The organism is Demequina sediminicola, from assembly GCF_000975055.1.
GTDB classification, from domain to species: Bacteria; Actinomycetota; Actinomycetes; order Actinomycetales; family Demequinaceae; genus Demequina; species Demequina sediminicola.
In genome coordinates this window covers 1-115,343 of record NZ_BBRB01000004.1, presented here as the reverse complement: position 1 = coordinate 115,343, position 115,343 = coordinate 1, and the positions used below count along the sequence as shown (strand labels likewise).

The window sequence follows — 115,343 nt, the reverse complement described above, 5'->3', positions numbered from 1 at the left end:
GCCCGTGAGGTCGGTAAGGATCCTCAGGGAATCTTCGTCTTCACCACGGAGCTTGCGGAAGGTGGGGTCGACGCCGGCATTCTCGACGATTCGGTCCATGGTGCGGCGTTGGTGGGGAAGTACCAGGGTGACAACGAGCCCGCTACTGCCGGCACGTGCGGTCCGGCCGGCGCGGTGGGTGTAGTCCTTGAAGTCGTGTGGTGGATCTAGTTGCAGGACGAGGTCCACGTGGTCGACGTGAATTCCTCGCGCTGCAACGTCAGTGGCCACGAGTACCGGAATTGTCCCTGCCCGGAATCCAGTGATGGCATGATTGCGCTCGTTTTGGGACTTGTCGCCGTGGAGAGCGACAGCGAGGACGCCTTGGCTTCGCATGTCGGCAGCGATGCGGTCGCAGGCGAGTTTTGTCCGTACAAACACGATGGTGCGACCGTCGCGTGCCGCAATGCGGGTGGCCGTCTGGTACTTGATGTGCGGAGGCACGTTGAGGACCACGTGGCTCATCGTGGAGGGACCGTCGTCGCCGCCGGTGACGTCGTGCAGCGCCGGGTCGGTCATGTGCGCTGACACCAGCTTGTCGACGTCCCCGTCGAGGGTGGCGGAGAACAATAGTGTTTGCGCATCGGAGGGAACGGAGACGAGGATCTCGTTGATCTCGTCCATGAAGCCCATCTCCGCCATGTGGTCTGCTTCGTCGAGAACGACTAGGGACACTGCCGACATGTCGGCATCCCCGCGTCGTACTAGGTCCGCAAGGCGTCCTGGGGTAGCAACAACGAGGTGCACTCCACGGTCAAGTGCCTGGATCTGCTTGGACATCGACAGTCCGCCGGCGATGAGCTTGAGCGACACCTGCATAGCGTGTGCGAAGGGCTCAAGCGCGTCATTGACCTGCATGGCAAGTTCACGAGTAGGCACGAGCACGATGGCGCGGGGCTGGTTCGGTGTGGCTTGCCCGCTCTCGGCGAGACGAGAGATCGCTGGCAACCCGAACCCGAGTGTCTTACCGGAACCGGTGCGGGCTTTGCCGAGTACGTCGCGACCCGCGAGTGCATCGGCGATGGTCGCCGACTGAATGGGAAACGCCGTCTCCATTCCCGCCCGGGAGAGCGCACTGACAAGCGCGTCGGGAAGGCCGAGCTCAGAGAAGGAGACGGCGTCGTTGACGTCCTGGCCGGTTATGAGAGCACCTGCAGACGCACCGTCTCGGGCATTGCGCCCAGCGCTGCTACTGCTTCATCAGTAAGACCGGCGGCGATGTCAGTCACCACGTAGCCCTGCTCGCCGCGGGTCGCGAGCATTTGTCCGTCGATGTTGACCTCGTGCTCTGCGAATACACGGTTGACCGCTGCGAGTACACCGGGCACGTTCTTGTGGAGGTGGGCGATGCGGTGGGCTCCGGTGGGCTGGTCGACCTGAAGGTTCGGCAGGTTGACGCTCAGGGACGTCGAGCCCTTCTTCACGTAGTCGCAGAGACGCGTGGACACGAAGATGCCAATGTCGCGCTGGGCTTCTTCAGTCGAACCGCCGATGTGTGGGGTCAAGATGACGTTCGGGATGTTCTGCAGGGGAGTGAGGAAGGGGTCACCCTTCTTCTTGGGCTCCTCTGGGAACACGTCGATGGCTGCGCCACCAATCGCGCCAGACTCGAGTCCCTCGCGAAGCGCGTCGACATCAACGATGAATCCGCGGGAAAGGTTGAGGAAGTGGGCGCCGTGCTTCATCGACTCGAACTGCTCACGTCCAAAGAAGCCCTGGTTACCACTGCGTCCATCAACGTGGAGGGTAACGATGTCCGCTTCGGCAAGCAGTGCTTCGAGCGACGGCATGCGGGTGGCATTGCCCAATGCGAGCTTTTCGGCGCTGTCGAAGAAGATGACGTTCATGCCCAAGGCTTCGGCCACCACGGAAAGTTGCGATCCGATGTTGCCGTATCCAACGATTCCAAGCGTGCGCCCGCGAATCTCGTGAGCACCGTCGGCGCTCTTGTTCCACAGCCCTTCGTGCATGAGCTTCTGATGCACGGGGAGACGGCGGGTCAGCGAGATCATCTCCGAGACAGCCATTTCCACCACTGAGCGGGTGTTCGAGTAGGGCGCGTTGAACGCTGCAATGCCGCGCTCGGCAGCCGCCTCGAGGTCAATCTGGTTGGTGCCGATAGAGAACGCTCCCACGGCCACGAGTGAAGGCGATGCCTCGATGACTCGTTTGGTGAGCTGGGTCTTGGAGCGAAGGCCGAGGATCTCGACGCCATCAAGGGCTTCGATCAGTTCGTCTTCGTCCATTGCGCCAGCGTGGTTCTCAACGGAGATTCCAGCCGCAGTGAAGTTGTCGGTGGCTTTGGGATGAAGGTTTTCAAGTAGGAGTGCACGCACGGGCCCATCATTCCGTACTTGGGGCCTTCCCACCAACTCCTGCTCTCGGAGGAAAATGCCGGTGGAGACTCGGGGCTCGCGGTGCGTCGTGTCAGTGGTCGATCATGGCACCCTTATGTCATGCGCACACCAGGTCGAATCGCCGTGATTGTCGGAATTGGCGCTGCCGCTGGGGCATTGGGAATGTGGGCCGCCGGTGGCACCTGGCAGGACATCCAACACCTGGGGCAGCCGCGCAACGTGATGATCGTTGACGGTGAGAGTGTTCGTGTGCCGGTGACGGTCAGCGACGGTGAGCGACTTGCCCCCGAGGTGGCAGTTTCGACTTCGGGCGCGCATACGTTCCTTTTCGAGGAGAACGGCGAGCCCACCCGCTACGACCCGTGTGTGGCACACGCCTGGGTGTACAACCCCGAGGGCATGCCAGAAGGCGCTGACGGTCTCGTAGCCGAGGCGTTCGACAACATCGCCCAATACACAGGCCTTGTCTTCTCGCATGAGGGCAATGTTGACGAACCTGCAGATTTTGATCGGCCGTTGATTCAAGAGGAGTACGGGGACCGTTTCGCTCCTATTTTGGTGGGATGGTCAGATGAGGCAACAACCCCTGGTTTGGAAGGAACGACGGCGGGGTTGGGTGGATCGTCATCGGTGACTGGGGCGTTCGGGCAAGAACGATTCCTTGCTGCGGGGGTGGTCATCTTGGATTCCGAAGACTTCACCAATGTGCTCGCCACCGATGGCGGGCGTGACCGGGCGGCGTCGATCATTCGGCATGAAATCGCACACGTCGTCGGGCTCGGACACGTCGAGGACGAGTCTGAGGTCATGCACACCCAGAACCTCGCAGCTGTGACGTGGGGCCCAGGCGACCGCCAAGGTCTGGCAATCGCCGGGGCGGGCCCCTGTCAATAGCGCCGATGCTGGATCGGCCTGACGTCCGTCGCGGCTAGCGTTGTGCTCCGCTACCGATTCCTGGGGGTAGGTCACCCGAGTACACGATCTCGAGACGTTGCGTTGGGCGCGTCAACGCCACATAGAGGTCGCCAGGCTTGGCCGCCATCAGCGCTGGCTCGACCACGATCGCGACATCAAACTCGAGTCCTTTGGACTCCACAGGAGTGCACAACGTGATGTCTTCAGAGATCCCCGAATCGCGAATCTGTGCGAGGTGCTCACGTGGCGCGATGATAGCGACCAGGCCGCCATTGTCGTCGGACATGCGCTCCAGATGGGCGCTCGCTGATGCCACAGCCGTACTCACGGTCTGACCCTGCTCGGTGCGGATCATCGACACAGCATCGTCGACATCGCGTGCGGCGCTCAATTCGCTCGCGGGAAGATTCACTGCTTTCGCGAAGCTCTGTGCCACGCGGGCAACCTCGGACGGTATTCGGTACGAGACAGTCAATTCGCGCAACTGCCATGAAGCCCCAAACACAGGGTCCATGGTTTCCGGCCACCATTGCGTACCTGCGGCGGCCGAGACCTGCGCCACATCGCCCACGATGGTGAACGAGCGAGTCGGACAGCGACGCAAAAGCATGCGCCAGGCCATCGGCGACAACTCTTGCGCCTCATCTACTACGACATGCCCGTAAGTCCATGTGCGATCACTCGACGCACGCTCGGCCAGGCTTCGCGATCCACTTCCGCCACGCATACGGTCCGCGAGATCCTCTGCCGACACCATGCCGTCAGTGTCGAAAGTTGAGAGGACTTCCTTGGCGTAAGCGATGTCCTCTTCACTGGCGCCCTGGGCAGCGCGGGGGGCATCGGACGGCATATCGCCCAAGAGTTCTGCCGCCTCGTCAAGAAGAGGAATGTCCGCGTCCGTCAGTGGTGCAGACGCGGGGCGCATCAGTAGCGTGCGCTCGTGTGCCTTGAGCCGCGGTGCAGCGTGCTCCAGCAGGTGCGGCTTCGCCCACAAGTCACGCAAGAACTGCGATGGTGTGATGGGCAGCCAGCAAAGGTTCAACGCGATGCGGATGGTCTTCGAATCGCGGACATCGCGTTCTAGATCCCAGCGGTCCTCTGCATCGAGTTGCGTCTCGAGTTGCTCCATCAACTGCGTCGTCAGGCGGCCGATCATGTCCTTGGCGAAAGTCGCGCGCGCCTCATTATGTGGCTTGCCATCGCGTCGGGCCTTTGCCTGTGCGTCCCTGATGTCTGCCCGACGAATCACGACGGTCCGACCATCGATCGAGACCTCCTGATCGCGACGAGGTGCGCGCTGGCGCTCGCGGACAGCGTTCTTGATCACGCGAGCCATGCTGGATCTGCCTTTGATGGCTGCCACGGCGGGTTCCTCGAGCGCGCTGGCACGGACTCCAGGAACAAGTCCTCCGAGCGTGGTCGAGACGGCACCCGTCTCACCCAACGATGGCAAGACGTGGTCGATGTACCGCAAGAACTGGGCCGACGGGCCGATGAGGAGGACACCACGCCGTTCGAGTTGCTCGCGGTGGTGATAGAGCAGGTAGGCGGCGCGGTGCAGGGCCACGGCGGTCTTGCCTGTGCCTGGACCGCCTTGAACCACCAGGGCGCCATCCATCGGAGCGCGGATAACCGCGTCCTGCTCTGCCTGGATAGTGGCGACGATGTCACCCATGCGGCCGGTACGCCGCGCGCTCAGGGCAGCCATCAGTGCGCCCTCTCCCGCGAGCGTGTCTTCGAGCCCCGATTCTTTGAGGGCCTCGACGTCCAAGACGTCATCCTCGACGGCCGTCACCTTGCGCATCCGGGTGCTGAGGTGGCGACGGTTCACCACGCCGCCTGGATTGGCGGCGGTAGCCGAGTAAAAGGCGCGGGCGGCTGGTGCACGCCAGTCAGTGAGTAGGGGAGCGTGATCTTCGTCTGACAGTCCGATGCGCCCCACGTACAGGCGTTCGGCGTTCGCCAGGTCCAGGCGGCCAAAGCACAAGCGGTCCTCGACAGCGTCGAGTTGCATGATGCGGTCTTCGTACAGAGTCGCGAAGGCGTCGCGTTCGGACCGGTTCTGCGGAGAACCCGATGGCCCCGCGCGCCTGATCTCCGTCAGACGCCGATCTGTTTCATCCCGAAGTTCGTCGAGCCGGCTGTACAACCCATCAACGATGCGTTGCTCTGCATCCAGGCCGTGCGCGGTCTGGGTGCTGTCGTCTTGCATACGTGTCGCCCTTCATCTTCCGCCCGGGTGCGCCAAGGCAGTCATCCATTATCCCGGTCGTTGGACCATGGCGCTACCCACCCCGGTAGGGAATGTCTGACTCCGGTTCGGTGTTCTCGCGCAGAGCATGGAACGGCAGGTATGAGCCTCGTGCGTGAAACAATGGAGGCATTATGTGTGCTGCACTCGTGAACTGGGATTCTGATGGCGTCGCTCAGTGGAAGCGTCTCGCTCCACAGACCGATGCTGTCCTGATGCATTCGTTGAGGGGATTTATTGACGCTGGCAAGACGGGATCGCTGGTAGCAAACCAGATCCTCGACTCGTCGGAGTCAGTGACCGTCGCGCGTTTCGACATTGATCAATTGATTGATTACAGGTCGCGGCGCCCAGAGATGACGTTCTCGGTCAACGAGTTCACGGACTACGACGAGCCCTATCTCCAGGTCGATCTGGTCCGCGACGTCGAGGACACCCCGTTCCTTTTCCTCCACGGCTTCGAGCCAGACATCCGGTGGGAGGCCTACATCCAAGCCGTCCGCGAGATCGTTGCGGAGACAGGTGTGGGTCTGACGCTCGGAACCCATGGCATCCCGATGGCCGCGCCGCACACGCGGCCCCTCGGGGTGACTGTGCATGGCACCCCGCAGGACCTATTGCCCGATGCTGCATCGTATTTCGGTACGGCAGCGGTTCCTGCGAGCGCTCAAAATCTTATGGAATATCGCTTCGGTCAGTGGGGCTTGGCGGCAATCAATGTTGCCGTTCACGTGCCGCATTACCTCGCGCAATCGTCCTATCCGCAAGCTGCGAAGCGCGCGATCACCGCGATTGAGGATATTTCTGGTCTGCTTTTGGACACTTCGGGGTTGGCGGACGATGCGCTTGTCGCCGAGGAGGAAATCGCTCGGCAGAGCGGTGAGTCAGACGAGGTACAAGCCCTGGTATCGGCCTTGGAAGAGCAGTACGACGCCTTTATGGACCAGCGTGAAGATGGCATTGAAGCGGCTGGACCGTTGCCTTCGGCAGACGAGTTGGGCGATGAATTTGAGAAATTTCTCCAACAGCATCGAGGAGACACTCCCCCTGGGACGTAATCCGTGGCATGATTGACGTGGTTGCAAGAAACGTAGTGTGAAAGAACCGGTCTTACTGGGCTCGGAACGAATGCATTGCGGCGACAGCGCCGGGCAGAGTGTCTGGCGCTCCCGTCTCCGGGCAAGTTAGACAAAGGAAATACGCATGGCACAGGGTTCTGTGAAGTGGTTCAACGCCGAAAAGGGCTTCGGCTTTATTGCTCAGGACGGCGGTACTGACGACGTCTTCGTGCACTACTCGGCTATCCAGTCCGACGGTTACAAGAGCCTCGAAGAAGCGCAGCGCGTGGAGTTCGAGGTCACGGACGGCCCCAAGGGCCCCCAGGCGGCAGACGTTCGCCCCCTCTGAGTTTTCTCAGTAGTAACGACGAAAGCCGTCGCTGGTTCGCCAGCGGCGGCTTTCGCCATTTCCGGACGGAGTACGCACGCGCGGGCTGATCCGGCTATCCCTGCCAGTCCATAGTGACGCTGGTGGGGAGTGGGGCGGAGGCCGCGTAGCGCCGTAGTGTGTCGACGTCTACCCCCACGCCTGTCACCAGAATCACGTTGCCGTGCCGTCGCCCTTTCAGGACAGCCGGCTCGCCAATCGCGATGGCATCCCCAAAGGCCGCGCGTGCTGCCGCGAGATCACTCCGGTGTGAGTCATCTCGGGGGTGAGTGCCAATGTTGGCCACCACTACGCCATGTGACCGTGTCACGCGGCGAGCTTCACTCCACCAGTGATCATTCGAAAGTGCGGGCGGCGTGGTGCTGCCAGCGAAAGCGTCACGAACGATCACATCAAGGCTCGCATCGTGCCTCGATGCGACCGCCTCAGCGCCATCTTGCTGCCGAACCCTGAGACGAGGAGAGCGGGGGAGGTCCCACCACTCGCGTGCGAACTGAGGGAGGTCGGCGTCGACATCGACCGCAATGTGGCGGGAGTCGGGATAGCGATGGGCGAGGTATCGCGCCAACGTGCATGTTCCAGCCCCCACATGCAGGACCAGCATCTTTTCCGGTACTTGCCACGCATCGATCGCCGCCGCCTCGTGGCGCATGTACTCGAAATCGAGGACATCGTTTTCTGCCCTCATTGAAGAACTTGGAACTCCATTGACCCACACAGTCGTTGACCCATCAGGTTCGTCGGTCAGACGCACGACTCCGCTGGAGGTGGGGATGTCGACTCCGCGTTCCACTCCCGCGGCAATGTCGTGATTGGACGTGGAACGGCGAGGCATCGTGACTGCTTTCAGGTCTGGACTAGTGTGTGGGTGCGTCGCGAACTAGACTAGGGGCTACGCCTTAACCGTGAAGTAGGAGGACACCATGCCGCTGTCAGAGCACGAGCAGCGTGTGCTCGATGAACTCGAGCAGGATCTGGGACAGGATCCTTCATTGCATCGTGCGATGAACAAGACCACAAAGACACCAAAGCGCCTGATCATCGGCATTGTGGGTGTGGTCGTCGGACTCTGTGTCGTTGTCGCCGGTGTCGCTACGCAGATGCCAATTCTCGGGATCCTGGGCTTTGTTCTCATGGCTGGAGCCGCGCTGTGGACGCTTCTTGGTTCCTCACCTAGTGTCCCCAATACGGTCCCGGGATCTCCGCGTAACACCGCTCCTCGGAGTTCAGGGGGTGCTGCACAACCCAAGAACTCTGGCGAGCACAAGGACTTCATGAAGCGCTTTGAAGACCGTTTTGATCGTCGTCGCGAGAACGGCGACTTCTAGCGAGATTTCCTCGCCGTAGCGCGTGCCCCCTTGTTGATTGCGCGCGCCTCCTGCACCACTACTGCACTCCACTCCCTCATGACAGTCTGGCTAGGAGTGCCTTCCACTTCCGAAGGAACTGCTGCGTAGCGGAAATCTTCCACACACTGCATCAGTGATGTCAACGATCCGCGGGCTTGGGGTGACATCGGCGTCTCCCTTGCCGCCACCGCGACTACATGGCCGGCTGCTTCCCGCGGTGTCATGGCATCGGCCCATCTGAACGGTTCTGGAAGCGCCTGGTGAAGTTCTGTCCAAATCACATCCGGGGTGATCTCCTCGAGACCTGTCCGTGAGCGCTGACGTCGCACCGCGAGCCACCACACCGTCATGAGCACAGCGACGGAGCCTGCCGCGACCACAGCCCACTGCTCCCAGCGGCCAGACTTTGTCGTGTCACCATCCTGCGCTACCGGTGCGGCAGTCTCGGAGGTTTCCTGAGGGGACGGGTTGGCGTCGGCAGTGGGGAAGACCTCCTCGTCTAACTGCTGGAATGCCTCTGCTCGCGCCGCTTCATCGACCGAGTCCACGGTTGAGTATCGGGGTGCTGTTCCAGATTGGACTGCGGGTGTGGGTTCGAACCGTACCCAGCCCGCCTGAGGGAACCAGAGTTCGGGCCAGGCGTGGGCATCCGTGGCTTCGACCACATATGTGCCGTCGTCCTGAAGCGTGCCGGGGAGGTACCCGACTGCCAGCCGCGCTGGGATGTCTAGCGTTCGCGACATCATGATCATCGTGGTGGCGAACTGGACGCAGTAGCCGGTGCGGGATTCGAGGAAGTCTCCGACGGCATCGTCGCTTTGAACGGACACGTCTGGGGAATAGGTGAACTCCATCGTGTCGCGGAGGTGATCCTGGATCGCGACCGCCTGGGCCAAACGTGTCTCTGCTCCTGCCGTCACGTCCTGGGTGTACTGGGTGAGCAACGCAGCATCCATGGCGTCCGGGAGTGCAAGGAAACTCTCATCTACGACGGTAGAACTGCCATTGCCATCGACCAGCAGTGCAGGCTCCACCATCGACGGGTACATCTCGAACGAGTACTCAAGGCCTACGGACTCTTGACCTTGGAGCTGAACCTCGTCGAGATCCCTGACGTAATTGACCATCGCAGGGATGTCGACCGCGCGTGGCGTGGTGGGTAGCGGAATGTTGTCTTCCGAGAGCCCCACTAAGGACACATCAACCCTGACGCTTGACGCCTCTTCCGGCGCCGGTAGCTCGAGCGGCCAGAGAATGTCGGTGGTGCTCACTGTCGACTGCTCGGTGCCCGGGGTGCGTTGCCATGCGGCTCCATCAAAACTCGACAGCGAGTGGAGTTTGAAGGCATCGGGACGAGCACCAGATGTGTCGTACTCCATGACCGGCAGGCTTGAACGTTCGCCGAGTGAGGTGCGGAGATCAAGGTCCAGGCTCAATCGTGTCACCGTCGTAGTGGAACTGCCCACGGGTCCATCGAGTGTCGGTAGCCCGCCCCACGCTGGGCTGACCAATGCCAGCGGCATGATGAGGATCGCCGCCAACGCGGCACCCACGGATGCTGTCATGACCGGTGCGACCCCCACCGGCGGAGTGCTCATCGTTGTGCGGTGCGCCAGTCCCAGAACTGCGAGCCAACACGCGAGAGCGCCGAGCAATGCGAGGAACGGGACGTCATGGCTCAAAATGATGGGCGCGAGCCACGGCGCAAAAATGACGAAACCCGCAGTTCCGGCAAGGCCCCACGACACAGTGAGGTTCTCTGCCACAAGGAACACCATCACAAAGCCGATGGCGAGTATCGCTGCTAACTCGGGGGTGACGGGAGCCGGCGCCACAGTCGAGGCGCTGTAGTTCACGCCAGCGGCCACGGTGTCGCCGAGCGCTGCGAGCGCATCCGGCGTGGGGAGCCATGCGCGAGCACCGGAGTCATCGCGGACGAAGGTGGGCAGCATGACGGCAATTGCCGTGAGGACTCCGATCATCGTGGGGAGTGCCCGGGACGTCACCCACGTTCGCGCCGTCGCGACAGCAACGGCAGTGATCCCCACGACGCCCACAATGGGGGTCATCCAACCCCGCTCTTCGAGAAACGCGCTGAGGCCCAGGGCGCCCAGGCACACTGCTGTGGCGAGGAGTGCGGTCATGAGCCAGCGCGGTGCGGTCCTTGAAGCGGAGTTCATGCTGCGGACCGCTCGCTCATCAGGTCGCTCCATGCCTCGCCAAGTGTTTCGTCGAGCGTGGTCGTGCGGATAGTTGCGCCACTCTTTTCGAGGATTCGCAATGCGTCACGCGACGCGGAAGCGTGCGGCGCAGTGAACGCCACCAGCGCCCACACGTGACCGCGTTCAGTGAGTCCGGCACAGGTTCGCGCGACATCGGCTGAAGGGTCACAGAGCACTAGCACCGTCGGAACCACCGAGTCACCGGTGCTGTTCGCCGAATCGACGCAGCGCTGCAAAGTGGGGAGCACATCTGTGCTCGACGGGGCCAAGGTGACAGTGGCGTCAAGGAGGGCGAGGACATCGTCTCGCCGCGGTTGAAATGCTGGCCGGTGAGGGTCCCACGGTCCACCCATGACGCGGGCGGAGTGCCCGCTGTTGAGAAGTGCGCACACCACGGACGCAAACGCGCTGATGGTCCACTCGATGCCCGCCTGCTGGTGGGGAAGGTGGAATATCACGGTCGCAGGAGTGGGCTCGCCGGTCTCGTCGGTCCTGACGAGCACTGCTCCCCGCCTCGCACTCGAACTCCAATGCACCCGGCGCAGGTCATCACCCACTCGGTACTCGCGTAGTGCAGCGTCATCACTGCCCTGGGTGTGTGCGCCGCGCGAGCGGTGGCTCAGCGATCCCTCCAGGGGGGCGATGGTCGCGGACAGATCCTCGGTGTGAGGATGGACGATCACAGTGTTGGTGCCGGCAAGCGGGGCATCAGCCGTGATGAGGCCCCACGGGTCCGTGGAGTGGGACACCGTGGGTCCGAGTTGCCACTGCCCGCGCGTCGTGGGCGTGACGGCATAGGTGAGGGTGGTGGCGTGATCGGTGCGTTCAACCACGGCGCGATGATTGCCGTGACCCGTGACTTCGGGTGTCGCTTGTTCCGTCACGTTGATGATGCGGATGGCCATACGTGCTGCGATGGTGCGTCCACGAGGCGTGATGGCGACGCTCACGGTGCCCGGCTTGCCTGCGGTAAACGTGGTGGGCTCGGTGCTGCGCTCTACCTGTGTGCGGCGCTGCGGAGTGATGACGCCGACGAGGATGACCCACACTGTCGCTGCGACGAACACCGTGGTCACTGTGATGCCGGCGTACGTCAGCAGGCGAGATGCGAACCCGATGCCAGTGACGAGCATGGTGAGGCCTGCGATGAGAATCCCGAAGCCGCGCCACGTGGGTTGGATTCGCCAGCGGGGGATCGTCTGGCGTGTCACGCGGAAGCCCGACTACCTGCCACGTTCCGCGCTCCGGGTGCAGTGGCACGGGGGACAGGCACATTTGCGACGAGATCGCCGACGATCTCAGCTTGCGTCACGGTGCCGTGACGGGCATCCCGGGTCAGGACGACGCGATGGCTCAGGACTGCCGGGGCCAAGTACTTGATGTCGTCAGGGATGATGTGGTTGCGCCCCTCGAAAGCTGCCGCTGCTCGGGCCGCCGCGATGAGTTGCAGTGTGGCGCGTGGGGAAGCGCCTAGCTTGATTCGTGAGTGTTGGCGTGTGGCGGCGACGATGTCGACGGCGTAGCGCTTCGCTGCGGGCGCCGCGTACACGCGGGAGGCGATGGCGCTCGCGTGCTCGAGGTCACTCAGCGAGGCAACCGGTGTCAGCCGAGCGAGGGGATCGCCTCCGTCCCGGCCGTCAATCATCGCGACCTCATCGTCGGCGCTGGGGTAGCCAATCGAGAGGTGCGTCATGAACCTGTCGCGCTGCGCTTCTGGAAGTGGGTACGTGCCTTCCATTTCGATGGGGTTCTGCGTGGCGACGACGAGGAATGGCGACGGTAACGCGTGTGTGGTGCCGTCCACCGTGACGGAGCCTTCCTGCATGGCCTCGAGAAGTGCCGATTGCGTTTTTGGGGAGGCGCGGTTGATCTCATCCGCGATGACCACATTGGCAAACACCGGTCCTGGGCGGAACTCAAAGTGATGGGTGTTGGCCTGATAGATCGATACCCCGGTGACGTCTGCGGGTAGGAGGTCAGGGGTGAATTGAATCCGGCCAACTTGAGCGTCGATGCTGCGAGCGAGTGCGCGTGCCAGTGTCGTCTTGCCGACGCCTGGAACGTCTTCCATGAGGATGTGCCCGCCTGCGAGCACGGTCGTCAGCGTTGTCGTGATGACCGAATCAAGTCCGGACAGCACTGACGACATGGAGGTGTGAATGCGCTCCATTGTGGTGGTCACATGGGCGAGCTCGGTGCTCGTGGGGACAGCGTCGGTCATCGACACTCCTTTGAATCGGTCCCTCTGAGCCTAGGCGCATCTGGGGTGATCAACAAGATGGCGTACCGCCCCTAGTGTGTGATCAACAAATTTCCCTCCACCCGGTAATTGTCCTTTTTACCAGGTATTTCCCTAAGTTATCTGAGAGATTCTGCTCAAATGCCATGCTTTGTGGGGAGAAGTGGAGTAAAGTGGGGGCATCGGGCGAGGAGTGACGCTGGGGAGGTGATCTCGTGTCTGATGCTGTGGCACATGGCCTCGGCCCCACAGGGGTCTTTCTCGGCACGTTCACTCCGCGTCTCGATGACAAGGGTCGACTGATCCTTCCGGCGAAGTTTCGTGGGCGGTTGGCCTCTGGGTTGGTCGCGACTCGTGGTCTTGACCGGTGCGTGTTTCTCTTCCCGCTGGACGAGTTTGCCGAGGTCCACGATCGACTTCGCAAAGCTCCCCTCGAGAACAAAAGCGCCCGCGACTACCTGCGCAACTTCCTTGGGCATGCTTCGGACGACATTCCTGACAAGCAGGGCCGCATCTTGCTGAGCGCACCGCTACGCAAGTACGCGGGGCTCGACCGGGATGTTGCCGTGGTGGGTATGGGATCTCGCGTTGAGATCTGGGACGCCCAGGCCTGGGAGGAATACCTCGAACGAGGAGAAGACGAGTACGCCGCCACGGCGGCAGAAGTATTTGACGCGATGTAACAACCCGTGTCTCGCGGCCTCCACCCGCGCGGCTCTGGCGGACTTCCCCCCGTCAGAGAGCCGGAGGGAGACCGGGGGACACGGGCGATGCAGGAGGGAGTGAGGATGACGGACGCAGCTTCTCGGCACCAGCCAGTGCTGCTCGACGAGTGCGTTGATTTGCTTGCGCCCGCATTGACTCACGACGGTGCTGTCGTCATCGACGGAACTCTTGGGATGGGCGGTCACACCGAAGCAATCCTCGAGCGGTGTCCTACATCGCGTGTGGTGGGAATCGACCGCGACCCTCAAGCGATCGCACTTGCTAGTGAACGGTTGCAGCGGTTTGGTAGCCGCTTCATCGCCCATCACGCCGAATATGACGACATGCGCGGTGCACTGGCAGCAGCCGGCGCCTCGCACGCCGACGGGGTATTGCTCGACCTCGGAGTGTCTTCGCTCCAAATCGACGAGGCGGACCGCGGATTCTCCTACGCCCAGGACGCACCGCTCGATATGCGGATGAACCGGAACGACCCCGTCACGGCAGCGCACCTCCTTCGTGACGCCGACGTGCCAGAGCTCACACGTATCCTCCACGTTTACGGCGAGGAGCGCTATGCGCGTCGAATCGCAGAATCCATTGTGGCGCGCCGGGACTCCGAGCCCATCGTGACGAGTGCACAACTCGTTGACCTCGTGCGCGCCTGCATCCCCGCGGCAACTCGCACTGCAGGCGGGAACCCTGCCAAGCGCACCTTCCAGGCACTACGCATCGCGGTCAATCGCGAACTCGACATCCTTGAGGCGGCAATTCCCGCAGCAATCGAGGCCACCGCGGTCGGTGGACGAGTGGTCGTCATGAGCTACCACTCGCTTGAAGACCGCATCGTGAAAACTGACTTCGCTGCGGGAGTCACCTCGTCGGCGCCACCTGGACTTCCGATCATTCCGGAAGAGGACCAGCCGTATCTCAAGCTCCTCACGCGAGGTGCCCACAAGGCATCGGCTGAGGAAGCGGAAAGCAACCCGCGCTCCAAGCCCGTGAGGCTACGAGCCGTCGAACGTACCCGTCCCACCCCACCATCGAAGCGTCGGAGGCAGTCATGAGTGCAGTACCCGCTCGCCAGGTGCGGACCGATGCTGCTGCCCGTCCTGGGCGGACGACTGAGGCCGCAGGTACCCGCCGACATTTGCATGCAGTGGCGACGCCACAGCCAGCGCGGTCCCTGGGCCCCTTTGTTGCGACGTGTGTGCTGATTGCGCTCGCGGCTATCGCCAGTGTCCTGGTGGTCAACACACAGATGACTCAAGGAGCATTTGAGAGGCGCGACCTCAAGATTGAAATTGCGAACTTGCACCAAGAACGCGCTTCATTGGTGGGGCAACTCGAGTCGCTCTCCGCGCCTGCTGCACTGGCGGCTCAGGCTGAAGGCATGGGAATGGTTCCAGCGTCCTCTCTCGGCTTCGTCTCTATTGAAGATTCGGCCGTCCTCCATCAGGGGCAGGGATGAGCGACCGCAAGCCTGGGGGGCAGGGGAGCGACCCGCGCAAGCGCACTACGCCACGGAATTCTGCCAGCAGGGCAACGCCTCGTCAGTCACAGCGGCAATCGACGTCGCGCCCGAAAGCGCAGCCGCAAAGTCGCACGCAGTCGCGTAAGCCGGTGTCTGGTCGTCCCGCGCGGCCGCGACCCCAGGCCGGAGTTGCTGGCCTGAGCGTGGGCAATCCGCTGAACCGTCAGCGCGTCATCACCCTTGCCATCATTGGCATGCTCGTGGTGTTTGCTGGGCGCCTGGTGATGATCCAGGGGTTCAATGCAGAGGAATTGTCCACAAAGGCGCTGGAGAACCGGCTCGCAACGGCCACGATCTCTACTGAACGTGCCGACATTGTCGACCGCAACGGCGTGGTGCTCGCGACATCTGCCGAACGGTTCCACGTGTTCGTCAACCAAAACGACCTCAAGAAATGGCAGCGCACAGAAAATCAGCAGGTCGTCGCAGAAGGCCCACTTGATGCAGCCAAAATCTTGGCTCCTATCCTGGACACGACAGAATCCGAGCTCGCGGGGCTCCTTGTCGGCGATGCCGACTTCGCGTATGTGGCGAAGTATGTGACCCCCGAGACATGGGACTTAATTGATGCCGAGGAGATCTCGGGCATTGACTACGAACCGGTGACTGAACGCGAGTACCCCAACGGAGCCTTGGCCGGTAACGTCGTCGGCTTCGTGGGCGGTAAGGAAGACGCACAAGGCGTGAACTGGGGGCTCGCCGGCGTTGAGAACTCCTACGAATCGGTGCTCCTTGGTGAGGCGGGATCGTTCACGTACGAGCGGGGTGGTCAGGGCACGGCGATCCCCACCGGTGTGCTTGACGAGGACCCCGCTAGCCCGGGCTCTGACGTCATGCTGACGCTCGATCGCGACATCCAGTATTACGCGCAGGAACGGCTTCAGCAGGCGCTCGATACGACCGGAGGCCGCCAGGGCATCGTGGTGGTGCAAGCGGTCAAGGGCGGCGAGATCCTCGCCCTCGCTGACTCCGGCTCAGTCGACCCCAACGATCCGGGAGCGACCGACGCAAGCCTGCGCGGTGCAGCGTCAGTAGAAGATGTCTTCGAGCCTGGCTCGACGGGAAAGGCCATTACTGTGGCTGCGGCTCTCGAAGAAGGCGTCGTGACGCCCACCTCGCGATTCAACGTTCCCTACGAATACACGACGTCAAACGGCCAGACGTTCAAGGACTCTCACGAGCACGAGACCCAACAGCTCACGACCTCGGGGATTCTCGTGACTTCATCGAACACCGGCACGGTGATGATTGGTGAGCAGCTGTCTGAAGCCAAGCGTTATGAGTACCTGAGTGCATTCGGGTTCGGAGAACGCACCGGTGTAGGCATGCCCACCGAGTCTCCGGGCATCTTGAGGAACTGGGAGGACTGGGACGGTCGCACCGAGTACGCCGTGCTCTACGGTCAGGGTGTCGCGGTGACAGCTCTGCAGACGAGCCAGGTCTATCAGACGCTTGCCAATGGCGGCGTTCGCGAGCAACCGTCTCTTGTCAAGGGCTTCGTTGACGCGGACGGCAACTTTACCGAGGCAGAAACCTCCGAGCCCGTGCGGGTCGTGTCCGAGGAGACCGCTGACGAAGTCATGCTGATGCTTGAAGACGTGACGGAATCGGGCACCGGTGGCCTCGCAAAGATCGACGGCTACCGCGTTGCGGGCAAAACTGGAACGGCGCAAGCGGTGGGACCATCAGGGGACCTCGATTCGATCGTGGCATCCTTTGTAGGAGTCGCTCCCGCGGATGATCCCGAGATTGTGGTGTCGGTCATTGTGTTCGACCCCTCGTCTTCAATTTGGGGCGGCGAGGTAGCCGCACCGGTGTTCTCGGACGTGGCAACCTTTGCACTACAAGCGCTCCGTGTTCCTCCTTCGGGGCCTTCAGATGAGATGTACCCAACGACCTGGGAGTAGATGTGGCAGACATGGTGCTACGACCTTCGCGAGTAGCGCCCTGCACGCTCGCTCAGGTTGCACAACGGATGGGCAGCGACGTTTCGGCGGTTGACGGATCTGTCACGTTGACAGGCGCAACGATCGATTCGCGTGACGTGCAGCCGGGTGATCTCTTTGGAGCTTTTGCGGGATTCAAGGTTCATGGAGCCCGCTTTGCACCCGATGCCTTCGCTGCTGGTGCTGTCGCTTTCGTGACGGACGCTGAAGGCCAGCAGGCGATGATCGAGCAAGGCATCGATGCGCCGATCATCGTGGTCGAAGACCCGCGCCAGGCTATGGGTGAGGCTGCCGCAGAGATCTATGGTGACCCGAGTCATGACCTCACTTTTGTGGGAGTGACGGGCACCAATGGCAAGACCACCACTGCATACCTCATCGAGCACGCGCTGCGCCGTGTGCATGAGCACACAGGAATCATGGGCACGGTGGAGTTGCGGCTCGGTTCGGAGACTATCGAGTCGCCGCGCACAACCGTGGAATCGCCCGTGCTGCATGGATTGCTTGCACGCATGCGCGAGGAGAACGTGACGGCGGCGGTCACTGAAGTGAGTTCACACGCTGCCTCCCTCGAACGGATTTCGGGTGTGGAGTTCGCGGTCGCAGTGTTTACTAACCTGCAGTGGGATCACCTGGACTTTCACGGCACCATGGAGAACTATCTCGACGCCAAGGCCAAACTGTTCGCCCCTGGGCGAGCGCGGCGCGGCGTGATCAACGTCGACGATCAGTGGGGACGCACCCTGGCCGCGCGCGTGGAGATCCCCGTCGAAACAGTCTCGACTCATGCCGCAGACCCGCACCCCGCGGACTGGACGGTTGTCACTGCAGACGTGGGCCTTGATGGCGTGGGATCAACGTTTACGTTCACGGACCCTGCTGGGGTTGAGCATCGTGCGTTCTCTCCGTTGCCGGGCCTTGTGAATGTCTCTAACTCCATGGTGGCGATTGTTGCCGCGCATGCTGCTGGCGTTGAACTGGACGAGGCCATTGAGGGCGTCGCAACGGCCCACGGTGTTCCGGGGCGTATGGAGAGGGTCATCGAACGTTCGGCCGATACGCCGCTGGCCATCGTCGACTATGCCCACACTCCCGATGCTTTGACACTCGCACTCGAAGGGGTCCGTCCCATTACCCCTGGGCGACTCATCTTGATCTTTGGCTCAGATGGCGACCGCGATCAGGGCAAGCGTCCCGTCATGGGGGAGATCGCGGCAAACCTTGCGGACGTGATCGTGTTGACGGACGAGAACCCGCGGTCGGAAGAGCCTTCTGCCGTGCGTGCCGCTATCCGCGAGGGCATTGCGCGGGTTCGGCCCGATCTTGTCGACGTGCACGAAGTTTCGCCGCGGCTGGAAGCTGTTGAAGTCGGTCTGCGCCTGGCCGGTCCAGCCGACACTGTGATGGTGACGGGCAAGGGCCACGAGCCCACTCAAGAGATCGCTGGAGTGTTCTACCGCTACAACGATAAAGACGCCTTTGAGCGAGCCCATGGGAAGATCGTCGCCGAACGAAAGGGACATGCATGAGGGCATTGACGGCGCAATGGGTCGCCAACGCGGTAGGTGGAGAGCTGGCTGCAGATGTTGACACCCGGGTGACGGGCGTGGACAAGGACTCGCGGCTCATCACGCCGGGCGCGCTGTATGTGGCGATCGTTGGTGAACGCGTGGATGGTCACGATTATGCGCCGCACGCCTTTGAAGCAGGCGCAACACTGGCCTTAGTGTCCCAACCCGTGGCAGGGCCTCACGTGCTTGTCGACGATGTCGTCGTGGCGTTGGGCTCCCTGGCGCGAGCCTATCTGGCGTTGTTGCGCACAGAAGGGGATATCCGTGTGGTCGGCATCACGGGTTCCAACGGAAAGACCACCACCAAGGATTTGGTGGCACAGGTGCTCCCCGACGCCATTGCGCCGCAAGGTAGCTTCAACAACGAGATCGGCTTGCCTCTCACGGTATTGCGAGCAGAATCATCGACTCAGTTCTTGATCTTGGAGATGGGGGCATCAGCGCCCGGGGATTTGGCGTACCTCACCGCGATCGCACCGCTAGACATCGCTGTCGTGCTGACGGTCGGGACCGCACACCTGGGCGGCTACGGGTCGCCAGAGGCTTTGGCAGAAGAGAAGGCCACGTTGCTCGACGGTTTGGTTCCGGGTGGTGTGGCGATACTCAATGGGGACGATGCTCGTGTGGCCGCCATGGCAAGCCGTCCATGCCTGTCCCAGGAGGGTCGTCGGGTAGTTGAGTTTGGGGTTGGAGGCGAGGGCCGTACGGTGCGTGCGTCACGGGTCGAGATCGATGCAGGTCGTCCTCGCTTCGCCGTCGAGACTGCCACCGAAACTGTGCCGGCTAGCACCATGTCTTTGGTGGGCGAGCACCATGCGACGAACGTACTTGCGGCGATCACCGTTGCGCTCGAGTGCGGCAGTACTCCGGCCGACGCGGTCGAGGCCGTCGCAGCGGCAATGCCTTTGAGTCCTCATCGCATGGCTCTGTTTGAGCGCGTGGATGGTGTCCGCATCCTTGACGACAGCTACAACGCATCTCCTGAGTCGATGCGTGCAGCTTTGCGTGCGCTCAAGGATGTGGCTCAGGGCGGCCGATCGTTTGCTGTCGTGGGGGAGATGTTGGAAATGGGCGATGCCTCATTGCCTGCGCACGACGAGGTCGGGTTGGACGCAGTGCGGCTTCGTATCGACCACCTTGTGGTGGTCGGCACGGGTGCGCGTGCGGCCTATGTCTCGGCAGTGAGAGAGGGTTCATGGGGCGATGAGGCTGCATTCGTCGCTACCATTGACGAGGCCAGCCAGTTCCTGAAGGAGCGCCTGAGCCCTGGCGACACTGTCCTGGTGAAGGCTTCACATGGGACTGGCCTATGGAAGCTTGCTGACGAACTGGTGGGAGAGACTGCATGAGAGCGGTGATTTTCTCGGGCGGGATCTCATTGATCATCGCCCTCCTGGGAACACCGATGTTCATCAGGTATCTGACTCGACACCATTACGGGCAGTTCATTCGACATGATGGGCCCGCTTCCCACATGGTCAAGCGCGGCACACCCACCATGGGTGGAGTCGTCATCATCTTGGCTCTGGTGATCGGATGGCTCGGCGGAAACCTGCTCACCGGCCGTACGCCCTACGCATCGTCGATGCTTGTGGTGTTGCTGATCGTGGGCCTCGGCTTCGTGGGTTTTCTCGATGACTTCTTGAAGATTCGCAAGGAGCGTTCGCTCGGTTTGCGCGCTAGGTACAAGATTCTTGGCCAAGCCGTTGTGGGTATTGCTTTTGGTGTGTTGGCGCTGCAGTTTGCAAATGAGCGTGGTGACACGCCCGCATCCACATCGATCTCCTTCCTGCGCGACACGGCTTTGGACCTTGCGTACTGGGGTCCGGCCATCGGCCTGATTCTGTTCATTCTGTGGTCGAACTTCTTGATTACAGCGTGGTCAAATGCCGTGAACTTGACGGACGGGCTTGACGGCCTCGCGACCGGAGCGGCACTGATTTTCTTTGGTGCCTACACACTCATTACGATCTGGCAGTACAACCAGTGGTGTGGGTTCACGAGCGTGACATCCCAGTGTTACGAGGTTCGAGACCCGCGTGACTTGGCCATCCTCGCCGCGGCAATCGCGGGCGCGTGCTTTGGCTTCCTATGGTGGAACGCCAGCCCGGCCAAGATCTTCATGGGCGACACGGGGTCGCTCGCCCTAGGTGGAGCGATCGCGGGAATCACCATCATGTCTCGCACTGAACTCTTGGGAGTCATCATTGGCGGCCTCTTTGTCATTGTCGTCGCCTCCTCGGTGATTCAGATCGGATGGTTCAAGATCTCGGGTGGTAAACGCGTGTTCAAAATGGCGCCGCTTCATCATCACTTTGAGCTGATGGGTTGGGGAGAAGTGACAATCGTGATTCGCTTCTGGATCATCGCGGCTCTCTGTGCCGCCATCGGTGGGTCGATCTTCTATGCAGAGTGGGTCACCACTTTGCCTTCCGGACAGTAGTGCCACTGCAGTGGGTAGCGATCGCGTGACGCAGTGGCACGACACACGGGTTCTGATTCTGGGCTTGGGGGTCGCGGGCCGTTCTGCGCTGGAAGCGTGCCACGACCTAGGGGCGACGGCCGTCACTGTTGATCCCCACGCAATCGCCGATCACGCTTCACTCGATGCGCTGGCGGTCGAGGATTTCGATTTGTGCATGTCGTCGCCGGGATTCGCGCCCCATCACCCGTGGGTGACAACTGTGCTGGATGCAGGTGTCGAGGTTGTCTCGGAGATGGAGTTCGCCTGGCGGGTGCGGAGTTCGGACGCTGCCTGGCTCCTCATCACGGGTACCAACGGCAAGACGACGACGACGCAGATGACGGGTGCCATCCTGGAAGCCGCAGGACTTGATGTCTCGGTCTGCGGCAATATGGGCATCCCGGTCATCACGGCGGCCCGGCAAAACCATGCGGTGCTGGCTGTGGAGATCGCGAGTCTGCAACTGCACTTCACCAGCACTTTGTCGCCGCACGCTGCGGTGTGTCTCAACGTTGATGAGGATCACCTCGACTGGCACGGCTCTCTTGACGGCTACCGCGCGGATAAGGGCAAGGTTTACGACCGGGTCCAGCATGCGTGCGTCTACGGCGCGCAGGACCGCCTCGTCGAGTCGTTAGTGGAGGAAGCCGATGTCGTTGAAGGGTGTCGCGCCATAGGTGTGACCACGGGGCCACCTGCGGTATCGCAGCTTGGTGTGGTCGAAGGGGTCCTCGTGGACCGCGCCTTCCACGAAGCACGTCGGACCGAGGCCGTTGAGCTGGGACACCTTGATGATGTCGCACACCTTGTGGCGGGATCCGTTCCTCCCTACCTGGCGTTTAATGCGTTGTGTGCCGCGGCACTGGCACGCTCGGTGGGCGTACCTCCTGAAGCAGTCCGAGATGGTCTTCAAGGGTTCTCTTTGGACGCGCACAGGACGGCTGTGGTGGGGGCGTTCGATGGCGTCTCGTGGGTCGATGACTCCAAGGCCACTAACGCACACGCGGCGATTGCGGCGTTCGGGGCGTATGGCCCGGACTCAGTGGTGTGGATCGCAGGGGGGCAGGCCAAGGGGCAGGAGTTCGACGCTCTTGTCGAGAGCGTACGGAGCCGAGTTCGAGCAGTGATCTTGATCGGCGAGGACCCTGAGCCTTTGGCGAGTGCACTCGCGGGACACGCGCCGGATATCCCCGTGACCCGTATAGAGCCGGGAGACACTGTGATGCAGAGGGCCGTTGCGGCGGCCCGAGCGGTCGCGCGTGCCGGCGACACTGTGTTGTTGTCACCTGCATGCGCATCGTTTGATCAGTTCCGTAGTTATGCGGACCGAGGAGAGGCCTTCGCGAGAGCCGTGGGGGACGGAGCCCAATAGGAGGGGTGATGACTGCAACTGCCTCACGGCGTTCCTCATCAGATACGACCCCTCCCGGATCTCCGGTGGTGACCTACTACCTCTTGGTGGTCTCCACCGCGATCCTGGTGCTGATTGGTTTGGCGGTGGTCCTGTCGAGCACGTCAGTAGCCGCGCTTCGCTCCGATGTTTCGGGGTCGCCCTACCGGCTCTTCATCGTTCAGTTGATCGCGCTGGGACTAGGCCTGACGGCGTTGGCGATTGGCTCGCGCATGTCTGTCGGATTCTGGAAACGTGCCGCACCGTGGGTGCTTTATGGGTCCATGATCCTGTTGGTCGTGGTGGCCACCAGCGGATACGCCGTCGGTGGAAACCGTAACTGGATTCGCATCGGCCCCATGAGTTTCCAGCCGTCAGAGGTTGCCAAACTGGGTCTGGCGCTCTACCTCGGTGTCGTGCTGGCGAAGTTCCGGCGAGAACTCACGACCCTCAGGGGCATCATGCTTCCCGGTGGACTGATGGCTGGTGCTGTCATCTTCTTGGTCATGCTGGGTCAGGACCTTGGAACTACCATCGTGCTCGCCATGATGGTGGCAGCTGCTTTTTGGGTTGCGGGCGTCCCTAAGCGGTACTTCGGCTTCGGGGCGGTCGTCGGCGTCTTGCTGGTGTTGTCTGCGTTGACCGTGGGTGAAACACGGTCCGGGCGCATTGACGCATGGCTCAACCCAGAGACGGCAGACCCCTCCGGAGTGGGGATGCAGTCGTTGCATGGATTGTGGGCTCTGGCTTCCGGAGGACTGTGGGGGCTTGGCCCTGGCATGAGCCGGGAGAAGTGGGGTTATCTTCCAGTCGCGGACTCGGACTTTGCGTTTGCCATCATCGGGGAGGAGTTTGGGCTCGTCGGAACGCTGATGGTGTTAGTGGCCTTCGGGATGATGGCCGTCGCCGTGAACCGACTGGTGCAGCGCCACAATGATCGCTTTGTACAAATTTCTTCGGCAGCGATTGGCGCATGGTTGGTGGGCCAGGCCTGCATGAACATCGCTGTGGTGATCGGACTACTACCTGTGACAGGTGTGCCGCTACCGTTCATCTCGTCCGGCGGTTCTTCGCTGATCATGTCGCTCGCAGGCGTGGGTGTCTTGATGGCATTCGCGCGCCATGAGCCTGGGGCAGAGGCCGCTTTTGCGGCCCGGCCGAGTGTGTTGCGCCGCTCAATTGCTGTGGTGTCGAAAGGTCGTGGTCGTGAGTAGTGTCCTGCTTGCCGGTGGTGGATCCGCTGGCCATGTGAATCCGATGCTTGCTACGGCGCATGAGTTACGGCGTAGGGGCCACGACGTCGCTGCGCTGGGAACCACGGAGGGTCTTGAGGCTGACCTCGTGCCCCGCGCTGGAATCGAGATGCATGTCGTGCCACGCGTACCGATGCCACGCCGACCGTCGGGTGACTTGCTGCGCCTGCCCAAGAACTTGAAGTCCGCTGTCGCTGCGGCGCGCATAGCGATCGATGACACGGGTGCACAGGCGGTTGTCGGGTTTGGTGGTTTTGTGTCGACACCGGCGTATCTCGCCGCTCGCAAAGCGGGTATCCCGATCGTCATTCACGAGGCGAACGCCCGCCCAGGGTTGGCGAACAAGCTTGGCGTGCGCTGGGCCGCGCGCGTGGGCGCCACTCTTCCGGGGACCCCACTGAAGGGTGCTGTGGTGACGGGTATGCCGCTCATGCCACCTGTGCAAGCGTTGGCAGAGCAACTCGCTGCCGTGAATCAGGCACCCACGGTGCGTGCCCAAGCGCGCGACGCTCTTGGCTGGCCGGCGGATGCGCCCGTTCTCGTTGTCACCGGCGGTTCCCAGGGAGCCGCGAGCCTCAATGCAGCGACGGTGGGAGCGGTTGACGACCTCACGGCTGCTGGGGTTTATGTGTGGCACATCACCGGCAAGGGCAAGTCCGAAGTGCCCGAGGCCGCGAAGGCTACGTTGCCACCTGAGCGCGCTGCCATGTACCGAGTCGATGAGTACTGTCACGACATGGCTGAGGTGTATTCGGCGGCTACTGCCATTGTGTGCCGTTCCGGAGCGGGAACAGTTGCGGAAGTGACAGCAATGCAGCTGCCCGCAGTGTTTGTTCCCTTTCCCCATGGCAATGGGGAGCAGGCGCTCAACGCCGTGCCAGCTGTGGACGCGGGTGCTGGCGAAATCGTGACGGATGCGGACCTCACGCCCGCCGTATTGGTGGCACGTGCACAGGCGCTCGTACTGGGCACTGATGCTGAAAGCGAAGGTGCGCGGATGCGTCGAGCCGCCGCTGAGTTTGCCACGGTTGACGGAGCGGCGCGCGTCGCGGATTTGGTGGAGGAAGTTCTGTGAGCAAGGTTCATTTCATTGGCGTTGGTGGGTCAGGCATGTCTGCGGTGGCAAAGCTCACTGCTGCGGCCGGGCACCAGGTGACCGGAAGTGACCAGCGCGTCAGCCACTACTTCGAGGCCCTTGAGGATGCGGGGATGTCCGTGGTGATTGGCCACGATGCTGCGCTGGTGGACGGCGTTGACCAGGTGGTGATTTCCACGGCAGTCCGCGATACCAACCCAGAGCTGGTCCGGGCCCGCGAACTGGGCGTGGAGATTGTGCATCGTTCTGAGGCGCTTGCACGGGCACTGGATGATCAGCGCCTTCTTGCGGTCGCGGGCTCGCATGGCAAGACCACCACGTCGGCCATGGCTGCTCACGCCTGTCACGCTGCAGGTGTGGATGCGTCCTTCGCCGTGGGTGCACGGGTTCTCGGTGTTGAGGGTGCAGTCGCTGGCGGGTATGCCGGTAGTGCGGGGATCGCGGTGGTGGAGGCAGATGAGTCGGACGGCTCATTCCTTCGCTATCACCCCGAGGTTGCGATCCTGCTGAACATTGAGCCGGACCACCTGGACTATTACGGCACGGTCGAGCGCCTGCACGACGCTTTCGAGGAGTTTGCGAAGGACTGCCGGGTTTTGGTCGCATGTGTCGAGGACCCCGTCGTCATGGATATCGTGGCGCGCGTCCAGGCTGCAGGCGTGCAGGTCATCACGTATGGACGTGACAACGCCGATGTCGTGGTCACCTCGGACACTGTGGTGAGGGACGGACACGAGTATCCCTTTGAGGTCCCCGTTCCGGGCGTGCACATGCGATTGAACGCAGCCGCAGCGTGGGCTGCCGCTACCTCGATGGGTGCCGATCCGGCGCTTGCCGCGGCAGGTATGGCGACTTTTCGTGGGACCGGACGTCGGTTTCAGGCTCGTGGTGAGGCGGACGGTGTCCGTGTGATTGACGACTACGCACATCACCCGACCGAGGTGGCGGCATTGTTGGCAGCTGCCCGCACGGCACCCGTGGCGACGACTGCTCCCGCTGCAGGGGCGGTGGCGAGTCAAGGTGCCCGGCTCGTGGTGTTGTTCCAGCCAGCGCTTTTCACTCGCACTCAGCTGCACGCGGCAAACTTCGCTCGAGCGCTCAGTGTCGAGAATGCGGACATCATCGTGGCGGGGGTCCATGGGGATCGCGAGGATCCGATTGATGGAGTGAACTCCGATCTGATCGTGGACCAGATGGACGTGCCTACTGGTTCAACTGCGGTGGTGATTGAGGACTTGGACGCGGCGGCCCTGCACGCGGCAACTGTCGCTCGTCCAGGAGACATCATTCTGACTGTCGGGTCCGGCCCCGTGACGGATACAGGGGATGCCATACTCGATGCCTTGCGTGAGCGCGAGTTGTCCCGTGAGTGACGCGCGTCGGCCGTCCGTACCCGTACGACCCAAGAAGCCGGCACCCGCGGCTAAGCCTCATCACGGTACGAGCACAGGCGCGAGTGCAGCCGCGAGTCAACGCCCGCGGACAGTGACATCTCCACGTTCGGCGTCTGCCTCATCGCCGTCGACAGCATCCCCGCGTACCGCCTCCACTAAGTCATCAAAGTCGTCGACTGCGGGACCGCGGACCCCTTCGCCACGCAAGAAGGCACCAACACGCTCAAATGCACCCGCGCGCTCAAAGGCGCCCACCGCTTCCACAACGCAAGGTGCCTCACCCCGGACCTCAGGGGACACCGCGCCGCAGATTGCTGCGCCTCCCCGTGGTTCCGTGCCCCCGCGTGCGGGACGCTTGCGGTTGTGGAATCGTCGCAAGGCTCAGGACTCAGGCGTCGACGCACGCCGGACTCGCTCGGCTTCACCTGCGACATCCCCCAACCCAACCCTTCCCCCCACGGCGTGGGCGCGTGTCAGTACTCGTCTGAGTTCCGCAGTGGTGACGACTCGGATGGAGGAACGGCTCCGGGAGAAGCGTTCAGTTGAGCGCCGCGCCGCAGGGCTCAAATGGGGTAAGCGGGGGGCTATCGCGGGTGTCGGGCTGGCAGGCGCCGGCATGGTGTTGATGTCGCCGCTGCTGGAGTTTGACGCCGCAGACGTGGAGGCCTCGGGCTTTGGCACGGTGGTCGATCAGGCAGACGTGACTCACATCCTTGAAGGGTACGACGGTACGGCGTTGGCGACGCTCAACACCGGACGCGTGGAGGCTCAACTCGGAGAGCTCGTCGGCGTCAGCGACGCACAAGTGGTGCGAGTATGGCCGTCGGGTTTGCGTGTGACGTTGACACCGTCGGAGCCGGTCGCGGCGATTCCTCTCGAAGAGGGCTTCGCACTGCTCACCGATACGGGGGAGCAGGTCAGCGAGAGCGCCGAGGCACCCGCGAACCTTCCAGTCGTGTCTGTTCCAGTGGGGGAAGAGAATGAGCGGGTCCTGTCCGGAGTCCTGGGAGTCCTTGAACAGGTCTCGCCTGACCTTCGCAGTCGCATCCAGAATGTCGAGGCTTCCACGCAGGACGATATCCACTTTGTGTTGCGAGATGGTCCGCGAGTCGAGTGGGGCAACGTCTCGGACTCTGCGTTGAAGGCTGAAGTGCTCGCCGCCATGTTGAAAGGGGCCAACGGCGAGGGTGTGACAGTGATTGATGTCTCCGCGCCCACGCTTCCGACGGTCGTTTCCGACTGAAGTATTCCGCTGCGTCGCCTCATCCGCTGCGGCTCCTAGTCCGCCGTGTCGGCGCGCATCATTCGGGCAACTCCGATGATGAGCGTGACAAAGGTGGCGGCAAGAGCGAAACCGGTGATCGTGCTGAGCGCAAACCCGTATGACTGCGCTACCAGTGACGCAAACAGGATCGCAAGTTCAAGGTTGAGCCACACGAGCATGTCCACGGCTGCGCGGTAGAGGCCAGGGGCGTTTGCGTCGGTCACGTCCATTGGATAGTTGAGAATGTGTGGCTTGCGGGAGAGGACTTCGATCCCTGCGACTATGGCGAGCCACAGCGCAATGATCACAAGGAGTGACACGGGCGAACCCCAGCCATCCTCGACGCCGCGAGCATTCCAGTGGATGGGGATGGTTTCTGACAACGTGGGGTAGGCAATCAGTCCAGCCGCGCAGCCTGCAGCCGTGATGACGTAGGTGAGTGCTCGGGCTACACGGGTAGCAGGGGAAACCTTGACGCGAAGGCGTGGGCGAGACGGCGCAATCATGGTGAGCCATCGTTGTGGAATTCGAAAGAGTCCGCAAGTCCTGTATCGGATGGTGCGACACGCGCGCGCCGGTGACGTGACTTTCGGCATAAGGACCGTACCGTCATGCGTAGAACAAGTTGACATAACTATAACCTTCAAGTAGAAGGTTAAGGTTGGGAGAGGGCTCATGGCCGCACCGCAGAATTACATCACCGCCATCAAGGTCGTCGGCGTGGGCGGCGGTGGCGTCAATGCCGTCAACCGCATGATCGACGTAGGACTCAAGGGCGCAGAGTTCATCGCCATCAACACCGACGCGCAGGCATTGTTGATGTCTGACGCCGACGTCAAGCTCGACATTGGTCGCGAACTGACTCGCGGCTTGGGTGCCGGTGCCGACCCCGATGTGGGCAAGCAGGCCGCAGAGGATCACGAGGATGAGATCGCTGAGGCCCTCAAGGGCTCTGACATGGTCTTCGTGACCGCAGGTGAGGGTGGCGGCACTGGAACCGGCGGTGCCCCCGTTGTCGCCAAGATCGCACGTTCACTTGGCGCCCTGACGGTGGGTGTAGTGACGCGGCCATTCGGCTTCGAGGGACGCCGCCGCGCCGACCAGGCCGATGCTGGAATCCAGCGGTTGCGCGACGAGGTCGACACGCTGATCGTCATTCCTAATGACCGTCTTCTCGACATCTCTGATGCCGAACTGAGCATCCTCGGTGCCTTTGCCGCTGCCGACCAAGTGCTCCAGGGTGGTGTGCAGGGTATTACTGACCTGATCACGACTCCAGGCCTCATCAACGTGGACTTCAACGACGTCAAGTCGGTGATGAAGGATGCCGGCACCGCGCTGATGGGCGTGTCGTCGTCGCGTGGCGAGGGCCGTGCGCTTGCTGCCGCTGAAGGGGCTATCGCATCGCCGCTACTCGAGGCATCCATCGAGGGCGCGCATGGCGTGTTGTTGTCCATCGCAGGTGGAACCAACCTCGGGATCAAGGAAGTCGAGACCGCCGCCCGCCTGGTGCGTGAAGCCGCGCACCCTGAGGCGAACATTATCTTCGGAACCGTCATCGACGATTCCCTGGGCGACGAACTGCGCATCACCGTGATCGCTGCAGGGTTCGACGGGGGAGCGCCACCGGTGCGCAAGCACGCTGGTGCACTGGGTGGCATTGAAGGTGCCCCTGCAGCGCCGGCCGCTGTTGAGACGGCGCCTGTCGATGCCCCTGTGGAACAGTCGACCATTCCCGAGGCAATCGACGCCGAGGTGGAAGAGACTGCACCGGTGACGGACGCCATCGATATCTCAGCCGCACGTCAGCCCCAGAATGACACCCTCGACGTGCCTGACTTCCTTCGGTAACGATCATGATTGATGCGGGCCTCATGGTCCGCGCCTTCTTCACGACGAGGGAAGGCGGCGTCTCCGAGTCCCCTTACGACTCCCTGAACGTCGCCTCCCACGTCGGGGATCTCCCGAGTCTGGTTCACGTCAACCGAGATCGGGTCGCGGACATGGCCGGAGCTCCTGTCTCGTTCATGACGGCATATCATGGCACGGAGGTCATCTGGGTGTCGGATCCCGGAGACACTCCTGCCGAGGGCGACATCCTCATCACCGCGACACCGGGCGTCGCGCTGGGTGCGCTCGCTGCGGACTGCGTTCCCGTCCTCTTTCACGACACGGTTTCCGGAACAGTCGCCGCTGTCCATGCGGGCCGTCGAGGAATGGCCACTGGAGCCATTGAGGCCGCTGTAGACGCGCTCCTGCGTGCAGGCGGTGAAGGTACCTCTCCAGAGTCTCTCCACGCGAGCATCGGCCCTGCAGTGTGCGGCCGCTGTTACGAAGTCCCTGAGGAGCTGCGCTCCGAAGTCAGCCGCCAGTACCCCAGTGCTCATAGCGAGACCACCTGGGGTACTCCGTCACTCGACCTTCCGGCGGCCATCGCATCGACGCTGGGGGACATGGGCCTCACGACCGTGCACCGATCCCAGATCTGCACGATCGAGGACCCGCGCATGTTCTCCCATCGACGCGACGGAGTCACCGGCAGGTTCGCCGGAGTCATCGTTCACGCTTGAGTTGCCCCCGCGTGTCGCTCCCTCAACGGTTTACCGCCGCGCCGTAACGTGAGATCAACAACCGGGCAACACTGTAAGGAGCGGGCCAATGAGCGCCATGCGCAAGGCGATCCAATATTTAGGCTTCGATACCTCTCAGCACGAGGAGTACGAGTACGCGGATGAAGAACTCGCGCCGGTGACACACCTGCACGACGTGTCAGAGGTTCGCGATCACTCCGAGGCACGTTCCAAGGCCGACCGCCACGACGGCCGCCGCGCGCCCGCAGGCGACCCCGCTCAGGAGCTGCGCCGCATCCAGACGGTCACACCTCGCACGTACAGCGATGCTCGCCTGATCGGTGAGGCATTCCGCCAGGGCGTCCCGGTCATCATGAACCTCGCTGAAATGTCCGATGGTGACGCAAAGCGCCTCGTGGACTTTGCAGCAGGCCTGTCCTTTGGGCTTCACGGCTCTATCGAGCGTGTGACGACCGCAGTGTTCCTGCTGTCTCCGGCACACGTCGAGATCGGTGTTGACGAAGAACCACCTGCGCGGCCAGACCGCGAGTTCTTCAACGAAGCCTGATCTCGGTTAGGCTCACTGCGTGGTTCTCGTTATCGCCGCGCTTAAATTTGCGCTCTACCTATTCATCCTGACGCTGCTGGCCCGCATGGTCATCAGCTGGGTCCTTGTGTTTTCACGCGACTGGCGTCCTCAGGGCGCCATCTTGGTTGTGGTGGAGACGGTTTTTACTATCACGGACCCTCCTCTGAAAGCTCTGCGTCGGGTGATTCCCCCATTGCGCTTAGGTGGAGCTCAACTTGATCTGGCATTCATGGCGCTGTTTATCGGTTGCCTGATTCTGGACTGGTTCCTCACGCAGGCGGCATTCGCCCTTGGGTAACTCACGTTCATGCCGATACGTATATAGAGTGAAGTACAAGCATTTTGGTCGCTAGACGCGAGCCAAACCTGACACGAGGTGGTCGACTATGGCACTGCTGACTGCAGAGGACGTTCTCAACAAGGCGTTCTCCAAGACGAAGTACCGCGAAGGATTCGATCAGGATGAGGTCGATGACTTCCTGGATGAGGTTGCTCAGACAATCTCATCCCTGATTGCTGAACGTGACGACCTGGCGCAGCGCCTAGCGCAGGCACAAGCCGGGCAGCCTGCAGTATCTGCCGCATCGGTCCCCGCGCCCGCTGCAGAGGAGCCACAGAGCTCGAGCGCCTCGCTGTTGCAGGCCGCTACGGACCCCACGCCTCCGGCAGCCACTGGCATGCTCGCGATGGCGCAGAAGCTCCACGATGACTATGTTGCCGCTGGAGAATCCGAGCGGGATCGCATCATCGATGAAGCCAAGGTGAAGGCCGAGTCCATCGTCGGCCAGGCCGAGGGTGACGCTCAGGTCCGGCTCGATCAGCTTGCTGCCGAGCGCACCGATCTCGAAGCGAAGATCGATGACCTTCGTCGCTTCGAGCGCGATTACCGCTCGCGCCTCAAGGGCTACCTGGAGAACCTTCTGGGTGACCTTGACCACGCCACCGGTGACAGCGCAGCGGCTCCTGTTTCCGCTGCCCCCTCGGTTCCCGCTGCTGAACCAGCAGCGCCTGCCGCTGCAGCACCCACGCGTACTTCGTTTGGAGCCAACGCTGGCGTCGTTGCATCGCAGGGTTCGTACCGATCGGCACCGTCGCAGGTATCTGCGCCTTCCGCAGCCTCATCCGTGAGCGCAGATGCAGACGCGCCGGCTCCGAGCCCCTGGGCGCAGGTTCGCCCACAGAGTGCGCCCAGCGCACCCGGTGCGGGTAACCAGGAAGAGTCGACGACCCCGTGGGGCGCCTCGCAGTACACGCCCCGCGTCGAACCACGCGACCAGTAAAACGCGCACAGCGTCACGCTTGACCGCAACCGTCCCAGGTCCATGACCTGGGACGGTTGTTGCGTTCTCGGGGGCGTGGCGCTTTGCGCCAAAGTCAGAAGCAGACTAGTCTCGCGTCACTACTCGAAACGAGGATGGGCATGACCAGCACAGATGTCACGGTGATCGTGATCGACCCGGCCGAGCTCAAAGCGGCCGATGCCAAGAAGCTCGCCGTGCGTGAAGGCGACGATTCGTGGAAGCTCGCCGAACTACGCGAGCTTGTGACAACACTCAACTCGGACGTTGCGCGTCTCGTTGAGGAATATGAGGGCGTTGAGCATGAGCTTGATGACCTTCTTCACACTTCAGAAGGTGCTGGCGACGACCAAGCAGACGTGGGCTCGAGCGCTCTGGAGCGCGAGCAAGAAATGTCGATCGTGAACAACACGCGCGACATGCTTGAGCAGTCGGTTGATGCTCTCCGCCGTGTGGGCAAGGGTGTCTACGGCACGTGCGCTTCGTGTGGCGAAGGCATTGGTAAAGCCCGACTGCAGGCATTCCCGCGCGCAACACACTGCGTGGCGTGCAAACAGCGCGAGGAGCGTCGTTGACCTGGAGGCCAGCACTGTGGCTGATTGCCTTCGCGGTCATTGTTATTGACCAAGCAACAAAGCAGTGGTCTCTCAACAACCTTGTGCCGTACGAGCGACACGAGGTGCTGGGTGACTTTTTGTCTATCCAGCTGGTGTTCAACTCCGGGGCAGCATTCTCGCTCGGCGACAACTTCACGTGGGTCTTGACTCTCGTGGCGCTCGCCATCACTGTCGGCATTGTTTTCTATGCCAAGCGTGCACAGACCACGTTGGCAGTGTGGCTTTTCGGTATCGGCCTGGGCGGCGCCGTCGGGAACCTCATCGACCGGCTGTTCCGGGACCCAAGTTTTGGACAAGGCCACGTGGTTGACATGATCAACTACAACAACTGGTTTGTGGGGAACGTTGCGGACATCGCCATTGTGGGCGTCGCCGTCGTGTTCCTCATCGCGAGCGTGATGGGCAAAAGCATCCTTGCGCCCGAGCCGGAGGCGCATACTGCGCATTCGGACGATTCCGAGCAGAATGAGGACCGTGACTGAGACACGCTATCTTCCCGTACCCGATGCGGTCGTGGGTGAGCGTGCTGACGCTGCGCTAGCGCGCATGCTCGGTCTGAGTCGCACCAAGGCTGCTGAACTCCTGTCTGCGGGTGCCGTCACGATGGGCGGCCGTACCTTGGCGAAGTCGGACCGGGTTGATGACGGAATGTTGACGGTCGATCTTCCAGGGGAGCGCGATGTCTCTCCAGAGCCGGAGATTCCTGGCGGCCTGGTGATTGCTTATGAAGACGATGACGTCGTAGTGGTCGATAAGCCAGTGGGCGTCGCGGCACACGCGTCGCCAGGATGGACAGGTCCCACGGTGGTGGGCGGCCTTGTCACTGCCGGCGTGCGTGTCTCAACTTTGGGGCCTCCCGAGCGCCAGGGAATTGTCCATCGACTCGATGTCGGGACCTCGGGGCTCATGGTCGTCGCGAAGTCTGACATCGCATATTCAGCGCTGAAGCGTGCCTTTAAGGAGCGCACCGTTGAGAAGATTTACCACGCGGTGGCCCAGGGACACTTGGACCCCACCGAGGGGACAATCGATGCTCCGATTGGGCGCCATCCGCGCTCCGACTGGAAGTTCGCGGTGATGCAGGACGGCAAGGCGTCCATTACTCACTACGAGGTTCTCGAAATGTTTCCGGCTGCGTCTCTTCTTGAGATCCATCTTGAGACCGGCCGCACGCACCAAATTCGAGTTCATATGACCGCGATGCGGCACACGTTGGCTGGTGACATCACTTACGGTGCCGACCCGGTCCTGGCGAAGCGTTTGGGGCTGACACGCCAGTGGTTGCATGCGCGAGAGTTGGCCTTCGCTCACCCTGCACACGGTGAAGAGGTGCGTGTCACGTCGCCGTATCCAGACGATCTTGCCGCCGCGTTGGCGGTTCTGCGGGGCTGACGTGAGGATTGATCTCGTCGAGTCTGCTGCTCAGCTTGAAGACGCGATGACCGTGCGGTTCGCAGTCTTCGTTGACGAGCAGGGCGTCAGTCCTGAGGGGGAGCGCGATGCTCTCGATGACGATCCGCGCACTGTCCACCTGGTTGCGTATGGCGATGACGGTGCAGTTGTGGCTGCGGGGCGGCTCCTTGCGCCGCATTCTGACGACGCGCACGGTGTGGGAACGGGCCACGGTGCTATGAATCCCGCGAACCCGCATGTCGGCAGGCTTGCCGTGAGTGTTGCTGCACGGGGGACCGGCGTCGGCCGTTTGCTGATGGAACGCATCGAAGCTGAGGCGCTTGAACGTCACAGCAGTGGCGGAACGGTTCGACTGGAACTGTCTGCCCAGCATCAGGCCATTCCGTTCTATGAGCGGTTGGGGTACACGGTCTACGGTGAGCCCTACTTGGATGAGGGCATTTGGCATCGCGACGCGTTTAAGGACGTCACCGCTTAACGGGCGAGCGCGTTAACGAAGTCGACGGTGGCTTCAGAGATTTGCTGCCGTGCTTCGTCGTGGGAGATGGTCGGGGTTCCGTCACCTGATTGCACGCCGTAGTCGCCGAAGTAGGCGTGACTGGCTCCCTCGATCACGATGAACGTGGCGTCGGCGGGGAGCAGTTCTCGTGAGGCTTCGACCTTGGCCGGCGTTGAGAGTCCGTCCTCGGTGCCAGAGATCGAGAGGACCTCGGCAGTGAGCGTGGAATTGATGTTGTCTGCAGGGTAGGAGCCGTAGAAGAGCAGCCCTGCGACATTCGCGCTGCCGCCTTCAGCCTCGGATCCGTGGTCGTTGGCATCCGCCTCGATTGCGGCCACCACACCGCCCAGCGAGTGGCCCCCGACAATCCATTCGTCGACGGTGGGATTGCTGTCGACCGCGCTCTCGAAGGCTCCGACGGAAAGAAACGCGATGCCTGCGGGCTGCTTGGGGATCACTACCTGGTAGCCCACTTCTGCGACGGGTCTCACTATTGCTGCGTAGGCCCGGGCATCGACGAGCGCACCCGGCTGGAAGAACAGGCCTGTGGCCTCGGCCTCGCCGTCAGGCGTGAGAGTGATAGAGGTCGCAGTCTCGGTCACGGTGACTCCATTGCCGGAGTCCATCGCGGACACTGCGGGTTCTTCCGGTCCCATGGGGACGAGCCACAGCATCAGCGCGAGCCACGCTGCACCAAGGATGATGCAGACGACGCGCCAGATAGTGCGTCCCCGACTGCGCTCACGCGGCCGCGCGAGTGAACGCCACAACACCCAGACACACACCAGCACGGTGACGACTAGGAGCACCGGATAGAGCGGGTGCGCGTGAACGAGCGCGTCCCAGGTGGATGCGGTGATCGCGGCCACCAGGAGCAGTCCCAGTGTCGCTACGACGGCAGCCGTGATGTCGTCCCATGTGCGCGCCGGTGGTGCAGTGCTCACGAGAGCTCCTTGAGGATGCGTTTGGCGCTCACAGGCTCGCTGGTACCCAACTGTTGGGCGAACAGCGACACCCGCAGTTCCTCCACGAGCCATTGCGCGCGCTCCAGGTGCGCATCGCGGTCTGGGTCGGGGCGGCCGCTGGTGTAAGCCGCACGCGCCTGTGAGACGGCATGTGAGACGTCGCGGACTTGTCCGGCGAGCACGGAATCTCGGTGCGGGTCACTGGCCGCTTTGTCGAGACGGACGATGCCCGCTCGCAGGAATCGTTCGACGTGAGGCAACCATGTGGGCGGGGTTGAGGAGACGAACCCAGCGTGGACAAGCGTGGCTGTGGTGTCACGTAGGTCCGTTGCAGTCGCGAGCAGAGCAAATGATGAGGTTCGGGAGATCGCTACCTCGAGGTCGCGGTGAGCGGCGAGGATGTCGGATACGACTGCGGCAACCGCGTGGATTTCTTCCTCAAGGTGGCTCGCCACGCGGGTGCGTACAGCGTCGTAGTCGGCGCGCGTTGTCACGTGCGAGACATCGTGCTCTCCAGTTGTGAGGCGCAGGATCGCGGCTCGATGGAGATCTGTGACGAGTGCGTCGGTCGACGGGTACGGGGAGGAGCCGAGGTTCATGGCAACTTGCGGCGCCCACTTGGTGGTGACGCGCTTGGTGGGGAGAGCCAACTCTGTGAGGAGCAAGGCGCGTACGCCGTCGCGGTGGGTGGTCTCGACGGCCTCTGCGTGTGCCAGGACGCGGAGGGCCACACCGTCTTCGCCTTCATCCACCAGCGCGGGGTAGCCACGCACCGTCGCTCCGGCCACCTCTACGGAGACTTCGCGGGGGAGCGCATCGCCCGATGCGCCTGCAACGGTAGGCCAGGAGTCGAGACCGGGTTGCTCAATTCCCGCCGCGACGGTTCGTGAAGCGCCTGCGGAGGCCGCACGCGCATCGGCGCTCGATGATCGCGCACCGGACCCCGATGTGGAGGCGTCTTGCTTCTTCTCTCGCCGTCCTGGCACGCCTGCGGGAGTGCCGACGGCTGCGGCAACGGCGGCCTGCGCCTGGGGCGCCAAGCGGCGCTGGAGCGCAATCAACGAGGTGGATTCGCCGACCGCTTCCGAGCCGTCCTCAACGCGGAAGGTGACGGCTAGGTGGGGAGCGAGTCGGGACGCTGCCTCATCCCAAGCCTCGGGTGGAATCTCGACGTCGCGGAGTGCGCGCACCGCCCGCGTGAAGGCACTGGCATAGGACTCCGCCATGTCACCGGCGCGAGCGCGGTCGTCCCAGGCAGGAGTCTCTCGCTCGAGCCACTCGACCACGTCGCGTGCCGTGTCGGGTGCGGGGACCAAGAGCCGACGCACGGGCTTGGGGAGCGCTCGGATAGTTCCGGTAGCGAGGTCATTGGCCATGCCGGGGACGAGCCAGTCGAAACCGTCAGGCACCACGCGCGCAAGGACCTCGACAGGAATATGTACCGTCACGCCGTCAGCGGCCGTGCCCGGTTCAAACTGGTAGGTGAGCTGCAGCGAAAGATCGCCCTGAGGCCAACGGTCAGGAAACGCTGACGTGTCGACTTGCTCATGTTCGGGGGCAACATCGGCCATCGAGAAAGTCAGCAGGTCCTTGCGGCGTCTCCGTTCGTCCTTCCACCAGCGGTCAAAGTGCCGTTGGGAGATGATCGAGTCAGGGAGCCGTTCGTCATAAAAGTCGAACAGCGTGTCTTCGTCGACTATCAGACCTCGGGACCGTGTGCGCGCTTCCAGTTCCTCGGCCTGGGCAAGGACACTTTGGTTGTCGCGCCAGAAATGATGATGGGTGCGCCACTCGCCTTGAACCAGTGCGTGGCGAATAAAGAGCTCGCGGGCCTCGGCGGGCTCAGTCTTGCCCCACAGCACGGTGCGGTCCGTGACGATGGGGACACCGTGGAGCAGTACCTTCTCCGTGGCGACGGCGGCGCCTCGTTTCGCTGACCAGACGGGTTCTGAGTAGGTCTTCTTGGCAAGATCTCCGGCGAGTTCCTCTGCCCACTCGGGTTTGATGGCGGCAACGTCCCGAGCCCACAGCCGGGACGTCTCGACAAGTTCTGCTGCCATGACAAAACCTGGCGGCTTCTTGGACAGGGGAGACCCCGGGAAGATGGCAAAGCGTGCCCCGCGAGACCCGAGGTACTCGTTGCGGCCAGCTTTTTTGGCACGGCGCATGGCAGCATCGCGTGCGCCTCCACGCAGATGGGTGAAGTCGGAGACCTTGGGCTCATGGGTGACCTGCATGCCGATCTGACTGAGCAGGCCGGCCAACACGGAGCGGTGAATCGCTTCTTCGTTCCAGACGTACCTCACCGACGTATGCGACGAGGCTCGCCCGTCCCCACCCTTGCCGGTGGAGGGCGAGGCCGCGTTGTCGGGTGCGTCGGCATCGGCTGGTTTGGCCTTTTTGCGTTCCCAGGTGATGCCCAGGGGCTTCGCCGTCTGCCGTATCTGTGACACCACGTCCTGCCACTCGCGGATGCGCAAATAATTGAGGAACTCGCCTTTCACCTCGCGGCGGAACGCGTTTCCAGAGAGTTCATCGCGACGAGCCTTGAGGTGCTCCCACAGGTTCAGGTAACTCAGCAGGTCAGAGGTGGGGTCTGCGAAACGGCGGTGAAGAGTGTCTGCTGCTTCGCGGTGCTCGCTAGGTCGCTCGCGCGGATCCTGAATGCTCAGCGCAGCGGCAATGACCGCTACCTCGTAGGCGACGCCATGACGGGCTCCTTCGACCACCATGCGGGCCGCGCGCGGGTCCATCGGTAGACGCGACAGCGTGCGGCCGGTCTTGGTCAGACGCGTGCGGCCCTGTGTGGTCTCAATCGCGCCGAGTTCGGTGAGGAGTTGAACACCGTCCCGAATGGATCGCGTGTCCGGAGGCTCCACGAACGGGAAGGCCGCGACATCGTCGGGGGAGGACACTACGCCCACAGAAATCATCTGCAACAACACCGAGGCCAAGGAGGTGCGCAGAATCTCAGGCTCGGTAAAAGCCGGGCGCCCCTCGAAGTCGTCCTCGCCGTAGAGCCGGATAGCAATACCGTCCGCGAGGCGTCCCGCGCGGCCAGAGCGCTGATTGGCGCTCGCCCGTGAGATGGGCTCAATCGGCAGTCGCTGAACCTTGGTCGCCTTCGAATAACGCGAGATGCGAGCCAAGCCCGGGTCGACAACGTAGTGGATTCCCGGAACCGTCAGTGAAGTCTCGGCCACATTCGTCGCCAGGACGATGCGTCGGGTCGAGTGGGACTCAAAGACGCGGTGCTGCTCGGCGGCACTGAGGCGGCTGAACAGCGGGACGATGTCGACGGCCTGCGGGTGTTTCGGGTCACGTGCGCGTGGCCCCAGGTGGCCCTCAAGGGCGTCCGCGGCATCGCGGATATCGCGCTCGCCCGCGAGGAACACGAGGATGTCGCCGCTGCCCTCGGCCATCAACTCATCGCAGGCATCAACAATGCCCGTGACCTGATCAACCTCATCGCCTCGGGACTCACCGGCGAGCGGACGGTAACGAATCTCAACGGGATACGTGCGGCCCGTGACCTCCACCACGGGAGCCGTGTCAGCATCGGCTGTCTCTGTGGCGATGCCGTGATCGCTGTCGACTTCGTCCACTAGGGCCGACAGTGGGCCGCCGGGGGCAAAGTGACGCGCGAAGCGTGTCGAGTCAATGGTTGCGGACGTGATGATGACCTTGAGGTCTGGACGGCGCGGAAGCAGGTTGGTGAGGTATCCGAGTAGGAAGTCGATGTTGAGGCTGCGCTCGTGGGCCTCGTCGATGATCAAGGTGTCGTAGGCGCGCAGATCAGGGTCACGTTGAATCTGAGCCAACAAAATGCCGTCAGTCATCACCCGGACGAGAGTGCGGTCTGACGACTCATCGGTGAACCGGACTTGATAGCCCACAATGTCACCCAGCGTGGTGCCGAGCTCCTCCGCAATCCGGTCCGCGACCGAGCGTGCAGCGATCCGGCGCGGCTGAGTGTGCCCAATCTGCCCGTCACGCCCGCGCCCCAACTCCAGGCAGATCTTGGGCAACTGGGTCGTCTTACCGGAGCCCGTCTCACCCGCGACAATGACCACCTGGTGATCGCGGATCGCGGAGGCAATGTCGTCCCTGCTCGCCGACACCGGCAGCTGCGGCGGGTACGTGATCGCAGGCACGGTGACGGCACGCCTGGCGCTCGCGGCCGCTTCCAGTTCGCGGGTGCTGACGCTCCGGTGCGGATCGCGGGTGCCCTTCGAGCCGGAACGGCGCTTGCGGGAGGGGGAAGAGCTCACGGCGCCATTGTCTCAGGTCTCCCTCAACGCCAGTTCGAACACGCCTCCCGCGTCGATTCCAGGCGCCCCCATCGCAGTGCGAACCAAAGGTGGCGGCAACACGCCGATGCCGGGCCAGCATCGGCCGTGCTTGTGCGGCGTGTTGGGCTGATTCTGGTTCGTAGTGTGGCCGGGACGGGGCGGGATGTCCGTGGGCGGCCCTACAATCGAGGCCATGCCCAGCAGCGATTTTGTGCACCTCCATGTTCATACCGAATACTCGATGCTGGATGGAGCAGCGCGTCTGGACGATCTGTTCACCCACGCCAAGGAACTGGGCCAAACGGCCATCGCCACCACGGACCACGGGTACATCTTTGGTGCCTACGACTTCTGGTCCAAGGGCCAACAGCATGGCGTGAAGCCCATCATCGGAGTCGAGGCGTATCTGACCCCGGGCACAGCCCGTCAGGACAAGACTCGCGTCAAATGGGGCGATCGCACCCAAGGCAAAGACGACGTCTCCGCCAATGGTGCCTACACCCACATGACGATGTGGGCGCAGAACACCTCCGGAATGCACAACCTGTTCCGGATGTCGTCCTACGCATCGCTAGAAGGGCACTTTCACAAGCCACGTATGGACCGCGACCTCCTGCAGCGGTTCTCCGACGGCATCATTGCCACCACAGGATGCCCGTCAGGCGAGGTGCAGACCCGCCTGCGCCTGGGGCAATACGACGAGGCCCTGCGAGCCGCAGGGGAGTTCCAAGACATCTTTGGTGCCGAGAACTTCTATGTCGAGCTCATGGACCACGATCTGCACCTTGAGAAGCGTGTCCGCGAGGACCTGCTGCGTCTGGCACACCAGATCGGCGCGCCACTCGTCGCGACCAATGACTCCCACTACGTGAAGAAGGGCGACTCCGTCGCGCACGAAGCGCTGCTGTGCGTGCAGTCGGGCTCCAACCTCAATGAGCCCACCTACGACGAGGGTGGCAAGCGCTTCGCGTTCAACGGCGATGGCTACTACATCAAGTCCGCCGCCGAGATGCGCGAACTGTGGAAGGAACTTCCGGAAGCGTGCGACTCGACGCTCGAGATCGCAGAACGCTGCGAAGTGGAGTTCGACACCAAAGCGGACTACATGCCGGTGTACGACGTCCCGCCCGGCGAGGACGAGCGCTCCTGGTTCGTCAAAGAAGTGCAGCGCGGGCTCCACGAACGCTTCGGTGAGACCATCCCGGGTGAAGTGCAGGAACGCGCCAACCTTGAGATCGACGTCATTGCGGGCAAGGGGTACCCGGGGTACTTCCTGGTCGTTGCCGACTTCATCAAATGGGCCAAGGAACAGGGCATCCGTGTGGGCCCGGGTCGTGGTTCCGGTGCTGGTTCGATGGCCGCCTACGCGATGAAGATCACGGACATCGACCCACTGGTTCACCAGCTCTACTTCGAGCGCTTCCTGAACCCCGAGCGCGAATCCAAGCCTGACTTCGATATCGACTTCGATGAGCGCCGGCGCTCCGAGGTTATTCGCTACGTGTCGGACAAGTACGGCGAAGAGAAGGTCGCCATGATCGCGACCTACGGCACCATTAAGGCCAAGCAGGCGCTCAAGGACTCCGCGCGCGTCCTGGGTAAGCCCTATGCGGTAGGCGAGCAGCTCACCAAGCTTTACCCGGAGCCGCAGCAGGGCCGCGATATGCCGCTGTCTGGGTTGTTCGACGAGAGTCACCCGCGTTACAGCGAGGGTGCGGACTTCCGAGCGCACCTTGCCACGGATCCCGATGCGAGCGAGGTCCTTGAGCTCGCGCAGGGTCTCGAGGGTCTGAAGCGCCAGTGGGGCGTGCACGCTGCTGGTGTGATCATGTCGTCGGATCCGCTGATCGACATCATTCCGATCATGCGTCGTGAGCAAGACGGCGCCGTCATTACGCAGTTTGACTACCCGACCTGCGAGGGCCTGGGTCTGGTCAAGATGGACTTCCTGGGGTTGCGTAACCTCACGATTCTGGACGATGCGCTCTACAACATCGAGCACAACGGCAAAGAGCCGTTGGTACTGGAGGATTTGGAGCTCGCCGATGAGGAGACATTCAAGCTCCTCGGTCGCGGAGACACGCTTGGTGTGTTCCAGTTGGATGGTGTCGCCATGCGTCAGCTGCTGCGGCAGATGCAGCCTGACAACTTTGAGGACATTTCCGCAGTTCTAGCGCTGTACCGCCCCGGTCCGATGGGCATGAACTCGCACACCGCGTACGCCGAGCGAAAGAACGGTCGCCAAAAGGTCGAGCCGATTCACCCTGAGCTCGATGAACCGCTCAAGGAAGTGTTGGGCATTACCCACGGACTGATCGTGTACCAAGAGCAGGTGCAGCGCATTGCGCAGATTGTCGCGGGCTACACGCTGGGTGCCGCAGACTTGCTGCGTCGCGCGATGGGTAAGAAGAAGAAGGAGATCCTCGACAAGGAGTTCGAGCCCTTCAGCGCAGGCATGAAGGCGAACGGTTACTCCGACGAGGCCATTAAGGCGCTCTGGGACACGATGCTTCCGTTCGCGGACTACGCGTTCAATAAGGCGCACACCGCGGCCTATGGAGTGCTGTCTTTCTGGACGGCGTACCTGAAGGCTCACTATCCAACTGAGTTCATGGCGGCGCTGCTGACCTCAGTGGGCACTGACAAAGATAAGTCTGCGCTGTACCTCGCGGAGTGCCGCCGCATGGGCATCACGGTGCTGCCGCCCGATGTGAATGAGTCAATTGCTTTCTTCTCCGCCGTTGGCAGCGACGTGCGCTTTGGTCTCTCTGCGGTGCGCAACGTCGGTACCAACGTGGTGGAAGGGATCGTGAAGGCACGCACCGAGAAGGGTGCCTTCACGTCGTTCCAAGACTTCCTGGACAAGGTCCCGGCACAGGTGTGCAATAAGCGGACCATCGATTCACTCATCAAGGCTGGTGCGTTCGACTCGCTCGGCCATTCGCGTCGGTCGTTGAATGCCGTGCACGAGCAAGCCATCGACTCTGTTGTAGGTGTGAAGCGCCAAGAGGCCACCGGCCAGTTCGACCTCTTCGGTGGCGATGACGATTTGGGTGGGGGAGTGACGGTCACTGTCCCCGAACTCGATGAGTGGGACAAGAAGACCAAGCTTAACCTCGAGCGCGACATGCTCGGCTTGTACGTCTCAGACCACCCGCTGTCGGGGCTCGACCACATCATTCGTTCCGAGGCATCGCACCAAATCCTGAATGCGACACCAGCTGCAGGCGTGAGTGACGGTAGCCAAGTGTCGTTCGCCGGGTTGGTGACGCGAGTGGACCGGCGCGTCGCGAAGTCAGGCAACGCGTACGCCATCGTGACTCTCGAAGATCTGTCCGGTGAGACGGAGATTTCCTTCTTCGGCAAGACCTACGAGACCTACGCCCGTGATCTGACAGACGATGCGGTCCTAGCAATCAAGGTCCGCGCACGTGAGCGTGGTGACGGAGGATTGCAGTTTTCTGCGGTTGAGGTACGCATCCCCAACTTGCAGGTGCAAGACACGTCTCCACTTGTCATTACTTTGCCGGCGACTCGCGTCAACCCCGCCCTGGTGGAGGAGCTGAAGGCGATTTTGGCCGCGAATCCCGGAAATATTGAAGTACGCATGGTGCTGACTGGTTCCGGTGAGCCCATCACAATGCGCCTCGGTGATGAGTTCCGTGTCTCCCGCACAAGTGCGCTCTACGGGGACTTGAAGGCTGCCTTCGGTCCGAGTTGCCTAGCCTCGTCAGCGCAGTGATGTCATGACCCCTGTGACGTGGCAACGTGTCGAGTCCATTGCGATCGCGCTCGCGGTTGTCGTGTTCACGGTGGTTGGGTTCGGCTACGCGTGGTGGTGGCTGCTGGCACTGTTCCTGGTGTTCGATCTCTCTGCCGTGGGGTATCTCGCTGGGCCCAAGGTGGGTGCGTGGTGCTACAACGCTGGCCACTCGTATGTTGGCCCGGTCGTTGCCGCGGGCGCGTTTGCCGTGGTGGGCGCCGACTGGTTGATGGTCACTGCGTTGGCATGGGCCTTTCACATCGCGATAGACCGTGCGCTCGGCTACGGCCTCAAGCATGACGATGACTTCCAGCACACGCACCTGGGGTGGATAGGCAACAAGCGCCACTAGACTCGCGAGTGTGTTGAGCCAAATCGATCTTCGTGACCGTGACCTGAGCGCCCGCGAACTGCGAAGTATCGTCCCTCGTGGCGATGTCGACGTGTCTGAAGCGCTCAAGGTCGTTGAGCCGATCCTCGTTGCCGTGCGTGAGCGCGGTGTTGAGGCACTGCGCGAGTATGCGCTGAAGTTCGACGGCGTTGAACTCGATCACGTGCGCGTTCCGCATGAAGCGATTGAGGCTGCACTGGCTACGCAAGATGAAGCCGTGTTGGATGCCCTACGCGAGGCGATCACGCGCGTGCGCACCTTCCACGAGGCCACGGTTCCTCCTGCGACAGAGATAGAAGTGGCGCCTGGCGCCAAACTCGCTCAGCGGTGGGTGCCGGTGAACCGTGTGGGCCTCTATGTGCCTGGCGGATTGGCCGTGTACCCCAGCTCTGTGGTCATGAATGTGGTGGCAGCTCAGGCGGCAGGTGTCCCAGAAATCGCGGTGACGACGCCCCCTCAAAGGGAGTTCGGTGGTCTCCCGCACCCGACGATTCTTGCCGCGTGCGCGCTCCTCGGGATTACTGAGGTCTATGCGGCCGGTGGTGCTCAGTCCATCGCAATGTTGGCGTACGGCGTCGATGACTTGTGCGATCCGGTCGACATCATCACCGGGCCTGGCAACGTGTATGTCGCGGCCGCCAAGCGCGCTGTCAACGGTGTGGTGGGTATTGATGCTGAGGCCGGTCCTACAGAGATTGCGATCATCGCTGACATCACCGCCGATGCCGAGTACGTTGCAGCAGACCTGCTGAGTCAGGCGGAGCACGACCCCATGGCTGGTTCCGTCTTGATCACCGACGATGAAGACCTTGCCGAGCGTGTCGAGACGGCGTTGCTGCGACGGATGGACTCGACCAAGCACTTGGCGCGCACCAAGGAAGCTCTGTCGGGACGTCAGAGCGCTGTGATTTTGACGTCAGGCATCGACCAGTCGGTGGCTGTCGCTGATGCGTATGGTGCCGAGCACTTGGAGATCCACACCCGTGATGCTGACGCCGTGGCGGCGCGGATCACGAGCGCAGGGGCAATCTTCATTGGTCAGTACAGTCCGGTGCCCCTGGGCGACTACCTCGCGGGCTCGAACCACGTCCTGCCTACAGGCGGCACGGCTCGCTTCGCGAGCGGCTTGAACTCCACGAGTTTCCTGAAGGCCATCCAGTACATCACTTACAGCGCCGATGCTCTGGCTGAGGTAGGGGACAAGGTGGTGGCTTTGGCGAATGCCGAGAACCTCCCTGCGCACGGGGAAGCGATTCAGGCTCGCACTCGCCGGGGGACGGACGTCTAACGCACTCCCAGCGCAAACGGGTAGACCTCGGGTGCTCCCGCCTGGCGTAGCAGGCGTGCCGCCACGGTGAGCGTCCATCCTGAGTCGGTGTAGTCATCGACGAGCAACACTGAACGCCCGCCAAGTGATGCTTGGGTGGAGGCTTCGAGCGTGAGTCGCCGTGCCACGATGGCCAGTCGCTGCGCCGAGTTGAGATCGTGGCGTCCAGGTTCGTCGAGTCCAGCCGCGGGAGCGATCCACCCCGCGAATGGAATCTCAAGGTATCGGGCGAGACCGGGCGCGAGGTGTTCCATCAGCTGGGGCCTGGTCGTGGACTTGACCCCCACCACCGCTTCAATCGAGCGGCTGCGGGTGAGTCCCGCACCGGTCCACAGGTCGTCCCATTCGTCGAGGACCCGGGTCGCGGCACCGCGTAAAGGGATCGGCGTCTCGCCGTCGATGTAGTTGCCGTCCTCGTCACGGGTTTCGAGCAAATCACGTAGCGCCCCGGACCAGCCCAATCCATCGAGCCGGGCTACAGCGCGACCGGGACGTGCCTGCTCACCGGAGGGAATACGCCCGCGCAACTCAATGCCGATGCGGTCGAGACCGCTGGGCCATTGCCTCCGCGCAGTGATCTCCACCCCTACACGGTCCATGTCGGCGCGTGCGGTCTCAATTGCTGCCGCGTCAGGCGGGTCGGGGAGGTCGACGCCCCCGCAGATGTCGCAGCGTCCGCAGGCCCATCCTTCAGCGAGTTCGGGATCGTCGAGGACTCGCCGCAAGAACTCCATGCGGCAAGTCGTGAGTGCCTCATAGTCGAGCATGGTGCGTTGCTCGGCCTCACGGGCAGCAGCGACCCGCGCATATCGCTCTTGGTCATAGATCCAGTCCTGACCGGTGGTGACCCACCCGCCTTTGACACGTGTCACGGCGCCGTCGACGTCGAGGACCTTGAGCATCGCTTCGAGCCGGCCACGTCGTAAGTCCACCTGTGTTTCCAAAGCTACGACGGACATCGGCTTGACGGAATCGAGCGCGTCGAGCGTCGTGCGCACCTGGTCCTCCGCGGGGAACGACTGGGCTCCGAACCAGTCCCAGATGGCCTGGTCCTCGCGACCCGGGAGGAGAACCGCAACGGCTTGGTCGACACCACGCCCCGCGCGGCCAACCTGTTGGTAGTAGGCGATGGGGGATGACGGGGCGCCGAGGTGGATGACGAAGGCGAGGTCGGGCTTGTCGAATCCCATGCCGAGTGCCGATGTTGCGACGAGTGCTTTTACCCGGTTGTTCTTGAGGTCGTCCTCAAGGTTTTCCCGCTCTGCCGAGTCGGTGCGCCCGGTGTAGGCGGCGACTTCGAGGCCAGCGGTACGGAGTTGAGATGCGACCTCTTCCGCAGCAGACACAGTGAGGCAATAGATGATGCCTGAACCGTCCATCTGGGGCAGTGCGTGCGTGAGCCAGGCCACGCGCGTCGCGGGATCAGGCAGCGGCACCACGGCCATGTGGAGTGATTCCCGGTCGAGTTCACCTCGGAGTACGAGAACCTTCTCGCGCGCCACTCCGTCGTGACCTGAAAGCCCCAACTGTTCGGCCACGTCGGCGGTGACGCGAGAGTTGGCCGTGGCGGTGGTGGCGAGGACGGGAATCCCGGTCGGGAGTTCCGTGAGGAGCGTGCGGATGCGGCGGTAGTCGGGGCGGAAGTCGTGCCCCCAATCGGAGATGCAGTGTGCTTCGTCAATGACGACGAGTCCAGCGTCAGCGGCGAGCTGGGGAAGCACCTCATCGCGGAACTGCGGGTTGTTCAATCGCTCAGGCGAGCACAGGAGAACGTCAATGTCCCCGGCCCGAATCGCGGCGTGAATCTCATCCCATTCCGTGATGTTGGTGGAGTTGACCGTGGCGGCCTTGACGCCGGCACGCTCCGCTGCGGCGATCTGGTCTCGCATGAGGGCGAGCAGGGGAGAGACGATGATGGTGGGCCCGGCGCCCCGTGCCCTCAACAGGGAAGTCGCCACGAAATAGACCGCAGATTTACCCCACCCTGTCCGCTGCACCACGAGTGCGCGGGCATGCCGCGCGACGAGTGCCTCGATGGCGCGCCATTGGTCCTCGCGCAGCGACGCATCGTCTCGCCCCACGAGCCGCTTGAGAGCCCCCTCGCCCTCAGCGCGCAGGGAGGCATCGCTGAGCATGGCCGATGCCGGTGCATCGTTGTGGGGAACTTCAGGTGAGGCTGAGGGTTCGGGCATGGCCACCACCGTACGGCGCGCCACCGACATCGCAGGACCGCAGAGTGGCATCGGACAGGCGTGTGAAGTATCGGGCAGGGGAGTCGAGCGATGTCGAGTTCGCTGCAGCCACAAGCACGCGCACTGGGTATCTGAACACTGAGCGACGTAGTCGGCATACGCGAAGGTCTCGCGTCGTGGGCGCTTGCCGCACCACTAGACTGCCCACCATGACATTGCCCCTGCGTCCCGGCCTCGAGGGATTTACGCCATACGGTGCACCGCAGCTGTCAGTGGCTGCCCGTCTCAACGTCAACGAGAACCCCTATTCACCTCCGCCTGTCGTCGTGGACGCGATCGCTCAGGCTGTCCGAAAGGCTTCCGAGGGGCTGAACCGCTATCCCGACCGGGATTTCACCCTGTTGCGTCAGGACCTGGCGGCGTATCTGGCAGCGGAAAGTCATGTCGACTTCGTAGAGACGCGCAACATCTGGGCTGCCAACGGTTCCAATGAGGTGATGCTCCACTTGCACCAGGCGTTTGGGGGACCTGGTCGTACTGTCATGAGTTTCGCTCCGACGTATTCGATGTACCCGGAGTATGCCCGTGACTCGCTCACTGAGTATGTGGCGGTGCCGCGCAACGATGATTTCACCGTCAACGTTGAGGAGGCTGCCAGGAAGATCCGCGAATTGCAGCCAACGCTCGTGTTGGTCGCTAGCCCCAATAACCCCACGGGCACTGCGCTGACCTTGGATGAGGTGCGTGCGCTGTATGCCGCGACGGAGGACGTCGAGGGTGGCTGCGTTCTCGTTATTGATGAGGCTTATGCGGAGTTCCGGCGCGCGGGCGTGCCCAGTGCTGCGACCCTCATTCCGACGCACAAGAATCTTGCTGTGAGCCGCACCATGTCCAAGGCCTTTGCGCTTGCGGGTGGCCGGCTTGGCTATTTGGTGGCGCACGAGGAGGTGGTGGACGCTCTGCGTGTGGTGAGGTTGCCGTACCACTTGAGTGCTGTGACGCAGGCGGTGGCACGGGCGGCGTTGCACCACCACAGGGAACTCCAAGCTCAGGTCGATGAGATTCGTGCGGAGCGTGATGACACGGTCGAGTGGTTGCGTGGGCAGGGCTATACCGTCGCGGAAACGGACGCGAATTTTGCCCTGTTCGGTCCTTTTGAGGACCGTGAGAAAGTGTTCGAGGGATTGCTGTCGCACGGAGTGTTGATTCGTGTGGTGGGTCCCGATGGTTGGCTGCGTGTGTCCATTGGCACCGCAACGGAAATGGCGCTGTTCCGCAGCGCACTGATGGAGGTCACGGCATGAGCGACGCCGCATCCGCTCCCGGCATTCGTACGGGACGCATTGAGCGTAAGACAAGCGAATCTGAGGTATTGGTCGAGCTTGATCTCGATGGTTCGGGCATCACCGAGATCGACACTGGAGTGCCGTTCTATGACCACATGCTGACGGCCTTGGGCAAGCACTCGCTGATGAACCTCACTGTCAAGGCCACTGGAGATGTCCACATCGACTCGCACCACACCGTGGAGGATGTGGCGATCTGCATCGGCGAGGCCCTTAAGCAAGCGCTGGGTGACAAGGCTGGAATCTCTCGCTTTGGTGATGCGCTGGTGCCGCTCGATGAGGCGTTGGCTCAGTGTGTCGTCGATGTCTCCGGACGTCCGTACTGCGTCCACGTCGGTGAGCCTGTGGGTCAGGCGACCCACCTGATTGGCGGCAACTATGCGGGGTCGCTGACTGGTCACGCCTTGGAGTCTCTGGCTTACCACGCAGGGATTTGTGTGCACATGCGCGTGCTCGCTGGCCGTGATCCGCACCACATTGTGGAGGCGCAGTTCAAGGCACTTGCACGCGCTCTCCGGTTCGCGGTGACGGCCGATGCTCGGGTTCAGGGGATTCCTTCAACGAAGGGCGCGCTGTGAGCCAGCCGGGAGACGCTGAGGCTCACGGCGATCTGCCAGACGGAGTGGAAGTTCCTGATGACCTGTCGGGGCTTGACGCTGCACCTCCGGTAGGTGAGACGGGTGATCATGTGGAGAAGGCCGTCAGTGCCATTTTCACGCCGATTGCCAACGGTCGCATGCTTGCCGCCGTGTGCTCGCTCAATGATGTGAAGGGGCGCTGTCTCGAAACCTCTGCCGGTGCCCTCGTGATGCTGGATGACGCATCGATCGAGAACTCTGCCCGCGCGGCCGAGGTGCTGTCGGGGTTTGTTAAGACGCAACCTGTACTGCAGATGGATCGCCGCGGTGGTCAGATCACCATCATCCGGTGGTTGGCGGGGGTCAATGCCGGCAAGGTTGCCCCAGGCTTGGCTCTCGACAACGCGCCAGGTGTGTTGGAGACGTTGATGACTGGTGTGCAGACGGTGGATGAGTTAGCGATGACTCACCCGGGAAAGGTCTTCGAGGCGCGCATGAGCAAGATGGCGGCGTTCAAGGAGCTTCGTCGTGCAGCGAAGGACGCCAAGAAGCAGTACAAGGCGATGGAGAAGAACAAGCGGGATTCCGACCCGGATCCGGGTGGCTCCTCCCACGCGTGAGTCTGACCTCGCGACGCCGTGAGAGTCGTGAGGGAGGTTGCCTACTTGCGTACGCGTGAGTTGCGCAGTGTGACCTCCGCTGCGCGAACCTTCTCTTCTGACTCTGCGATGCCCGCGTCGTAAACCTTCTGGGCGTCGTTGAGTCGCACGGTTGCTTGTTCATTGGCGGCGGCAATGGCATCTTCCGCGTCTTTGGTCGCCTCGGAGCGCTGAGCTCGCACCTCGTCGGCATGGCTGGCAGCCGACGTGATCTTTGCGGCAATTGCGCGAACTGCGTCTTCCTGGTCGGGCTTGAACGTGACGGTTTCCGTGTCGCTTCCGTCGTGAATGGTGAGGACGCTCGCACGGGTGTCGTCTTCGCCCTCAGCACTGGGTGCAGACCCTTCGGCGGTGGCCTGCGCGGTCACGCTAGCGGTGAGATCGCGTGTGCCCGAGGGAACGGTGAGCGTTGTGGACGTCAGTGACACGGTGCCATCGGGGCCTTTGACGGAGTCAACCTTGTCAGTACCGATCGCAAGTGCGTCCTTGAGGCGGGCTCGGGCGTCCTTGACCGCTCTTTCGGTGTCCTTTTCGACGGCCTTGTAGTCACTCTTGAGTTCCGCCACGCGCTTCTTGTGTGCGCGCTCGGCATAGTGCAGGTCGCGCTGCTCCGGGCTCATGGCTTTAACTTTGCGTGATGCGCGAATCCGCATCGCGATCACAATGATCAGCAACAGCACAGCGACCACCGCAACGATGATCAAGATCTGCGTTGTGTCCATGACTACCTCCGGCCAGCGTTTGCGCGCCGCGTTGCGCGTCACTTCGAGCCTAGCCGTGTCGTTAGTCTTGTGCCGTGACAAATCCTCTTGTGGCAGTACTCGATTATGGCTTTGGCAATGTGCGTTCAGCGGTGCGTGCGCTTGAACACGTCGGTGCTCGGGTGGTGTTGACGGATGACCGCGTCATTGCAGAGAACTGCGATGGCCTCGTGGTCCCTGGCGTGGGTGCATTCGAAGCCGTCATGCAGGGCCTCAAGAACGTCCGAGGCGATCAAATTGTGGGCCGTCGTCTCTCCGGGGGGCGCCCAGTGTTGGGTATTTGTGTGGGGCACCAGGTGATGTTTGAGCGCGGCGTCGAGCACGGTATCGAGACGGACGGTCTCGACCAGTGGCCCGGCACCGTGGAGAAGCTCCAGAGCCCCGTGGTTCCGAACATGGGATGGGCGCGCGTTGAGCCTCCGTCTGGCACTGAGCTCTTTGCGGGCATTGAAGACGAGCGCTTCTACTTTGTGCACTCGTATGCGGCACGCGAGTTCCCGCTGGGTACAACTGAGGACACTGGGCGATTTGCGGCGCCCAAGGTGACGTGGTCTCAGGCGGGCCCGGACGATGCCCCTGACCGGTTTGTCGCGGCTGTCGAGAACGGTGCCTTGAAAGCCACTCAGTTTCACCCGGAGAAGTCAGGTGAAGCGGGCCTCCAGTTGCTACGCAACTGGGTTACCTCGCTGTAGGGCGGCCTTGTCGTGGACGTCGACTTCCTTCCTCCGGATCTAGTCGCGATCTCAGCCGGCGACGTTGAGGTGCACGACGCCCGGTCTGGTTCGATGCGCGCTGCACAGGTCGCTGCATTTGAGATCGCTATCACTATGGTGACGGCGAGACAGTGGGCCGCTGTGTCTGCTGGCGCCAAACGCGGAGCTGCGTCGGGGCCTGGCGTTCCCGTGACGGGAGTGACTTGGTTCAGCGCACTTGAGTACTGCCAAGAACTTTCACGAGTCTCCGGGTTCGCTCCTGCGTATAAGGAAGTCGACGGAATCATTCGGTGGGACCCCCTCGCTGACGGGTACCGCCTTCCAACAGAGGCTGAGTGGTTGAGGGCTGCTACGACGCTGGAGGGAATGAGCCTCAACCGCATCGCATGGACGGATGCGGATGTGGGGGATGGCCCACGACCCGTGGGTACCAAGGAGGCGAGTCCCGACGGGGTCTTTGACCTGTTGGGAAATGCTTGGGAATGGGTCTGGGACTACGCGGATCCGGCACGCTATCGCGATTACCGGGTGCTCAAAGGAGGCGGTTGGGCGGATCGTGCCTGGAGTTGCAGGCCGGGAGTGCGTCGCGCATCGGCGCCAGACGCAGTTCTCGAGGATGTGGGGTTTCGAGTTGCGCGGGGACCTGTGGTAGCCCAGGGTGGCGAGTTCCAGGGTTGGTCCGGCGCCAGGGACCGTGAGAGAGCTAACATTCGCGGAATGCTCCCGGTTGGGTGGACACCTTACCGGGAGCTGCTCGCGGCTAGTTCTTAGTAGGGGATGAGCCGCAGCACTGGTCCTGACACGCATCGGCTGTCTCTGCGTCGGAAGCAGTTGCCGCGGCTGGAGCGGTGACGATCCTGGTCGTCGGCGCCGAGTCGCCCGAGCAGCAGGCGTCCTCGGCGCAGGAGTCATCGTGTGCGCCCGCGTCGCCATGCAGGAGGGCGCCTGAGGTGGCGCAGCACCCGTCTCCCTTCCACGCCTCACGGCCTTCCTTGATGGCGAAGCCTGCGATCACGATTGCCGCGACGGGGTCTGCCCACCACCAGCCCAGGGTGGCGTTCAGGACAAGTCCCACCAAGAGAGCTGCGGAGAGGTACGAGCACAAGATGAGTTGACGGGCATCTGCGACCGCCGTTGCCGAGCCGAGTTCCTTGCCCGTGCGGCGCTCGAACCAGGCGGCGGCAGGCATGATGGCGAGGGAGACGGCCGCGAGCCAGATCCCTACTGTGGATACCTCGGGCGGTGCGCCAAAGACCAGGCTGCGGAGGGCATCGGCCGTGACGACTGCGGCGAGTGCAAAGAACGCGACTGCAATCATCCGCATCGTGATGTGTTCGCGCTTCTTGGGGTCGGGGGCAGAGAACTGCCAGGCGACTGCGGCAGCCGAGCCGACCTCCACCACGGAGTCGAGCCCAAAGCCAATGAGGGCGCTGGACGAGGCTACTGCGCCAGCACTGAGCGCGATGATGGCTTCAACGGTGTTGTAGGCGATGGTGGCGCCGACGATCCAGCGGATACGCTTGCGCAGCACGCGGCTGCGCTCGTCAGTCAGGGCGGTTGCGGTGGTAGTCATCAGCAGGTGCATTCCTCGTTGTCGCAGCATTCGGGGTCAAGGGCGAGGGCCAGTGCGAGCATGGTGTCGAGCGCGCTGGCGACGTCGTCGTGGGCAAGTTCGTAGTGTGCGTGGCGTCCACTGCGCTCGGCGACGACGAGTCCGCAGCCACGCAGGGTGGAGAGGTGGTTTGACATCTTTTGGCGGCTCACGTCGAGTTCTTCCGCGAGATGTGCGGGGCACTGCGGTCCGCCTCGGAGTGCAAGGAGTATTGCTGAGCGGGTGGTGTCCGAGAGCGCGTGACCTAGGTGGGCCAGGGCGGCGGTGTGCGTCGGTGTGGCGTTGCGAGAATCGCCGCAGTCCTGCAGTGCCGTCTCAGGCCCGCTGTCGATGAGATCCGTCATGGCAGTTAACGTAGTACATGATTCTCTGTATTGTCCAGAAAGTGCTGTACTGATGTGTGCTGACGGCCGCTGCGCCGCCACGCACACTCGTCCTCGACGAGGCGTGCCGCCTCCCCGCGTCCCGTGACACGAGAGTGGAGAACCCGCAATCCGTGGGTAGCGGTAGCCTTGACGCGCATCGGCGCAATGTTGTTACCGAGACTGCGTGACCCCTCGCCGTGACCTTGTGTCGCATCGGGGTCCCCATGACACGGCACACGCCTCCCTAGACCAGCATTTCCCAGAAAGCGAGACCATGACCGAGACGCCCCGCCTTGAACTGCTTCCCGCCGTTGACGTTGCTGACGGACAGGCCGTCCGCCTCACCCAGGGCGAGGCCGGTTCGGAAACCAGCTACGGAGACCCGCTCTCAGCTGCACAGGATTGGGTTGACGGTGGCGCGGAGTGGATTCACCTCGTCGATCTCGATGCTGCTTTTGGACGCGGTGAGAACGCTGCGCTGCTCGAGAGCGTCGTCAAGAGCGTCGACATCAAGGTGGAGATGAGCGGCGGCATTCGGGACGACGAGTCCCTGGAGCGTGCCCTCGCGACAGGATGTGCCCGCGTCAACATCGGCACAGCCGCCCTGGAAAACCCTGAGTGGACGGCCGCTGCCATTGCTAAGCACGGCGACCGTGTCGCAGTGGGTCTTGACGTGCGTGGAACCACCCTGTCGGGCCGCGGATGGACTCGCGACGGCGGCGACTTGTGGGACGTGTTGGCGCGCCTCGACTCTGAGGGCTGTGCACGGTACGTCGTCACTGACGTCAAGAAGGACGGCATGCTCTCCGGGCCCAACGTCGAACTCTTGCGCCAGGTGTGCGAGGCTACCGACCGTCCTGTCGTGGCCTCCGGCGGAATCTCAAGCCTTGATGACTTCGCCGTGCTACGGGCACTCACCAGCGAAGGCGTCGAGGGTGCGATTGTGGGCAAGGCGCTCTACAACGGCAACTTCACGCTTCCTCAGGCGCTCGATGTGGCGGGTCGCCCGTAGTCGACGTCACAGCCGGCGCGTAGCATCGAGGGTATGAGTGACGAGCCCATGAAAGAGATCCCAGAGTCGGTCTTCTCCGACGATGATGGCAGCGCCGATGCCGTGTTGGCCCAGGCGCTGATCCGTCACTCGCATGGACATGCGCCGCTTTCCGAGGTCGTGGATGCGCTGGCGTATGCGCGCGTGTTGATTCCCGTTCTCGCTTCCGGAGAGCAGCGATTTGTCGGTGCTCATGGACTCGAACAAGATGCGGTTGCCTCCACGGGTGTCGTGGCCGTCCAGATGCCCGATGGGCGTGCGGCGTTGCCGGTCTTCACGGACACCGACGCGGTGATGGCGTGGAACGACAAAGCCCGCCCCATTCCGGCGGAAGGTCCCCGTGCGGCTCTTGCTGCGATTGCCGAGGAGTGGTCGTCCTTGGTCATCAACCCGGGGATGGAGACCGTCGTGGTCCCTCGGCCCGCGGTGTGGGCGCTCGGGCAAGGGCTTCCGTGGCGCCCAGCTATCGAGGAGGGCGAGGTGCGAGCGGACATCGCAGATGCGGTGGCAGACGCCGTGACCACCGATGATTCGCTCCTGCGTGTCTCTGTCAGGCCTGGACAGGGCGCGGAGATTGCGGTGGTGCTGGCGCTGGTCGAGGGACTATCGCGTCCTGAACTGGATGTTCTCGTGGCCCGCGTTCAGAGCGAACTTGCCCAGTCTGACGTGATTGCCCAAAGCGTGGACAGCCTCGAGGTCAAACTCACTCAGGCGTAGCGGCTACGCATCGCATTCGGTGGGTTCAGGCACCAACAAGCTGGGTTGAGCGAGCAAACTGTTGAGTGTTGACACGGGCACAATGAAGCTCTGGTTGGCATCGTTCTTGGCGTAGACCACACCCACAACCTGACCGGACTCGTTCAGTACGGGCGATCCGCTAGATCCTGGTTCGACCACCGCTGAGGTTGCGAGCACTGTTCCCACGGCGCCGCCGATGGGGTCTTTGGCTCCACCGAGCACCACTCCGGTCGTGGTCGTCAGCCGTCCGCCATTGGGGTATCCCACCACAGTGATCGCATCGCCCTCTTCAGGGTCCTGCTCGGCACGTGCAGCAAATGCGCCACCAAGTGATGTGTCGGTCGTCACGATGGCGATGTCGGCGACGGTCGTCACGGACGCGGCTGAAACCTCGATGATTCGGCCGTCGTGCGTGGAAACTTCGACGCTGTTGGCGTTATCGATGACGTGACGATTCGTCACCAAGGTGAAGGCGTCCAGAGCGAACCCGGTACCAGTGGAGATAAACCCACAGCCGATGTTGCGCACGCGCACCGTCATCCGCTGAGCAGCACTGAAGCCGTCAGGGGAGAGGGCCACGTTGTTTTGTTCCGGCTCTAGCGTTGACACGGGAACCCAGTTCGTCGGCATCGCCTCCGGAGAGTCCGGTAGTACTGCGCACCCACTCAACGCCAGCATCGTCCCTGCGATAGCGGCGACTGCTCGCTTCACTCTGCCAACGCTCCCTGGAAGCGTGCTGTAGCGGAGTCAGCGGAGGTGCACAGCTGCTCAACGCTGTCTTCGTAGTCATTGATCTCAGCCGGCTCATACTCGCCCTCGGGCGCGCTGCGGTATACCCCGAGCTGTTCCAGACCATCGATGCAACTGTTCAACGATGCCGTCGCGGCCTGGCCAAAACTCAGTGCTTCTTCAAGGGTGGTGATCGCTTGCGACGCACTCTCTTGGCCATCAATCGCAGAGGCCTTCTCTGCGGAGAGGTCAAGGACTCGACTGTTGGACGCGGAGAGCTGTTCGGAGAGCAGGTCGATCTCCGATTGCTTCTCCATCACCGTCGCCTGTTCCTCGGCGATTTGTTCACCCAGGTCATAGTTTGCTTGGGTGAGTTGGTTCGCGTAGTCCTGCCACTCGGTGTTGACCTCGTACATCCGCCATCCCATGTACGCCGCGCCCAATAGCAGTAGCGTCAGCGCCGTTGTGGCAATGACCCAGGGTTTGCGGCTCTTGGGTGGGTAGATGGGCTTGATGACTGGCATGGAGCCGGTGAGTGGTTCCACGTCGCCCGTGACGGGGATCGGCCCTGGAGGGACGATGCTCGCAATGGGTAGGCGCGTGCGGTCCCCGGCCGATGCGTCGGTGGGCGTGGTGGCGTCTTCAGTCGTCGTGACATCCTCAGCGGGGTCGGCTACATCGACGGTTGTTTCCAATTCGTCGGTGGTGTCGGAGACGTGGGCGTCTTTTGCGCGCACGTCGTCATCGGCGTTGCCGTGCTGAGGAGTCAAATTCACCTAACTCACTGCCCCCGTGTACTTCTCGCCCGGGCCTTCGCCCGGTGCGTCCGGAATTGTTGATGCTTCGCGGAAGGCCAACTGTACGCTCCTCAAGCCGTCACGTAGCGCTCGTGCGTGCGTGTCGCCCAGGTCAGGCGACGCTGCAGTCACCAGCCCTGCTAGAGCGTTGATGAGGGTGCGTGCCTCGTCAAGATCCTGGTATTCCTCGCCCTCTTCAGCCAATCCGCATCGGAGCGCAGCTGCGCTCAACATGTGAACGCTTGCGGTGGTGATAAGTTCCACAGCATTGACTTCCGAAATGTCGCGGGCAGCGTTGGCTGCTGTGGCGTTGATCGAGTCGTTGGTGGGGGAGTGTTCCGTCATCGTGTATCCTTGTAAGTCGACCGGCCGGAAGGAAGTTCTTTCGGCACGCAAGTGGAGTCCACCTCCCACCCTAGGGCCAGCAGATGGGCCAGGGTTCCAAGTCGAGGCGCTCACCGCGCAGAACATGGTGGGTGTTGAGATGGTGGCCTTTGCTCGTGATCGGGCAAGGGCCTTTTTTCTTTGTCCGATGGGTTATCCGCACCGTCCACGTATAAGGAGCCACCATCAACGAGCCCCGCATCAACGATCGCATCCGCGTTCCTGAGGTCCGCCTGGTCGGACCACAGGGCGAACAGGTCGGCATTGTCCGTATCGAGGATGCGCTACGTCTGGCGCAGGAAGCCGAACTCGACCTGGTCGAGGTCGCTCCGAACTCGCGCCCTCCAGTCGTCAAGCTCATGGACTACGGCAAGTTCAAGTACGAGGCGGCCGTGAAGGCACGTGAGGCCCGGCGCAACCAGGCCAACACCGAGATCAAGGAGATGCGTTTCCGTCTCAAGATCGACGAGCATGACTACGAGACCAAGAAGGGCCACGTCATCCGCTTCCTTAAGGGCGGCGACAAGGTCAAGGTCACCATCATGTTCCGTGGTCGTGAGCAGTCACGTCCGGAGATGGGCCGTCGCCTGCTGATGAAGCTGGCCGATGAACTTCAGGAATATGGAGTCGTCGAGAACCACCCCTCGCAAGAAGGCCGCAACATGTCGCTCGTCCTGGGCCCGCTGAAGAAGAAGGCGGAAGCTAAGGAAGAGCAGCGTCAGGCTCGTGAGGAAGCCAAGGCGGCAGCCGTGGCGGAACGCGATCAGCGTGCCGCAGCCAAGGCCGCAAAGAAGTCGTCCGACGACTAGTCGGTAAAAGACGAGTCTGGAATCCACGCCGGGTTCCGGGCCTGATGTCAAGAAAGGGCAGTCATGCCGAAGAACAAGACCCACTCGGGTGCCAAGAAGCGTTTCAAGCTGACCGGTACCGGCAAGGTGAAGCACGCTCACGCCATGAACGTGCACAAGTTCGAGGAGAAGACCTCCTCGCGCAAGCGCCGCGTTGCCGGTGCGGCGATCCTCTCGGACGCCGACTCGAAGAAGATCAAGAAGCTGCTGGGCGAATAACGCCCGTTTAACGCAAGGAGTAACTCATGGCACGCGTCAAGCGGGCAGTAAACGCCCAGAAGAAGCGCCGCAGTACCCTCGAGCGGGCCGCAGGCTACCGTGGCCAGCGCTCGCGCCTTTACCGGAAGGCAAAGGAGCAGGTCACCCACTCGATGGTCTACGCATACCGCGACCGTCGTGCTCGTAAGGGCGAATTCCGCAAGCTGTGGATTCAGCGCATCAACGCTGCAGCCCGTGCGAACGGAATGACGTACAACCGCTTCATCCAGGGCCTCAAGGCTGCTGAGATCGAGGTTGACCGTCGTATGCTCGCCGAGATTGCAGTTCACGACGAGGCTGCGTTCAAGACGCTCGTGGAGACCGCCAAGAAGGCGCTCCCCGCGGACGTGAACGCCCCCGCCGCGTAAGTTAAGGCAGATACGTATGACAGAACGCCCCGCAGCACGGGCTGACCTGGTTCTCACCCTCACTAATGTGAAGGCTGAGCGCATCAAGAAGGTCGCCGCGCTTGCGGGGCGTTCTGCGCGTTCGCGTGCGGGAGCTGTCCTCGTTGAGGGCCCGCAGGCCGTTCGCGAAGCAGTCACCTACGCCGCTGAGCGCGTACGTGACCTGTACCTCACCGAACAGGCACTTGAGCGCTACCCCGAGATTGCGGACCGTGCCCTCGAGGCGGAACGGTTTGTGCACGTCGGCACACCCGAGGTCCTGGCCGCAATGAGCAAGGACGCGCGGGGCGTCGTCGCGGTGCTGGACGATGCCGGCACATCGCTTGACGTCGTCATCGATGCCAAGCCCACGCTGGTGGCTGTGCTCAGCAATGTTCGCGACCCAGGCAACGCCGGCACCGTGATCCGTGCCGCTGACGCTGCCGGCGCTGACGCGATCGTCCTCGTCGGCGAGTGCGTCGATATCTCCAACCCCAAGGTCATCCGTGCCACGGCCGGAAGTATTTTCCACCTCCCAGTCGTCCGCTCGTTGCCGTTTGAAGATGCTCTTGCTGAGCTCTCCGGCGCCGGGCTGCGACTGTTGGCCGCTGACGGTTCTGGCGAGGTAACGCTGGGCGGCGACTCCGCCGACGCATCGGCCCTTTCCGTCCCCACCGCCTGGGTGTTTGGCAACGAGGCCTGGGGTTTCTCAGACGATGAGCTCGCGCTCGTCGATGACGTGGTGCGCATCCCGATTTACGGGCGTGCTGAAAGCCTGAACCTGTCGACGGCCGCCAGCGTGTGCTTGTACGCCTCGGCACAGGCACAGCAGTCCTAGCAGTTCCCAGTAGTCGCGGGACACGTGTCAACGGCTGAGGCCCGGACACATTGCGGAAACACGCACGGCTTATTCTCGTGATCGAAACGAGGTGGCCATGACTGACGACATCACTGACTTGAACCTTCCCGGCGCGCGTGGGCGTGTGCAAGTGAAGGGTGCCCGAGGGGTGTTCTACACGATCCTCGTGGACGACGAGGTCATCACCCGAAAGAAGGGCGCCTGGCGCATCCCGATGAAGGATGGAAGCACAGGGGAGTTGCGGTCAACGGGCATGATTCCCGGTTTCCAGAAGCTTGGCTGGCAAGGCGAAGAAGTGTTCCAGTTCGGAGCGCACGCATCGTTGACCGAGCGCATCGTGATGTTCGCGCCGCTGTTGCTGGTGTTCTCACTGTCTCTCATTGGCCTAGTGCTGGGCCTAGTGCTGTTCTTTGTCTCCGTGCTCGTGGTGAAGAACGAGGCGATACCGCGCGCTCTTCGCATTGCTTTGCCCCTTGTGAACACGGTTGCGGGTGCAGTGATCATCTCGGTGCTGACGCTCGCCGTCTCCTAACGCGCAGCAAATCCGCTGGGGACACCAGTACCCGCCAGCGCGGACGCGAGAGCATCAGCCGCCGGTAGACTGCCTTGCGGACCCGGAAATCTCTCTGGAAAGCAGTCATGACTGAGCTCTCACCTCTAGACGCCGCTGGCGTTGATGCGGCCGTCGAGGCCGCCCTCGCGGATATTGCGGCCGCGGACTCCTTGGACGCATTGAAGGACGCCCGCCTTGCCCACACTGGCGACAAGGCCCCTCTGACGCTGGCAAACCGCCAGATCGGTCAGGTAGCGCCTGAAGACAAGGCCGTTGCCGGAAAGACGATGGGCGCATCCCGTGGTCGCCTGAACAAGGCTCTGGCGGAGCGACAGGCCGTTTTGGAAGCTGAGCGCGACGCCCGTGTGTTGGTGGAAGAGACCGTTGACGTGACCTTGCCGGTCAACCGTCACCTCACCGGTGCGCGCCACCCGCTGGAGTCCATGCAAGAGCGCATGTGTGACACCTTCGTGGCCATGGGCTGGGAAGTGGCGGAAGGCCCCGAGATGGAGGCCGAGTGGTTCAACTTCGACGCACTCAACTTCGATCCCGACCACCCCGCGCGCGAGATGCAGGACACGTTCTTCATCGACCCGCCTGAGGCTGGTCTGTTGCTGCGCACTCACACCTCGCCGGTGCAGATTCGCGCTGCCTTGGAGCGCCGCGACGCGCTCGCCAACGAGGGCCGCGGCATCTACGTGGTGTGCCCGGGAAAGACGTTCCGCACCGACGAGCTGGACGCCACTCACACCCCGGTCTTCCACCAGATTGAGGGCCTCGCCGTCGACAAGGGCCTCACCATGGCCCACCTCAAGGGCACCCTCGATGCTTTTGCTCGTTCGCTCTTTGGCCCCGACGCTGTGACGCGGTTGCGGCCGTCGTTCTTCCCCTTCACCGAGCCCAGCGCGGAGATGGATCTGCGTTGCTTCGTGTGCGGCGGCGAGGACACTGCGTGCAGGACCTGCTCGGGTACGGGATGGATTGAGTGGGGCGGCTGTGGCATGACGCACCCCAACGTGCTGCGTGCTGCAGGCATCGACCCCGAGGAGTACACCGCATTCGCCTTCGGAATGGGCATTGAGCGCACGCTCATGTTCCGCCACGGCGTGAAGGATATGCGCGACATGGTTGAGGGCGATGTTCGCTTCTCCCAGCAGTTCGGAATGGAGATTTAAGTGCCCAAGATTCCGCTTAAGTGGCTCGAAGAGTCCGTTGACCTCGTTGACGGGCACAGTGCTGAGGATGTTGCCGCGGCTCTGTCCTCGGTGGGTCTTGAAGAAGAAGGCATCGAAGGCGGCGGCGTGACTGGCCCGCTCGTCATTGGCCGGGTGATGACCCTCACCAAGGAGGTTGCCTCCAACGGTAAGACGGTGAACTACTGCCGTGTTGACGTGGGGGAGCACAACGACATTTCAGACGAGGACCCCGCTGGCCTAGTCCCGGGACACAAGCCCGACCACAAAGAGATGTTCCCCGCCTCCAAGGGCATCGTCTGTGGCGCGCACAACTTCCACGAGGGCGACTTCGTGGTGTGCATTCTGCCCGGCGGCGTGCTGCCCGGAAACTTCCAGATCGGTGGCCGCAAGACCTACGGTCACTGGTCCGACGGCATGATCTGCTCGTCCAAGGAACTGGGTCTCGGCGAGGACCACGACGGCATCATCGTGCTCGCGTCTCCATCCGGTGAGTCAGACGTGACCTTCCCAGGTCTGGTGAGCGAAGGCGACTTGGTGCCCGGCGCATCGGCCATCTCCCTCCTGGGACTGGATGAGGCCACCCTGGAGATCAACGTCACCCCAGACCGCGGCTACAGCTTCTCTGTTCGTGGTGTTGCACGTGAGTACAGCCACGCCACCGGTCAGGTTTTCCGGGACCCGGCCGATGTTGCTGTCACCGGCTCTGCAGGTGAGGGTTTCGCTGTTGCTGTCGAGGACCAGGCGCCGGTGCGGGGGACTGTCGGTTGCGATCGGTTCGTCGCGCGCCGCCTACGTGGGTTTGACCCGACAGCGGCATCGCCGGCATGGATGAAGCGCCGTCTTGACCAGGCTGGCATGCGACCCATCTCGTTGGCAGTGGACGTCACCAACTACGTGATGCTCGAGTTGGGGCAGCCCCTGCACGCCTATGACCTGGGCACGCTGACCGAGCCCATCGTGGTGCGCCGCGCCAACGCTGGCGAGAAGCTGACGACGCTTGACGATGCTGAGCGCGCGCTTTCGCCCGAGGACCTGCTGATCACTGATTCGCAGGGTGGTCACGGTGCGCGTGCGGTTGGCATGGCAGGCGTCATGGGTGGCGCGGAGACCGAGGTCTCGGACGCGACCACGGACATTCTTCTTGAGGCCGCTCACTTTGACCCGATCACCATTGCTCGGACTGCTCGCCGTCACAAGCTCGGTTCTGAGGCCTCCCGTCGCTTCGAGCGCGGTGTCGACACCCAGTTGCAGGTCGTTGCCGTGGAGCGCGCGCTGTCGCTGATGCAGGAGTTCGGTGGCGGTGAGATCGAGGATGTCTACACGGATCTGAACTCTGTCGAGGCACCGCGTCAGATCGCGATGGATATCGCCTTCCCGTCCAACCTCGTGGGTGTCGAATACACGCCTGACCAGGTGGTGTCCGCCCTTGAACAGGTGGGCTGCGATGTTGACCGAGACTACGAGTCGCTTCTCGTGACCCCGCCCACCTGGCGCCCCGACCTTACTGAGTCAGTCAACTTGGTTGAAGAGGTCGCACGACTGTACGGCTACGAAAACCTGCCATCCGTACTACCGGTTGCGCCCCCTGGACGTGGTCTCACTCACGGCCAGCGCGTGCGCCGCTCGGTGGCTCGTACGCTAGCCGAGTCCGGACTGACTGAGGTCCTGACGTATCCGTTCATTGCGGAGTCCCGTCTCGACGAGCTCGGGATTCCCGACGTTGACCCGCGCCGCGACATCGTCCGCCTCGCGAACCCGCTGTCCGCGGAACTGCCGATCATGCGCACCACCATGCTCGCGTCGCTCGTCGATGCGGTGAAGGTGAACCTGGGCCGCGGCGAGCAGGACATCGCGGTTTATGAACTGGGACGCGCCTATCAGGGCAAGAACATCGGCGATGTGCACGTGGCAGACCTCACGGACGGCCGCATCACTCCCGATGAGATTGCTGCGCTGAACGCAGTGTTGCCCGGTCAGGAACGTCGCGTTGCCGGCATCATGGCGGGCAACCGGGTCCGTGCTGGCTGGAACGGACATGCCACCGTATGGTCGTGGGACGACTCCCTTGCGGCTGTGGAGCGCGTGGCCGCTGCCGCCGGTATTGAACTCGTGGTGACGCAGGGTTCGCGCATGCCGTGGCACCCGGGCCGTGGCGCAACCTACTGGTTGGAGTCAGGGGAGTTCGTGGCTCATGCTGGCGAACTGCACCCGAAGGTATGCGAGACGCTCGGTCTCCCAGCTCGTTCCGTGGCATTCGAGATTGTGTTGGACCCGCTGATTGCAGCAGGAGACGGCACCATCGTCGAAGCTGTCCCCGTGTCTCAGCAGGTGGTGGCGAAGGAGGACTTCGCTTTCGTCGTGGCTGCTGATGTGGCCGCTGGCGACCTAGTTGGTGCAGTGCGTGCCGCCGGGGGAGATGTGGTCGAGGACGCACGAGTGTTCGACGTCTATGAAGGCGAACAGATCGGTGAGGGCAAGAAGTCCCTAGCCGTGAATGTGCGCCTGCGTGCGGCCGACCACACGCTGTCCGGAGACGAGGTGCTCGCGGTGCGCGAGGCGATCATCGCGGCGGCTGCTGAAAAGTGCGAAGCCTTCTTGCGTTGAGTTGCGTTGGGCACAAAACTTGTGCTCCGGGACTGGCAATGCTCGGTTGCGACGTGCCTGCCTGCCCCTGTCTGACAAGCGACGGCTTCATCATGTGAGGTCGGTGCGAAGCACTCTTCGGCGCGTCAAGACTGTGTGCTACGTTGGGGCGAATTCAGGTTCGGCGGGGCAGATGAGGGGGGGGGAGCCGCGTGTCTTCCGCGCACATTGATGCCAAGTGGCTACTACGTGCAGTCGATCAGTTCGATCGGCAAGGTCGGCCATTTGTTGAGGTTTTCCCGGAGCTCGACGCACTGCAAAGCCAGATCACAACTGTTGCAAGAGCGCGGCGAGCGGCGCGGCGCACGTCGGATTGGGCCATGGCGAACCGGCTCACGATAGAGATAGCCAATCTTCGCAAAGAGGTTCGTGAAGAAGTAGTAGCGCTATTGGAGCTCGATCTACCGAATGTGCTAGATCTCGTGGACGAGCCCCAGTCCTTGTGGGAGTTGGTGCCTGTTCGTGGCTTGGTGTCGCCGGCGGCGACTTATCGTCTCAAGGACACCGACCGCGCCCACCTGCTCGCGCGCTTTGTAGTCGAGACCGACCTCCGCGGAAATCTCTCACCCCAAGGCGTAGATCGCACCGCGCTTTGCGCGGCCCTTTTTTCGACTTTGGAAGAGCCGAGTCCCAAAGTGGTCGTCAAGACGGATGTCCAGGCCTTCTATGAGAGCGTCAGCCACGAGATGCTGGTTGAGGTTGTGAAGAACCGTCCGGACCTCTCGCCGACCGCGGCTGACCATGTATCCGCTCTACTCCGCAGTTTCACACAGACCGCCGGGGCGCGGGTGGGACTCCCGCGTGGCGTCGCCCTCTCGGCGTTCCTCGGAGAGCTGGTGCTCGCCGAACTCGACCAGAGTATCGGTCGCGACCTTGACGTGGTGCAGTACTTCCGGTATGTCGACGATGTGGTTGTAGTTTTCGGTGCGGGTGGGCCCAAGTCTCGACCTCAAGACCGGAGGCGCCAGGTTGTGTCGGCGATAGAGGAACTAGGCCTTAAGGCGAATCCTGAAAAGTCGCTCGCACTAGAACTCCCGCTATCCAAGTCGTCGCGGGTGCGGTCAATAGAGTACTTGGGGTACCGCTTTGAGTTGAGGTCCAACAGTGTTACGGCCGAACTATCTGAGAAGAAGATTCGGCGTCTATCGACGAGAGTCACGCGTGCCTTCGACGCGTTCCGATCGAGTTCGCGGACTGACGCGGACGGAAATCAACTTGTGCAGCGGATAGAGCTCGTCACGTCAAACTACCGACTAAGCGGGCGCAAGGCTCGCAGTTACGTGGGTTTGGCGTTCGCGAGCCCGTTGGTCGGATCCACTAGCAGGTCTGTTCGCGAGCTTGATCGCAACCTCGCGCTCGAGATCGCTTCCATCTCGTCTGACCGGGCGCTCATTGCGCGGCTCGAACCGCTGTCTTTTTCTAGTGGGATCGACGATGTGAGGTTCGTCAAGGTGAGTGCAAAGCGTATTCAGAGGCTGTCTTACATTTGGAGGAACCTTGGCGAGAAGTAAGAGACTGCGTCTCGCAAGGAGTCCTTTCACACCAATCCTCACAGAGACCACGCCCTTCGAGCTCCCGGTCTCGTTCTCGAACGTGGGTCTCTATGAGTACTTAATTAGTCGTCGAGCGAAGTTCACTTCGTCGGGCATCGACCTGGGTCCGCGTGACCCTGTCAATTACCTCCTTGTCAGCATCCTTTTTGGCAAAGAGCCCCACATCGATACGAAACAACGAGACAACCCCATGTCCGTCAAACTACCGCTGAAACGGACTTCGCCGTTGCGGTACAGAGTGCGTCACGACAGGCACGGATACCGCGAGTTGTCTGTACCGCACCCCGGCGCCCAGATTGCAGTAGCGCACTTCTACGATCGCTATGGCCCCGCGATGCTTCAGTATTTGCGTCGCCCCAGCTTCTCGGTGAGAACGCCGGTTCGTCGAGCATCCGTAGTCTCGGTGCGGGACTCAATATTTAGCCGGTTCGAGGACAAAGCACGCCACGGTGTTGAGTCTGACGCGAGGGAGTACGAGTTCCTAACCTCGTACTACCGCTACCGCGAGCACCGATTCATCTTCAAGCTCTTTAGCTCCGCCAAGTTTCGGCGTCTCGAGCGGAAGTTTCCGTACGTGCTCGCCCTCGACGTTGAACGGTGCTTCGAGAGCTTCTACACACATAGTGCGTCGTGGGCATATGACGGTCGTGAGCGAGTCAAGCGAAAATCAACGAGTATTTCGCGCTACCAGGGCTCACTGGGGGACCGAATGGATCGGACCATGCAGTCCATGAACGATCTTGAGACCCGCGGTCTACTGATTGGGCCGGAGTTTTCAAGACTGTTCGCAGAGGTTGTGTTCCAGTCTGCAGATCGCGAGATTGAAGATGCGTTGCGCGCGTCAGGACTGTCAAGGGGCGATGATTTCGAGATCCTTCGGTATGTCGACGACTACTTTGCATTCGCGTCAACTGAAGAAGTAGCGCATCGAGTTCAATCTGCGGTGGATCGAGTGCTGAGCTCGTACCGTCTCTACTTGAATCATGACAAGAGCGATCTCTCGGCCACTCCACGTCTGAATCAACTGGATTCCTCGCGTGCAGCGGTGCGCACGATCGTGGGTGAGAACCTCTATGTCGAGTATCGCGAAGAAACCGGCAACCACCGCACGGTGGGGCGGGTCGTGGCCCGGACGAACAGAATCCGGCAGGAGATTTCCGGTGTCATCTCCCAGTCGACTGACGTAGCAGGCCCCCTCGCCTCTTACGCGGTCTCACTGCTTGAGGAGCGTGCATCTGGCGTCCTTTCCGAACTACTAACGTACGTAGATAGATACTCTGCTCTGCCTGCCAACGTGGGCGTGGAACTCACCCGCAACCTTTCTGACCTAGTCGAGCTCTACTTCTGGCTCTACGATCTGGCGCCTCGCGTGGCAAACGCTGTCAAGGTCGTTCGTTCGCTCGCGGAAGTGAGGAAGGCGTGTGCGGTGCTAGTGCCTTTCCGCGCGAATCGTCGCGAACTGGATACCCGCATCGCAGAGGCGTGTATAGCGACGATGGAAAGGTTCGAGTTGACGGAAGACAATTCGATCGAGTCGCTCTTCTTTCTTGATCTGATGGCTGACGCTTGGGTCGACACTCGACTGGCGGAGCGTGCCCTTCGCGCAGTTGGGGTTCGGCGCGATGCACGACCCCAGGTGCCTACTTGGTTCAATCCACTAGTGGTGTTCGAGTTGATGCGGGTCGCCTCCAGGTCCACGGACCTGGCATGGGCACACCGTGCGCTCGCAGACCATGCACTCGCTAAAGTGCAGGCGAGGGAGCACGACGATGTTCCCGATGCCTCGGTCACCTTCTTCGCGCTCGGCCTCCTGGCGTCGCCTTTCGTGGGCGAAGCCACCAAACTGAAGGTTGCACGTTCATTCAGCCCGCAAACCAAAATGAGCGATGTAAGCGTCGCCGCGGGCGTCGCGTCCAATTGGTTCGTTGAGTGGGGACAGATTGACCTTCACGAGCGGCTCCTGCGGAAACGCGTCAGGGACATATACTGAAGGCGCGCCCGCATCACTTGTTGCGTCTTGCGGCAAGTACACACCAGCGCACGGGCACCGGCTGACGCGGAAGCCACGTTCCTGGGACGCGGCACTCTTGCTTCGACTTTAAACAGGCGAAGCAAGAGTGCCGCGAACTAGGTGCTCCCACCCCCCGCGATCGCACCTGGTACTCTTGTATCTGTGCCCCAGCCAGATCGTAGGTGGGCACGCGTCGCAGATTGCTTCTCCTTCTCGCCAGCGCCCGTCCCCGACATGCGCGGCTCGTAGAAATCCTCTCTTCGGCGAACGAACGCGGACACCTTCGCGCTTCGCCACCACTGCCGGTGCCGTGACTTCCACGGACAACACGCGCTACTGACGCTCAGTGACGCGTCCGGCACCTTGCCCGAAAGGCAACACCACACGTATGAGTACCTCTTTCGCCGATCTCGGCGTGCCAACCGCACTCACCTCAGTTCTTGAGCGCGAAGGCAAAACCAACGCATTCCCCATCCAGGCAGACACACTGCCGGACACCCTCGCAGGGCGTGACGTCCTCGGTCGCGGCAAGACTGGCTCCGGCAAGACCCTCGCCTTCTCGCTGCCCATCGTCGCCCGCCTCGGCTCCACCACGTTCAACACCAAGGGCGGCAAGGCCCAGCCTGGACGCCCTCGCGCGCTCGTCTTGGCGCCCACTCGCGAGCTCGCAACCCAGATCGATGCTGTGCTGGCGCCGCTCGCCGCTGCCTATGGCATGAAGACCACCACTATCTTTGGTGGCGTCAACCAGTCTCGCCAGCAGCGCGCCATGGCGCAGGGCGTCGATATCGTTGTGGCTTGCCCGGGCCGTCTCGAAGACCTGATGAAGCAGCGCATCGTCTCTCTCGATGCCATCGAGATCACCGTGCTCGATGAGGCCGACCACATGGCAGACCTCGGCTTCCTGCCCGGTGTTACCCGCATCATGAACGCCACCCCATCCAAGGGGCAGCGCCTCCTGTTCTCCGCGACACTGGACAATGGCGTCGACAAGCTCGTCAAGCGCTTCCTCGACAATCCCACCACGCACAGTGTCGACAGCGCTGAAAGCCCTGTCGAGGCCATGACACACCACGTGTTCCGGGTAGCCGATGCTGAAGCCAAGAAGGAGGTCGTCCGCGCCCTGGCATCAGGTACCGGGCGTCGCATCCTCTTCATGCGCACCAAGCACCACGCGAAGCGTCTTGCCAAGCAGCTCACGTCCGACGGAATCCCCGCGGTTGACCTGCACGGCAACCTGTCACAGAACGCCCGCGACCGTAACCTCGCTGCGTTTGCCTCCGGTGAAGTCAAGGTCCTGGTTGCTACTGACGTCGCCGCACGCGGTGTCCACGTTGACGGCATCGAGCTCGTCATTCACGTCGACCCGCCGGCCGAACACAAGGCATACCTGCACCGTTCGGGTCGTACTGCTCGTGCTGGTTCCGCCGGTGACGTCGTGACCATCGTTCTGCCCGAACAGCGCCGCGACGCAGACCAGCTGCTGCGCCGCGCAAAGATCATCGTGAGCCCTGAGGCAGTCAACGCGACCTCCAAGCAGGTCATCGACCTCATCGGTGAGGTTGCGCCTTACGTGAAGCCCTCTCCCGAGGCTCCCAAGCAGCAGCAGGGTGCCGGTCGCGGCAACGGTCGCGGTCGCAACCGCAACGGCGGCGGACAGCCCGGCAACCGCAACGGTGGTGGGCGCGGACGCGCACGTGGCCAGGGTGCACGCGGTAACGGTGAAGGCCGCTCCGCGACTGCAAACGGTCACCGCAACGACGCCGGCCACGGTTCGTCCAAGCCGGGACAGGGCGGCGGCAACCGAAGCCGCTCCGGCGGTCGCGCATCGCAGGGTAGCAACCGCTCCGCGGCTGACTTCTCCGCGGCCCGCAGCGGCGGGCGTCGCTCGCGCTAGGTCCCGAGCCCGATGGTCCCCGATCCTTTTTGAAGGGCCGGGGATCATCGGGCCCATTCTGGGTGCCCGAGCGCTAAGTCTTGGCCGTGGGGCGACGCAAACTAGCGTCGAGCGCAATGATGGATAGTGCCCAGCGAGCAGTCCCGTTCCAGAAGCTGTGCCGTGGAGCGTCCGTTCGATCCTGGGGCCAGGGGTGTGTCTTGGCGTAGCTCTGAGCTGCATCGAGTTGCGTTCTACTACCGTTTCCCATGAGAGCCGTTACTTGAACTAGTTGTGACAGCACCTCGATTCTTGCTCGTGATTCGCGTTCCGCGGAGCACTTCGCGCCCTGAACGAGCCACACGGATAGTTGCCGATACCGCCGGCGGTCCACGGTCAATCCAAGTTCGGCGACAGCGCCCAATAGCGTGAGCTGCCATCCAATGATGAGAGTGAACGGTCCAGGCAATGCCGCGCGCTTGGCAGCGACATAGAGTTGTGTACGTGCGTTTACTATTGCTGCGCGCAACTGGTCTTGTCGCCTCCGGTGCGCGTCAGCAACCGCCGAACTCAGGAAGATTATCGCCGCGACGACCGGCGAAGCTGCTGTTGCGATGAGGGCGGTCGTTTGCCAATCCATGGCTAGATCATGGCGGCGAGCTGTGGCAAGCGCAATCTTGGGACCACCGACGGGTTGGATGCGGGGACGGATCTGTGAGCGACTGGTTCAGTCGTGACTCGAGGGCAGCACGGCCTCCGAGTCCACGTCCACCGGCGCGCACTCCAAGCCATGCTCGCGCAGGGACTCAGCCAGACGCATCGGCCCTGAGACATACAGCGAGTCCGAGTACCCGGGCGCGGAGACCAGGTACGAGCCGTCAGCGGCAATGAGTGCCACGGGGAAGCGAGTGGCGTCGTGCGTCGCGAACTGGTCAACGTCCGCGAGCCTGGCGTCGCGGATCCGGAGGTGGGCACCGTCTTCCCACCACACGCCTCCATCTTTTGCGGGAACTGAACGCGCGCCGTTGTTTCCCCAGATCACGTTCTCGTTGTACACAGCCCACCCGATGATGTCGATCTGATCGGTCAGTCCGGCATCGGTGATCGCGCGCGACAGCACGCCCCACGTGTGAGGCTCTACGCCGCCCTCGTGCCAGTACCAGTTCCCCTCTGCATCGTCGAAGCCATCCTCAGGCACTCGCCCGGAGGCGACTTCCTCCCGCAGCGAGAGGTCCGCGCTCACGTCCACTCCGAGCGGCGTGAGCATCCGAGCCCAGGTGCGACGCCCGTCGACGCCGGGAGCATCCGGGTCGCCGTTGAGCACAAAGGGAAGGAACACGCGCGTGACCGTCTCGGCATCCAGATCGCACAACCCTGCGACCGTCGGCCTTGGCTCGCCCACGCGTGGCCACACCTGTTCACCGTGATCGATCGGGTACTCCGGGGCGTCGTCGTGGTCGGCGTAGCGTGCCGGCCATGCGAACCGCCGCCACTGCCACCATCGGCGCGGGCTCAGCGGAGACCCAAGGGGAGATGTCCAAGGCGTGGCTTCCGGCATCGCCTGCCTGACGGGGTACGCGTTGTAGCGGCGCCGCATCCTCATGCGTGAAGGTTATAGGAGTCTCCTGCCAGCCGCTCAGTGTGCGGAACGTGGCGGATCCCTACGCTCAGTGACTGCCAGCGTGCCGGGGTGGCGGACCGAAGGCAATGTCGGCAAGCTTTGGGGCCAGGCGATGCGATCACTGGGGCCGCGTGTTGGGACGTTCTCAATCCTGCGTCGATGCCCCACGGAAACCTGAAGGGCGTACCCCTTACCTGGCACGACCGTTCCCGCTAGTGTCGAACGTGTAGGCCTGACCCAAATGAAGGACGTCACGTGAGAACCTCCGCCCGCCGCCTGACAGCCGTGCTCATCGCTGGACTCTTGGCCTCGGGGGTGACGGCCTGTGACAACTTGCCAGATATTGACCCCTCGAATCTGCCGGACATTAGTCTCTCGCCTCGTCCGAGCGACACGTCTGAGCCTGCGCCTGTCGTGACGGAAACCGAGGAGTCTGAGCCTGCACCTGTCGTGACGGAGACCGAAGAGTCGACGCCTTCGCCGGAACCGGAGCAACCGGAAGAGGAAGGTGACGTGCTGTGGTGGCCGTGGGTCTTGCTCGCTCTCGTGGTGCTCACGATCATCATTGCTTTGGCTGTGAAGAACGGGGCCCGGAGCAAGTGGGACTCCCGGCTACGGAAAGCGCGGGCCGAGTTCTCGTGGTTCGAAGACTCGCTGATCCCGCAGATTCTCTCGAAGCCTTCAGCCGCAGAGGCTCAATCCCTGTGGCAAGCGGGCCGGCCACGCGTGCTTGACATCGATCAAGAACTCCACGAGCTCAGCGCCGATGCTCCGACGGACGAGAGGACGAGTCTCGCCGGTAGTGGCCTGGCGGTGTTGCGGTCGCTGACCGCCTCGTTGGACGAGGACACGTCCACGGCGGTGGCAACGGACGCCGATGCTTTGCGGGCACGTCGCGTTGCCGTCGATGAAGCTCGTGCTGAGGCGCGTCGGTGGCTGGCGGCCGCTCAACGCTAGAGCTGTGCAGCGGGTGGTGATGATTTTCTACTGAACCGGGGCGTCCCGGGCCGTGTTGCCTAGAGAGCACCCTGTGAAGTTCGGTAGGCTTGCGAATCGTAGAGTTTGGTAGGTTTCCTAACAAACGCAGTGGTCGATTCGAGGAGCACCCATGGCATCCAGTACGAACGCAGCATTCGCCAAGCCCGTTACCGCAGCTGTAGTTCTCGCCGCTGGCGGTGACGATGCGTCGCGTGGGCTTTTGGCTGAGAAGCTGGGCGACTCGACGGTGGCGCAACTCGCACTTGCCAATGTGCGTGCCGTGGTGCCGGCAAGCCACATTGTTGTGGTTACCGCTCCTGGTGACACCACCATGCGCGACCTCTTGGGCGCTGACCTCACCTATGTGGAGCAGGCGAACCCGCTTGGCACAGGGGACGCCGTGCTCGCAGCACGGGACGCGCTCCCTGCCGATGCTGAGGCCGTGTTGGTGACGTACGCGGACACGCCTCTGTTGCGTACCGACTCTCTCCGGGGAGTGCTGAACCGCCACCACCTGCTGAACGCCGACTTCTCTCTTCTGACGGCCATCATTGACCAGCCCTTGCCGTACGGACGCATTGAGCGTGACGACAATGACAAGGTCAGCGCGATCGTTGAGCCCGAGGACCTGACACACGCTGAGGCCGACCTCCACGAAATCAACGTGGGCTCGTATGTGGCGGCTCCCGAGCGCCTGTTCGCCAAGATTGATGCACTCGCAGCAGCAGGGGAGCACCGCCTCACTGAGGTGGCCCGCCAATTCATCCAGGACGGCTCGACGGTCGTGACGTATCGCAGCCTCGATCCCGATGAGGTGCAGGGCATCAACTCGCCTGAAGAGCACCAGGCTGCAGCGGATATCGTCCTCAAGCGTCTGTTCATGCCCAAGAAGGACACCGACACGACCATCAAGTTCGGCACCGGCGGCTGGCGTGCTGTCATCGGCGAGGGATACACGCTCGGCAACTTGCGCCGGCTCAGCCAAGCTGTGGCCAATGAAGCGACGCGGCAGGGGATCGCTTCGAAGGGTGTGGTCATCGGTGGTGACCGCCGCTTCCTGTCTCGCGAATCGGCCGAAGCCGCCGCCGAGGTCTTTGCCGGAAACAACATTCCGGTGATCCTGCTGCCCGACGACGTCCCGACGCCCCTCGTGACATTTGCCGCTCCTTTCACCAACGCCGCCTACGGCATCATCATCACCTCGAGCCACAACCCGCCCGAGTGGAACGGTGTCAAGGTCTTCCGTGCCGATGGCTCGTTGCCCCTGGATGAGGAAACCGACCGGTACCAGGACGAGGCCAACGCCATGTCCGTCGACGATGTGATCTCGCTTGATCTTGCGCTGGCTCGCAGGGCAGGCATGGTCGTGGAGAAGCCGCTCACCGAGCCCTACATCGATGCGATTGAAGAGATTATCGATGTTGAGGCTGTGCGAGGGTCAGACCTGCGCGTGATCGTGGACCCGATGTACGGCACCAGCCAGTTGACCTTGGGCACCATCTTGTCCGACATGCGTGTGCGCGCAGAGTTCATTCACGCGTCGCACAACCCGCTCTTCGGTGGCATTGCGCCCGCCCCTGACCTCCAGCGCCTGTCTTCCCTGATCAACATCATCGAAGGCGCCAAGGGTGACTTCGACCTCGGTATGGCCACCGACGGTGACTCGGACCGCATCGGCATTGTCGATGAAAAGGGCGAGTACATCACCAGTAACGACCTCTTGCTGCTCCTGTACTGGTACCTCCACGAGGTTCGTGGCGAAAAGGGCGGCGTGGTGCGTAACCTCGCCACGACCCACCTGCTGGACCGCCTGGCGGCTCACTTTGGCGAAGAGTCCTTCGAATGCAAGGTCGGCTTCAAGCACGTCACGGCCGGCATGGACAAGATCGGCGCCGTGCTCGGCGGCGAGTCTTCTGGTGGTCTGACGGTACGTGGCTGGATTCTTGGCAAGGATGGCATCTTTGCGTGCGCCCTCGTCGCCGAGATGCTGGCGCGCACGGGTAAGCGCATCTCCGAACTGCGCGAAATGATCTACGAGATCACCGGTCGCCTCTACACCGAGGAAGCCGGCGTCCCCGCTACCCCTGAGATGCGAGTCGCCGTTCCCCGCCGCCTAGAAGCGGACCCGTTGACCCACATCGGCGAATACCCAGTGAAGTCCATCAGCCACCTGGACGGCACCAAGATTCTGCTCGAGAATGACAACTGGGCGCTCCTGCGCTTCTCCGGAACCGAACCGGTGCTGCGCATGTTCGTTGAAGCGGACAGCCCAGAGAAGGCCACTGAGCTGATGGACTGGCTCAAGAGCTTCGTCACTGCTTAAGATGTGCGCCCTGCCACCTCATGGGTGGCGGGGCGCGATCATCGTCCCCACGCATTACCCCATATCCACGGAAAGAACGGACATCGCCCTTCATGCAGTACGGCCACTTCGACACTGAGAATGACGAATACGTCATCACCCGCCCCGACGTCCCCGTTTCGTGGACTAACTATCTGGGTACCAAGAACATGTGCACCGTGCTGTCGCACAACGGTGGTGGCTATTCGTACTACAAGTCTTCGCAGTACGGGCGAATCTCACGTTTCCGTCAGAACGGCGTCCCGCTCGACCGTCCCGGTCACTACGTCTACGTGCGTGACAACGAGGACGGCGACTACTGGTCATCCGCGTGGCAGCCTGTGGGCAAGCCCTTCGAAGGTGAAGGCGCCGCCAAGTACACGACCGCTCACGGCCTGGGCTATTCGCGCTTTGAGTCGAGCTACCGTGGCATTGACACGTCGCACACGATCTTCATCCCGTTGGATGATGACGTTGAACTGTGGGACGTGCGTGTCACCAACACCACGGACAAGCCGCGTGAACTGACCGTTGGCTCATATGTGGAGTTCTCCTTCCACACCATCGAGATCGACAACCAGAACCTCCAGATGTCGCTCTACGCTTCGGGGTCGTCGTATGAAGACGGCATCATCGAGTACGACTTCTACTACGAGCCCTGGACGTTCCACTACTTCTGCTCGTCGGAGACCCCGGACTCCTACGACTCCCTACGTGACAACTTCATCGGCCCCTACCGCGATGAGCGCAACCCCATTGCCATCGAGCGTGGAGAAGGCACCAACGAGTCCGCCACCACCCAGAACCACTGTGGCTCGTTGCAGCACAAGGTCACGCTGCAGCCCGGCGAGACCAAGCGCCTGGTGTACATGCTGGGCTATGGCTCGCGTGACGAGGTCGCGCGCCCCATTCAGGCCAAGTATGCCGATGTCGCCAATGTCGACGCCGAGTTCGCTGCGCTTCGTCAGTATTGGAAGAACAAGCAGGACAAGCTGCGCATCACCACCCCGCACGAGGGTATGAACACGATGATCAACTCGTGGACCCTTCTGCAGGCAGAGACCTGTGTGGTCTGGTCCCGCTTTGCCTCGTTCGTTGAGGTCGGCGGCCGTACCGGCCTGGGCTACCGCGACACTGCGCAGGACGTCATGAGCGTCATCCACTCCAACCCCACCAAGACCCGTCAGCGCATCGTGGAGTTGCTGCGCGCCCAGGTCTCCAGTGGCTACGGAATCCACCTGTTCGATCCCAAGTCCTTTGACCCCGACGCGGAGAAGTTGCCTGACATCCCGTCGCCCACGATTGTGCCGACGCCGTCGATGGACGATCTGATTCACGGACTCGAGGACACCTGCTCGGACGACCACCTGTGGCTCGTGCCATCGATCGTGGAGTACGTCAAGGAGACCGGCGACCACGCGTTCCTCGACGAGGTGTACGCCTTTGCCGATGGTCCTGAGGCTACGGTTTACGAGCACCTCAAGGCCGCGCTGAACTTCTCTGCCGAGCAGATCGGTCAGAACGGTGTGGCACTGGGTCTGCGTGCTGACTGGAACGACTGCCTGAACCTTGGCGGCGGAGAGACCTCCTTGGTCACCTTCCTGCACGCCTGGGCCATCAACGCCTTCCTCGAGGTCGCAGAGCACCGCGGAGACGACGACGCCATCGCTACGTACACAGCCGAGCGCGAGCGCATCGCCAAGGTCGCGGACGAGCAGCTGTGGGACGGCAAGTGGTGGATTCGCGGTTACACCCGCGACGGCGTGAAGGTCGGCTCAAACGAGAACAAGGAAGGCAAGATCTTCCTCGAGCACCAGGCGTGGCCCGTGATTGCTGGCATCACATCGCAGGAGCGTGGTGAGACGTCGATGGACTCGGTGCGCGAACTCCTCGGGTCGGAGTACGGTAACCACCTCAACTGGCCCGCGTTCACTGAGGTCGACGACACCGTCGGCTTCGTGACTCGCGTCTACCCGGGCATCAAGGAGAACGCAGCAATCTTCTCCCACCCCAATGCCTGGCCCATCATCGCGGAAGCGATGCTGGGACGCGGCGACGAGGCGGTCGACTTCTACGACAAGATCCTGCCCTTCAACCAGAACGACAACATTGAGGTCCGTGGCTCGGAGCCCTACGCCTATGTCCAGTTCCTCTATGGCCGTGACCACGAGTGGTTCGGCAAGGCGCAGAACCCGTGGCTCACCGGCACCGCAGGTTGGATGTACACGGCCGCCACCAAATACATCCTCGGTATCCGCCTTGCCTTCGACGGCCTTGTCGTTGACCCATCGATCCCGAAGGACTGGGACGGCTTTGAGGTGCGCCGCGAATGGCGCGGTGCCGTCTACAACATTGAGGTCAAGAACCCCTCGCACGTCTCTAAGGGCGTTGCTTCGGTGACAGTTGACGGCAACGAGGTCGACGCATTGGCCCCCATCCCGGTCCAGCCCGAGGGCGCCGAGGTGTCCGTGGTCGTCACGCTCGGCTAATCCCACGCGTCACAACAGTCTCCAACGCCTCGCGGCGTTGGGCACCGGTCAATACGGCCGATGCCCAGGGTCGCGGGGCGTTGTTGCGCTAGCGTGGCACCTATCAGGCGTGAGGTTCCGCGAGGCGCCCGGCATGCGCGACGTCACGGTGGACACGAGGTGATGATGAGCGGCAAGAGCACCCCAGCATCGGCGGGGCAGAATCCCAGCGCCCGCGGTGAGGCAAGTCGCGACAAGTGGTCGAGCCAGACAGCCTTCATTCTCGCGGCGGTCGGGTCTGCCGTCGGGCTAGGCAACATTTGGCGATTCCCCGGGGAGGCCTACGACAACGGCGGGGGAGCGTTCATGATCCCCTATCTGATTGCTCTGATCACTGCTGGAATTCCGATCCTGTTTCTTGACCACGCCATCGGACACCGTTTTCGTGGCTCCTCGCCCCTTGCCCTGAGAAGGGCTGCCCGCGGAGGTGAAGCCGTGGGGTGGTGGCACGTCGCCGTATGTTTCATCATCGGCCTGTACTACACGGTGATCATCGCGTGGGCGTTGTCCTACTTCTTCTTCAGCTTCAACCTGTCCTATGCCGATGATCCCGGTGGCTTCTTCAGCAACGAATTCTTGCAAGCAGGGGAGCCAGGCTTCAGCGTCGACTTCGTCCCCGGCGTCCTGCTTCCTCTCGCAGCAATATGGCTCGTGACCATCGTGGTGCTCGCGCTCGGTGTGTCCAAGGGCGTAGAGAAGCTCAACGTGGTTGCCATTCCTTTGCTCATGGTGACGTTCACCGCGCTGGTAGTCCGGGCCCTTTTCCTCGACGGAGCTGCGGACGGCTTGGACGCGCTTTTCTCACCTGACTTTGCCGCTCTGGCCGACCCCGCTGTCTGGATAGCGGCCTATGGGCAAATCTTCTTCTCGCTCTCCATCGCCTACGGAATCATGATTACCTATGCGTCGTATCGCAAGCGTCGTTCGAATGTGACCGGACCGGCGCTCGTGGTGGCATTCAGCAACTCATCCTTTGAGTTGTTGGCGGGCATCGGAGTCTTCTCCACGATTGGCTTTCTGGCGGCGCAGCAGGGCGTTGCGGTAGCCGACGTCGATGGGTTGACGGGCATCACGTTGTCCTTTGTCACGTTCCCCGCCGTCATTGCACAAATGCCCGGCGGCGCGCTGTTCGGAGCACTGTTCTTTGGGTCGCTCTTGCTGGCAGGCCTGACATCGCTCGTCTCGGTGTTGCAAGTGGTGCTCTCAGCAATTCAAGAGAAGTTCGGGCTCAACCCGCGCCGGACCGCGTTGTGGATCTGCATCCCCATGGCGCTCGTGTCGATGGTGGGCTTTGGCACCACGACGGGCCTGTACTTGTTGGACACCCTGGATCAGTGGTCGAACCAACTCGGTATTGTGGCGGGCGCCTTCCTGATGGTGGTCGTGGTGCTGTGGACTGGCCGCCGTGGGCAAGAACTTGCCCGGCACCTCTCTGCCGTTTCCACGATGCGGGTAGGGCGCATCTGGCTGGCGACCACGTCACTCGTCGCGGTATTGCTCATGTACATGTTCGCGGACAAGGTCATCACCCTCGTGAGCGAGGGGTATGGCGGCTACCCCGACTGGTACATCGCGGTCTTTGGTTGGGGCACACTCGCGTTCATTGTCGTGGCGGCGCTGGTGATGCCAGCGATTCCGTGGGCGCAAGGCAAGCAAGACTTCGAGGCATGGCCCACGCGCGCGCAACTTGGCCTTGAGACCGCGGGTCACGCTACGGGCAACGCTCACAGTGATCGCCAAGGAGGAGTGTCATGAGCGCCGATGCGATAGTTCTGATGGTGATCACGCTCACCGTGGTCTGGGGAGGGCTCATCGTCGCGATCCTCGCCTTGCGCGCACGTCCCGAGCGCGAGGACATGCCGGAGGGTGGCAATGACGACGAGGCAGACGGGCAGGGCGCGGTTCACGGTGGTGAACACGAGTGAGTCAGCCACGCAAACCGCCTCCCACCTGGGGCAACTATCAGGCCTCCATCGGGGACCGCTCTGCACTGTTCGCCCTGGTCACGCGTCATTGGGGCTCCGAGCGCGCGCTCTATCCAGGCTGCTACCTGGACCTAGCGCCGTCGACGGCGATCAAGGACGTCACCTATCTTGACGTGGACAAACGTGCCGCCAAGTACTTCGCTACGGAGGGTCTGCCCGAGTCTGAACTCGAGGACCACGGCATTGCGGGGGAGCGCCGCATCCGGTTTATCCATGCCGACTACGCCGATGAGTTACCGCTGGACCCCGCTGCCTACGACGTGGTGATCTCGCTCTATGCGGGGTTCATCTGGGATCGTTTCGCACGGTATCTCGCGCCACGCGGTCTGTTGCTGGCCAACACGAGCCACGGTGATGCCTGCATCGCGGCCCTCGATCCGAGCCTCACCCTGGTGGGCGTGGTGCATCACGAGGATGGACGTTACTCCCTTTCCTGCGATGAGCTTGATACCTATCTCATCCCGAAAAAGCGCGAACAGGCCGATGCTGAGCTAATCCGCGCCGCCGGTAAAGGGATTGCCTATACCCGCACGGGGTTCGCGTACATCTTTCAGAAGGACATGTAGCGGCTACTGGCTTGCATCCACGGCTTGACCCGCATCAACCACTTCACCCACAAGACGCTCAATCACGTCTTCCAGCATTGCTGCGCCGATGATCGTGTCGTCCTTCACCACCAACGCGATGTGTGTTCCACGGGCCTGCATCGCGGTTAGTGCCGACTCGAGTGAGGCATCGGCAGAGATCGTGGTGAGCGGACGAATCGCCTCACGGGGAACCGGTTTGGTCGCTCCACCTCGGGGGACCTCAACGAAGTCCTTGAGGTGCAGGTAGCCCACATACTCACCGGAGTCATCCACCACGGGGAAGCGGGAGAACCCGGTGCGCAATGAGATCTTTTGCGCCTTCTGCGGTGTGACATCGGTGGACAGCGTCTCGAGTTCCGAGGAGGGGGTCACCACGGTCTCGACAGTCTCAAAGGACAGCGTCAGCGAGCCGGACAGTACCTGGTGCTCTTCCTCGTCAAGTAGTCCTTCCTTGCGGGACTGTGCAACGAAGGCAGCGACCTGATCAGCGCTAAAGGCCGATTCGACCTCCTCCTTAGGCTCCACCTTCAGGAGCCGGAGCACACAGTTGGCAATCCAGTTCAACATCCAAATGATGGGCTTAAGGATCCACACGATGCCGTACAGCAGTGGGCCTAGCAGGATCGCCGTGCGTTCCGGAGCTGCCAGCGCAAAGTTCTTGGGAACCATCTCACCCAGGACCATGTGCAGGAAGACCACGAGGCCCAGCGCAATAGCGAAAGCGATGCCGTGAAGCCATGCGCCTTCGATACCGATAGCAGCCAGCGGCTTCTCGATCTGGTGCGCCACTGCAGGCTCACCGATGGCACCCAAACCTAGAGAACAAATGGTGATGCCGAGCTGAGCGCCGGCCATCATCAGGGACACGCGCTCCATGGCACGCACGGTGATGCGAGCCGGCCACGATCCTTCAGCCGCGTAGGGCTCAACCTGGGAGCGGCGTGCAGAGACCAGCGCAAACTCCGCGCCCACAAAGAACGCGTTACCGATCAGCAGCAAGATGGCGATTCCCATCGCGGTCCAGTCACTCATCGTCGGCCTCCTCTTCATCGAAGACGTCGCGTGTCTGGGTCTCCACCATCACGCGATCCACGCGGTGGCCGTCGAGGCGGGTCACGGTGATGCGGACATCAATGGGGGTGGGGATGTCGTCCTCGTCACGGTGCGTCTCGTCGCGAGCCTCAAGCGTGACTTGGTCACCCAAGTGGGGAAAGCGTTCCAGATGCTCGGTCAGGAGGCCGCCGATAGTGTCTGACTCGCGAGCCTCGGGCATGTCGATACCCATGATGTCGCCAGCCTCGTCGGGCCTCAGCAAGCCGGAGAAAGACCATTTGTCGTCGTCAATCTGACGGTGACGAGCGAGCGGCCGGTCTTGTTCGTCCTCAATCTCGCCAACGATCTCTTCGACGAGGTCCTCCAGGGTCACAATGCCATCGGTGCCGCCGTACTCGTCTACGACGACAGCAATCTGCGAGCCTCGTCGCAGAGCGTCGAGGACAGCGGAGAGGGGCATGGTGGAGGGAACGGATTCCACGTCCATGCAGATCTCACGCACGCGCGTGGTCTTGCGTTGACGTACCGGGACTCCCAATGCCTTCTTGAAGTGTGCAACGCCCACGATGTCGTCCACATCTTCGCCCACGACAGGGAATCGTGCGTGACCGGTGCGGGCCGCGAGTTCGAGCACAGCGGCAACACTGTCATCGGCTTCCACAAAGGTCACGCGCGTCCGCGGCGTCATAGCGTCGGAAGCCGTCCGCTCCTTCATTTCCGCTGCGCGGGCAAGACGGATAGCGACCCGTGGCTCGAGTGTGCCTTGGGCTGCTGAGCGGGACGCCAGAGATTCGAACTCCTGTGCCGAACGCGCTGACGCCAACTCCTCACGTGGCTCGATGCCTAGACGGCGGACAAGCCAGTTGGCAGAACCGTTGAGGAACCGAATGAGGGGTCCAGCGAACCAGGTGAACCCACGCTGAGCCCCAGCCACTGCACGACCCACACGCAGTGGCTCGGCGAGTGCCCAGTTCTTTGGCACCAACTCACCAAAAACCATCTGCGTTGCGGTAGCGATGATGAAGGCGATGGTGATCGCCACCGCAGATGCGGTGGCATCAGGAAGGCCGGTGGCCTCGAGCCCTGGACGCATGAGGGTCGCTAGGGACGGTTCTGCAATAAAACCCACCAACAGGCTGGTGACGGTGATGCCCAATTGGGCTCCCGAGAGTTCCGTCGACAGGGTGCGAAGCCCCTTGTGCAGCGAGATTGCTCGCTTGTCTCCGTCTTGCGCGGCCTGGTCAACGGTGGCACGGTCAACGGTGACGAACGCGAACTCGGCCGCGACAAACAGTGCGTTGGCGGCAATGAGGAGGATCGCGAGGACAAGCAGAAATGCGGCCGCGGTCATGCGCGCAATCCAGACTTCTCACCGGAGGCGAACCGCGCGGAGAATGGGGGAAGGACAGGGGCAGGCGCCATGCTGCACAACAGGGGTGCGAGCTGGCGCTTCGGACTATGGCCGTCGGGCATGAAGGAATCATACGGGATTCTCAGGGGTGTTGTCTGGCCGTTGTTTGCAGTGGCGCATAGTGTGAAAACCAGTGTTGCTACAAACGCGGCACAGAGCCCCAAGGAGCATCGCCATGGAACGCACACACGAGTCGGTTGACGAGTTCATTCGCACCGAGGACGTTGATGGATCGTTGGCCTTGATTGACGCGATTGTGGTGGACGAGTTGCGCCAGGCGGCGAGGGTTGTGTGGCGCGGGGTTTTCTGGGGAGGTACCGAACAGGCGATCATCGGTTACGGAGATATCGAGCAACCACGTCCTCGTGGGAAGACTGTGGAGTGGTTTCTGATCGGTCTTGCCAGGCAAAAGGACTACATCAGCCTTTATGTGAATGCGGCCGATGGTGGAGAGTACCTGGCAAAGAAGTATGGGCCCTTGTTGGGTAAAACAAAGGTGGGCTCTGCATCAATCAGTTTCCGGGCTGCCGAGGGGCTCGACCTGGGTGTCCTCCGGGACATGGTGCGGCACGCGGCCAAGGTGCAGCCGTACTCTTGAGCAGGGTTGACCGTTCAGATAGTGCACAGTCAGTTGCTCTGAGCCGCACAGGTGTTGCATCGGATGCAACATCCAGGTGAAAAACGGGTGAATCTACGCACGGCTTCCTGAAATTACGTGATTTCCCGTATGCCCATGATCACTAGCGCCTCGCTAGCGTTCCGGTGTCCGTGATGGAACACAAGAACAGAGCAATGAGGCCTGATCGATGAGCACATGGAAATCGCGCACAATGCGCCACCCGTCAACCCCAGGACGCGTCGCGACGCGCACGGCCTGGATCACCACCGCAGCACTGGGCATGAGTGTCCTCGCTGCCTCGAGCGCATCCGCCGGCAAGGACGTCGACGATGCACCGGATCCCGATGGCATCAACGGGTACCGTTCTGTGGGCTACTTTCAGGCCCACGCCCCCAGCAAGGATGGCCGTGACTATCAGGTCGCGGACATCATTGAGTCAGGCGCAGCTGATCACCTGACGCACATTAACTACTCCTTCGGCAACGTCACCACCGATCTCGTGTGTGACATCACCGATGAACTCGCGCCGGACGATGCTGTGGATCCCGGCCAAGTGGACGGCGATCCGCTGAACGATTACCAGCGCCTCGTGTCGGCTGCCGATTCCGTTGACGGTGTTGCAGATGCCGAAGGTCAGGCGCTTGCCGGCAACTTCAACCAGCTACTCAAACTCAAAGAGGAGTACCCCGACCTCAAGATCCTCATCTCCCTCGGTGGATGGACCTGGTCGGACAACTTCTCTGATGCATCGCTGACCGCCGAAAGCCGCGAGCGCCTCGTCGACTCGTGCTTGGACATCTACATCGACGGTGACCTGCCTGTGGCCGATGGCTTTGGTGGCGAAGGTGTCGCGGCGGGAGTGTTTGACGGCATCGACATTGACTGGGAGTGGCCTGCCGCGAACGGTGAACACCCCAGCCCCAATCCAGATGTCGACAAAGAGAATTTCCTGTCGTTGCTCGAGGAGTTCCGTGCCCAGTTGGACGAGCGTGGTGAAGCGAATGACGAGGACTATCTCCTCACCGGTTTCGCACCAGCAGGCTGGTCTCCCCGAACTAACGGTGGCTGGGTTGACCCGCGAGCCGTGGCGACCTTCGACTACCTGAACATCCAGGGCTACGACTATCACGGGACCTGGGTGACCAACCGCACCGGCCACCAAGGAAACCTGCACGCATACGAATGGCCTACCGACCCGACGGCACCCGAGGGCGAGCAGACCACTGCGAACTGGGGCCTGGCGGCAGATGGACTCCTGAACGCGTACAAGGCTGCAGGCTATGCACCGGAGCAGATCAACCTTGGAATGGCTATCTACGGTCAGGGTTGGGAAGGCGTGGAGAACGGAGACGTTCCCGGCGCTGCCGCCACGGGCGCCATCGGCACCAAGACCTACGACGAACTCCAGAACATTGGAGAGGAGTACTACGACGAAGCCGCAGGTGCCGCATGGCGATATGACGGAGACCAGTGGTGGAGCCTGGACACGACGACTTCCGTGCGGGCAAAGTCCGCGTGGTTGGCTGAGAACGACTTCGGCGGAGCCATGTGGTGGGATCTTTCGGGAGACAAGGACGCTGATCTGGTCACTGAGGTAGGCAATGTGTTTGCCGGAGCCACGCCTGGACCGCGTGTCAGTGAGACTTGCGCCGCACCCTGGTATGCCACCACCACATACACGCGCGGCGATGTCGTCGCCGTCGACGGCATGGAGTACGAGGCCCGCTGGTGGGTGCGTGAATTCGCCCCAGGTGGCAAGGCCGGTCATGCGTGGAAGCAACTCGGCGAATGTGGAACCTCAGGAACTGCTCCTGTGGTCGAGGAGTGCGCGCCGGTCTGGGATGACGAGGCCCGGTACAAGCGCAAGAACACCGTCTCGTTTGCTGGCGTGAATCACGAGGCGCGCTGGTGGAACTCCAACGAAGTCCCCGGTGTGGAGCCATGGGGCCCGTGGGAGGCCAGCGCACTGTGCAGCTGATTCGCGAAGCATAGTTCGGGTGCAGGCTCTCTCGCGAGGAGCGTCCGCACCACTCAGGGAAAGGGCCGATGTCGGGGTGACCCGGCATCGGCCCTTTGCCGTGTGCTGTGGCCATGTGGATAACTCAATCCGTGCACTCGGTGACAAGTAGCGTCGACGTTGAAGGCATCGCCACAACTCACGCCAAGGGGGCACTATGACCGCGGACATCACTACTGATCAGGCAGCGCCACCGGGGCAGCCTTTGCTACAGCCGCATCATCAACGGGGGCCCAGCCGTGCGATGAGCCTCATGGTCATCGGCATCTCCTTCGCGCTCGCGGCATGTGTCCCAGTCAGCGAACCACCGCGCTCCGCGGATTCACCCGCCAACGTCGGTACCTGGTGGGGCAAGTCCCGGCCCGGTGGTGACTCGGTGCCACCGGGGGGCCAGGGCGGCGAGACGCTCGACGGGCAAGCAGACGATGCCGACACCCACGCGGCCGACGTCCACCCCAAAGTCCAGGAAGCAATCGACGCACAAGACGGCTCGTGGGCCGCGGGCCAGGCTGCCTTGAAGTCAAGTGACCCGGCGAGCACGTGGATGCTCGACGGGCAACCAGTGGTCCACACGCTCTACGAAGAAGGTGAGTGGCAAGCGACGCTCGCTGAGGGGAACCTCCAGACACCGTGCTTCGACTGGCATCTGGGTACGGATGTCAACGCACCCTTTCCCTCCGTGCCCGCACGATGCGCCGTTGACCTGGAATGGTTGGACCCAGACACCGGCGAGAGTGCTCTCCTGGGAATCGCTGTCGTGCCTACCAGCATGACTGCGGAACAGTACCTGGGAGCGCTCGCGGTCGACGTCCTCGATGGGTGGGCCACAGACGAGGTTATCGACGGCATCTACACGACCCACATCACTCTCCAGCATGGTGATGGCGGTTGGCAGACCATGGTCATCAAAAACCTCCCAGGGCCCAACCCCGGCTCCACATCTGAGGACAACGGTGCGCTCCTGGTGGCCTACTCGAGCCAAGACCCTGCTGTTGCGGAAGCCGTTGCTGACCAGGTCTTGGTGATTGCGGACCCGGTCAACACAGTGTGAGTGACTTCTTGTCAGACTCGCTGAGACGCAATCCTTGAATGCGCATCGAACATATGTTCGAATGTGTGCATGCGTTGGGATAGCCAGGCCACACAAGTCGCACAACCAGATGTACTGCCCGGGCTAGCGCGCCTCAACACATTCATCCGGTCAGTCCGGACCCCGGAATTTGCTGGAGTCACGTTCCATGAAATTCACGCCAAGAGCGCACTCAACAAAGTCGGCCACACCAGCGCAATGCCGTTCACCTGGACCATCAACCCTTATCGCGGTTGTTCCCACGCTTGCGTGTACTGCTTCGCGCGCCCTAGCCACGAGTACCTTGAACTCGACAGCGGCGACGACTTCGACAACCAAGTCATCGTCAAGACAAACATCGTTGAGGCGCTACGAGCGGATCTCGCTAAGAAGTCATGGAAGAGAGAGCACGTCGCTCTCGGCACGAACACGGACCCCTACCAACGTGCCGAGGGCCGCTACCAGCTCATGCCCGGGATCATTGAAGCGCTCGCTGAATCCGGCACGCCCATGTCGATCCTCACCAAGGGAACTTTGTTGCGGCGCGACCTGCCACGGCTTCAACACGCGGCCACACGAGTGCCCGTGGATATCGCGATGTCGATCGCCATCTTCGACGACGAACTGCAGCGCACCATCGAGCCGGGAACTCCATCGACAGCTGCACGCCTCGCTACCGTCACAGCCGCTGTCGACGCAGGCTTTCACGTGTCGGTCTTTATGATGCCGATCCTGCCTTACCTGACTGATTCCGCCGAGCAGCTCAACGACGCCCTAGAGCGCATCAAAGCGGCAGGGGCCACGTCCGTGACGTATAGCGCCATGCATCTGCGCCCAGGGGTCAAGGAATGGTTCGCGCGCTGGCTCAACACGCATCGACCCGATCTCACTCCGCGCTACCGCCGCTTGTACGGAGACGATGCCTATGCGCCGGCGGCCTACCGCAAGAAGCTCGCGGCGCGGATACGTCCTCTGATTCGAGACCATGGACTGGCTCCAGCCGTGGAGGACCCCAACACGGGATCGATGGGATCAACCGCTGCCGCTCAGGAACGAGTTGTGGGGGCTCGAGTGAGCGCTCGCGACAGCGACGGATTGTGGCGCCGCCGCCCCAACAAAGAACGGACGTCGGCGCCAGACGGTGAGCAGCCAGCGCTCTTTGCCCTCTGAGCCCCTGCTTCGTGACGTGTGTCCGCGCCTCGTGTGAGCGCACCGCTCATCGCTCGCGTCGATACGATGGTCACGCCGTCATAGGGAGGACGCTGTGGAGTACCTGGTTGTCGCCGTTCTTGCGCTGGTCGCGATCGCGATCTCCACCGCAATGAGTCCACGCGTGGGCATCGCCTCGCCCCTGATCCTTGTCGCGGTTGGCGTCGGTGTATCACTGCTGCCCTTCGTGCCCCCGATACAAATCGACCCAGAAGTCATTTTGGCCGGCGTCCTGCCGCCGCTCCTCTTCGCCGCCGGTGCGTCAATTCCTGCGACGGACTTTCGCCGGGAGTTCAAAGCGATCTCCGGAATGTCCGTTGCGCTGACGATCATTTCCACTCTGCTGTTAGGCGTCTTCTTCCACTGGGTGATTCCGGATCTGTCGTGGGCATGGTCATTCGCGATGGGAGCGATTGTCTCGCCCTCTGACCCGGTCGCCACTTCGATCATCAAGCGACTCGGGGTATCTCCGCGCATGGTGAGCATCCTCGAAGGCGAGAGCCTTCTGAATGACGCGTGTGCGTTGGTGCTGCTGCGCGGGGCGGTGGCTGCCGCAGCAGCGTCGGTCACGCTCTTCGACATCGGTCTAGAGTTTGTGCTCGCAATGACAGTGGCGGTCATCATCGGACTTGCTGTCGGAAAACTGAACCTGTGGGTCTCGGGCCACATCAAGGACACGACCGCCAATACGGTGTTCACGCTCGCGGTGCCGTTTATTGCCTCGATTCCCGCGGAACTTGTGGGAGCCTCCGGGCTGGTGGCTGCCGTCGTATGTGGCCTGGTGACAGGCAACGGAGCGGCGAGGGCGTTGTCGCCGCAGGTGCGCATCTCGGATTTGCAGACGTGGCGTGCCATCGAGTTGATCCTGGAGGGCGCGGTGTATCTGATCGTCGGCCTCGAACTCGTCGCCACGATCGAAGAAGTGGAGGCTGAACACGGGGGAGTGGGCTTCGCAGTCAGCGTCGCCGCAGCCGCTCTGTTCCTTGTCTTGCTGGTGCGAGCCGCATTCATCGCGCCGCTGCTGTGGGGGCAAGCCCGGCGTGCACGCCGCGCGGCCGCGTTGCAGCCGGACATCAAGAGATTCCATCAGGAACTGGGCCACCCTGACACTGCGGCCGGTGCCCTGGAACAAGTCGGCAAGGCCACAGGCGGATTCCGGGGGCGGGCAATCTCTCGTGGCATCGTGAGTCATGAACGGGTGAAGCATCACCTGAAGCGAACCGAGGCCGATATCAGCTACTTGGTTAAGGAGCCCTTGGGCACTCGGGAGGGTGCACTCATGGTGTGGGCAGGCATGCGTGGCGTTGTCACTGTCGCCGCCGCACAAACCTTGCCTCTGGACACGCCCGGCAGAGCTCTCCTTGTGCTGATTGCCTACTGTGTGGCTGTGGGGTCGTTGGTGATTCAAGGTGGCACGGTGCGCTGGGCCATCGAGGTCCTCAAGCCTTCTCGCGGTGCGACGCAGCAGGAAGAGGAGGCCGAACGGGTGGCCCTCAGTGAGTATCTTGACAACGCTGCTGGGGAGGCGCGGGCTGCCTTCCGCGCGTCTGATTCGCATGAGCGCCGTACGAGTCAGCACATCGCCGTCATCGAAGCGAAGCGAAGCGCGCTCATCGAGGCGCGTGATGTCGGAATCTTTAGTTCTGATTCGTTGTCCGCGATGCTGCGCCGCCTGGATGCGGAGCAGATTCGGCTCGAACTGTGAGCCGTCAAGCTCCCAGCCGGACAGTTCCGAGCCAGACAATTGTGAGTCGGAGGTTCAGGAAGTCCGCCCGTATGTTGGTGGTGACGGTCGCCACCGTGGTGATGGTTGCGGCATGTTCACTGGGTGACGCGGAGTCCTCCACTGCACCTAGTGCTCCGCCCTCGGGCCAGACCCCGACGGAGTCGGCCGGCACAAGCCCTGACCCGACAGCGGGCTCAGCGGTGGATGCTGAGGGCATTGAACACGCGGGCAACTCTTATCTGGTGGTCACTCTGCCGCTCGAGCAGTGGGACGTCAGTGTTGAATGGGACCCCGAGGACCGCGGGACCATGCTGCGAGATGCTGTGGCAGAGGATCCCACCATTGCGGTTGCCACCAACGGGGGCATCTTCACTCCGGAGCTCGTGCCCGGCGGGCTTCTCGTGGCGGACGGCGTCGAAATGGTGCCGCTGAACCTGTCGGAGGGCGCTGGCAACTTCCATCTCATGCCCAATGCTGTCTTCGCGGTGTACGAGGACGGGCACGCCGCAGTAGTCAATAGCGTTGACTACAACGGCGAGGGCGTGATGCAGGCCACGCAGTCTGGACCGGCGTTGATTCTGGATGGCGACGTGCATCCGGCATTCAATGAGGGTTCTAGCAATCTTGCGGTGCGCTCGGGAGTAGGCGTGAGCCCAGAGGGCGACACGGTTTATCTTGCAATCTCGTGGTCGTTCACGAACTTGTGGGATTTCGCCACGCTCTTCCGTGACGAGTTGGGTGTGGAAGACGCTCTGTACCTCGACGGCGATATCTCGACGTTATGGATTGAGTCGATGGATGAGCCGGGCCCCGTCGCTGGCCCCTATGCCGGAATCATCACGGCTCGCGAGCGTTCCTGACACGACAATTCTCCTCGCGCTAAGGTACGAAAGTACTGGTGTGGTGCCGAGTGAGGAGGCGCAGATGGGTTCTCAAGACAACTCAGGTGATCTTCCCGTGAGCCCGCAAGTGGGACTCGCCAATGAGCGCACCTTCCTGGCATGGATTCGCACGTCGCTAGGCCTGACTGCTACTGGTGCGGCGCTGGTGGCGCTTGATCCGCCGGTCCATCCTGGATGGTTGCTGGCCTCAGGTGGACTGTTCGTTGTCCTCGGCATCGCATGCGCAATTCAGGCGTGGTTGGGGTGGCGTGCCACTGACCGCGATGCTCGACGGGGTGACTGGGAGCCGACACTACGTATGGGTGTGGTCATTACCGCAGGCGTTGTGGTGGCGACGGTGACCCTGATGGCGGGAGCGCTGTTGCTGTGACGGCGGCAGGCCGCGGTCTCAAGGACACGGATCCCTTCGACGCTCGTACGTTGACGGCACTGGCATGGCGTCGAACTGCCATTCGCATCGGCGCGGTCTCGGTGGTCGGCGCTCAACTGTTGGCGCTGGTGTATGGCGGATCGGCGTACGCATTGGGTCTCGTGGGCGTTGCCGTGGGCGTCATGTTGCACGTGTCTGTGTCGCGCCAGTATGTGCACCACGCTCGTGCTGTGCGCGCAGGAGTCCACGACTCTGGAATGGCAACTGCGCGCACTCGCGTGGCATTGCTTTCCTTGTTTGCGCTGGTGTCTGGCGTCGGCACACTGGCCTGGCTGCTGTGGGAGGCAAGTCTCGCTTAGGCCACCGCTTGCCGTGGCGTTAGCATGCACGCATGCCTCAGTTTTCGTCGCGTCAATGGCTTTACCGCAACCCACTAGCCGTCAGCATGGTCCTGATGACAGCGGTCGCGGTGTCCGTGCTCTTTTTCTTCTTGGACTCGTGGGCGAGCACGGTTCTGGTCGCGGGCACTATCGTCGTCGTGCTCGCGCTGCTTCTGATCAATCTTGACGTTGAGGTCTCACGTGAGGGTGAGGTCAGCGCTCGATTTTGGGGCATCCCGGCCAAGCGCATCGGCATTGCTGAGGTTGCTGCCGTGGAGGTGCGCGACTACAGCCCTATGCGGGACTTTGGTGGGTGGGGCTGGCGGTTTGGAAAGGGCGGCAAGCGTGCCTTTACTCTCTATGGTTCGACTGCTGTGGTGATCACTACCCATGACGGTGAAGAGATTTTTCTGGGCGTTGACCATCCCGGCCAGATGGAGCGAGTGCTCACCACGTTGGTGAAGTGACCCTCACCAGTACGGTTTACTGCCCAGTCGGCTTCTCTTCGTGGCCACCGAACCCCTTACGCATCGCTGAGAGCACCTTCTCCGCATAGATGTCGAGATCGCGTGAGGCGAACCGTGAGTACAGCGCGGTCGTCAGCACCGGGGTAGGGACACCTTCTTCGACAGCGGCAATGGAGGTCCATCGGCCCTCGCCGGAGTCTGCGACGTTGCCCGAGAATCCTTCAAGGTCCGGGTCGCGGTGGAGAGCCTCGGCCGTGAGGTCAAGGAGCCAGGAGCCCACGACCGATCCGCGACGCCATACTTCTGCCACGTCGTCAACGGGGATGTCATATTGGTAGAACTCGGGGTTCGACATGGGTGCGGTTTCCGCGTCTGCGGTACGTGCACGGGTGCCGATGTCGGCATTGCGCAAGACGTTGAGTCCCTCGGCGTACGCGGCCATCAAGCCGTATTCGATGCCGTTGTGGACCATCTTGACGAAGTGGCCGGCTCCGTTGGGTCCACAGTGCAGCCAGCCGCGCTCGGCAGGCGTCGGGTCACCTTCACGGCCAGGTGTGCGCTCAGCTGAGTCGGCGCCTGGGGCAATGGTGTCCCAAATGGGGGAGAGGCGCTGGACGATCTCGGTCTCTCCGCCGATCATGAGGCAGAAACCTCGCTCAAGCCCCCACACGCCGCCGGAGGTTCCGCAGTCGACGAGGTGGAGGTTTTTGTCGGCGAGTTCCGCTGCATGCTTGAGGTCGTCCCGGTAGTAACTGTTGCCACCATCGATGATGGTGTCGCCGGGCTCGAGAACGTCGGCCAAGGCGGAGATCACGGATTGCGTGATCTCCCCAGCGGGGACCATGACCCACACTGCTCGGGGTGCTTCCAAGGCGGTGATGAAGTCCGTCATGTCGCGGACTGCGACCGCACCATCGGCTTCCAAGGCGTCGATCGCTTCGGATGAGACGTCGTGCACTGCGACCGTGTGACCGTCGCGCATGAGGCGGCGGCTTAATCCAGCGCCCATGCGTCCGAGGCCGATCATTCCGAGTTGCGAGGTGGTCGTACTCATTGCTTGCTCCTTGGAGAGTGAGGGGTAAAGGGCCGATGCCGTGGTGGTGTGGAGGGGAGAGGCTTAGACGTGGGGGTTTTGCCATGGGCCGTGGTCGCCGATGAGGCGACCGGCTGCTTCCTCGGGGCCCCACGTTCCGGGCTCGTAGTGAATGACGGAGGCGTGGTCGGTCAGGATGCCGTCGACGACTCTCCACGCGGCTTCGACGGAGTCTTCATGGGTGAAGAGTGCGCTATCGCCGCGTAGTGCATCCGTGAGGAGGCGCTCGTAGGGTTCGCGCTCGAGGGGACTTTCTGTCGGCAGTCGGAGCTCTTGTTCGTGGCCCACAAACTCTTCGCCAGGGCGCTTCACCCGCACGCCCAAGCCGATCTCACCGTCGGGCTGCAGTCGGAAGCGCAGGCGGTTGGGGTGCTGGTCTGGGTCCTGCGCATCGTTAAACAGGGATTGTGGGGGGCGCTTGAAGTTGACGACAACCTCGCCCGCAGACACCGCAAGTGCCTTGCCTGTGCGCAGATAGAACGGCACATCGGCCCATCGCCAGGAGTCGATGAAGAGTTTGACTGCCGCAAACGTCTCGACGTCGGAGTGTTCGGCGACTCCTTCTTCATCGCGGTAGCCATTGAACTGGCCCCGGACATAGTCCTTGCGGGTCAGGGGACGCATGGCTTTGAAGACGTTCGATTTGGCGGCCTGGACGGCGCCATAGCCCTGATAGGTCGGTGCTTCCATCGTCAGCAGCGCGACGATCTGGAACAAGTGGTTCTCGACGACGTCGCGGAGTGCACCTGCCGACTCGTAGAACGCACCGCGTCCACGCACCCCAAAGTCTTCAGCGAAGGTCACTTGAATCGACTCGATGTAGTTGCGGTTCCACACGGGCTCAAAGATCGAGTTGGCGAATCGGAAGTACAACAGGTTCATGATCTCTTCCTTGCCGAGGAAGTGATCGATGCGGAAGATTGCGTGCTCGTCAAAGGCGTCGATGATGACGCGATTGAGCTCCTGGCAGCTGGCGAGGTCTCGACCGAATGGCTTCTCCACCACAACGCGAGCATCGTGATTGAGTCCGACGGACTTGAGGCCCTGCACTACGGTGCCGAACAGCACCGGGGGTATGGCTAGATAGTGAGTGGGGCGTGAGCATTCACCGAGTGCTGTCTTCAGTCGCTCGAATGTCTCTGGCTCTGCGTAGTCGCCGTCCACGTAACGCAAGAGTGAGAGCAGGCGCTCGAGTGCCGCTTCATCGTCTATGCCGCCGTAACGCGCTTTCACTGCCTCCCGCGCACGCGTGCGGAGGTCCTCGACGGTCCAGTCGGAAAACGCGACGCCGATGACAGGCACTGCAAGGGTTCCTTCCTTCACCATGCGGTAGAGCGATGGGAAGATTGACTTGCGTGCCAAGTCTCCACTGGCGCCAAAGAACACCAGGCAATCGGACATGGTGCCGGGGGCGGCTCCGGGCATGTGGACTCCTTCTGAGGCCTGTAGTGATGACGCTTCCACCCTAGGGTGGGACCGCAGTCCGAGCGAGTGGACAGGCCGTGTGCAGCACGACTCTCTGGGAATGTGCGAGCAGGGATGAGTGTTCCACCAGGCGCACGCCGAAGTGACAACTGACAAGGAGTTTCCATGTCCGCCCAGAGCACTACGCCACGTCCCCTCGAAGCGCTGTCCCAAGCAGGTGTGTCCGTGTGGTTGGACGACCTGAGCAGGGACCGCCTGAAGAGCGGGTCACTCGGACGTGACATTCAGGAACGCCACATTGTTGGCGTCACGACCAACCCGTCGATCTTCTCCGCAGCCGTCAGTGGTTCTGACGACTATGACGCGCAGATAGCGGAGTTGGCTGCTCGTGGCGTCGGCGTCGACGAGGCGGTCCGCATGATCACCACCGCGGATGTACGTGAAGCCTGCGATGTGCTGCGCCCTGTCTATGACCGCACCGATGGCCTGGATGGCCGGGTCTCGATTGAGGTGGACCCGCGGTTTGCTCGCGATACCGCAGCGACCATTGCCGAGGCCCGCCAACTGTGGTGGTTGGTCGACCGACCTAACGTCATGATCAAGATCCCCGCGACGGTCGAGGGGTTGCCCGCTATCACGGCTGCCATCGCGGAAGGGATCTCCGTCAATGTCACGTTGATCTTCTCGCTCGAGCGATACCAGAGTGTCGTCGACGCGTTCTTGACGGGTATGGAGAAGGCTCATCGTGCGGGGTTCGATGTGAGCCGCATTGGTTCGGTGGCATCGTTCTTTGTCTCCCGCGTTGACTCGGAAGTGGACGCGCGGCTTGACTCAGGTCGTGGCCCGGCGGAACTGTATGGTGCAGCCGCAGTGGCGAATGCGCGACTTGCGTTCGAGTATCACGAGGCCGTGTTGACCTCGGAGCGTTGGGAGCCTCTGGCCGCCGCCGGGGCACATCCTCAACGGCCCTTGTGGGCTTCCACGTCCGTGAAGAACCCTGACTACCCCGACACCATGTATGTCGATGAGCTAGTGACTGCGGGGACGGTGAACACGATGCCTGAGTCCACCATTGATGCAGTGGCCGATCACGGGGCGCACCCCGCCGAACCGCACGAATGGGACGCTGTACGCGGTACCTACGATGCCGCTCGCGAGACGCTCAGCGCGGTGGCTGCCGCAGGTGTTGACTTTGCAGACGTGACGGCCCAACTGGAAGAAGAAGGCATCGCTAAGTTCGCCGATGCTTGGGAAGACCTTCTCGCCCGCGTGCGCGAACAATTGTCACAGCAGTCGAGCGACTCATCGCTATCCGAGCGGGAGTGAACCACAGCGTTCGACGGTGTACATCAGGATATCGCTGAGCCCTTGGCCTCCACTGGCGAGGGCATCGGTGGCGCCGCTCGCGGTTAGGATGGCGACCATCCCTTGGTCGTACTCCGCGATTGACCCGGCCTTCGCAGCAAGCGTTGCTTCCGGCTCGATGAGCTCGTCCGCATAGACGAAGTACGTATCGAAAGCGGCAGTTACCTCGTCTGGCGACAGGGACGTCGTTGCGCCCGCGCTCGTGGAGTCACCGATGTGCTCGCGCGCGCTTGTCCATTCGGACCGGACGTCTGCAAGGGCGGTCTGCATGTCGAGAGCCGCAGCATTCATCACGCTCACGTTCCCCGAATCGTCAGGCGCACCAGTCTCGGTGGACTTGCGCTCCGTGGCATCGAGCAAGTCGAGTTGCGCGAGGTACCCCTCGTGGGCCGCGGTGCAGAAGGGGTCGACGCCGGAGGCTATCGAGTCACTTGAGGGCTGTGTTGACGGCGACTCCGATGCCGTGCCTGACGGGGACGTCTCGACGGCGGAGCTCGGCCCCGGCGTGGCCTTGGGGGCTGAGCTCTCGGGCGAACTGTCGCCCGCTGAGGTGCACCCTGCGAGTAGCACCAGGGCGGCAAGAGCAGGGACGATGCGGGTCGCAGTCTTCATGGTTCGAGCGTGGCAGAGGAAGTCGTGGTAGCCAAAGCCCACCATGACGTTCCGCGCGGCGACTGCCTAGCGATGCACCACGACCTTGCCGATGAGGCTCGATGACTCGACGAGTCGGTGAGCCTCACGAATGCCCTCTGCGGAGAAGTCGCTGATGTAGTGCGTCGCGGTGGGAACAATGGTCCCGTCGTCAACCAGGTCCGCCACCTGCGAAAGGATGCGCCCTTGCTCGCCAATATCCCAGGTGTCGTAGCGTGCCCGCGCAAACATGTACTCCCAGTGGAACGAGATCGACTTGGGGAACAAGGGGAGGAGGTCGAGGTCACCGCCATCGATGGAGACGATTTGCCCACCGGGTCGCACCAACGTGGCGTAGGCCTCGATGTTTCCGGGGGTATAGGCAGAGAACACGTAGTCGATACCTCCGGGCGCGAGCGGTTCGGTGGTCGCAACGAGGTCGTGATGGTTGGCAACGGCATCCGCTCCCATCCGTCGGCACCACGCAGCGGAATCCTCACGCGAGGCCGTAGCGATCACCGTCATCCCAGTGACGCTCTTGGCAATCTGGGTCATTGCGGAACCTGCACCGCCAGCAGCGCCAACCACCAGCAAAGTGCCCGTGTCTTCGCGTGACAAGCGCATCCGATCAAAGAGGCTCTCCCAGGCCGTGAGCGCAGTCAGGGGCAACGATGCGGCATCGGCAAAGGTCGTGGAGGCAGGCATCCGCGAGACAATCCGGTGATCCACTGCCTGCAGGTCTGCGTTTGATCCTGCGCGCCCTGCATCACCCGCCCACCAGACTTTGTCTCCCACGGTGAAGCCGTCCACGTCTGGCCCGAGGGCTTCGACAACACCCGCGCCATCAAAGCCCAAAACGCGAGGTTCTCCACCGGACTTCACCCTTGCACGCCGCTTCACGTCAGTGGGATTGCAGGACACGGCCTCAACGCGGATCAGGAGGTCCTTGTCACGCAGAGCCGGCTCTGCGATCTCCATGTCCCTGAGTGCGAGCGGATCGGAGACATCTCGTGCGTCGACGGCGACGATGGCATGCATGGTGTTGTCCTTTCGTGACGAGGTGGGGACGATTTATGTGTGGCTTGGTGGCGAGTGTGGCCGGCGAGTCTTGTGCAAGCGTGCGCCGCAGGTGGCCGCGACCTCTTGTGCGGACTCCCAGGAGAGCCCCGCCGCGCAGAGCGCATGCGTCATGACGAGGATGCGCACGTTGTCGTGGGTTGCCTGCTCGATGGAAGGAGATTCAATGACATCCCACATGGCTTGTTCGACAAGCCAGGACACCGTTGCGGGGGAGACATCTGCGCGCAGGGGAGAGGGAGAAGATGCTGCGGTACCGGCGGTGACGGCCTTGAGGAGTGTCGTCCTTAAGGGATCGAGCGCCCGTTCGACGTCCTCGTGGTGGCGGCCGCGCACTGCGAGGCGCGTGAGCGGTATGACTGCCGCCTGGTCATCCCAGACCCGGCCTGCGAGCATCGCGATCTGTTCCGCAGGTGTGCCATCGTCGAGGAAGACGGCGGCACCCACACGAGTTGCGCCACGCACAATGGCAGCGTGGATGAGCTCCTCACGATCTCCTATCAGGCGTTCAGCATCCCTCGCGCTGACCCCGGCATGCTCAATGATGTGCGCGTAGGGGGTGTGTGGATCGCGAGACATCCACGTCACGGCAGAGTCCAACAGTCGTGTCACCATGACCGCATCGCTAGCCTGTGCGGGGTTGTGCTCACGCCTGCGCCACCTCATGCCTGCGATTGCCCCAACGCCGCCCGATAGATGCCCCCAAGTTTGTCAAGGTAAGCGTTGGCATCCTCGTCAATTTCTTGACGCGCCGGATCCGCCTCAAACCACTCAACGGCTTCACGCATTCCGTCGGCAAACGTTGTGCTCGCTGACCAGCCAGGCACCAGGGCCTGAATCAGGGTCGTGTCGTAGATCGCCGGGTGCATCTTGTCGCCATAGATCGAGCCTGCCTGGCTTGGTGCAGCCGCCACCATAGCGTCCGAAGGCACGCATAGACGCTGCCTCTCGTACTGCTCGCGGCTGAGGCCAGCGGCGTCAGCGATAGTCGAGTAGATCGCGTTCCATGTGAGCGCTTGGTCTGATGTCACATGGACCGCCATGCCCGCCGCGGCTTCGCTCGCCACGAGGCCCGCGATTCCCGCCGCAACGTCACGAGCGTGGGTGATCGTCCACAGAGAGGTTCCATCCCCGGGCACGATGATGTCCGCCCCACGGCGCATGCGATCCACGAGTGTCCACGGCTTGCGGGAGTTGGCGGTGAAAGCCGGAATCTTTGAAGGGCCATACGTGTGGGCGGGACGCACGATCGTCCACTCAAGCCCCGCGCTCGCGGCGTGGGAGCGCAATACTTCCTCGCACTGCGCTTTGAGGTCGGCGTACTCCCACACGGAGTTGTTGAGGGGATAGTCCTCGGTCAGGGGGATGAAGCGATCGACGGTCTCATATGCGGCGCCCGTCGCGATCAGAACGTAGCGGTCGGTGAGTGGTGCGAAGGTCTCGACATCCTCAGCGACGTGTCCCGGGGTGAACGCCACAGTCTGGATCACCGCGTCAAACTTCTCACCGCGCAGGCGAGGCCCACGAAGTGCGGATCGCAACTGCTCTGGCTGGGTCGCGTCTGCGGTGATAGTGCTTGCTCCAGGCGGCGGTGGAGCTACCTGAGACCTGCCGCGCGTGACGAGTGTGAGTTCGTGGCCTGACGAGGAGAGGTTCGCGGCTAGTTCGGAGGAGATGAGCCCGGTACCGCCAACGATGAGGATGCGCATTTGCTCAGCCTAACTGTCTATGTGCCACGGCGAGTGGCGTGCTGACTACCTCGCGTTTCGTGTCGGTCGCCAGGGCTACTCTGAGCAGGTGACGTCCTCTCTTCGCAGTCCCTGGCCCGCACTGTGGGCGCTCGTGCTCGGGTTCTTCATGATCCTCGTCGACACCACGATTGTGTCGATAGCGAACCCCACCATCCAGGCTGATCTGGGCGCGACTACCACTCAAGTGATCTGGGTGACGAGTGCGTATCTCTTGGCCTATGCAGTACCGCTCCTGATTACAGGGCGGCTTGGGGATCGTTTTGGTCCACGTCGGGTGTACCTCGTGGGGTTGACGATTTTTACTGTCGCCTCCTTCGCCTGCGGACTTGCTGAATGGCTACCCGGTTCCCCGATCGGCAACCTCATCGCTGCGCGAGCGGTGCAGGGCCTTGGAGCCGCGTTGATGACTCCGCAAACCATGGCGGTGATCACGCGAACTTTCCCCGCTCATCGGCGCGGTCCTGCGATGGCGCTCTGGGGCGCAGTGGCAGGCGTGGCCACGCTTGTCGGGCCGCTGCTGGGCGGCGTCCTCGTGGATTCCCTTGGCTGGGAGTGGATCTTCATCGTGAACGTCCCGGTAGGCGTCATCGGCTTTGTGCTTGCGTGGCGCCTTGTGCCTCAATTGGAGACGCACTCTCACAGCTTCGATTGGTGGGGGGTGTTGCTGTCCGCCGTTGGCATGTTCCTCGTGGTCTTCGCCATCCAGGAAGGCCAGACATACGCATGGGCGCCATGGATCTGGATCATGATTGCCGTGGGTGTGGTGGTGTTGGCTGTGTTCTTGTGGTGGCAGCGTCGCAACACGCAAGAGCCGTTGGTGCCTTTGTCACTCTTCCGTGACCGCAACTTCGCAGTCTCGGCTACAGCGATCAGCACCGTTGGATTCGCGACGACCGCGATGTTCATCCCGGTCATTTACTTTTACCAAGTGGCGATGGGGATGAGTCCAACGCAGTCCGCACTGATGTCGGTCCCTACCGCGATAGCGTCGATCGTCCTTGCGCCTGTGGCTGGAAAACTCACCGACCGGGTTCACCCTCGACTTCTCGTGGTGCCGGCGATGCTGGTAAACGCGATCGCAATGGTGTCGTACTTGTGGCTGATGACCCCCGACACATCCATCGCGGTCTTGCTCATACCGCCCTTGTGTATTGGCGTGGCCAGTTCGTTCATGTGGGGGCCACTGTCGTCCACAGCAACGCGGGGCCTGCCGCAATCCGCGGCTGGCGCCGGCGCGGGTGTCTACAACACCACCAGGCAAGTGGGAGCCGTCCTGGGCTCTGCCGCCATTGCCACGCTTATGGTTGCCCGTATTAATGCCGAGATGTCGCAGCTTGCGGGTGCACAAGACATCACCGTGACAGCAGACAACCCTGCGGGTGCGCTCGCTGCTGGATCCGTGCCGGATGCAGTGTTGGAGACGTTCTCCACCGCGATGGCCCAGACCTTGCTCTTGCCGGCTCTGGTGATTGCAGTGGGCGCGATCGTTGCGTGCTTCTTCGTCATGCCACCGCAGATTGTGGAAGCTGCTGCTAGAAAACCCCGTCGACAGCGCAGCTCAGCATAGCCACGCGGACCGTGTTGTTCTTGGTCTCTTGCTCGCCGAGCACTCGGAATCCTTGTCGTTCGTGAAAGTCCATCGACCTGGGGTTGGCGGGCCGCACATTGACTTCGGCGCACACTTCGCTTGCCCCTCGTTCGCGGGCGCGTTCAAAGACTGACTCATACATGGCGCGGCCGACACCAGTGCCACGGGCAGATGCGGCGACCACGATCCGGTCGATGTATTGGTGGCGCACGCCGCGACCTTCGAACCATCGGTAGTTCTCGGAGTCGTAGGGCTGTCCGTTCGCTAGCGACAAGAGAAAAGCAATGACGTCTCCGTGCCTGTTGGTCGCGACCAGCGCTACGTCGCACAAGGCGTGGAGTGCACGCATCGCGTCAGTGTCCAGTTCGTTCACGGCCGGTACCGCGGCGTTGTTCATCGTCACCACGGTGTCAAGGTCGCTGTCACGCATGACGCGAAGGCGGAGATTCTGCATGTCCTTATTGTGCCGTGCGAGTGTGTCGATTGCGTGTCCAGGCTGTGTCACCTGTGTCAGCGCGCGTTCGGTCCGTCCACTGTCAGGACAGTTTTGCCCATCGTTCGCCGCGACTCGAGGGCTTCGTGGGTGGCGGGGGCGTCGGCGAGTGCGTATCTTCCATCGATGCGGACGTGCAACTGTCCCGATCGCACTGCGTCAAAGAGCTCGTTGGCACGCCAGGCGCGCTCCTCGGCCGTGCGGAGGTGATGCACCATGCTCGGTCGTGTGACGAACAGTGATCCTCCATGGTTGAGGCGCTGGAGATCGACGGGTGGGACTTGGCCCGATGCTCCGCCGAACAGTGCCAAGGTTCCTCGTTCAGCGAGCGATCCGAGCGAGCCGTCGAAGGTTGCCGCACCCACGCCGTCGTAGACGACATTGACGCCGATGCCGTCGGTAAGGTCGCGTACGGCCGCCGGGAGTTCATCGGCGATCGAGGAGAACGTGTCATACCGAATGACTGCGTCTGCGCCAGCGGCTCGAGATTGCTCAGCCTTCACGTCGTTGGAGACTGTGGTGATGACTCGGGCGCCACGCGCGACTGCAAGTTGTGTGAGAAGGAGCCCGACGCCTCCGGCGCCGGCATGCACGAGTGCCGTGTCGCCGGGCGCCAGTGGATAGGTGGATGCGCTGAGGAAGTGTGCGGTAAGCCCTTGCAGCATCATGGCTGCGGCCGTTTCTAGGGTGATGTCGTCGGGTACGGCGTAGAGGTCGTGCTCATTCAGTATGACCTGCTCGGCGTATGAGCGCGGTGTAAATGCCCATGCGACTCGGTCTCCGACGGCCGCGCTCGACACTGCTCGTCCGACGGCGCTCACCGTCCCGGCCCCTTCAAGCCCTGGCGTGAAGGGGAAGTCCACGCTGTAGGTACCGGAGCGCTGGTACGTGTCAATGTAGTTGACGCCGCAGGCGTGGACGTCGACCACGATGTCGTCGGGTCCCGGGGTGAGCGGCTCGGTGTCGGTGAGGGACATGACGGATGGACCGCCGGGCTGGTTCGCGATCACAGTCTTCATGGGTTCCATCGTGACACGCGCCTGGCACCGCCCCGATCGTTCATTCATGGTCATGTATAGTTATGCACATGTCGATCTCAGTCGCAGTCTCTGGTGCCTCCGGATATGTGGGCGGTGAGGTGTTGCGTGTGTTCAGTGAGCACCCGGACGTGGAGTTCGGTGCGCTGACGGCGCATTCATCTGCTGGCGATCTCTTGGGGGTGCATCAGCCCCACCTGCGATCCCTGGCGGATCGCGAGATTGTCGCCACGAACGCTGACACGCTCGCGGGCCACGATGTCGTCGTCCTTGCCCTCCCGCACGGAGCGTCAGGCGAGATCGCCGCACAGCTACCGCCTGAGACTCTCGTGATCGACTGCGGCGCTGACCACCGGCTCGCGTCGTCCCAAGCGTGGGCCGAGTACTACGGCGGTGACCACTCCGGTACCTGGCCTTATGGCATGCCCGAGTTGATGACTGCCTCCGGCCACCAGCGTGACAATCTTCCAGGAGTGAAGCGTGTCGCCGTGCCCGGTTGCAACGTGACGGCAGTGACCCTGGGTCTTCAGCCTGGCGTCAAGGCGGGGGTCATTGATCCCACCGACATCGTTGCAGTGCTCGCCAACGGCTACTCAGGGGCTGGCAAGAAGCTCGCGACCAACCTCCTCGCATCCGAGGGACTTGGCGCCGCCAGTGCTTATGGCGTGGGGGGAGTTCACCGTCACATCCCGGAAATCGTGCAAAACCTCGGCGTCGCCGGAGCAGACGACGTCAAGATCTCGTTTACCCCCACGCTCGTTCCCATGGCCCGCGGCATCCTTGCCACGATCACGGCGCCGCTTGCTGCTGGCACCAGCGCGGACGAGGTCCGTGCGGCCTGGGAGAGCGCGTACCCGGACGAGCCTTTCGTGCACCTGTTGCCAGAGGGGCAATGGCCGACGACCGCCGCGACCCTGGGCGCGAACACGTGCGTGGTGCAGGTCGCGGTCGACGAGAAGGCCGGCCGAGTCGTGGTGATCTCCGCGATCGACAACCTCGTGAAGGGGACAGCCGGACAGGCATTGCAGTCAATGAACATCGCATTGGGACTTCCCGAGGCAACCGGTCTTCAACTCCAGGGGGTAGCACCGTGAGTGTCACAGCAGCACAGGGCTTCGTCGCGGCAGGAGTCGCCGCGGGTATCAAGTCGACAGGCGCAAAAGACGTGACCGTTGTGGTGAACGACGGTCCAGACAAAGTCGCAGCGGGAGTCTTCACGACAAACCGGGTGGAGGCTGCGCCCGTGACCTGGTCGCGTCAGGTCGCATCTGACGGCCGCGTCGACGCGGTGATTCTTAACTCCGGCGGCGCAAACGCCTGCACCGGACCGGAGGGGTTCGCCGACACGCACGCCACGGCTGAGCACGTGGCCGCTGCGCTGGGTGCAGCGGGGCGCTCGATCGCGTCTGGTGATGTGGCAGTGTGCTCCACAGGTCTCATTGGCGTGCGTCTCCCCATGGACTCGCTTCTGAAGGGGGCCGATGCCGCAATCGCGGGTCTCTCGCCCGACGGTGGGGAGGATGCCGCAGCCGGCATCATGACGACTGATTCAGTATCGAAAACTGCAGTCGCAACCCGGGACAGTTGGACCGTCGGGGGCATGGCGAAGGGCGCAGGAATGTTGGCGCCAGGAATGGCGACCATGCTGTGTGTCGTGACCACCGACGCGGCCATCGATGCCGAAGTCGCGAACCATGCCCTAGCATCGGCCGTTCGCCAGACCCTCAACCGGGTTGACTCCGATGGCTGCATGTCGACCAATGACACGGTGTTGTTGATGGCTTCGGGTGCCTCAGGCACGCAGGTCGGCGCCGTCGAGTTTGAGGAAGCGTTGACCGAGGTACTCGCAAGTCTCGCCCGCCAGCTAGTCGCTGATGCCGAAGGCGCGGGCCACGACATTGCCGTCACGGTCAAGAACGCCACCACCGAAGACGCCGCGGAGGCGGTGGCTCGTGCCATCACTCGCTCAAACCTCTTCAAGACTGCGATCTTCGGAAATGACCCGAACTGGGGCCGCATCATTTCGGCCGCTGGCACCGTCCCCGAGGATGTCGCTCCGTTTGATGCCCGGTCACTTGACGTGTTCGTCAATGACATCCAGGTCTGTCGCAATGCAGGCGTCGGAGAAGACCGCGACCTTGTCGACCTTACGGGACGCGAAGTCTCTGTCGTCGTCGACCTCCACGCTGGCGAGGCCGTTGCAACGGTCTGGACCAACGATCTGACCCACGATTACGTCCACGAGAACAGTGCATACAGCTCATGAGCCATGACATTGATTACCCCGACCTGACCCCGCCGCAAAAGGTAGGCGTCCTCATCGACGCTATGCCGTGGATCGAGAATTTCAAGGGCGCGACCGTCGTGATCAAGTACGGCGGCAACGCCATGATTGATGACGAACTCAAGGCTGCCTTCGCTCAGGATGTCGTACACCTACGTCTGCTCGGATTGCACCCTGTCATCGTGCATGGCGGTGGACCTCAGATCTCGGAAATGCTCAGCAAACTGGGGATCGAATCCGAATTCCGAGGTGGGTTGCGCGTGACGACCCCCGAGGCAATGGATGTCGTTCGCATGGTGCTGACCGGATCCGTTTCCCGAGAACTGGTGGGCCTCGTGAACGACCACGGTCCGCTGGCTGTCGGTCTGTCCGGCGAGGACGCGGGCCTCCTGCAGGCCAAGCGCCGGCAGGCAACGGTGGACGGCGAGCAGGTGGACGTGGGTCTGGTTGGCGATGTGGTGAAGGTGAACCCCGCTGCCATTGAGGACATCATCTCTGCCGGACGCATTCCTGTGGTGTCGACGGTCGCGCCCGACATGGACGATCCGACCACCGTTTTGAACGTGAATGCGGACACCGCTGCCGCCGCTATCGCTGTGGCACTGCGCGCACGCAAGCTAGTCATGCTGACAGACGTGGAAGGCCTGTACGCGAACTGGCCTGACAAGGATTCACTGGTGCGTCGGATCCACGCCAGCGACGTTGAAAAGCTGCTCCCCAGCCTGGCTTCCGGCATGGTCCCCAAGATGGAGGGATGCTTGCGCGCGGTTCGCGGCGGCGTTGCACAAGCGCACATCATTGATGGGCGCGAACCGCACTCGTTGCTGACGGAAATCTTCACCACTCGCGGTATCGGAACGATGGTGCGGCCTGACGACACGGAGCTGTGGGCATGACGGATCTGAACGAACACGGTGGGTTCGGGCTCGACAGCGGGCATGTTGGCGTGCAGCGCTACTCGCACGCCTTGATGGGAACCTACGGGACTCCCATGCGCATGCTGGAACGCGGCGAGGGCAGCTATGTTTGGGACGCGGATGGCAACCGGTATCTCGATCTGCTTGGCGGCATCGCTGTGAACGCGTTGGGCCACGGCCATCCTGCCTGGGTGAAAGCTCTCACCGAACAGGCCGGGACGTTGGCACACGTCTCCAACTTCTTCGCCACCGCCCCGCAGGTTGCGCTTGCGGAACGGCTCTTGACGCTCGCGCATGCCCCGTCGGGTTCGCGTGTGTTTTTCTCGAACTCGGGTGCTGAGGCCAACGAAGCCGCGTTCAAGATGACCCGCAAGACGGGTAAGGGCACTGTGATTGCGCTCGAGGGGGGCTTCCACGGGCGCACGATGGGCGCGTTGGCGATGACGCATAAGCCTGCCATCCGTGAGCAGTTTGAGCCGATGCCCGGTGGAGTGGTGTTTATCCCAGCTAACGACGCAGAAGCTCTTCAGGCGGCTGTCGCTGAAGCCGGCGACGATCTTGCTGGCCTCATCATGGAGCCCATCCAAGGCGAAGCGGGGATTCAGCCTCTCACCCACGAGTTCTTGGCGGAAGCTCGTGCTCTCGCTACGCGCCACGACGCTTTGCTGATCTTCGACGAGGTGCAGACCGGTGTCGCACGTACGGGTGCTTGGTTCGCCCACCAACTTCACGGCATCCAGCCGGATGTGATGACTCTCGCCAAGGGTTTGGGCGGCGGTTTCCCGATCGGTGCAGTAGTGGCATTCGGTGAACGGGCCGGAACGCTCTTGGGCAAGGGTGAGCACGGCACCACCTTTGGTGGCAATCCGATGGGTGCAGCAACTGCCTTGGCGACGTTGCAGGCCATCGAGGATGAGTCGCTGATCGCCAACGCCAAGGCTGTGGGGGAGCACATCCGCGGGCGTGCTCTCGAGATTCCCGGTGTTCTTGAAGTACGCGGCGAGGGTCTGCTGCTGGGTATCGGCCTGGCCGCGCCGCACTCTGCCGCGATCGCCGCTGCCGCGGTCGATGCCGGCTTTATCGTGAACCCTCCGTCACCTGACACGGTGCGGTTGGTTCCAGCGCTGACGCTGACAACAGCGGAGGCCGATTCCTTCCTTGATTGGTTCGCTTCGTACGTCGCGGCGAACCCCCTGACAGATGGGGAACAGTGATGGCACGGCACTTTCTTCGTGACGATGATCTGACGCCTGCTGAGCAGCGCGAGGTCTTAGAGATGGCTCTGGCAATGCGTCATGACCGCTTCTCGCATCGTCCTTTCGCTGGGCCGCAGTCGGTGGCTGTCATTTTCGACAAGCACTCGACACGCACACGCGTGTCGTTCTCGGCGGGCATCTCGGAGCTGGGTGGTTTCCCTCTGGTGATCGATTCGGCAAGTTCCCAAATGGGCCGCGGCGAGTCGGTGGCCGATACGGCCCGAGTGCTGGAACGCATGGTGTCCGCCGTCGTGTGGCGCACGTTTGGGCAGGATCGGCTCGAAGAGATGGCTGCCAACTGCGGCGTGCCGGTCGTCAATGCGCTGACGGATTCCTTCCACCCTTGCCAAATTTTGGCTGACCTTGCGGCAGTTGCTGATGAGCGCGGGGGAGTGTCTGCCTTGGCTGGCCTCGACTTCGCCTACGTCGGAGACGGCGCCAACAACATGGCGCAGTCGTACCTGCTCGGATGCGCGACGGCCGGAATGCATGTGCGGATTGGTACCCCGGAGGGTTACCTGCCTGGTGCAGATGTCGTCGCGCGCGCTGAGGAGATTGCTCAGACCACTGGCGGGTCGGTCACGGTCACTCACGATGTGTCCACAGCAGTCCAGGGTGCTGATGTCGTGGCGACCGATGCGTGGGTGTCCATGGGCGATGAGGGCGAGGCCGAGGCACGCGAACGTGCGTTTATTGATTTCCAGGTGAATGACGCCGCTCTTGAACTTGCTGCGCCTGGTGCTCAGGTGTTGCACTGCTTGCCTGCATATCGTGGCAAGGAGATCACAGCGGATGTCATTGACGGTGACCAGTCGATTGTGTGGCTGGAAGCCGAGTATCGTCTCCACGCCCAGAAGGCGTTGCTTACTTGGCTGGTGGAGCAGGCGTGATGTCCCAGACCATTCCCGCGACGAAGGCTGCCCGCCAGGCGCTGATTCGGCGGCTCATCGAAACGGACGCAATCCACTCACAGGGTGAGTTGGCGCTTCGGTTGGAGAGCCAAGGAATCGGTGTGACGCAGGCAACGCTGTCGCGGGACTTGGTCGACATCGGCGCGGTCAAGGTGCGCGGGCTTGGCGGTGCGCATATCTATGCAACCACCGACTCGTTGAGCGTCTCTGAGGACACCGACCAACGGCTCACCCGGTTGTGTGCAGAACTCCTCTTGACTGCTGACGGTTCGGCGAACCTCTCGGTACTGCGGACGCCTTCTGGCGCTGCACAGTACTTGGCGAGCGCTATCGATCAGCATGAGGATCCGTTGATCTTGGGGACCGTCGGTGGCGACGACACCATCATGGTGATCACCCGTGAGCCAGACGGCGGCCTGCGTTTGGCGCGTCAGTTCCTGGAGCGAGCCGCGGGCGAAAGCCCCTCATTTCACCAGGGGTAGGTGCCCCTCCACAGATGTGCTGGCGTGACGCCGGCGTAGAACGAATCATTCACAGTAAGACGTATCGAGAAGGAGATTGAACATGACGGATCGGGTGGTGCTCGCGTATTCGGGCGGCCTGGACACTTCGGTGGCCATTGGATGGATCGCCGATGCTACGGGCGCTGAGGTCATCGCCGTGGCAGTGGACGTGGGCCAGGGTGGTGAGGACCTCGAGGTCATTCGCCAGCGCGCGCTCGACTGCGGCGCAGTAGAGGCCTATGTTGCCGATGCTCGCGACGAGTACGCCGAGGAGTACTGCATGCCAGCGCTCAAGGCGAACGGCCTTTACCAGGACAAGTACCCTCTCGTGTCAGGTCTGTCGCGACCGGTCATCGTCAAGCACTTGGTGACTGCCGCTCGCGAGTTCGGCGCCACTACGGTTGCTCACGGGTGCACCGGTAAGGGCAACGACCAGGTGCGTTTCGAGGTGGGCATCACGTCGATTGCTCCTGAGCTCAAGTGCATCGCCCCTGTGCGCGACCTCGCGCTGACCCGCGACAAGGCAATCGAGTACGCCAGCCGTCACCAGTTGCCCATTGAGACCACCAAGTCCAACCCGTTCTCCATCGACCAGAACGTGTGGGGCCGTGCTATCGAGACGGGCTTCCTGGAGGACATCTGGAACGCACCCACGAAGGACATCTACAACTACACGGATGACCCCGCGTTCCCACCGGTCCCCGACGAGGTCACCATCAGTTTCGAGCACGGTATCCCCGTGGCTATCGACGGTGAGAAGGTCACGCCGCTGCAGGCCATTGAGATCCTCAACCGCCGCGCGGGGGCGCACGGCATCGGCCGTATCGACATCGTCGAGGACCGTCTGGTCGGCATCAAGTCACGCGAGGTCTACGAGGCTCCGGGTGCGGTGACGCTGATCGAGGCTCACCGTGAACTCGAAAACGTCACGCTGGAGCGCGAACAGCTCCGCTTCAAGCGTGGTGTCGAGCAGAAGTGGGGCGAGCTCGTCTATGACGGCATGTGGTCTTCGCCGCTGAAGGACTCGCTCGATGCATTCGTCAACGACACTCAGGAATACGTCTCAGGTGACGTGCGCATGGTCCTGCACGGTGGTCGTGCGACTGTGACCGGCCGTAAGTCCGAGACTGGCCTGTATGACTTCAACATGGCGACGTACGACGAGGGCGATGCATTCGACCAGTCTGCGGCTCGCGGCTTTATCGAGATCTACGGCCTCGCAGCCAAGCAGGCAGCTGCGCGCGCTGCACGCGTGAAGGGATAGTCCACGGTGGGAGAGCAGCACGGTACGAATGAAGGCGCTTTGTGGGGTGGACGCTTCGCGTCTGGTCCAGCGGAGGCATTGGCAGCGCTGAGCAAGTCAACGCAGTTTGACTGGCGATACGCCGACGATGATCTGCGTGGGTCGATCGCTCATGCGAACGCACTTCACCGTGCCGAGCTGCTCTCCGACGAGGAACTCTCCACGATGGTCGAGGGGCTCGAGCAGATGCGTCGAGACAACGCGGACGGTGAGTTGCACCCAGCCGAATCCGACGAAGACGTTCACGGTGCGCTCGAGCGTTTACTTATCGAGCGCATCGGTCCTGAGGTCGGAGGCAAGCTCCGTGCGGGCCGCTCTCGCAATGACCAGATCGCGACGATGGCACGCATGTACCTGCGTCGTCACGCCCGCGTCATTGCTAAGGGTGTGCTCGACGTCGTTGATGCCTTGCTTGAACAAGCCGATCGCCACTTGGATGCCCCCATGCCGGGTCGCACGCACTTTCAGCATGCTCAGCCGGTGACGCTCGGTCATCACTTGATGGCGCATGTGTGGCCGTTGCTTCGGGATGTCGACAGGCTCGTGGACTGGGATGCTCGTGCGGCGCAGTCTCCGTACGGTGCCGGCGCGCTGGCGGGATCGACCCTGGGGCTCGACCCCCAAGGGGTCGCAGATGAGCTCGGCTTCTCAGGCCCATGTGAGAACTCGATCGATGCGACTGCGAGCCGTGACGTGGTCGCCGAGTTCTTGTGGGTCTCGTCGATGATTGGCGTCGACCTGTCGCGCATTTCTGAAGAGGTCATCGCTTGGGCGACCGTCGAGTTCGGCTTCGTGTCACTCGACGATGCGTATTCGACCGGGTCCTCGATCATGCCGCAAAAGAAGAACCCCGATATCGCTGAGCTCGCGCGAGGTAAGTCGGGTCGCTTGATCGGTGATCTGACGGGCCTCCTCGCGACCCTCAAGGGCCTGCCCTTGGCGTACAACCGGGACATTCAAGAGGTCCACGAACCTGGATTCGATGCGGTCGAGACCCTCGAAGTGATGCTGCCGGCATTCTCTGGCATGGTTCGGACTCTCGTGTTCAAGACGGAACGCATGGCAGAGCTTGCTCCAGCAGGATTCTCACTTGCCACCGACATCGCTGAATGGCTAGTGAAGGAGGGCGTGCCATTCCGTGACGCTCACGAGGTCGCCGGCGCCTGTGTGCGCCTATGCGAATCGAAGGACAAGGAACTCCACGAGCTCACACTCGAGGAGATGGACGCGATCCACCCGTCCCTCAACGAGCGTGTCCTCGAGGTGCTCACCGTTGAAGGCTCGTTGGCTGCTCGCGATGGCGTCGGCGGTACTGCACCAGCCCGAGTCATCGAACAGGGACGCAGCGCCCGCGAACGCGTGCGTCACTTCCGCCCTTGGGCCGCCGCCTCGGAATAGAAGCCTCAGACGAGAGATATCCACGGATGACCCACGACGACCCGAGCAGGTGCACGGCGTGGGTTCTCTGTTTTCTTGGCTCTTCCCGCCCTCGCTCGGCGGCATCTGACAGCATGGCATCGTGACCCTTACCGACAGCTTGCACGCCCGGCTCCCTCAGATGCTGGACGACGCCCGCGCCATCATCGAGTGTGAATCGCCGTCTCATGACCTGAAGGCCGTGGCGAAGTCTGCAGACGTTGTCGCCGGAGTTGTGGGGCGCAGGCTCCGAAGTGTGGGCCTTGACGCAGAGCCCGAGCGCCTGGTCATCGATGGTGTCACTCACCTTCGTTGGCGCTGGGGAGGCCCAACGCGGATCGTGCTGTTGGGTCATCACGACACGGTCTGGCCTCACGGGTCCCTTGAGACTCATCCGTGTTCGGTTGGAGCCGGAGTCATGCGGGGGCCCGGGTGCTTTGACATGGCCATCGGCATAGTTCAGGCGGTCCATGCGGTGACCGAACTCGCTCGGCGCGAAGGTCCCGGCGCGGCTGATGGCGTGACGCTTCTGATCACTGGCGATGAGGAAGTCGGGTCCGTCACGTCGCGGGCACTTCTCGAAGAGACAGCGGCCGATGCTCGTGCCGTGTTGGTTTTCGAGGCCTCCGGTCCGCGAGGGGCCCTGAAGACTGAGCGCAAGGGCACCAGCATGTATACGGTGAGCGCGCACGGGCGTGCGGCGCACGCGGGCCTTGAACCAGAAAACGGTGTCAATGCGGGGCTGGAACTTGCGTATCAACTTCAGGCTGTCGCTGACCTTGACGGCAGCGCAGATGGAACCACGGTGGTGCCGACGAGCGGCACTATCGGCAGCACGGTGAACACGGTTCCCGCGCTGGCCTCATTCGGGGTCGATGTGCGTGCCAGGACTCGTGCAGAACTCGAGCGAATCGACGCACGGATTCGGGGCCTTGAGGCGAAGCTACCGGGCGCTTCCGTCACGGTAGAAGGCGGCATCAACCGGCCGCCGCTTGAGTATGCGATGGCTGCCCCGTTGTTTAAGCGGGCTGTGCGCTTGGCTTCCGCCGCCGGAATAGAAGACCTCGCCGAATGTGCAGTTGGCGGTGCCTCCGACGGAAACTTCACTGCCGGCTTGGGGATCCCCACGCTTGACGGACTCGGTGGAGTCGGCGGTGGAGCACATGCTGATGACGAGCATGTGCTCATCGAGCATGTGCCGCACCGCACCGCTTTGGTGGCGCTCTTGATTGCTGATCTGCTCGGTGACCGCGCGGAGAAGGCATGATGAGCGACGCAAACGTCGCCATGCTCGATGAAGCGATCGCTGCAGCATCACGAGCTGGTGTCACGGTGCGGGAACTCAGCACGGTTGAGGTCGATGCCGCGGCGACGCTCTTGCGCGTCATGTGGGGCTCTGGCGTGGTGGAACCTCCGATGATGGTCGCATTGCGCCATGCCGGTGCCTACGTCGCTGGTGCCTTTTCGGACAACCGCCTTGTTGCCGTGTGCGTTGCGTACTTCGCGGAGCCATTGGGGAAAGTTCTTCATTCCCATGTGGCCGCGGTCGCTCCGGGCAATGGTCACCGCGGCATCGGCATGGCGCTCAAGTTGCATCAGCGTGCCTGGGCCGGGGTGCGGGGATTGCGCTGGATCACGTGGACTTTTGATCCTCTGGTGGCGCGCAATGCGTCGTTCAATCTGAATCGACTGCGTGTCGAAGTGGCTGAGTATCTCGTGGACTTCTATGGACAGATGCCCGATGCGGTGAACGCGGGGCAGGGGAGTGACCGGCTGCTCGCGCGTTGGGATGTGGCGTCGACTCACGGCGAGGCGGTGTCCGGGAGCCAAGGTCTCTCGGTTCGTGTTGCTCAGGCTGCGCCCCTCCTGGTGGCCGGACCTGACGAGAAACCGGTGTTGACGCCTCTTGATGCTGACGTGTCGCTCATCACAGTCGCGGTTCCTGCCGATATCGAAGCGATGCGGCGGGAGAACAGTACTGTCGCTACTCACTGGCGTCACGCCGTGCGGGAAGCACTGCAGGACCGCATCGTCCTCGGGTGGACCATCATTGGCTTTGAGGGCAACCGCTATGTGCTGGAGGCACCATGATGCAGATCGATCACGTGACAATTCATGAGTTGCAGATTCCACTCGTGTCCCCGTTTACCACGTCGTTTTCCACTCAGTACGCACGCACAGTGGTGGCCATTGAAGTGGCTGCGCGCACGAGTGCTGGAGAAGTCACCGGGTGGGGCGAGTGCGGGGCACTCGCGGAACCCGTCTATTCGGAGGAGTACGCGACTGGGGCTGTCGACGTCATCGAGCGTTTCCTTCTGCCGCGGCTGGCGGAAGCTCAGCGGGACGGGGCGCTGAGTGCCGAGACGTGTGCGAGCCACGTGGAATCCATCGTGGGACACCGTATGGCAAAGGCCGCTCTGGAATCGGCAATTCTCGATGCCCAGCTCAAGGCGTCCCAGACATCCTTCGCGTCGTATCTCGGCGTCACAGCATCGTCCGTGCCGTCGGGCGTTTCCGTGGGGATTCAGGAGTCCATACCCCGTCTGCTCGAGACCGTCGCCGGATACGTCGATGAGGGATATCAGCGCATCAAGCTGAAGATTCAGCCGGGTTGGGACATCGAACCCGTCCGAGCGGTGCGCGAAGCTCACCCTGATGTCCCACTGCAGGTCGACGCCAACGCGGCCTACACGCTTGTGGACTCTGCCCACCTCCGTGGATTGGATGCCTTCGATCTTCTCCTCATCGAGCAGCCATTGGGAGAGGCGGATATGCGTCAGCATGCGGAACTTGCGCGCGTGATGGCCACGCCGATGTGCCTTGATGAGTCAGTGGTGTCTGCCGAGGGCGCCGCGGATGCCATTGCTCTGGGCGCGGCTGCTGTGATCAACATCAAACCTTCGCGCGTCGGCGGCTACCTCGAAGCTCGACGGATCCACGATGTGGCCCGGGCTTCCGGTACCGCAGTCTGGTGTGGCGGCATGCTGGAGACCGGTCTTGCGCGGGGCGCCAACGCAGCCCTCGCCGGCCTTCCTGGCTTTACGTTGCCAGGAGATATCTCTGCCTCCAGCCGGTTCTACGACCGCGACCTCACCACGCCGTTCGTACTCCGCGACGGGCGCATTGATGTGCCGACATTTGCGGGTCTTTGTAAGCAGCCCGACGAGGCCGCGATCGCAGACTTCGCCGTGGACGTCCGCCACGTGGACGTATCGTGACACCAGTGCGTGCATCGAGCATGAGGTCGGCATGACTAACCCGTCCATTGCGCAGATCGTGGAGCAAGCGTCAGTGCGCCGCGCGTTGGCCGGACGCACACGGGTGATCCTGATCGACGGCCCCGCAGGGTCGGGCAAGACCACTCTTGCTAACACGATCGCTATCGCATTGGGCGGACGCGCATCTGAAGGGGCGGGAACGTTTTCCCCTGACAATCTTCCCGCGGCCTCGAGTCCTACTCAGATCCTTCATGGCGACGATATGTATGAGGGCTGGTCTGGACTGGACGCACTCGACGATGTGCTAGTTCAGCAAGTGCTGACGCCGCTCGCCGACGGACACAGCGGCGCCTTCCGTATGTGGGACTGGCACGTTGACCGACGCACGCATCACATCGCTGTTCCGCCACGCGATTTCTTGGTGGTTGAAGGTGTCGGGGTCGGGCGCGAGTCCGCACGCGACTTAGGCGCATTGGTGCTGTGGGTAGAAGCACCTGCTGACGTGCGACTGGCCCGGGGCATTGAGCGGGACGGGGAACAGATGCGTGCCGAGTGGCTCTCCTGGATGGACACGGAGCGCGCTCATTTCATCGCGGACCACACGCGTGACCATGCTCACATGCTGATCGACGGCACGTTGCCTATTCCTACGCGGCCTGTTCCTTCGCGGTGAAACCGATGTACGGAATGTCCGTTTCTGAGACGCTTCTCAGGAGAACAGGAATACCGTCGACTTAGTCGCTGGACGCGTGATGGCTTGAGCCGGCTGGGCACCGTGCGGATGTCCACCCCTCAGCGCCGGTTCACCCTCGCCGGATCGCGTCCAGCGGCATCTTCGTCGTCTGTGCAAGCAGCCCGACATTCTGGGCCGGCGCGGGGGCCAGCCACGAACGTCACTGACCACAGAGGTCCATCAGGGCCATGATGGGTAGGCAAGTACTCACTCGACACAACTACTGGCACAATGGCGAGCATCATGACTGAGCACATCCTTGACGAGCTGACGTGGCGTGGCCTCGTCGCGCAGACCACCGGTGAAGACGAACTCCGCGATGCGTTGAGTTCCGGGCCGCTCACGTTGTACTGCGGCTTCGACCCCACGGCACCGAGTTTGCATCATGGCCACCTCGTGCAGTTAGTGCTGCTGCGTCACTTGCAGCGCGCGGGCCACCGGGTTTTGCCGTTGGTGGGCGGCGCCACGGGCATGATCGGCGATCCTCGGATGTCCGGGGAACGTGTGATGAACACCAAGGACACCGTTGCCGAGTGGGTGGAGCGTTTGCGCTCTCAGATCTCGCGCTTCTTGGACTTTGAGGGCGACAACCCCGCGACCATGGTGAACAACCTTGACTGGACTGGGGAACTCACTGCGATCGACATGTTGCGCGAGATCGGTAAGCACTTCCGCCTCGGCACCATGATCGCGAAGGACACGGTCGCCCGCCGCTTGTCGAGTGATGAAGGAATCTCGTACACCGAGTTCAGCTACCAAGTGCTCCAGGGCAACGACTTCTTGGAACTTCATCGACGCTACGGCTGCACGTTGCAGACGGGTGGCAATGATCAGTGGGGCAACCTGCTCAGCGGGGTCGAGTTGATCCGCAAGGCTGAGGGTCATGGTGTGCACGCCATGACGACGCCATTGATTACCAAGGCTGATGGCACCAAGTTCGGTAAGACCGAAGGCGGTGCGGTCTGGCTCGCTCCGGACATGATGAGCCCATACGCGTTTTACCAGTTCTGGATCAACACTGACGATGCAGACGTGGTGCGTTTCCTCAAGATCTTCACGTTCCGCACGCGGGCAGAGATCGAGGAGATCGAGACCAAGGTACGAGAGGAACCGTTCCGTCGCGAGGGCCAGCGGACACTGGCATGGGACGTCACCGCACTGGTCCACGGCGCGGAGGCAGCCGATGCTGTCGTTCAGGCATCGCAGGCTCTCTTTGGCCGCGGGGAACTCGACACCCTGGACGAGGGGACGTTGGCCGGAAGCGCAGCCGAACTCGGCGAGACATCGATCGACTCCGAGACGACTGTGGTTGATGCGCTCGTTGCCGCGGGCATCGTGAGTACGAAATCGGACGCTCGTCGCGCAGTGCAGGACGGCGGTGCCTACGTGAATAACGTCAAGGTCGAAGGGATCGACTCGGTTGTTGCCGCACATGCGCCGCTTGCCGGCGGGTGGTTTGTTCTTCGACGTGGAAAAAAATCCGTCGCACTTGTCCGGCTCTGAATGCCCTCGAGCTGTCGCCATAACCGCTACAAGCAGTGAATACCAGGCTGTTTGAGTCGATATCGGGTGCGACACGCCCGGGATCCTGACGATTTGACGATGGGGTTCATCTGGCCGTAATGTTCTTCTTGCTGCCGACGAGGGGAGCGCGGAAACATGGCCCAGAGGGTCAAACACATCCGCTCCCCGCAGCATCCCATTGATACAGATCTTGGTTCGCTAGCGCGCTCCGAGGGTGTACGATAGGAAGTCCGCTCAAGGACACAAAACAAACCGCTAGAGATAGCGATTTGACAGAGTGAAAATGAGC

104 protein-coding genes (1 of these 104 running past the window's edge) are annotated in these 115,343 nt (G+C 62.4%); 75 read left to right on the top strand and 29 right to left on the bottom strand.

From position 1 onward, the window contains the following. Together AOP79_RS09035 and serA are read right to left on the bottom strand one after the other, a co-directional pair. Positions 1-1,095 carry part of the coding region annotated (locus AOP79_RS09035) for a DEAD/DEAH box helicase (RefSeq protein ID WP_062072776.1) on the bottom strand (this coding region is incomplete at its 3' end). Its footprint begins 449 nt before the window's first position, so 1,095 of the 1,544 annotated nt are shown. Between the two features lie 83 nt (positions 1,096-1,178). Next, the gene (serA, locus tag AOP79_RS09030; RefSeq protein WP_236683345.1) at positions 1,179-2,375 is read right to left on the bottom strand and encodes a phosphoglycerate dehydrogenase; all 1,197 of its coding nucleotides are present in this window, start codon (positions 2,373-2,375) and stop codon (positions 1,179-1,181) included. A gap of 120 nt (positions 2,376-2,495) precedes the next feature. On the opposite strand from serA, the gene AOP79_RS09025 reads away from it, so the two are divergent. Then, a complete protein-coding gene (locus AOP79_RS09025) occupies positions 2,496-3,290 on the top strand; it encodes a zinc metalloprotease (RefSeq protein WP_062072772.1) in 795 nt (264 codons plus the stop codon). Between the two features lie 34 nt (positions 3,291-3,324). Here the strand turns inward: AOP79_RS09025 and AOP79_RS09020 are convergent, their stop codons facing one another. Then, positions 3,325-5,523, bottom strand: a complete 2,199-nt coding sequence (locus AOP79_RS09020) for a HelD family protein (protein ID WP_062072770.1) — start codon at positions 5,521-5,523, stop codon at positions 3,325-3,327. A 173-nt stretch (positions 5,524-5,696) separates the two neighbouring features. On the opposite strand from AOP79_RS09020, the gene AOP79_RS09015 reads away from it, so the two are divergent. After that, positions 5,697-6,620 (top strand): PAC2 family protein, encoded by a 924-nt coding sequence (locus tag AOP79_RS09015; protein ID WP_082093516.1) that lies wholly within the window; start codon positions 5,697-5,699, stop codon positions 6,618-6,620. A gap of 145 nt (positions 6,621-6,765) precedes the next feature. Beyond that, positions 6,766-6,969 carry a cold-shock protein gene (locus AOP79_RS09010; RefSeq protein ID WP_062072768.1) on the top strand — a complete coding sequence of 68 codons (204 nt, stop codon included), beginning with the start codon at positions 6,766-6,768 and terminating at the stop codon, positions 6,967-6,969. Between the two features lie 94 nt (positions 6,970-7,063). Here the strand turns inward: AOP79_RS09010 and AOP79_RS09005 are convergent, their stop codons facing one another. Beyond that, entirely contained in the window at positions 7,064-7,843 is a 780-nt protein-coding gene (locus AOP79_RS09005; RefSeq protein WP_062072766.1) for a spermidine synthase, read from the bottom strand. 88 nt (positions 7,844-7,931) lie between these two features. Between AOP79_RS09005 and AOP79_RS09000 the strand changes: the two genes are divergently transcribed. After that, positions 7,932-8,336: an SCO2097 family morphological protein gene (locus AOP79_RS09000; protein ID WP_062072764.1), complete on the top strand. Its 405-nt coding sequence runs from the start codon at positions 7,932-7,934 to the stop codon at positions 8,334-8,336. Here the strand turns inward: AOP79_RS09000 and AOP79_RS08995 are convergent. The 3 genes from AOP79_RS08995 to AOP79_RS08985 are packed head-to-tail and all read right to left on the bottom strand — an operon-like array spanning position 8,333 to position 12,800. After that, positions 8,333-10,570, bottom strand: a complete 2,238-nt coding sequence (locus AOP79_RS08995) for a transglutaminase TgpA family protein (RefSeq protein WP_082093515.1) — start codon at positions 10,568-10,570, stop codon at positions 8,333-8,335. The two genes, AOP79_RS09000 and AOP79_RS08995, sit on opposite strands and share 4 nt — an antisense overlap. Continuing rightward, a complete protein-coding gene (locus AOP79_RS08990; RefSeq protein WP_062072760.1) occupies positions 10,534-11,790 on the bottom strand; it encodes a DUF58 domain-containing protein in 1,257 nt (418 codons plus the stop codon). The genes AOP79_RS08995 and AOP79_RS08990 overlap by 37 nt, the downstream gene beginning before the upstream one ends. After that, complete coding sequence (locus AOP79_RS08985; RefSeq protein WP_062072758.1) at positions 11,787-12,800, bottom strand: AAA family ATPase; 1,014 nt, start codon at positions 12,798-12,800, stop codon at positions 11,787-11,789. Before AOP79_RS08985 ends, AOP79_RS08990 begins: the two co-directional genes overlap by 4 nt. 233 nt (positions 12,801-13,033) lie before the next feature. On the opposite strand from AOP79_RS08985, the gene mraZ reads away from it, so the two are divergent. The 11 genes from mraZ to murC all read left to right on the top strand — a co-directional run bounded on the left by mraZ (position 13,034) and on the right by murC (position 26,150). After that, positions 13,034-13,501: a division/cell wall cluster transcriptional repressor MraZ gene (gene mraZ, locus AOP79_RS08980; RefSeq protein WP_236683344.1), complete on the top strand. Its 468-nt coding sequence runs from the start codon at positions 13,034-13,036 to the stop codon at positions 13,499-13,501. Positions 13,502-13,606: 105 nt separating this feature from the next. Next, on the top strand, positions 13,607-14,590 hold the full coding sequence (gene rsmH / locus AOP79_RS08975; RefSeq protein ID WP_082093514.1) for a 16S rRNA (cytosine(1402)-N(4))-methyltransferase RsmH: 984 nt from the start codon (positions 13,607-13,609) through the stop codon (positions 14,588-14,590). Continuing rightward, positions 14,587-14,994: a cell division protein FtsL gene (ftsL, locus tag AOP79_RS08970; RefSeq protein WP_062072753.1), complete on the top strand. Its 408-nt coding sequence runs from the start codon at positions 14,587-14,589 to the stop codon at positions 14,992-14,994. The genes rsmH and ftsL overlap by 4 nt, the downstream gene beginning before the upstream one ends. 152 nt (positions 14,995-15,146) lie before the next feature. After that, positions 15,147-16,964, top strand: a complete 1,818-nt coding sequence (locus tag AOP79_RS08965) for a peptidoglycan D,D-transpeptidase FtsI family protein (protein WP_236683343.1) — start codon at positions 15,147-15,149, stop codon at positions 16,962-16,964. An 11-nt stretch (positions 16,965-16,975) separates the two neighbouring features. Then, entirely contained in the window at positions 16,976-18,532 is a 1,557-nt protein-coding gene (locus AOP79_RS08960) for a UDP-N-acetylmuramoyl-L-alanyl-D-glutamate--2,6-diaminopimelate ligase (RefSeq protein WP_062073012.1), read from the top strand. Next, the gene (locus tag AOP79_RS08955) at positions 18,529-19,923 is read left to right on the top strand and encodes a UDP-N-acetylmuramoyl-tripeptide--D-alanyl-D-alanine ligase (protein WP_062072748.1); all 1,395 of its coding nucleotides are present in this window, start codon (positions 18,529-18,531) and stop codon (positions 19,921-19,923) included. Before AOP79_RS08960 ends, AOP79_RS08955 begins: the two co-directional genes overlap by 4 nt. Then, entirely contained in the window at positions 19,920-21,017 is a 1,098-nt protein-coding gene (gene mraY, locus AOP79_RS08950) for a phospho-N-acetylmuramoyl-pentapeptide-transferase (RefSeq protein WP_062072746.1), read from the top strand. The genes AOP79_RS08955 and mraY overlap by 4 nt, the downstream gene beginning before the upstream one ends. Positions 21,018-21,042: 25 nt before the next feature. Then, positions 21,043-22,410, top strand: a complete 1,368-nt coding sequence (murD, locus tag AOP79_RS08945; protein ID WP_062072745.1) for a UDP-N-acetylmuramoyl-L-alanine--D-glutamate ligase — start codon at positions 21,043-21,045, stop codon at positions 22,408-22,410. A gap of 8 nt (positions 22,411-22,418) precedes the next feature. Then, positions 22,419-23,642 carry an FtsW/RodA/SpoVE family cell cycle protein gene (locus AOP79_RS08940; RefSeq protein WP_062072744.1) on the top strand — a complete coding sequence of 408 codons (1,224 nt, stop codon included), beginning with the start codon at positions 22,419-22,421 and terminating at the stop codon, positions 23,640-23,642. Further along, positions 23,635-24,756, top strand: coding sequence for a UDP-N-acetylglucosamine--N-acetylmuramyl-(pentapeptide) pyrophosphoryl-undecaprenol N-acetylglucosamine transferase (locus tag AOP79_RS08935; RefSeq protein ID WP_236683341.1), 1,122 nt, complete (start codon positions 23,635-23,637; stop codon positions 24,754-24,756). The genes AOP79_RS08940 and AOP79_RS08935 overlap by 8 nt, the downstream gene beginning before the upstream one ends. Continuing rightward, a complete protein-coding gene (murC, locus tag AOP79_RS08930; RefSeq protein ID WP_062072739.1) occupies positions 24,753-26,150 on the top strand; it encodes a UDP-N-acetylmuramate--L-alanine ligase in 1,398 nt (465 codons plus the stop codon). The genes AOP79_RS08935 and murC overlap by 4 nt, the downstream gene beginning before the upstream one ends. Before the next feature lie 96 nt (positions 26,151-26,246). Here murC and AOP79_RS11815 read toward each other — a convergent pair whose 3' ends face one another. Then, entirely contained in the window at positions 26,247-26,435 is a 189-nt protein-coding gene (locus AOP79_RS11815; protein ID WP_062072737.1) for a hypothetical protein, read from the bottom strand. Between the two features lie 247 nt (positions 26,436-26,682). Here AOP79_RS11815 and AOP79_RS11810 point away from each other — a divergent pair, with 247 nt between their 5' ends. Then, positions 26,683-27,414 (top strand): cell division protein FtsQ/DivIB, encoded by a 732-nt coding sequence (locus tag AOP79_RS11810; protein ID WP_062072735.1) that lies wholly within the window; start codon positions 26,683-26,685, stop codon positions 27,412-27,414. Positions 27,415-27,449: 35 nt separating this feature from the next. Here AOP79_RS11810 and AOP79_RS08915 read toward each other — a convergent pair whose 3' ends face one another. Continuing rightward, positions 27,450-27,941: a DUF1648 domain-containing protein gene (locus AOP79_RS08915; RefSeq protein WP_062072733.1), complete on the bottom strand. Its 492-nt coding sequence runs from the start codon at positions 27,939-27,941 to the stop codon at positions 27,450-27,452. Between the two features lie 169 nt (positions 27,942-28,110). Here AOP79_RS08915 and ftsZ point away from each other — a divergent pair, with 169 nt between their 5' ends. The 9 genes from ftsZ to AOP79_RS08870 all read left to right on the top strand — a co-directional run bounded on the left by ftsZ (position 28,111) and on the right by AOP79_RS08870 (position 34,400). After that, on the top strand, positions 28,111-29,286 hold the full coding sequence (ftsZ, locus tag AOP79_RS08910) for a cell division protein FtsZ (protein WP_062072731.1): 1,176 nt from the start codon (positions 28,111-28,113) through the stop codon (positions 29,284-29,286). A 5-nt stretch (positions 29,287-29,291) separates the two neighbouring features. Then, positions 29,292-30,005: a peptidoglycan editing factor PgeF gene (pgeF, locus tag AOP79_RS08905; protein WP_062072728.1), complete on the top strand. Its 714-nt coding sequence runs from the start codon at positions 29,292-29,294 to the stop codon at positions 30,003-30,005. An 88-nt stretch (positions 30,006-30,093) separates the two neighbouring features. Beyond that, on the top strand, positions 30,094-30,573 hold the full coding sequence (locus tag AOP79_RS08900) for a cell division protein SepF (protein ID WP_062072726.1): 480 nt from the start codon (positions 30,094-30,096) through the stop codon (positions 30,571-30,573). 19 nt (positions 30,574-30,592) lie between these two features. Beyond that, positions 30,593-30,892, top strand: a complete 300-nt coding sequence (locus tag AOP79_RS08895; RefSeq protein WP_062072724.1) for a YggT family protein — start codon at positions 30,593-30,595, stop codon at positions 30,890-30,892. 88 nt (positions 30,893-30,980) lie between these two features. Beyond that, positions 30,981-31,874: a DivIVA domain-containing protein gene (locus AOP79_RS11595; protein ID WP_082093509.1), complete on the top strand. Its 894-nt coding sequence runs from the start codon at positions 30,981-30,983 to the stop codon at positions 31,872-31,874. Positions 31,875-32,014: 140 nt separating this feature from the next. After that, positions 32,015-32,467, top strand: a complete 453-nt coding sequence (locus AOP79_RS08885; RefSeq protein ID WP_062072722.1) for a TraR/DksA family transcriptional regulator — start codon at positions 32,015-32,017, stop codon at positions 32,465-32,467. Continuing rightward, positions 32,464-32,991, top strand: coding sequence for a signal peptidase II (lspA, locus tag AOP79_RS08880; RefSeq protein WP_062072720.1), 528 nt, complete (start codon positions 32,464-32,466; stop codon positions 32,989-32,991). Before AOP79_RS08885 ends, lspA begins: the two co-directional genes overlap by 4 nt. Continuing rightward, positions 32,975-33,901, top strand: coding sequence for an RluA family pseudouridine synthase (locus tag AOP79_RS08875; protein ID WP_082093507.1), 927 nt, complete (start codon positions 32,975-32,977; stop codon positions 33,899-33,901). The genes lspA and AOP79_RS08875 overlap by 17 nt, the downstream gene beginning before the upstream one ends. 1 nt (position 33,902) lies before the next feature. Beyond that, positions 33,903-34,400 carry a GNAT family N-acetyltransferase gene (locus tag AOP79_RS08870; protein ID WP_062072718.1) on the top strand — a complete coding sequence of 166 codons (498 nt, stop codon included), beginning with the start codon at positions 33,903-33,905 and terminating at the stop codon, positions 34,398-34,400. Here the strand turns inward: AOP79_RS08870 and AOP79_RS08865 are convergent. Both AOP79_RS08865 and hrpA read right to left on the bottom strand, forming a co-directional pair. After that, positions 34,397-35,365: an alpha/beta hydrolase gene (locus AOP79_RS08865; protein WP_062072716.1), complete on the bottom strand. Its 969-nt coding sequence runs from the start codon at positions 35,363-35,365 to the stop codon at positions 34,397-34,399. The genes AOP79_RS08870 and AOP79_RS08865 overlap by 4 nt on opposite strands. Next, a complete protein-coding gene (hrpA, locus tag AOP79_RS08860) occupies positions 35,362-39,657 on the bottom strand; it encodes an ATP-dependent RNA helicase HrpA (protein WP_082093505.1) in 4,296 nt (1,431 codons plus the stop codon). Before hrpA ends, AOP79_RS08865 begins: the two co-directional genes overlap by 4 nt. A gap of 214 nt (positions 39,658-39,871) precedes the next feature. Between hrpA and dnaE the strand changes: the two genes are divergently transcribed. Genes dnaE through hisD form a run of 3 tightly spaced genes read left to right on the top strand, consistent with a single transcriptional unit; the run spans position 39,872 to position 45,120 of the window. Further along, positions 39,872-43,420 carry a DNA polymerase III subunit alpha gene (dnaE, locus tag AOP79_RS08855; protein ID WP_152648085.1) on the top strand — a complete coding sequence of 1,183 codons (3,549 nt, stop codon included), beginning with the start codon at positions 39,872-39,874 and terminating at the stop codon, positions 43,418-43,420. A gap of 4 nt (positions 43,421-43,424) precedes the next feature. Continuing rightward, positions 43,425-43,793, top strand: a complete 369-nt coding sequence (locus AOP79_RS08850; RefSeq protein ID WP_062072712.1) for a DUF4260 domain-containing protein — start codon at positions 43,425-43,427, stop codon at positions 43,791-43,793. A 10-nt stretch (positions 43,794-43,803) separates the two neighbouring features. Then, positions 43,804-45,120 carry a histidinol dehydrogenase gene (hisD, locus tag AOP79_RS08845; RefSeq protein WP_062072710.1) on the top strand — a complete coding sequence of 439 codons (1,317 nt, stop codon included), beginning with the start codon at positions 43,804-43,806 and terminating at the stop codon, positions 45,118-45,120. Here the strand turns inward: hisD and AOP79_RS08840 are convergent. Continuing rightward, the gene (locus tag AOP79_RS08840) at positions 45,117-47,351 is read right to left on the bottom strand and encodes a RecQ family ATP-dependent DNA helicase (protein WP_201774452.1); all 2,235 of its coding nucleotides are present in this window, start codon (positions 47,349-47,351) and stop codon (positions 45,117-45,119) included. The two genes, hisD and AOP79_RS08840, sit on opposite strands and share 4 nt — an antisense overlap. A 209-nt stretch (positions 47,352-47,560) precedes the next feature. Here AOP79_RS08840 and AOP79_RS08835 point away from each other — a divergent pair, with 209 nt between their 5' ends. From AOP79_RS08835 to AOP79_RS08825, 3 genes are read left to right on the top strand one after another with little or no spacing between them, the layout of a single operon-like run. Further along, positions 47,561-48,655: a histidinol-phosphate transaminase gene (locus AOP79_RS08835; RefSeq protein ID WP_062072708.1), complete on the top strand. Its 1,095-nt coding sequence runs from the start codon at positions 47,561-47,563 to the stop codon at positions 48,653-48,655. Next, positions 48,652-49,275, top strand: coding sequence for an imidazoleglycerol-phosphate dehydratase HisB (hisB, locus tag AOP79_RS08830; RefSeq protein ID WP_062072706.1), 624 nt, complete (start codon positions 48,652-48,654; stop codon positions 49,273-49,275). Before AOP79_RS08835 ends, hisB begins: the two co-directional genes overlap by 4 nt. Further along, on the top strand, positions 49,272-49,895 hold the full coding sequence (locus AOP79_RS08825) for a hypothetical protein (RefSeq protein WP_062072704.1): 624 nt from the start codon (positions 49,272-49,274) through the stop codon (positions 49,893-49,895). The genes hisB and AOP79_RS08825 overlap by 4 nt, the downstream gene beginning before the upstream one ends. A gap of 41 nt (positions 49,896-49,936) precedes the next feature. Here the strand turns inward: AOP79_RS08825 and AOP79_RS08820 are convergent, their stop codons facing one another. Next, positions 49,937-50,656: a hypothetical protein gene (locus AOP79_RS08820; protein ID WP_062072702.1), complete on the bottom strand. Its 720-nt coding sequence runs from the start codon at positions 50,654-50,656 to the stop codon at positions 49,937-49,939. Positions 50,657-50,730: 74 nt separating this feature from the next. On the opposite strand from AOP79_RS08820, the gene hisH reads away from it, so the two are divergent. Together hisH and AOP79_RS08810 are read left to right on the top strand one after the other, a co-directional pair. Beyond that, positions 50,731-51,387 carry an imidazole glycerol phosphate synthase subunit HisH gene (gene hisH / locus AOP79_RS08815; RefSeq protein ID WP_062072700.1) on the top strand — a complete coding sequence of 219 codons (657 nt, stop codon included), beginning with the start codon at positions 50,731-50,733 and terminating at the stop codon, positions 51,385-51,387. Positions 51,388-51,399: 12 nt separating this feature from the next. Next, a complete protein-coding gene (locus AOP79_RS08810; protein WP_152648083.1) occupies positions 51,400-52,179 on the top strand; it encodes a formylglycine-generating enzyme family protein in 780 nt (259 codons plus the stop codon). Here AOP79_RS08810 and AOP79_RS08805 read toward each other — a convergent pair. Beyond that, positions 52,169-52,981 (bottom strand): cation diffusion facilitator family transporter, encoded by an 813-nt coding sequence (locus tag AOP79_RS08805; protein WP_062072699.1) that lies wholly within the window; start codon positions 52,979-52,981, stop codon positions 52,169-52,171. The genes AOP79_RS08810 and AOP79_RS08805 overlap by 11 nt on opposite strands. Beyond that, complete coding sequence (locus AOP79_RS08800; RefSeq protein WP_082093503.1) at positions 52,981-53,364, bottom strand: ArsR/SmtB family transcription factor; 384 nt, start codon at positions 53,362-53,364, stop codon at positions 52,981-52,983. Before AOP79_RS08800 ends, AOP79_RS08805 begins: the two co-directional genes overlap by 1 nt. Positions 53,365-53,659: 295 nt before the next feature. Between AOP79_RS08800 and priA the strand changes: the two genes are divergently transcribed. Beyond that, positions 53,660-54,397, top strand: a complete 738-nt coding sequence (gene priA, locus AOP79_RS08795) for a bifunctional 1-(5-phosphoribosyl)-5-((5-phosphoribosylamino)methylideneamino)imidazole-4-carboxamide isomerase/phosphoribosylanthranilate isomerase PriA (RefSeq protein ID WP_062072697.1) — start codon at positions 53,660-53,662, stop codon at positions 54,395-54,397. Between the two features lie 33 nt (positions 54,398-54,430). Beyond that, a complete protein-coding gene (locus tag AOP79_RS08790) occupies positions 54,431-55,153 on the top strand; it encodes an SseB family protein (RefSeq protein WP_062072695.1) in 723 nt (240 codons plus the stop codon). A gap of 3 nt (positions 55,154-55,156) precedes the next feature. Here AOP79_RS08790 and AOP79_RS08785 read toward each other — a convergent pair whose 3' ends face one another. From AOP79_RS08785 to AOP79_RS08775, 3 genes are read right to left on the bottom strand one after another with little or no spacing between them, the layout of a single operon-like run. Further along, complete coding sequence (locus AOP79_RS08785; RefSeq protein WP_236683340.1) at positions 55,157-55,885, bottom strand: S1 family peptidase; 729 nt, start codon at positions 55,883-55,885, stop codon at positions 55,157-55,159. After that, on the bottom strand, positions 55,882-56,673 hold the full coding sequence (locus AOP79_RS08780; protein WP_152648082.1) for a hypothetical protein: 792 nt from the start codon (positions 56,671-56,673) through the stop codon (positions 55,882-55,884). Before AOP79_RS08780 ends, AOP79_RS08785 begins: the two co-directional genes overlap by 4 nt. A gap of 6 nt (positions 56,674-56,679) precedes the next feature. Then, positions 56,680-57,045 carry a DUF1844 domain-containing protein gene (locus tag AOP79_RS08775; protein ID WP_062072691.1) on the bottom strand — a complete coding sequence of 122 codons (366 nt, stop codon included), beginning with the start codon at positions 57,043-57,045 and terminating at the stop codon, positions 56,680-56,682. A gap of 224 nt (positions 57,046-57,269) precedes the next feature. On the opposite strand from AOP79_RS08775, the gene infC reads away from it, so the two are divergent. From infC to AOP79_RS08725, 10 genes are all read left to right on the top strand, one after another. Further along, positions 57,270-57,893 (top strand): translation initiation factor IF-3, encoded by a 624-nt coding sequence (gene infC, locus AOP79_RS08770; protein WP_082093502.1) that lies wholly within the window; start codon positions 57,270-57,272, stop codon positions 57,891-57,893. 63 nt (positions 57,894-57,956) lie between these two features. Then, positions 57,957-58,151: a 50S ribosomal protein L35 gene (gene rpmI, locus AOP79_RS08765; protein ID WP_062072686.1), complete on the top strand. Its 195-nt coding sequence runs from the start codon at positions 57,957-57,959 to the stop codon at positions 58,149-58,151. A 26-nt stretch (positions 58,152-58,177) separates the two neighbouring features. Further along, positions 58,178-58,558, top strand: coding sequence for a 50S ribosomal protein L20 (gene rplT / locus AOP79_RS08760; protein WP_062072684.1), 381 nt, complete (start codon positions 58,178-58,180; stop codon positions 58,556-58,558). 16 nt (positions 58,559-58,574) lie between these two features. Then, positions 58,575-59,414 carry a TrmH family RNA methyltransferase gene (locus tag AOP79_RS08755; protein WP_062072682.1) on the top strand — a complete coding sequence of 280 codons (840 nt, stop codon included), beginning with the start codon at positions 58,575-58,577 and terminating at the stop codon, positions 59,412-59,414. A 97-nt stretch (positions 59,415-59,511) separates the two neighbouring features. Then, positions 59,512-59,967 (top strand): hypothetical protein, encoded by a 456-nt coding sequence (locus AOP79_RS08750; RefSeq protein ID WP_062072680.1) that lies wholly within the window; start codon positions 59,512-59,514, stop codon positions 59,965-59,967. A 107-nt stretch (positions 59,968-60,074) separates the two neighbouring features. Beyond that, positions 60,075-61,163, top strand: coding sequence for a phenylalanine--tRNA ligase subunit alpha (pheS, locus tag AOP79_RS08745; protein WP_062072678.1), 1,089 nt, complete (start codon positions 60,075-60,077; stop codon positions 61,161-61,163). Beyond that, positions 61,164-63,788, top strand: a complete 2,625-nt coding sequence (gene pheT, locus AOP79_RS08740) for a phenylalanine--tRNA ligase subunit beta (RefSeq protein ID WP_062072676.1) — start codon at positions 61,164-61,166, stop codon at positions 63,786-63,788. Positions 63,789-63,979: 191 nt separating this feature from the next. Then, on the top strand, positions 63,980-65,338 hold the full coding sequence (gene drt3a, locus AOP79_RS08735) for an antiviral reverse transcriptase Drt3a (protein WP_062072674.1): 1,359 nt from the start codon (positions 63,980-63,982) through the stop codon (positions 65,336-65,338). Beyond that, positions 65,283-67,370, top strand: coding sequence for an antiviral reverse transcriptase Drt3b (gene drt3b, locus AOP79_RS08730; protein WP_304512071.1), 2,088 nt, complete (start codon positions 65,283-65,285; stop codon positions 67,368-67,370). Before drt3a ends, drt3b begins: the two co-directional genes overlap by 56 nt. Positions 67,371-67,779: 409 nt before the next feature. Further along, positions 67,780-69,288 (top strand): DEAD/DEAH box helicase, encoded by a 1,509-nt coding sequence (locus AOP79_RS08725; protein WP_062072670.1) that lies wholly within the window; start codon positions 67,780-67,782, stop codon positions 69,286-69,288. Positions 69,289-69,994: 706 nt separating this feature from the next. Here AOP79_RS08725 and AOP79_RS08715 read toward each other — a convergent pair. Then, the gene (locus AOP79_RS08715) at positions 69,995-70,870 is read right to left on the bottom strand and encodes a hypothetical protein (protein ID WP_152648080.1); all 876 of its coding nucleotides are present in this window, start codon (positions 70,868-70,870) and stop codon (positions 69,995-69,997) included. 273 nt (positions 70,871-71,143) lie between these two features. Between AOP79_RS08715 and AOP79_RS08710 the strand changes: the two genes are divergently transcribed. From AOP79_RS08710 to AOP79_RS08690, 6 genes are all read left to right on the top strand, one after another. Beyond that, a complete protein-coding gene (locus AOP79_RS08710; protein WP_062072665.1) occupies positions 71,144-71,845 on the top strand; it encodes a hypothetical protein in 702 nt (233 codons plus the stop codon). Positions 71,846-71,996: 151 nt separating this feature from the next. Then, positions 71,997-74,189 (top strand): NTP transferase domain-containing protein, encoded by a 2,193-nt coding sequence (locus tag AOP79_RS08705; RefSeq protein ID WP_062072663.1) that lies wholly within the window; start codon positions 71,997-71,999, stop codon positions 74,187-74,189. Between the two features lie 92 nt (positions 74,190-74,281). Next, positions 74,282-76,696: a glycoside hydrolase family 94 protein gene (locus AOP79_RS08700; RefSeq protein ID WP_062072661.1), complete on the top strand. Its 2,415-nt coding sequence runs from the start codon at positions 74,282-74,284 to the stop codon at positions 76,694-76,696. Positions 76,697-76,861: 165 nt separating this feature from the next. Continuing rightward, positions 76,862-78,490 carry a sodium-dependent transporter gene (locus AOP79_RS08695; protein WP_082093535.1) on the top strand — a complete coding sequence of 543 codons (1,629 nt, stop codon included), beginning with the start codon at positions 76,862-76,864 and terminating at the stop codon, positions 78,488-78,490. Next, positions 78,487-78,660 carry a methionine/alanine import family NSS transporter small subunit gene (locus AOP79_RS11590; RefSeq protein ID WP_082093501.1) on the top strand — a complete coding sequence of 58 codons (174 nt, stop codon included), beginning with the start codon at positions 78,487-78,489 and terminating at the stop codon, positions 78,658-78,660. The genes AOP79_RS08695 and AOP79_RS11590 overlap by 4 nt, the downstream gene beginning before the upstream one ends. After that, entirely contained in the window at positions 78,657-79,286 is a 630-nt protein-coding gene (locus tag AOP79_RS08690) for a class I SAM-dependent methyltransferase (RefSeq protein WP_062072659.1), read from the top strand. The genes AOP79_RS11590 and AOP79_RS08690 overlap by 4 nt, the downstream gene beginning before the upstream one ends. 3 nt (positions 79,287-79,289) lie before the next feature. Here the strand turns inward: AOP79_RS08690 and AOP79_RS08685 are convergent, their stop codons facing one another. Together AOP79_RS08685 and AOP79_RS08680 are read right to left on the bottom strand one after the other, a co-directional pair. Further along, positions 79,290-80,339 carry a hemolysin family protein gene (locus AOP79_RS08685; protein ID WP_062072657.1) on the bottom strand — a complete coding sequence of 350 codons (1,050 nt, stop codon included), beginning with the start codon at positions 80,337-80,339 and terminating at the stop codon, positions 79,290-79,292. After that, positions 80,332-81,711: a hemolysin family protein gene (locus AOP79_RS08680; protein ID WP_062072655.1), complete on the bottom strand. Its 1,380-nt coding sequence runs from the start codon at positions 81,709-81,711 to the stop codon at positions 80,332-80,334. Before AOP79_RS08680 ends, AOP79_RS08685 begins: the two co-directional genes overlap by 8 nt. 235 nt (positions 81,712-81,946) lie before the next feature. Between AOP79_RS08680 and AOP79_RS08675 the strand changes: the two genes are divergently transcribed. The 9 genes from AOP79_RS08675 to AOP79_RS08635 all read left to right on the top strand — a co-directional run bounded on the left by AOP79_RS08675 (position 81,947) and on the right by AOP79_RS08635 (position 90,530). Continuing rightward, entirely contained in the window at positions 81,947-82,369 is a 423-nt protein-coding gene (locus tag AOP79_RS08675; RefSeq protein WP_062072653.1) for a hypothetical protein, read from the top strand. Between the two features lie 208 nt (positions 82,370-82,577). Continuing rightward, positions 82,578-84,368 (top strand): glycosyl hydrolase family 18 protein, encoded by a 1,791-nt coding sequence (locus AOP79_RS08670; protein WP_082093500.1) that lies wholly within the window; start codon positions 82,578-82,580, stop codon positions 84,366-84,368. A gap of 196 nt (positions 84,369-84,564) precedes the next feature. Then, positions 84,565-85,458 carry a hypothetical protein gene (locus AOP79_RS08665; protein ID WP_152648079.1) on the top strand — a complete coding sequence of 298 codons (894 nt, stop codon included), beginning with the start codon at positions 84,565-84,567 and terminating at the stop codon, positions 85,456-85,458. A gap of 69 nt (positions 85,459-85,527) precedes the next feature. Continuing rightward, positions 85,528-86,646: an Rv2578c family radical SAM protein gene (locus AOP79_RS08660; RefSeq protein WP_082093499.1), complete on the top strand. Its 1,119-nt coding sequence runs from the start codon at positions 85,528-85,530 to the stop codon at positions 86,644-86,646. Between the two features lie 94 nt (positions 86,647-86,740). Next, the gene (locus AOP79_RS08655; RefSeq protein ID WP_082093498.1) at positions 86,741-88,390 is read left to right on the top strand and encodes a cation:proton antiporter; all 1,650 of its coding nucleotides are present in this window, start codon (positions 86,741-86,743) and stop codon (positions 88,388-88,390) included. A 71-nt stretch (positions 88,391-88,461) separates the two neighbouring features. Beyond that, a complete protein-coding gene (locus AOP79_RS08650) occupies positions 88,462-89,271 on the top strand; it encodes a phosphodiester glycosidase family protein (RefSeq protein ID WP_062072648.1) in 810 nt (269 codons plus the stop codon). 64 nt (positions 89,272-89,335) lie between these two features. Beyond that, positions 89,336-89,683: a YidH family protein gene (locus AOP79_RS08645; protein WP_062072647.1), complete on the top strand. Its 348-nt coding sequence runs from the start codon at positions 89,336-89,338 to the stop codon at positions 89,681-89,683. After that, complete coding sequence (locus AOP79_RS08640) at positions 89,680-90,042, top strand: hypothetical protein (protein ID WP_062072646.1); 363 nt, start codon at positions 89,680-89,682, stop codon at positions 90,040-90,042. The genes AOP79_RS08645 and AOP79_RS08640 overlap by 4 nt, the downstream gene beginning before the upstream one ends. A gap of 32 nt (positions 90,043-90,074) precedes the next feature. Then, positions 90,075-90,530 carry a hypothetical protein gene (locus AOP79_RS08635; RefSeq protein ID WP_062072645.1) on the top strand — a complete coding sequence of 152 codons (456 nt, stop codon included), beginning with the start codon at positions 90,075-90,077 and terminating at the stop codon, positions 90,528-90,530. 16 nt (positions 90,531-90,546) lie between these two features. Here AOP79_RS08635 and gnd read toward each other — a convergent pair whose 3' ends face one another. Both gnd and zwf read right to left on the bottom strand, forming a co-directional pair. Then, the gene (gnd, locus tag AOP79_RS08630; protein WP_174435655.1) at positions 90,547-91,584 is read right to left on the bottom strand and encodes a phosphogluconate dehydrogenase (NAD(+)-dependent, decarboxylating); all 1,038 of its coding nucleotides are present in this window, start codon (positions 91,582-91,584) and stop codon (positions 90,547-90,549) included. Positions 91,585-91,647: 63 nt separating this feature from the next. Then, positions 91,648-93,048, bottom strand: coding sequence for a glucose-6-phosphate dehydrogenase (gene zwf, locus AOP79_RS08625; RefSeq protein ID WP_062072644.1), 1,401 nt, complete (start codon positions 93,046-93,048; stop codon positions 91,648-91,650). Positions 93,049-93,213: 165 nt separating this feature from the next. On the opposite strand from zwf, the gene tal reads away from it, so the two are divergent. Continuing rightward, complete coding sequence (gene tal, locus AOP79_RS08620) at positions 93,214-94,374, top strand: transaldolase (RefSeq protein ID WP_062072643.1); 1,161 nt, start codon at positions 93,214-93,216, stop codon at positions 94,372-94,374. Here tal and AOP79_RS08615 read toward each other — a convergent pair. The 4 genes from AOP79_RS08615 to AOP79_RS08600 form a co-directional block, all read right to left on the bottom strand. After that, entirely contained in the window at positions 94,357-95,025 is a 669-nt protein-coding gene (locus tag AOP79_RS08615; protein ID WP_152648078.1) for a hypothetical protein, read from the bottom strand. The two genes, tal and AOP79_RS08615, sit on opposite strands and share 18 nt — an antisense overlap. Before the next feature lie 66 nt (positions 95,026-95,091). Further along, on the bottom strand, positions 95,092-96,081 hold the full coding sequence (locus AOP79_RS08610) for a zinc-binding alcohol dehydrogenase family protein (protein WP_062072639.1): 990 nt from the start codon (positions 96,079-96,081) through the stop codon (positions 95,092-95,094). A 33-nt stretch (positions 96,082-96,114) separates the two neighbouring features. After that, entirely contained in the window at positions 96,115-96,786 is a 672-nt protein-coding gene (locus AOP79_RS08605; RefSeq protein WP_152648077.1) for a hypothetical protein, read from the bottom strand. Continuing rightward, positions 96,783-97,829 (bottom strand): NAD-dependent epimerase/dehydratase family protein, encoded by a 1,047-nt coding sequence (locus AOP79_RS08600; protein ID WP_062072635.1) that lies wholly within the window; start codon positions 97,827-97,829, stop codon positions 96,783-96,785. The genes AOP79_RS08605 and AOP79_RS08600 overlap by 4 nt, the downstream gene beginning before the upstream one ends. Positions 97,830-97,917: 88 nt before the next feature. Here AOP79_RS08600 and AOP79_RS08595 point away from each other — a divergent pair, with 88 nt between their 5' ends. Continuing rightward, positions 97,918-99,438 (top strand): DHA2 family efflux MFS transporter permease subunit, encoded by a 1,521-nt coding sequence (locus AOP79_RS08595; protein WP_062072988.1) that lies wholly within the window; start codon positions 97,918-97,920, stop codon positions 99,436-99,438. Here the strand turns inward: AOP79_RS08595 and AOP79_RS08590 are convergent. Further along, positions 99,404-99,913: a GNAT family N-acetyltransferase gene (locus AOP79_RS08590; protein ID WP_152648076.1), complete on the bottom strand. Its 510-nt coding sequence runs from the start codon at positions 99,911-99,913 to the stop codon at positions 99,404-99,406. The genes AOP79_RS08595 and AOP79_RS08590 overlap by 35 nt on opposite strands. A 56-nt stretch (positions 99,914-99,969) precedes the next feature. Next, positions 99,970-100,971, bottom strand: a complete 1,002-nt coding sequence (locus AOP79_RS08585; protein WP_062072631.1) for a quinone oxidoreductase family protein — start codon at positions 100,969-100,971, stop codon at positions 99,970-99,972. Between the two features lie 68 nt (positions 100,972-101,039). On the opposite strand from AOP79_RS08585, the gene argC reads away from it, so the two are divergent. The 13 genes from argC to tyrS all read left to right on the top strand — a co-directional run bounded on the left by argC (position 101,040) and on the right by tyrS (position 115,033). Then, positions 101,040-102,083: an N-acetyl-gamma-glutamyl-phosphate reductase gene (gene argC, locus AOP79_RS08580; protein WP_201774451.1), complete on the top strand. Its 1,044-nt coding sequence runs from the start codon at positions 101,040-101,042 to the stop codon at positions 102,081-102,083. Further along, positions 102,080-103,255: a bifunctional glutamate N-acetyltransferase/amino-acid acetyltransferase ArgJ gene (gene argJ / locus AOP79_RS08575; RefSeq protein WP_062072627.1), complete on the top strand. Its 1,176-nt coding sequence runs from the start codon at positions 102,080-102,082 to the stop codon at positions 103,253-103,255. Before argC ends, argJ begins: the two co-directional genes overlap by 4 nt. Next, entirely contained in the window at positions 103,252-104,169 is a 918-nt protein-coding gene (gene argB / locus AOP79_RS08570; RefSeq protein ID WP_062072625.1) for an acetylglutamate kinase, read from the top strand. The genes argJ and argB overlap by 4 nt, the downstream gene beginning before the upstream one ends. After that, the gene (locus tag AOP79_RS08565) at positions 104,166-105,404 is read left to right on the top strand and encodes an acetylornithine transaminase (RefSeq protein ID WP_062072623.1); all 1,239 of its coding nucleotides are present in this window, start codon (positions 104,166-104,168) and stop codon (positions 105,402-105,404) included. Before argB ends, AOP79_RS08565 begins: the two co-directional genes overlap by 4 nt. Next, entirely contained in the window at positions 105,404-106,336 is a 933-nt protein-coding gene (gene argF, locus AOP79_RS08560; protein ID WP_062072621.1) for an ornithine carbamoyltransferase, read from the top strand. The genes AOP79_RS08565 and argF overlap by 1 nt, the downstream gene beginning before the upstream one ends. Then, entirely contained in the window at positions 106,336-106,839 is a 504-nt protein-coding gene (gene argR / locus AOP79_RS08555) for an arginine repressor (protein WP_062072619.1), read from the top strand. Before argF ends, argR begins: the two co-directional genes overlap by 1 nt. A gap of 82 nt (positions 106,840-106,921) precedes the next feature. Beyond that, positions 106,922-108,124 (top strand): argininosuccinate synthase, encoded by a 1,203-nt coding sequence (locus AOP79_RS08550; protein WP_062072617.1) that lies wholly within the window; start codon positions 106,922-106,924, stop codon positions 108,122-108,124. A gap of 6 nt (positions 108,125-108,130) precedes the next feature. After that, complete coding sequence (argH, locus tag AOP79_RS08545) at positions 108,131-109,561, top strand: argininosuccinate lyase (RefSeq protein WP_062072615.1); 1,431 nt, start codon at positions 108,131-108,133, stop codon at positions 109,559-109,561. Between the two features lie 121 nt (positions 109,562-109,682). Next, positions 109,683-110,846 (top strand): M20/M25/M40 family metallo-hydrolase, encoded by a 1,164-nt coding sequence (locus AOP79_RS08540; RefSeq protein WP_236683339.1) that lies wholly within the window; start codon positions 109,683-109,685, stop codon positions 110,844-110,846. Continuing rightward, on the top strand, positions 110,846-111,670 hold the full coding sequence (locus AOP79_RS08535) for a hypothetical protein (protein WP_062072613.1): 825 nt from the start codon (positions 110,846-110,848) through the stop codon (positions 111,668-111,670). The genes AOP79_RS08540 and AOP79_RS08535 overlap by 1 nt, the downstream gene beginning before the upstream one ends. Beyond that, positions 111,670-112,797, top strand: coding sequence for an o-succinylbenzoate synthase (gene menC, locus AOP79_RS08530; RefSeq protein ID WP_062072984.1), 1,128 nt, complete (start codon positions 111,670-111,672; stop codon positions 112,795-112,797). The genes AOP79_RS08535 and menC overlap by 1 nt, the downstream gene beginning before the upstream one ends. Before the next feature lie 31 nt (positions 112,798-112,828). After that, positions 112,829-113,470, top strand: a complete 642-nt coding sequence (locus AOP79_RS08525; protein ID WP_062072611.1) for a uridine kinase family protein — start codon at positions 112,829-112,831, stop codon at positions 113,468-113,470. Between the two features lie 303 nt (positions 113,471-113,773). Continuing rightward, positions 113,774-115,033, top strand: a complete 1,260-nt coding sequence (gene tyrS, locus AOP79_RS08520; RefSeq protein ID WP_062072982.1) for a tyrosine--tRNA ligase — start codon at positions 113,774-113,776, stop codon at positions 115,031-115,033. The last annotated feature ends 310 nt before the right edge of the window (positions 115,034-115,343 follow it).

Coding starts and splice junctions, on each gene's coding strand:
- AOP79_RS09025 (WP_062072772.1), top strand. CDS start 2,496: ATGCGCACACCAGGTCGAATCGCCGTGATTGTCGGAATTGGCGCTGCC.
- AOP79_RS09020 (WP_062072770.1), bottom strand. CDS start 5,523: ATGCAAGACGACAGCACCCAGACCGCGCACGGCCTGGATGCAGAGCAA.
- AOP79_RS09015 (WP_082093516.1), top strand. CDS start 5,697: ATGTGTGCTGCACTCGTGAACTGGGATTCTGATGGCGTCGCTCAGTGG.
- AOP79_RS09010 (WP_062072768.1), top strand. CDS start 6,766: ATGGCACAGGGTTCTGTGAAGTGGTTCAACGCCGAAAAGGGCTTCGGC.
- AOP79_RS09005 (WP_062072766.1), bottom strand. CDS start 7,843: ATGCCTCGCCGTTCCACGTCCAATCACGACATTGCCGCGGGAGTGGAA.
- AOP79_RS09000 (WP_062072764.1), top strand. CDS start 7,932: ATGCCGCTGTCAGAGCACGAGCAGCGTGTGCTCGATGAACTCGAGCAG.
- AOP79_RS08995 (WP_082093515.1), bottom strand. CDS start 10,570: ATGGAGCGACCTGATGAGCGAGCGGTCCGCAGCATGAACTCCGCTTCA.
- AOP79_RS08985 (WP_062072758.1), bottom strand. CDS start 12,800: ATGACCGACGCTGTCCCCACGAGCACCGAGCTCGCCCATGTGACCACC.
- rsmH (WP_082093514.1), top strand. CDS start 13,607: ATGACGGACGCAGCTTCTCGGCACCAGCCAGTGCTGCTCGACGAGTGC.
- ftsL (WP_062072753.1), top strand. CDS start 14,587: ATGAGTGCAGTACCCGCTCGCCAGGTGCGGACCGATGCTGCTGCCCGT.
- AOP79_RS08960 (WP_062073012.1), top strand. CDS start 16,976: ATGGTGCTACGACCTTCGCGAGTAGCGCCCTGCACGCTCGCTCAGGTT.
- AOP79_RS08955 (WP_062072748.1), top strand. CDS start 18,529: ATGAGGGCATTGACGGCGCAATGGGTCGCCAACGCGGTAGGTGGAGAG.
- mraY (WP_062072746.1), top strand. CDS start 19,920: ATGAGAGCGGTGATTTTCTCGGGCGGGATCTCATTGATCATCGCCCTC.
- AOP79_RS08940 (WP_062072744.1), top strand. CDS start 22,419: ATGACTGCAACTGCCTCACGGCGTTCCTCATCAGATACGACCCCTCCC.
- AOP79_RS11810 (WP_062072735.1), top strand. CDS start 26,683: ATGGAGGAACGGCTCCGGGAGAAGCGTTCAGTTGAGCGCCGCGCCGCA.
- AOP79_RS08915 (WP_062072733.1), bottom strand. CDS start 27,941: ATGATTGCGCCGTCTCGCCCACGCCTTCGCGTCAAGGTTTCCCCTGCT.
- ftsZ (WP_062072731.1), top strand. CDS start 28,111: ATGGCCGCACCGCAGAATTACATCACCGCCATCAAGGTCGTCGGCGTG.
- pgeF (WP_062072728.1), top strand. CDS start 29,292: ATGATTGATGCGGGCCTCATGGTCCGCGCCTTCTTCACGACGAGGGAA.
- AOP79_RS08900 (WP_062072726.1), top strand. CDS start 30,094: ATGAGCGCCATGCGCAAGGCGATCCAATATTTAGGCTTCGATACCTCT.
- AOP79_RS11595 (WP_082093509.1), top strand. CDS start 30,981: ATGGCACTGCTGACTGCAGAGGACGTTCTCAACAAGGCGTTCTCCAAG.
- AOP79_RS08885 (WP_062072722.1), top strand. CDS start 32,015: ATGACCAGCACAGATGTCACGGTGATCGTGATCGACCCGGCCGAGCTC.
- AOP79_RS08875 (WP_082093507.1), top strand. CDS start 32,975: ATGAGGACCGTGACTGAGACACGCTATCTTCCCGTACCCGATGCGGTC.
- dnaE (WP_152648085.1), top strand. CDS start 39,872: ATGCCCAGCAGCGATTTTGTGCACCTCCATGTTCATACCGAATACTCG.
- AOP79_RS08850 (WP_062072712.1), top strand. CDS start 43,425: ATGACCCCTGTGACGTGGCAACGTGTCGAGTCCATTGCGATCGCGCTC.
- AOP79_RS08840 (WP_201774452.1), bottom strand. CDS start 47,351: ATGCCCGAACCCTCAGCCTCACCTGAAGTTCCCCACAACGATGCACCG.
- AOP79_RS08835 (WP_062072708.1), top strand. CDS start 47,561: ATGACATTGCCCCTGCGTCCCGGCCTCGAGGGATTTACGCCATACGGT.
- hisB (WP_062072706.1), top strand. CDS start 48,652: ATGAGCGACGCCGCATCCGCTCCCGGCATTCGTACGGGACGCATTGAG.
- AOP79_RS08820 (WP_062072702.1), bottom strand. CDS start 50,656: ATGGACACAACGCAGATCTTGATCATCGTTGCGGTGGTCGCTGTGCTG.
- AOP79_RS08805 (WP_062072699.1), bottom strand. CDS start 52,981: ATGACTACCACCGCAACCGCCCTGACTGACGAGCGCAGCCGCGTGCTG.
- AOP79_RS08800 (WP_082093503.1), bottom strand. CDS start 53,364: ATGACGGATCTCATCGACAGCGGGCCTGAGACGGCACTGCAGGACTGC.
- priA (WP_062072697.1), top strand. CDS start 53,660: ATGACCGAGACGCCCCGCCTTGAACTGCTTCCCGCCGTTGACGTTGCT.
- AOP79_RS08790 (WP_062072695.1), top strand. CDS start 54,431: ATGAGTGACGAGCCCATGAAAGAGATCCCAGAGTCGGTCTTCTCCGAC.
- AOP79_RS08775 (WP_062072691.1), bottom strand. CDS start 57,045: ATGACGGAACACTCCCCCACCAACGACTCGATCAACGCCACAGCAGCC.
- rpmI (WP_062072686.1), top strand. CDS start 57,957: ATGCCGAAGAACAAGACCCACTCGGGTGCCAAGAAGCGTTTCAAGCTG.
- rplT (WP_062072684.1), top strand. CDS start 58,178: ATGGCACGCGTCAAGCGGGCAGTAAACGCCCAGAAGAAGCGCCGCAGT.
- AOP79_RS08755 (WP_062072682.1), top strand. CDS start 58,575: ATGACAGAACGCCCCGCAGCACGGGCTGACCTGGTTCTCACCCTCACT.
- AOP79_RS08750 (WP_062072680.1), top strand. CDS start 59,512: ATGACTGACGACATCACTGACTTGAACCTTCCCGGCGCGCGTGGGCGT.
- pheS (WP_062072678.1), top strand. CDS start 60,075: ATGACTGAGCTCTCACCTCTAGACGCCGCTGGCGTTGATGCGGCCGTC.
- AOP79_RS08725 (WP_062072670.1), top strand. CDS start 67,780: ATGAGTACCTCTTTCGCCGATCTCGGCGTGCCAACCGCACTCACCTCA.
- AOP79_RS08715 (WP_152648080.1), bottom strand. CDS start 70,870: ATGAGGATGCGGCGCCGCTACAACGCGTACCCCGTCAGGCAGGCGATG.
- AOP79_RS08705 (WP_062072663.1), top strand. CDS start 71,997: ATGGCATCCAGTACGAACGCAGCATTCGCCAAGCCCGTTACCGCAGCT.
- AOP79_RS08700 (WP_062072661.1), top strand. CDS start 74,282: ATGCAGTACGGCCACTTCGACACTGAGAATGACGAATACGTCATCACC.
- AOP79_RS08695 (WP_082093535.1), top strand. CDS start 76,862: ATGAGCGGCAAGAGCACCCCAGCATCGGCGGGGCAGAATCCCAGCGCC.
- AOP79_RS11590 (WP_082093501.1), top strand. CDS start 78,487: ATGAGCGCCGATGCGATAGTTCTGATGGTGATCACGCTCACCGTGGTC.
- AOP79_RS08685 (WP_062072657.1), bottom strand. CDS start 80,339: ATGAGTGACTGGACCGCGATGGGAATCGCCATCTTGCTGCTGATCGGT.
- AOP79_RS08680 (WP_062072655.1), bottom strand. CDS start 81,711: ATGACCGCGGCCGCATTTCTGCTTGTCCTCGCGATCCTCCTCATTGCC.
- AOP79_RS08675 (WP_062072653.1), top strand. CDS start 81,947: ATGGAACGCACACACGAGTCGGTTGACGAGTTCATTCGCACCGAGGAC.
- AOP79_RS08670 (WP_082093500.1), top strand. CDS start 82,578: ATGAGCACATGGAAATCGCGCACAATGCGCCACCCGTCAACCCCAGGA.
- AOP79_RS08665 (WP_152648079.1), top strand. CDS start 84,565: ATGACCGCGGACATCACTACTGATCAGGCAGCGCCACCGGGGCAGCCT.
- AOP79_RS08660 (WP_082093499.1), top strand. CDS start 85,528: ATGCGTTGGGATAGCCAGGCCACACAAGTCGCACAACCAGATGTACTG.
- AOP79_RS08650 (WP_062072648.1), top strand. CDS start 88,462: ATGTTGGTGGTGACGGTCGCCACCGTGGTGATGGTTGCGGCATGTTCA.
- AOP79_RS08645 (WP_062072647.1), top strand. CDS start 89,336: ATGGGTTCTCAAGACAACTCAGGTGATCTTCCCGTGAGCCCGCAAGTG.
- AOP79_RS08635 (WP_062072645.1), top strand. CDS start 90,075: ATGCCTCAGTTTTCGTCGCGTCAATGGCTTTACCGCAACCCACTAGCC.
- gnd (WP_174435655.1), bottom strand. CDS start 91,584: ATGAGTACGACCACCTCGCAACTCGGAATGATCGGCCTCGGACGCATG.
- zwf (WP_062072644.1), bottom strand. CDS start 93,048: ATGCCCGGAGCCGCCCCCGGCACCATGTCCGATTGCCTGGTGTTCTTT.
- tal (WP_062072643.1), top strand. CDS start 93,214: ATGTCCGCCCAGAGCACTACGCCACGTCCCCTCGAAGCGCTGTCCCAA.
- AOP79_RS08615 (WP_152648078.1), bottom strand. CDS start 95,025: ATGAAGACTGCGACCCGCATCGTCCCTGCTCTTGCCGCCCTGGTGCTA.
- AOP79_RS08610 (WP_062072639.1), bottom strand. CDS start 96,081: ATGCATGCCATCGTCGCCGTCGACGCACGAGATGTCTCCGATCCGCTC.
- AOP79_RS08605 (WP_152648077.1), bottom strand. CDS start 96,786: ATGAGGTGGCGCAGGCGTGAGCACAACCCCGCACAGGCTAGCGATGCG.
- AOP79_RS08600 (WP_062072635.1), bottom strand. CDS start 97,829: ATGCGCATCCTCATCGTTGGCGGTACCGGGCTCATCTCCTCCGAACTA.
- AOP79_RS08590 (WP_152648076.1), bottom strand. CDS start 99,913: ATGCAGAATCTCCGCCTTCGCGTCATGCGTGACAGCGACCTTGACACC.
- AOP79_RS08585 (WP_062072631.1), bottom strand. CDS start 100,971: ATGAAGACTGTGATCGCGAACCAGCCCGGCGGTCCATCCGTCATGTCC.
- argC (WP_201774451.1), top strand. CDS start 101,040: ATGTCGATCTCAGTCGCAGTCTCTGGTGCCTCCGGATATGTGGGCGGT.
- argB (WP_062072625.1), top strand. CDS start 103,252: ATGAGCCATGACATTGATTACCCCGACCTGACCCCGCCGCAAAAGGTA.
- AOP79_RS08565 (WP_062072623.1), top strand. CDS start 104,166: ATGACGGATCTGAACGAACACGGTGGGTTCGGGCTCGACAGCGGGCAT.
- argF (WP_062072621.1), top strand. CDS start 105,404: ATGGCACGGCACTTTCTTCGTGACGATGATCTGACGCCTGCTGAGCAG.
- argR (WP_062072619.1), top strand. CDS start 106,336: ATGTCCCAGACCATTCCCGCGACGAAGGCTGCCCGCCAGGCGCTGATT.
- AOP79_RS08550 (WP_062072617.1), top strand. CDS start 106,922: ATGACGGATCGGGTGGTGCTCGCGTATTCGGGCGGCCTGGACACTTCG.
- AOP79_RS08535 (WP_062072613.1), top strand. CDS start 110,846: ATGAGCGACGCAAACGTCGCCATGCTCGATGAAGCGATCGCTGCAGCA.
- menC (WP_062072984.1), top strand. CDS start 111,670: ATGCAGATCGATCACGTGACAATTCATGAGTTGCAGATTCCACTCGTG.
- AOP79_RS08525 (WP_062072611.1), top strand. CDS start 112,829: ATGACTAACCCGTCCATTGCGCAGATCGTGGAGCAAGCGTCAGTGCGC.
- tyrS (WP_062072982.1), top strand. CDS start 113,774: ATGACTGAGCACATCCTTGACGAGCTGACGTGGCGTGGCCTCGTCGCG.